The sequence below is a fragment of the Prevotella sp. MA2016 genome (genome assembly GCF_000619825.1).
In the GTDB taxonomy this organism is placed as follows: domain Bacteria; phylum Bacteroidota; class Bacteroidia; order Bacteroidales; family Bacteroidaceae; genus Prevotella.
Genome location: NZ_JHUW01000010.1, coordinates 173,014 through 272,195 on the forward strand (window position 1 = coordinate 173,014; position 99,182 = coordinate 272,195).

A 99,182-nucleotide genomic window follows, 5' to 3' on the forward strand; every position below is an offset into this window, starting at 1 on the left:
CAGTTGGATATCAAGATGCATAAGAAGATTATCGTTTGCGAGTACTGCGGTCGTATCATGATTGATCCAGAGCTGGCAGGCGTGAAAGTTGAGAAGGCGCCTGTTGCTGCCGAGGAGAAGAAGGGACGTGCAAAGCGTTCTATCCGCAAGTCATCAGGAACAGCCACATCATCAGCCAACTCTAAGAAGGCTGCCGATGCCAACGATATGTTCTAAGCATAAAATGTTATAAATTCTGATAGTCTGGGATGTCTTCCAAAAAGTAATATTTTTGGTTTTCATAATCCATCTTGCAGCAGATGTGCTGTATGCCGTTGCTCACTATCAGATAATCCACCTTCAGCAAAAGATTGTAGGCCGAAATTTGGTCGAATGTCTTTTGCTGAAGTTTTATTTGTGGGGCCTTGTACTCGATAATCATCTGTGGCATTGCCACCTTATTATATAATATAGTGTCGCAACGCAGACGTTTTTCACCTACGTTCAGCTCAACTTCGTTGCCAATCAGGCCGGATGGGTAGCCCTTATGTTCCACTAGATAATGCACAAAATGCTGGCGAACCCACTCTTCGGGAGTGAGAGCCACGTATTTTCGGCGTAAAAAGTCGAAAATAAGCTGCTTATTGCCCTGCCGGGCTATTTTTATTTCGTATGTAGGGAGGTTTAATCGAAACATTTTTGTAAATTTGCAGGCAAAAATACAAATAATAATTGAAATAGCAACATGGCTGACGCAAAAAATGTGAGTTTTGAGAGCATTATGCGCGATTTAGAGGCGGGGAAATTTGCTCCCGTTTATTATCTGATGGGTGATGAATCGTACTATATCGATAGGATTTCCGATTATATAGCCGATCATGCTTTGCGCCCAGAGGAACGGGATTTTAACCAGACTGTGGTGTTTGGATCAGATGTCAACGCATCACAGATAGCCGATCTCTCACGCCGTTATCCTATGATGGCCGAACGCCAGGTGGTTATAGTGAAAGAGGCGCAGAATATAAAAAATACTGAGCCGCTTGAGCGCTATTTCTCACAGCCTATGGCTACAACCGTGCTGGTGATGTGCCATAAGAATGGTAAAATCGATGGGCGAAAAACTGGTTACGTAAAAGCTATAAAATCTCATGGCATACTGTTTGAAAGCTCAAAACTGAAGGATAGAGAACTGCCTGGATTTATTGAAAACTATCTCAAAGCACGCCAGATAAAAATCGACGCAAAATCAGTTCAGATGATAGCCGAGAATATTGGTGCCGATTTGAGTCGTTTGGTTGGCGAGCTTGATAAAGTGATTATTTCACTGCCAGAATCGAGTAGGGTAGTAACCCCTCAGGTGGTAGAGGATCAGATCGGAGTGAGCAAAGAGTTTAATGGATTTGAGCTTAAGGATGCTATCGTGAATCGAAATGTTTATAAGGCAAATCAGATAATAAAATATTTTGACGAAAATCCAAAGGCGGGTTCAATCTACTCATTTCTCCCGTTGCTCTTTAATTACTTCCAAAATCTGATGATTGCCTTTTATGCACCCAATAATAAGAGTCAGGAGAGTGTGGCAGAGTGGTTGGAATTCAAAAATCCGTGGGCTGCCAAAGACTATATGACGGGTATGAGAAATTACTCTGGAATGAAGGTGATGCAGATTATTTCCAAAATAAGAGAGATTGATGCTAAAAGTAAGGGTCTGGACAATCCAAATACCCCCGCTGGAGAGCTTATGAAGGAACTGATTTTTTACATTTTGCACTAATTTAGCCCTTTTTTAGGCTCTAGAATTTCTAGAAATAGCACTCTTCGTGAGTGCTTTTTTATGCCTAAATGCCTGTAGGATAGGGTAGTTACGGCGTTTTCTACCCCTTCAAAACTCGCGTATTTCTGGCCGCCTGCCCGTTGGTTTTGAATAATCCAGAAATGACGAAAAATTAAAATGTCGCTCTCGATCCATTTACCTTTCACATTCATTATGATTTCATTTCGTTGATTTGCGTTTCTAAATCGCCGTATGAATTCAGATTTACAAATACATAGAAAGCACGATTTACACATCTTTAAATGTAATACACATCTTAATATTTAGATTTAAATATCTGAATATCCAAATATAACTTTTTATATTAATATTTATGCATCGTATATATCTGATTAATAAATATATGAAAATCAATCAGTTACACGTTTTTGTGCAAAATAAGTTCCCTATTTATTCAGGGTTTGGCACCCCGGAGCGCATAATGGTATTTAAAACAATAAACTTTTCGTAAGTAGTTCATTTATACCCAATTAGTTACGAAAATACGCTCACAAAATCATTTGTACAGATTTAATATCGTAAATTTAGATTTAAAAATATAAACCTCAATTACGGTACTCTAAAACTTTTGATATACAAATATAAAACTATAAACTTAAATTATTAATTCTTAAATTGTCTATACATTTGTTGGTTAATTCAATTTTTTGTTTTACCTTTGTAAACTGAAAGAAAAAGGGCCAATAATGGCCCATTAACCACTTAGTTATAAGAAATGAAAGATAGAATCAGGCAAATCATGGAGTCTCAGCATATGACTCAACAGCTCTTCGCTGACTATATCGGTCAGAGTCCGGCAACACTTAGTAGTATTTTTACTGGTCGCACCCGACCTACCCTTAACATCGTAGAAGCCATCAAAAAGAAAATTCCTAACATCAATACTGATTGGTTGATGTTTGGATCTGGTGACATGTATCTGGCTCAAAATAACCCCGAGCAAGACCTCTTCTCTGAGGGCGATGGCAATGCTGACGCCCACCCTACCGATCAAAATCCGATGCTGATGTTTGATGAGGGTCCTATTCAGGCTCCTCAAAATACACCCCAGACGCTCCCAAATATTAATGGTGTACGTAATACACACCAGGAAATTGTAACAACGGGGGTAAAAATAGCAGACAAACCACAGCGAAAGGTAATGGAGATTCGGGTGTTTTATGATGATCAGACTTGGGAGACTTTCGTTCCTCAAAAGAAATAAAGTTTTGTGGTTTAAAAAAATAATATTACCTTTGTACCCGAATTAATAATTTGAAGTATGAAGAAGTATATACTTGACCTCAAGGTGAAGCAGGTAGAGCAGATTCATCAGCGTTATGTGCTTATAAAACTGACTGACGATAAACCTCTTCCTGACATGTTGCCTGGTCAATTTGTAGAGGTGCGTGTAGATGGTTCTACATCTACTTTCTTGCGCCGCCCCATTTCAATTAACTTTGTGGATCGCCTGAATAATGAGTTGTGGTTGCTCGTAGCCACCGTGGGCGATGGTACCAAACAATTAGCTAAACTGAATGCTGGTGACACGTTGAACTGTGTGCTGCCTCTGGGTAATGGTTTTACACCTGCAGCTCAGGGGGAGAAAGTGCTGCTCGTTGGCGGTGGTGTTGGTGTGGCTCCGCTCTTGTATATGGGAGCCGAAATGAAGCGTCAGGGCATAGAGCCAACCTTCCTGTTGGGTGCACGTACAGCTAACGACTTGCTGATGCTGCCAATATTTAATATGTACGGGCGCGTGTATGTAACAACCGAGGATGGTTCGATGGGAGAGAAGGGCTTTGTCACCAATCACTCTCTGCTTAGCAATGAGCGTTTCGATCGTATCAGCACCTGCGGACCAACGCCTATGATGAAGGCAGTGGCTCGCTATGCGCGACAGAACGGCGTGGATTGCGAAGCTTCGCTGGAGAATCTAATGGCCTGCGGATTGGGCGCATGTTTGTGCTGCGTTGAGAAGACTACCGAGGGTAATTTGTGTGTTTGTAAGGATGGACCCGTGTTTAATATTAAGAAACTGTTATGGCAAGACTAAATGTAAAGATTGCTGATTTGGAACTGAAGAACCCTGTGATGACTGCATCGGGAACATTTGGTTATGGATTAGAGTTTGCCGACTTGATGCCTCTGGATGGTATTGGCGGTATTATTGTTAAGGGTACCACCCTGAAGCCTCGCGAGGGCAACGACTATCCACGCATGGCTGAGACTGCTAGTGGCATGCTCAACTGCGTAGGTCTGCAAAACAAGGGTGTGGATTATTTCTGTGAGCATATTTATCCCCAGATAAAGGATATCAATACCAACATGATTGTGAACGTGAGTGGTTCGTCGCCTGAGGATTATGCCGAGTGTGCAGCCCGTATTGATGCTCTCGATAATATCCCTGCTATCGAACTCAATATCTCGTGTCCTAACGTAAAAGATGGAGGTATGGCTTTTGGTGTGACTTGTGCTGGTGCTGCCAGTGTGGTAAAGGCTGTGCGCCAGGCTTACCATAAGACGCTGATTGTGAAGCTGAGTCCTAACGTAACAGATATTGCTGAGATAGCACGTGCTGTAGAGGCTGAAGGCGCCGACAGCGTGTCGCTGATAAATACGCTGATGGGTATGGCTATCGATATAGAGAAGCGCCGTACACTGCTCAGCATCAACACAGGAGGCCTTAGCGGTCCTTGTGTAAAGCCTGTGGCCCTGCGCATGGTATGGCAGGTGGCTAAGGCCGTCAAGATACCTGTAATCGGTCTGGGAGGCATTAATAGTGCCAAGGATGCCATTGAGTTCCTGATGGCTGGAGCTACAGCCATTGAGATAGGCACGGCCAACTTCCTGGATCCGGCTATAAGTATTAAGGTGCGTGATGGTATTAATGAATGGCTCGATAGTCATGGGTGCCAGTCGGTAAACGAGATAATAGGGGTTGTTTAACCCCTATTTTTTTTGTTTGTGCTGAGAAATATACATAAAAAATTTGGGGGCTACCAATCGGCAACCCCCAACCAACACAAAAACTAAACTAGACTTAACTAAAGCAATTCCGGGGTTTTCCCAAATCCCTGATTGCGAGTGCAAAGATACGCATAGTTTTTTAAACTACCAAATCTTTTTTGCATTTTTTTGCAATTAGGGGGTTCTTTTCTATAAATTTACTGCATTTTGCAGCAAAATATAGTCTAAGATTGTCATTGCAGCCATAGATTCAACCACAGGCACTGCTCTTGGTAAAACACATGGATCATGGCGTCCGTGAGCCGTAAATGTGGTGGCATTTCCTTCCTTATCTACCGTGTTTTGTTCGGTAAGAATTGTGGCCACGGGTTTAAAAGCCACTCGGAAGTAGATGTCCTGGCCATTGCTGATGCCGCCTTGGATACCACCACTATGATTGGTGGTTGTGGTGATGGGGGATTGGGTGTTGGGTGATGGGTGATGGGTGTTGGGTGATGGTACGAACACATCGTTCACCTGACTGCCGCGCATAGTAGCGCTGTCAAAACCATCGCCATACTCAAAGCCCTTGACGGCATTGATGCTAAGCATGGCTTGTCCTAATGAGGCATGCAACTTGTCAAATTCGGGCTCGCCTAAGCCCGTGGGGCACCCCTTTATCACGCAAGTGATGATGCCGCCTATGGTGTCGCCATCGGCTTTTACCTGAGCTATCAGCTGCTCCATTTGGGCGGCTTTCTGGGCATCAGGGCAGCGTACGGCATTGGTCTCAGTCAGACTAAGGTCGTAGCGGCTATAATCCTTTTCGAGCGCGATGTCGCCCACTTGCGATGTATAAGCTTGAATGCTGATACCTTTCTGGCGTAAAACCAGTTTGGCAAATGCGCCACCTACGCAGCGACTGATGGTGATGCGGGCCGATGAACGTCCGCCACCACGATGGTCGCGAATGCCGTATTTCTCCTGATAGGTGAAATCGGCATGCGAGGGGCGGAATAGATTGCGCATATTCTCGTAGTCGTTGGAGTGCTGGTTGGTGTTACGGACAATAAATCCTATGGGGCAGCCTGTTGTCTTGTCCTCGAAAACGCCACTGAGCAACTCTACACGATCGGCCTCTTGGCGCGATGTGGTGATAGCACTCTGTCCAGGGCGACGGCGATTTAGTTCGCTTTGAATAAACTCCATATCGATGTCGATGCCAGCAGGCATGCCATCAATGACGCCCCCAACAGCCTCGCCGTGGCTCTCGCCAAACGTAGTCAGCCTAAAAATATGCCCAAAACTATTCATAATTATCTAATCGTTTCTTTAGTACGCTTGCTTAAGCAAGAATTATCAATTTTCAATTATCGCTTAGTGGCAGTGTCCGCAGCCGCAGCCACCATCGTGATGATGATGCTCATGGTTGCCGCAATCGCATCCGTCGCCACAGCCGTGCTCGCCACAGCCGCCACCGCAACCGCCGCATCCACCGGTCAGGTGCTTAATCAGATGCTGGATCTCCTCTTGAGTAGCCTCGCGGTTTTCAATCACGCGACCTTTGAAATTCAGTGTTTTGCCTGCCAGAGGGTGGTTGGTGTCAACGGTCACGCCGTCTTCTTCAATCTTAACAACCTTTGCCATGAACTGGTGGTCGTCATTGTCCATCAGGGTGATGACTGCGCCCTCGAAAATATTGTCGTGGTCGAAGTGGCCATTTACGGTGAATACCTCGCGGCCTACTTTGTGCACACCTTCAGATACATACTCGCCAAAAGCCTCGGCCGGAGTCAGCTCAAAATCAAAGTCGCTGCCTTTCTCAAGGCCCTTCACCTTCTCCTCAAAAGCATCCAGAGCTACGCTGAATCCGGTGATAAACTCAAATGGACGGTCGTCGCCAGTCTGCTCCTCGAGCTCACTCTTGCCATCCTTCAGGCTGTACAACTGATATACAACCGACATAAATCTGTTTTTTGTTTCTTCCATTATACCTATTTATATATATTTAGTTTCAGCTTGCAAAGTTACGCATTTTCCACCAAATACACGAAAGTTTAATCCTAAAAAGTAAAAAAATACTTATTTTAGGCTTTCTGTTGATATGTATCAATAAAAAAGCTGTGTTCGCACACAATTAAACAAATTTGTTTGTTGGTGTTGAAAAATCGTCGTACCTTTGCACCGTCAAAAGATGACAAACAGTTTTTAAAGGATAACATATTTAAAGTAAAAGAAAGGGTAAAAAGATGAAAAAGATGATTTTGACACTGGTAGCAATGCTGAGTATGACAACTGCATTTGCAGAGGGTGAGAATACAAGCGCTGTTAAGAATGTAGAGGCCTACAAGATGGACGTTAACATGGACATGCTTTCAAAGGCTCTTCACCTCACCATCGACCAGCGTGCAGCTGTAGAGAACATTCATCACGTATTCAATACAGAGATGACTTACGCAGCTCAGTACGGTAACAACGAGCGCGACAACATGGTTAAGCGTGCTATCGATACCGACGTAAAGCGTATGCGCTATGTGCTCAACGAGAAGCAGATGCGTACATACCTGATGCTGCTCAACACCACTATCAACAACCGTGGTCTGAACAAGTAAATTCGTAGTTTTTTAGTTATTATTGGTCATTCTTATAGAGGCGTTCCTCAGGGGACGTCTCTATTTTTATGCTTAAAATTTGCAAATGTCGATTTTTTTTGCTTACTTTGCAGTCTGAAAACAAGATTAAACAAAATAAGCATAATGATGATGAAGAAATTGAAGTTTTTAGTAATGTCGGCGGTGGCAGCTTTGCTGGTTAGCTGTGGCACTACTAGCACAGTGCCCATCACAGGGCGTAAGCAGAACCTGATGGTGAGCGATGGTGAGATGCTGAGTCTCTCAACCCAGCAGTATCAGGAGTTTATGAAGACAGCCAAGCTTTCTACCGATGCTACCAAGACAGCTATGGTGAAGCGAGTAGGTCAGAACCTGGCTAATGCAGTGGTTAGCTATCTGAATGCTAACGGTATGCAGAACGATGTGCAGAACTACAAGTGGCAGTTTAATCTCGTGGCCGACAAGCAAGCCAATGCCTGGTGCATGCCTGGAGGACTCATTGTGGTTTATGAAGGCATTCTGCCCATCACGCAGGATGAGGCTTCGCTGGCCATCGTGCTTGGTCATGAGATTGCGCATGCTGTGGCCCGTCATTCTGCCGAGCAGATGAGTACGCAGATTAAGCAGCAGTATGGTGTGCAGGGTTTGGGCGCATTGGCTGGTGCTCTGGGCGTAGGCAACAATACTTTGGCCATCGGTCAGGCTGTGGCTGGCATGGGCTTGAATCTGGCTAATCTGAAATATTCACGCAGTCATGAGAGTGAGGCCGACTATATGGGATTGATTTTTGCCGCAATGGCAGGTTACGATCCTCAGGCAGCTGTTACTTTCTGGCAGCGTATGGCATCAGCCAGCAACAGCAATACAGCCGAGTTCTTGAGCGATCACCCTTCTGATGCCACCCGTATCAAGAATATCCAGGGATGGTTGCCTGAGGCTAAGAAGTACTATAAGCCAAAGACCACACAGGTTGCTAAGAAGACCACAACCACCAAAAAGACCACCACAAAAAAGACAACAACTAAAAAAACAACAAATAAGAGAAAGTAAATGAATAAAGTTACAATTACAATTGCGTTAGCAGCCTGCAGCGTGATGGCCCAGGCGCAGGGTGGAGGTATCTCTGCCAAGATGTTACAGGAAATACAGAAGGAAACAACGCAGTGTGGCAAGGAGCGCGTCATCGCCAACGCCATCTATGGTATGAACATTGATGCGCTGGCCAAAAACTACAAGGTGGCTGCTCGCCCCATCGACACACATTTCTCTGTAGAGACACGTAAGCAGTCTATCACCGACCAGAAATCGTCAGGACGCTGCTGGATGTTCAGTGGTCTCAATGTGTTGCGTTCAAATTATATGGCTCATGCCGACTCGGTTAGCATCGAGTTCTCGCAGGCCTACCTTTTCTTCTGGGATCAGTTGGAAAAGGCCAATCTGATGTTACAGGGTGTTATTGATACGGCTAAGAAGCCTATCGATGATGAGCGCGTGCGCTTCTTCTTCCATTCGCCCATTGGTGATGGGGGCACCTTCTGTGGTGTGGCCGACCTGGCACCTAAGTACGGACTGGTTCCGTCAGAGATTATGCCTGAGACTTACACCAGTGAGAACACCTCAAAGGCTCGTAACCTGATTTCTTCGAAACTGCGTGAGTTCGGACTTCAGTTGCGTGATATGGTGGCCAAGAAAAAGAGTGCTGCTGATATCCAGAAAGCCAAGATAGAGATGCTCACTAAGATTTATGGTATGCTGAAACTCACACTGGGTGCACCTGTTGAGAAGTTCACCTATGCCTTCCATGACAAAAATGGTCGTCAGCTGGGTGAACCTAAGGAGTACACACCACAAAGTTTCTATCAGGAGGTAGTTGGTGGCGACCTGAAAGGCACCTTTATCATGGTGATGAACGACCCACGTCGCGAGTATTACAAAACTTACGAGGTGGAGTATGATCGTCACACCTATGATGGTACCAACTGGCGCTATCTGAACCTGCCTATGGAGGAGATTGAGCAGTTGGCTATTGCCTCACTGAAGGATGGTCGCAAGATGTACAGCTCTTACGATGTAGCTAAGTTTCTGGATCGTAAGCGCGGTTATGCTTCGTTAGAAAATTTCAATTATGGCTCAGTGTTTGGAACCACCTTTAAGATGGATAAGGCTCAGCGTATCTCTACCTTTGATAGCGGTTCTACGCATGCTATGACTCTGACTGCTGTTGATTTGGATAAGCAGGGTAATCCTATCAAGTGGAAGGTGGAAAACTCTTGGGGCTCAACCAACGGACAGCAGGGCTGCCTGATTATGACAGCCGAGTGGTTCCGTGAGTATATGTTCCGACTGGTTGTAAATAAAAAATATGTATCAGAAAAACTTCTGAAGGCATACGATACTAAGCCTGTTATGGTAATGCCTGAGGACCCATTGTTCCTGCCCGATGAGTAAAGTGATTATTATTGGCGCCTCATCAGGTATCGGACTCGAAGTGGCCCGTCTATTCATCCAGCGTGGCTGGACGGTAGGCGTGGCCGCTCGCCGTTTAGAGCTATTGAAAAATATCGGCGCTGCTGAGGTAGAGCAGATAGATGTAACCAGCGAGGATGCTCCCGACAAGTTGATGTCGCTTATCAATCGCATGGGAGGCATGGACCTTTTCTTCTATGCATCAGGCGTAGGCAAGCAGAATCGTGAGCTCACGCCCGATATAGAGCAATGGACTGTTGAGACCAACGGTTTAGGTTTTACGCAGATGATAGGTTGTGCCTTTCGCTATTTTGCCCAGCAGGGCAGGGGGCATATCGCCGCCATCTCGTCGATAGCAGGTACTAAGGGTTTAGGTCCTGCACCAGCCTATTCGGCCACCAAAGCCTATCAGGCCACCTATCTTCAGGCATTGGAACAGCAGGCTAATGCCCGCAAGCTCAACATCTGCATCACCGACATCCGTCCTGGTTTTGTAGATACGGCCTTACTCAGTGGCTTGCCCCGCTATCCTATGATGCTGCAGCCCCAACAGGTGGCTTGTGAGATTGTGAGTGCCATCGAACATCATGATCATATCCGCATCATCGACTGGCGATATCGCATCCTTACTGCCCTATGGCGCAGGGTGCCCCGTTTTATTTGGCGTAGATTAAAATTAGTAAAGTATGAGTAAAATTGAGAAATATAAACTGCTTAGTGAGCAGATTAAGAGTTTGGTAGAAGGTGAAACCGATCAGGTGGCTGTGATGGCCAATGTGGCAGCAGCCATTCACCTGGAGATGGGATTCTGGTGGACAGGCTTCTATCGTGTGCAGAATGATGAGTTGGTGCTGGGCCCGTTCCAGGGGCCAGTGGCTTGCATGCATATTGGCTATGGTAAGGGTGTGTGTGGCACATCGTGGAAACAGCAGGCCACTGTTGTGGTGCCTGATGTAGAGCACTTTCCTGGTCACATTGCATGTAGCAGCGCGTCTCGTTCCGAAATCGTAGTGCCAGTATTCTCGGCCGGTAAAATTATTGCTGTGCTCGACATCGACAGTAAGGATCTGGCAACATTCGATGAGGTGGATAAGCAGTGGCTTGAGGAGATTGTCAAGGTGTTCGATAAAAAATAAAAAAAACGCAGAGAATTTTTTGGCAGTGTGGGCAGAATTGCTTAATTTTGCACCCGATTTAAATAGTTAACGCCCAAGTCGTACCCTCGTGCAGGGTGTGAGCGGACTAGTAAGACGACGGCTCTCGGGCAGGGCTGGCACAGTACGCAGGGATAAGTACAACAATTAAAACCAAAAGCTATTATGGCACAAATGAATTTCGGTGGCGTTACAGAAACTGTTGTCACCAGCAAAGAGTTCTCACTCGAGAAAGCACGTGAAGTATTGAAAAACGAGACCATCGCTGTGATTGGTTATGGCGTTCAGGGACCAGGCCAGGCCTGCAACCTGCGTGATAACGGATTCAATGTGATTGTGGGTCAGCGCCCTGGCAAGACCTACGACAAGGCAGTGGCCGACGGTTGGGTTCCTGGCGAGACACTGTTCTCTATTGAGGAAGCTGCTGAGAAGGGCACCATCCTCTGCATGTTGCTTTCTGATGCTGGTCAGATTCAGCAGTGGCCCACCATCAAGCAGTACCTGAAGCCTGGCAAGACTCTCTACTACAGCCATGGTTTCGCTATTAACTGGAGTGATCGCACTGGTGTTGTTCCACCAAAGGATGTCGATGTTATTATGGTTGCACCAAAGGGTAGTGGTACCAGCCTGCGCACTATGTTCTGCGAGGGTCGTGGTCTGAACTGCTCTTATGCTGTTTATCAGGATGCTACAGGTACAGCCAAGGAGAAGACACTGGCATTCGGTATTGGTATCGGTGCAGGATACATGTTTGAAACCACCTTCGAGCGTGAGGCTACATCAGACTTGACTGGTGAGCGTGGTTCGTTGATGGGTGCCATTCAGGGATTGTTGCTTGCTCAGTACGAAGTATTGCGTGAGCATGGACACTCTCCCTCAGAAGCTTTCAATGAAACTGTTGAGGAACTGACGCAGAGCCTTGGCCCCTTGTTCGGAGCTAAGGGTATGGACTGGATGTATGCCAACTGCTCAACCACTGCTCAGCGCGGTGCGCTTGACTGGGCTCCCAGATTCCATGATGCTATCAAGCCTGTGATGGAGTGGTTGTACTACTCAGTACAGACTGGTAATGAGGCTCAGATTACCATCGATGCTAACTCTAAGCCCGACTACCGTGCCGGTCTTGAGAAAGAGTTGGAAGCCATGCGTAATCAGGAGATGTGGCGTGCAGGCGAGACTGTACGTAAGCTGCGTCCTGAGAACCAAGACGTATAATACAACAAATCACGGGGGTGCACACGCATCCCCGTGATTCATTTTAAAATATGATATGGGAAAATTAGTAATTAATTCTTACGATGAGTTCGCAGCCCACTTAGGCGAGGAGTTAGGAGCTTCCGACTGGCTGCAGGTTGACCAAGACCGAATTAATCTTTTTGCTGACGCTACCCTTGATCATCAGTGGATTCATGTTGACGTGGAGCGTGCTAAAAAAGAGAGTCAGTATCAGAGCACTATTGCTCACGGCTATCTCACCTTGTCGCTGTTGCCCTATATGTGGGACCAGATTATCGAGGTAAACAACATCAAGATGTTGGTGAACTACGGTATGGACAAGATGCGTTTCGGACAGCCAGTCATCACCGGTTCAAAGGTACGATTGGTAACCAAGTTGCATAACATTCAGAACCTGCGTGGTATCTGTAAGGCAGAGATTGAGTTCAGAATTGAAATCGAGGGACAGCGCAAACCCGCACTCGAGGGTATCGCTTCGTTCCTGTATTATTTTAATTAATAGGTATGGGAGGATTCTTTGGAACCATTTCCACTAAGTGCTGTGTGAACGATCTGTTCTACGGCACCGATTATAATTCGCATCTAGGTACCAAGCGTGCCGGATTGGTAACTTTCGATAAGGAGAAAGGTTTTAGTCGTAAGATTCATAATCTGGAGCGTGATTATTTCCGCTCTAAGTTTGAGGATGAACTCGACTCGTTTTCAGGTAATCAGGGTATTGGTGTCATTAGCGACACCGATCCACAGCCAATCCTTGTAAACTCGCATTTGGGGCGCTATGCAGTAGTGACTGTAGCAAAAATTAATAATCTGGAAGAGATTGCACAAGAACTGTTGGACCGCCGTATGCACTTCAGTGAGTATTCGGCCAACACTATCAACCAGACAGAACTAGTGGCGCTGCTCATCAATATGGGCCGCACATTTGTTGAGGGTATCAACCTGGTTTATCGTAAGATTGAGGGCTCGTGCTCGATGCTTATTCTCACTGAGAAGGGCATTATTGCAGCGCGCGACTTCCTGGGCCGCACACCTATCGTCATCGGCCAGAAAGAGGGCGCTTTTGCTGTAAGTAGTGAGACTACCAGTTTCCCCAATCTCGACTATAAGCGTGTAAGAGACTTAGGACCTGGAGAGATCGTGCTGCTCACCCCTGATAAGATGGAGGTGCTGCAGGAGCCATTCAAACGCGAGCAGATTTGCTCGTTCCTTTGGGTGTACTACGGTTTCCCTGCTTCTGATTATAATGGCATCAATGTAGAGAACGTTCGCGAAACCAATGGTAAGATGATGGGTGAGAAGGATGATGCCGAGGTTGACTGCGTTTGTGGTGTGCCCGACTCTGGTGTAGGTATGGCCTTGGGTTATGCCGAAGGTAAGGGAGTGCCCTACAAGCGTGCCGTCCTGAAATACACCCCCACCTGGCCACGTTCATTCACACCTGGCAACCAGGAGCGCCGCTCGCTGGTGGCTAAGATGAAGCTCATTCCAAACCCAGCGTTGCTGAAGGATAAGCGCGTGGTGTTCTGCGATGACTCTATCGTGCGTGGCACGCAGCTCAAGGACAATGTAAAGACCTTCTTCGAGTATGGTGCTAAAGAGGTACACTGCCGTATTTCTTGTCCACCGCTGGTTTATGGATGTCCGTTCATCGGCTTCACCTCATCAAAGAGTGATATGGAACTGATCACACGCCGTATCATCAAGGACTTTGAGGGTGATGATAAGAAAAACCTGGAGAAGTATGCCCAGACTGACTCACCCGAGTATCAGCGTATGGTAGATGAGATAGCCAAGCGCCTGGGTCTTACCTCACTTAAGTTTGCCAAGCTCGAAGATCTGATCAAGAGTATTGGTATGGAGAAGTGCCACGTGTGCACACACTGTTTCGATGGCAGCAGCTACTGCCACGAGCATGACGATGAAGATGAGCGTCAGTTGAAGATTAATTTCTGATAATCTGACCATCCTCCAGTCGAATGATGTATTCTTCGTCTGAGAGATAATCCAATGCAGCATCGAGTTCGCTTACCGGCAGCTCGATGCTTTTTATATCGGTGATAGGGTGGGGCTTGCCATCCTCCAGCAGTTGCAAGATGAGCGCTGCTGCCTTGGTCTGTCTGTCTTCAGTCACCAAGCCTTCTGAACGGTGTGCCAAGCATACATCACATTGCCCGCAGTTGTGGTCGTTCACCTCGCCAAAGTAGCGTAGCAGCTGTCGGCTGCGGCAAATCTTATCGTTGGTGGCATAGCCTATCATGGCTTTAATGTGCTCTTCAAACTGTGCCTTGCGCTTTTCATACACCTCGGGCATCAGTTGCACAAACTCCTTATCTTCGCGCCGCTGGGTATAACGGATATACGGTGTCTTCTTCTGTGGAATAAAGTGCAGGATATGGCGCTGCGACAGACTCTTCAGCGTGAGATAAACCTGCTGTGGCTGCAATCCGGTTGACTGAGCCAGAAACGATTCATCTACGTAGTTGTAATCGGTAAAGAGACCGCCATACGAGCGCAGCAGGGCAGTGATTATCAAGTCTTCGTTCTGGCTGTTGTTCTCCAGTCGGTACAGGTCGTTTCTGCTCACTGTAAACATCACGCGTGCCTGGTTTTCCTGTTCCTCAGTATATTCCAGATAGCCTGCACGCTGCAGAATCTTCAGGGCTGAGTCAACTCTGATAGGGAAATGGTTGAAGTTATGGCAGAACTTATCCATGTTAAACTCGAACGTATGGTTATAGCCCGAGCCAACACCTATCTGATAGTAATATGCCAGATGCTCATACACCTGTCGGATGTAATCCTTCTCGGGAAAGGTGTCGCTGATGCGTTTCTTCAGCTTACTCTCATCGTGGCGGTTGTATAGCAGCACAGCATAAGCTTTCAGTCCGTCACGTCCTGCGCGTCCTGCTTCCTGGAAATACGCCTCAATGCTGTCAGGACAGTCCACGTGAATCACCAATCGCACATCAGGCTTGTCGATACCCATTCCAAAAGCATTCGTGGCCACCATTACTCTGTATTTGTTCTGCTGCCATTCACGCTGTCGTTGATCTTTCACTGCCGCGTCAAGTCCTGCATGATAGAAGGTGGCAGTGATGCCGCTCTCGCTGATAATCTGGGCAAACTCCTTGGTTCGCATACGGCTGCGGGCATATACGATGGCCGAGCCTTTCACGTGTTTCAGAATGTGTATCAGCTGTTCTATTTTGTTGTCTGCATGTCTTACCACATAAGCCAGATTCTTGCGCTCAAAACTCATGCGGAACACGTTGAAGGATGCCTCTTTCCTCGAAAGCTTAGCCTGTATATCATCTACTACCTGTGGGGTGGCAGTAGCTGTAAGCGCCAGCACAGGGGCGTCGGGCACCAGTTTGCGTATCTGTGATATCTGCAGATAAGAGGGGCGGAAATCATAGCCCCACTGCGAAATGCAGTGCGCTTCATCTACCGTGATAAAGCTCACCTTCATGTGGCACAGCTTGGTTTGAAACAGCTCGCTCGACAGTCTCTCTGGCGATACGTACAGCAGTTTTGTACCACCAAAGATGGCATTCTCTAGTGTGATAATGATTTCTTCGCGGGTTAGTCCGCTGTAGATAGCGGCAGCCTTAATGCCTCTTTTTTTTAGGTTCTCCACCTGATCTTTCATTAAGGCTATAAGCGGTGTGATAACGATGCACGTACCTTCTTGTGCCAAGGCTGGCACCTGAAAGGTGATGGATTTTCCACCACCAGTAGGCATCAGTCCTAATGTGTCGTAACCGTTACCGATAGACTCGATGATTTCGCGCTGAATACCGCGGAAATCATCGTAGCCCCAGTACTTCTTTAGAATGAGTTGATAGTTTACAGTGGAGAGTGTACAGTTATGATTACTATGCTGTACAGATTCAGCATTAATAGGTTTGTTTTCATAATCTTCCTGTGTATTCATAACTCTCAACTCTCAACACTCAACTCTCAACTTTCAACTCTCAGCTTCCGAAGGTTGAATGTCTTCTATCTGCAATTGTACTTCGGTGCGTTTGTAGATATTATCCTCGATGGTATAGACAATATCAAACGAGCGTTTCGACTTGATGTAGCGTGCCGATCCACTCTGTCCGAAGGCAATGCCATTAAGCACGTTGCTCGACTTGGAATCTACCAATTCAAGCTTGATGTGCTCCTGCTGTCGGCCCACCACCTTCGATGTGCCATAGTCATACACGTTGCGTGTGCAGAACAGTGGCTTGGGGTTGTCGGGACCGTGAGGCGCAAACTTCTTCAGGTCATTGTGCAGTCGCTTGGTCACGTCTTTAAAGTCTATCACCGCGTCGATATCGAGTGTAGCCTCAGTCTGTTCTGGCTGAATATGCTCCATCACATATTTCTGGAAGCGGCTGCGGAACTCTGGGATATTCTCAATCTTGAGCGACAAGCCTACAGCATAGGTATGTCCGCCAAAGTTCTCAAGCAGATCACGACAGCTCTTGATGGCATCATACACATCGTAGCCAGCCACACTGCGTGCAGAACCAGTGGCTATGCCATTAAACTTGGTAAGCACCACCGTGGGGCGGTAGTAAAGCTCGGTCAGTCGTGATGCCACGATACCAATCACACCCTTCTTCCAGTTCTCGTCATACAGCACGATGCTGGCGTGATGCTTTTGGTTCTCCAGCTTCTCTACAATCTGGTTAGCCTCTTCGGTCATCTGCTTGTCCACATCCTTACGCTGCTCGTTGTACTCGTTGATGTGGTTGGCCTCGGCCAGTGCCTTGTTCAGGTCTTTCTCTACCAGCAGGTCAACGGCCTCAGTACCGTTCTGCATGCGTCCCGAAGCATTGATGCGTGGGCCAATCTTAAACACGATGTCACTCATAGTGATTTCGCGTCCAGTCAGTCCGCAGATATCTATAATAGCCTTCAAGCCTACCGACGGGCTTTGGTTCAGTTGCTTCAGTCCGTGATAGGCCAAAATACGATTCTCGCCCATGATAGGCACGATGTCGGCAGCGATGCTCACAGCACAGAAGTCGAGCAGTGGTATCAGTCGCGAGAAGGGGATGCCATTATTCTTGGCAAAAGCCTGCATAAATTTAAAACCTACACCGCATCCACACAGGTCTTTGAATGGGTAGGTGGAATCTTCGCGTTTGGGGTTGAGTATCGCGACAGCATTGGGCAGTTCATCATCGGGCACGTGGTGGTCGCAAATGATAAAATCGATGCCCAGACTCTTGGCATAGGCAATCTCATCGATGGCCTTGATACCGCAATCCAGTACTATAATGAGCTTGATGCCTTTTTCTGCAGCATAATCAAGTGCTTTCTTACTGATACCATATCCTTCGTCGTAACGGTCGGGGATATAATATTCGATATTCGAGTAGAACTGTTGCAGGAATTTGTACACCAAGGCAACCGCCGTACATCCATCGACATCGTAGTCGCCATAGACCATGATACGCTCTTTGCGCCCCATCGCATCATTGAGCCTATCCACAGCCACGTCCATGTCGTTCATCAAGAACGGGTCTATCAGCTCGTTAAGCATCGGACGGAAGAAGCGCTTAGCCGCGCTCTCCGTTTTGATGCCTCTTTTGATGAGGAGATTGGCGAGAATCGGACTCATGCCGATTTTCTCTCCAAGCTCCTTAGCTGCCGCCTGTTGTTCTGATGTAGGTGGTTCGTAATTCCATTTGAAATGCATTAGATACCTAACTTTTTACGAATATCGGCAGGAATTGCATTCTTATTAATCAGGAAGTCCATCGTGTTCAGTGCGATGAAGTCCTTAGTCATATACCAGATACCCTTGTAGGCACCAGTCTCGCCCCAAGAGTTCTTTACCATGTAATAAAGCTTGCCGTTCTGGTCCTTGGCTGTTCCGTAAATCAGCATGCCGTGGTCGTCGGTCAGCTCCCAGTTGTCAAAACGCTCCTGGCGCATCTCCTGTGTAGGAACTACCTCAGGTACTTTGCAACCCAGTGAGTCGATAACGCCACGCTTCTTCTCGGGTGAGAGGCTCAGCCATTTGGCCATATCGCTACCACGCAGGCTCTGAGCAGCCTTGCCATCAACGGCATAAGCCAAACCCTGACGGGTGAATCCCTCTTCTGATACGTCGCCACCCCATGCGATGGTGTAGCCGTTCTCAACAGCATAGTCGATCACGCGCATCATCTCGTCCATAGGCAGATTGTAGCTCTGTGGGAAGCGCCAGTTGTCCTGCACCTCTACAGCGAAGGTAGAGTAGAAGGGGTGGTGTGAGAAACTGGTAATTGATACATAGTCATCAAGGTTCAGACCCAGTGTAGCCATGAAGCTCTTTGGTGTATATTCCTTACCCTCGAAGGTGAACTTCTCAGGGCACTTGCCCAGATAGGCATCCAGGATGCCCTGCAGTCCGCACTTCCACTGGTTTGAAATCTTGCGAGCGTCGCTCTTGGCGATGGCAGCAACGTATGGCTCCAACAGTGAGAAGAACTCATTGAAGTTGTTCAGCGAGTCGCCGTAGAGTGAGCCAGGGAAAGGCATGATGCCCTGTGGCACGATACCGTGGGTCTTCAGTGTGTGCAGCACGTCCTCAGAACTTCCGCCCTGAGCAAACTGGCAGTCGCCGTGGTAGCGAACCACCTGGATGGCGCGCTCCATGTAGGTCTTGTTGGCTACGAAGCTCTCATCAAGGTCGTAGCTCTTGCCTGTAGCCTTCAGGATCTCAGCCTCAAAGTAAGAGAGGGTAGAGTAGTCCCAGCAGGTGCCCGAGCGGCTCTGGTTCTTCACACTGGTGATGGGGTTAGCCTTGATGGTAGTGAATACAGGCTTGTTCGCATCTTTTACGGGAGCCTTCTTCTTGGCTGCCGAAGCACTCATTGCCATCATCAGCACGAGTGCAAGTGTTGTCATTTTCTTCATCTTTACTTTTTATTTTTTAATTATTATTGTTTGTTCATTGCCATAAACGCCTCCACATCCTTTGGATGATAAGGAATGCGCTGCTTGCCTAAGAATCGGCAACCATCCTTGGTTATCAGGATGTCGTCTTCAATGCGAATGCCGCCAAAGTCCTTATAGGTCTCCAGTTTGTCGAAGTTCAGGAACTCCTTGCAGTGTCCGCTGGCTTTCCACTCGTCTATCAGTTGTGGAATGAAATAGATGCCTGGTTCGTCGGTGATTACAAAACCTTCTTCGAGCTTGCGACCCATGCGCAGGCAGTTGGTGCCAAACTGTTCGAGGTTAGGACGTGTCTCTTCGTCGAAGCCTACGTATATCTGTCCCAAACCTTCCATATCGTGCACGTCCATACCCATCATGTGTCCCAGTCCGTGAGGCAGGAACATGGCATGCGCACCGGCACGAACAGCCTCTTCGGTGTCGCCCTTCATCAGTCCGAGTTCTTTTAGACGCTCAGTCATCAGTCGGCACACAGCAAAGTGCACATCCATATATTTCACGCCGGGTTTAGCCACCTCGATGGCATAGTCGTGACAAGCCTCTACGATGGAGTATATCTCCAACTGTCGCTGACTGAACTTACCTGACACCGGCATCGTTCTTGTGTGGTCTGAGCAGTAGTCATCCAGTTCGCATCCCGCGTCGCAGAGTGCCAGTCTGCCAGTCTCCAGCTGTGCGCCCGATGGGTTGCCATGCATGATCTCTCCATGCTGACTGAAGATAGTAGCAAAACTGGTGCCCTGAGCCATGCTGCGGGCAATGCCATCCACCTGTCCGCCGATATAACGCTCGGTCACTCCCGGACGAATCAGTCGCTGCGCTGTGGTGTGCATCTGATAGCCCACCTCGCAGGCGCGCTCAATAGCCTCAATCTCCTGTGGCTCTTTGGTAGAACGCATCTTCACCACAGCCTTTATCAGCTGTAGCGAGGCCTGTTCCTTCTGCTGGTTGGGATGAATGCCCAGCAGATCCATAATCTGTATCTTTGTATCGAAGCGGTATGGTGGCAGGAAGTGGTGTTGGGTGTTGGGTGATAGGTGATCGATGTAGGTAGCCAGCTCCTTCATGGGGGCGGTCTTCTTCACACCCACCTCGGCAGCCAGATCTGCCACCGATGGGGTATAGCCCATCCATACAATATCCTCTACATCGATATCATCGCCAAAGATTATCTCTTCGTCGTTGTCAATATCAATCACGCCAACCAGTCCGTCGCGGTGCTGTCCAAAGTAGTAAAGAAACGAAGAATCCTGTCTCATAGGTGCATAAGCATTGGCAGGATAGTTAACTGGTGAGTCGTTATTACCAAACAGGATAATAACACCTTCGCCCACTAGTCTCTTCAGTTCGTTGCGTCTATTTATGTAAGTGTCTTTGCTAAACATTGTGTCTAAAAAACGTTTTTTTTAATCAATTTGTCGGCAAAGATACATATTTTTTATCAAAAAGCCGTCCCTTTACCCCTATTTTTTACAATAATTATGCAGATTAGTAGATTTTATTTCGTACCTTTGCACGCAAAATTAGAAAAATAAGACTAAAAGACATATGGGAAAAGTAATTTTGACGGGTGACCGTCCCACTGGTAAACTCCACTTAGGACACTATGTTGGTTCGCTGCGCCGACGTGTTCAGCTGCAGAATCAGGGCGATTTTGATCGCATGTTTGTGTTTATGGCCGATGTACAGGCGCTCACTGATAATGCCGACAATCCTGAGAAGATTCGCCAGAATATCATTGAGGTGGCACTCGACTACTTGGCTGCAGGTCTCGATCCTGCTAAGTGTACCCTCTTTATCCAGAGCCAGATTCCAGAGTTGGCCGAACTGACCACTTATCTGATGAACCTGGTATCAGTAAGTCGCGTACAGCGCAACCCAACAGTAAAGACCGAAGTTAAGATGCGTGGTTTCGAGGGCGAGAGTATCCCTCTTGGCTTCTTCTGCTATCCAGTATCTCAGGCTGCCGATATCACCCTGTTCAAGGCCACTACCGTTCCTGCAGGTGAAGACCAGGAGCCTATGCTCGAGGTAACTCGCGAGTTGGTGCGCCGCTTCAATCAGATTTATGCACCAGTATTGGTAGAGCCAAACATCATGCTGCCCGAGAACCTCACAGCACGCCGCTTGCCTGGTACTGATGGTAAGGAGAAGATGTCGAAGTCGCTGGGCAACTGCATCTACCTCTCTGATACAGCCGAGGATGTATGGCAGAAGGTGCGCTCTATGTACACCGACCCTGAGCACGTGAACCTGAACGATCCTGGTCACGTAGAGGGCAACGCTGTGTTTACTTATCTCGACGCTTTCTCTACCGATGAGGATTTTGCCAACTTCCTGCCTGAGTATCAGAATCTCGACGAGCTGAAGGATCACTACCGGCGTGGCGGTCTGGGCGACATGAAGTGCAAGAAGTTCCTGAATCAGGTGCTCAACCAGTTCCTGGAGCCAATGCGCCTGCGTCGTGCAGAGTTTGAGAAGGATATCCCAGAGATTTACAATATTCTGAAGAAGGGTACCGAGCAGGCCCGCGAGGTAGGCGCCCAGACGATGGACGAGGTTCGCAAGGCCATGCGTATCGACTACTTCAACGATGCAGAACTTATCCGCCAACAGGCTGAGAAGTTCGCAAAATAACCCCAATAAGCTATCCCCGCCAACCAGCGGGGATAGCTTATTTTCTAATCTTCTTACGAAACTCCGGCACTTGCTCTGTGTGCATCATCAGCAGGCATTCTTTGATGCTTTTTCCACCTAGTGGATCGATGCCTTGTTCCATTTGTCGGCATAGCTCCATTCGGATTTTGGCTGTCTGGCATACGTCGCCTTGTATCTCTTTCAGCGTGAAGGTGCCGTCGGGCTTCTTTTCCAAAAACTCGCCTGCATAACAAGGTGTATTGCAGTACTGGCAATAGTCGTGCCTGCCACATGCCGTAAACGTCCGTTTTTGGTCAGTTTGAAGCATCTGCATGCGCTGGGCACTCAGGATGGTCTCCTTGAGTGATGAGTGATGCAAATTGCCATACGTGATAGGAATATTACCGCATCCTCTTACCACTCCACTAGGCGAAATAGTTATTAGTCTGTTGGCATTACAGGGGAATCCGCTAGCGCTGCCAAATGCATAACCGTCGGCCTTCCCATCTTTAGGGATATGATTTTTGGCCAGCGGGTCCATCAGGATGATGCGCAGGGCCTCGGGCCGTGTCTGCAGATGCTCAATTATCGACACATCACCATCGGCACCAGGATTTAGCGTACATGAAACCTCTATCTCAGCCCCCAGTTCATAAGCTATCTTGCGTACCCCGTAATAACTGCGGGTGTTCAGACGGAAAACGGGCGTTTTGATGTTCAGGGGTACAGGCCACGCTGAGAGTTCGCGAAGCACATTCATCGACTGTTCCCATGAGCCTCGCCTACGCGTAATCTGGTCGTGTACCTCAGCATCAGTGCTATAGATCGACACGCTGAGTTGTAGCAGCCCCATGCGGGCTATTCGGCGTATCTTCTCTTTGGTGTTTATGGCTTGGGCGTTGGTAAACAGGTTTACCGCCAGGTTACACTTGTGCATATAGTCGAGAATATCCCAGCAGTGTGGGTAGCTGAACGGGTCGCCGCCAGTAACAGTTACTTCAGGTATCCCTAAATCCACGGCTTCATCAATGATACGTTTGTAGTCGTCCATTGTCAGCATATCAGGGCGCAAGCGGTGCTCCTCATGTAAGTCGCTGCGTGCAGCCCCTTCGTTAAAGCAGTGCAGGCATCGCTCACTGCAGGCATAGGTCAGCTCAAAGTTCAGTGAAATCCGTTGTTCCTGAGGTACTGCTGCCCAATAGTCGGCTGCTGGCTCACTGCCGTTATTAATGAAGCATGGTGGAAAGTCCTTGCGGTATTGCAGCCACTCATCGTCGCTCCACACATGGTCGTGCACCAGTCCGATAGGTAACAGCTGTTGGCAGCAGAACTCCTCTACTTGTTCCTCTTCAGTGCCTGTCACCCAAGCGATATGTGCTGTGTTGATGGGACTTTCTCTCTCGTCCGCCAGCACCTCTTTGATCAGCAGGGCCGACACGTCGTCGAATGTATAGCAAGTGCCGCGGGCCGTGTTATACATCACTGCTCTCTGTGCATGGCGATTGAATGCGCCACAGGTATATAGCGGTCGGATAAAGGTCATACCTTGTTTCGTTGATAATTCAGATAGATACAGTTGATACCGTTCATGTACTTGTGATTGAGATTCTTGCACAAGCGCGACAGAATGGCTCGTCGCAGGTTATTCTCATCTATATCTGCAACTTCTTCATCACTATATTTATAAATTGGATTTCGCAGGGGGCCTTTGCTCTTAACTACCGCTGTGAATTCCTTTTCCTTGTCGATGATGCGCACATCGAAGGTTTCATCCGTCTTGGAGTTTTGTGGCTCATGCGTCTCCACAATCTCGTAAAGCAACTCCTCAAGGGCAATATCCACAGCCATTCCATCAGGCAGTTCGCAAGCCTCAATAAATGGACGTATCTTGCCTAGAAATGTCGCTACCCCCTCGTTGGTATAAGGTATAGAGAAGGTTACAGCTGGGTTGGATGGTACTGTGTTTTGCAATGTAGGCCAACTATACAAGGAGTTCTTGCGATGAGCTACATAAGCCATCCCCAGAATCACCAGCAGCAGGAGCCAGGAGGTGATGGGCAGGATATGCCAAAGGAGCTGTGGGGTGTAGAGGGCCATCAGGGCAATAATGCCGATGGTGCCCAGGTTGGTCACTATTTCTATCCATCTGCAGAGTTTATGATGTCCCTGCACAAAGTAAAGCACGCTGAGCGTCTCGGAGAAAGCATTAGGCAGAAATGCCATACTCAGTAGTCGGAACGGTGTGCGACACTCATCTATCAGCGCGTCGTCGGCTCCAAATATCCTTGCCAGCAAATCAGGGAAGAGTAATATCAGCAGGCTAACCGTCAGCATGACTACTGTCAACAGGTGGAATATGCGCCGTGTGAGCATGCGGAAGCTGTCGAAATCTTCTTCGCCCAATAGAATGCCACCGATATTGCTGATGGCAGTATTCGAACCAGACAATGCCAGCATACAGATGGCATTAATCTGGAAGTAGATGGTAAAGATGTACATGCCGTCGGCACCAAGTTTGTTCACTACCAGTGAGTTCATGGTAAAAGACATGGCAGGCATAAAGAGTGCTGATATCAGTATGGGCAGTCCGATAGAAAAACACTCACGATACTGCTTGATACTACATATCTTCGCAGGATGCCTGAGGCGGAATATCTTACTGTTTTTGCGCAGATAGCCTAACAGCGAGGTGAATGCGAGCAGGTTGCTGATACCTGTGGCCAACGAAGCACCTGCCATCCCCATATCGAACACACCGCACAGCAGTATGTCAAAACCTACATTGAGTATCTGTGAGATGATGATGCGTCGGGTGATGAGTCGCGGACTACCGTTTGTGATGACATAGGATAAAGGTACACCGAATACAGCTGCTACAAAGATGGCAAACATGTCGGCATGAATATATGGTCGCAGCATGGGTAGCAGACGCTGGTCGTCGGTAATCAAGCCTGCCACGATATCGAGGAAAGGCAATATGAGAACAATCACCAAAAGCGCGGAGGCGATAACATAGTACAGATGATTATTGAACACACGGTTCACCTGGTCGTAGTTTTGGGCACCAATGCCTCGGGCGCTCAGAAACCTGGCCCCGGCACTCATCATACCGATGATGATGAACATACAACTCGCAACGGGTTGCCAGATACGTACAATTGACAGCGCGTCTGGTGAAACGAGGTGAGATACGACAATAGAGTCGGTAAGTCCGCCAAGTTGTAGTATCAGGGACGACATGACGGTCGCCAGGAAGAACGACCCGAACATGTTCTTTAATACATATTCATTATGCTGCATCATATTTTTAATCTATAAACAGCCACACCTATCATCGTGAATTTATCCTTCATAAAAGTGTAGGCATCCATATTTGAAAGTTCTAGTCTATTTCCTGTGGCATGGTAGAAGTGCAGTCTGCCGCTGATCCATTTGGCTATCAGCAGATGCTTAATCTCTACGCCTCTTGCCCAGCTATGCTGATCGCACACCACCGCCATGATGTCGCCATCGCGAATCACACCGAGTTCCGAATCCTGCGGCATATTCAGCAGTTCACGGGGGATATAGGTAAAGCGCACGCGCTGCTGCTGGCGAAGGGCGATGGCCTCATAGTTCTTTTTGTCATCCATCTGAGGGCGGAACAGATGCTTGTTTCTGGTCATATAGCTCGGCTGCAGGTCCATAACCCCTGTAAATGGAAAGACTGGCTCGTCGGGACTGATACGTTCCACGAATCCCTCTTTGATAGCCGACTGCATGATCCAGGTGAAGTAATGGTTGCGAGTGGCGAACGAGACGGCTCCGTCGTGATAGTGCATCCGCCGGTAGTAATCCTTCAGGTCGGCCAGCGTGGTGCGCCCGTCTCTGTAGCACAGTGCCAGTGCCAGTACATCTTCTATCACGGTGGTACAATCCACATGACTAAGGCTCACCATCAGATGTTCTTCTTCCATCGGCTGAGTGAATTCTGTTGCAACGCCCTCCATCAGTTGGCGGAAGAAGTATTCGGTCAGCGGCAACGATTGATCCACGTTTTTCATTGCGCGCTGCAGTATTTGCTCGTTTTGCGCGTCAAACTGCTGCTCGTTGCGTCGCAGGCGGCGGAGTAGTCTGTTATGGAAAAAACTTGTTGAGATACGGCCGAGAGGCGTCCTGATGCAGAATACCAGCCATAACGAGCGCAGCGCTGCCAACTGTTCGCGCCAGAAGTAGGGGTTAGCCTTCACTTTCTCATAGTCGCTGATGTCAATGCCCCAGGCATCATAACCCAGCCATCGGGCAATGCGCACCGAACGGGCGATATGAAAGCTGCTGGTCAGGATGTAGAATCGGGTTTGCTTGAAAAACAAATCCATATCCCATAATGAGCGGAAGGTGTTATAACCACAGGAGTCGAGCACAAAGCGCTCTTCAGGAATATGATATTCCTCTACCAGCGTGCGGTAGATGACGGTAGTGTCGGCACGACAACCGGAGATATAAAAAAGCCAGTCAGGATAGGTATTGGCCATGATGCTCACCAGCCTCACCCGCAACTGCAGGATAGGCGACAGCGAGTTGTCGGGACGCAGTTTGGCACCTAACACCAGGCAGACTTTTACGCCTTCAGGCACCTGTTTGCCCTTCAGCCCCTGCAACCTGTCATGATGTAGTTTAACATACCGCATGGTCCGATTTATGTATTTTTTCTTCTATATGATGAAGAAGAATGATCTGTTCTCTGACACTGGCAGCAAACGTATCACTGTTTTCCAGAATGTAGGCCTTCAGTTCGGCGATGTCCTTACATGTAAGATGGTGTATCACCATAAAATGCAGGCCAAACCCCTCGGCATGATGCCCGGCACCGTCGAAAAAGGTTACTCTGCCGTCAGTAATATCTGAGTTAGAGCGTGCCCACAGGTGGAATATCCTGTTAATCGCGTTCGTCAGCGGATTGTCGGAATGGCAATAGCAAACCAGGTCGTCGGGATGTTCTTCCAGATATTGCGTAATCACCGCCACAATCATGCGCCCCACTTCCTTGTCATGCGCACCGCCACGCTTCCCGTCGGCAAGCCTGAGCACAAAGTAGAGCACGCGATGACTGCCAATCTCTGCCACCTCAATAAAATGAAGCACATAAAGACGACTCGCGGCATTGTAAAACTCCACCGCCGAATCGCCTCTTTTCCTTAACACCAATTTGGATATGGTGTTAATCTTCGCTATTCCTTCTTCAGATATAGAATTCGTTGTTCTTGACTATAAAAATAATACCTATTTTTTATTCGTTGTTGCACAAATACTTACACGATCATCATCATCTAATATTCTCTGCACATAGTCGTCGAGGTTCAGCGCCTGAGCGGTGATAATACTAGCAGGTGATTTTCTGATTGCAAATGGGTTGTTTTTCTTTTCCATATTCTTCAAGTTTTAAGTTAAATAATAATATTCAAAAGCTTGTGCTTTAATTATCTTAGGCAAAGATACGAATATTTTTATGTTTCATCTCAATTTTTGCGTTAATTAACATTAGTTAATCGCTGTCAAGCAAGTCGGGACGGAGACGGCGTGTACGCTCCATGGCCTGTTCAAATTCCCATTCGCGTATTTTTGCTTCGTTACCGCTCAGCAGTATCTCGGGCACTTTCCAGCCCTTGTAGTCGGCAGGGCGGGTGTAGATAGGTGCTGCCAGAATATCATCCTGGAAGCAATCGCTCAGTGCACTCTGTTCGTCGCCAATCACGCCAGGCACCACTCTCACGATGGCATCAGCAATCATGGCAGCTACCAGTTCACCACCCGTCAGCACAAAGTCGCCAATCGAAATCTCCTTGGTAATCAGATGCTCACGAATACGCTGGTCGATACCTTTATAGTGGCCGGCCAATATGATCAGGTTGCCCTTCATGGAGAGGTCGTTGGCCATGTGCTGGTCGAAACGCTCACCGTCGGGCGAGGTGAATATCACTTCATCATAGTCGCGCTCGGCTTTCAGGGCTGTGATACAACGGTCGATAGGCTCGCACTGCATCACCATGCCTGCGCTGCCGCCGTATGGATAGTCATCCACGCGGCGCCATTTGTCAAGTGTATAGTCTCTCAGGTTGTGCAAACGGATTTCAGCCAATCCTTTCTTCTCTGCTCTTGCCAGAATCGACTCGTGAACAAAGCCTTCCAACATCTCTGGCAGTACGGTTATAATATCTATTCTCATCTAAAAAATGCTTTAATTCGTTCTATATATTTCATACCTGTTTGTCGGCCAATATCATACACACGCTGCATCTCGTCGGGATTGTGAGATATATGTCCGATGGGTAGTTTTTCGTCGGGACGGATCACCAGTGCTCGCCCCGTACTTTCTGCTTGATAAACATATGCCAACTGCTGGTTGTACATCAGGTGGCGCTGGTCCATCGCCTCTATCATCTTCGGATATTTTCTGAGCGCTATGCGCATCAGCGGCATCAGCTTGTTGTGCTCCTTCACGTAGCCGTCGGGCTGGGTGAGTATCACCAGATTCTTTTCGTAGCCGATACTCTCAAAATACTCTAGTGGTATCGAGTCGGCCACACCGCCATCCAGCACCTTCATGCCTTCCAACTCAACCACCTTCGACACCAGTGGCATCGAGGCCGAGGCGCGAATCCAGTCGTAGGTAGTGGGTGTCACCTTCGGCAGCGGTTTATATACCGGTTTGCCCGTTTCCACATCTGTACAAACGGCTATAAACTCCATGGGGTTGGCATCATAGGCTGCATTGTCAAACACATCATATTGGGTAGGGATGACATGGTAGCCGAACTCAGCATTATACAGATCGCCCGATTTCAGCAGCGACTGCCATGAACAGAATCTGCTGTCGTGGGCAAAAGTTTTGTTGTAGCGAATGGCTCGCCCTATCTGGCGACTTTTATAATTACAACCAAAAGCAGCACCAGCCGAAACACCAATCAGTCCGTCGGGCTCTATCTTAGCCTCCATCATCACATCGATGATGCCAGCCGTGAAAAGCCCGCGCATAGCGCCTCCTTCAAGTACCAGTCCCTTTTTCATGGGTGCAAAGATAATTATTTTAATTAAGAATTAAGAAATAAGAATTAAGAAATAACAAAAATTATGTTGATTATTTGGCGATTTCGCTTTTTCTACTTACTTTTGCAACTGTTATGAATAGGATAGCATTATTGGTTGTATCGTTTCTGATGTCGCTGGTGGCTTGTGCACAGGCCATCTACGATCCTAAGTGTATCACCATGATGGATGCACCTCTGGAGGGCACTGATTCGGCATTTGTGCCTGCACTCAAGAGTATTGGCTTTGTGCCTGTTGAGGCCGATGAGGAAGAAGAGGAGGAGGGTACCTATCACTTTAAAGGCGACTTCTATGGCATCAAGGATGCCCGATTGGAGGTCACTGTCAACGATAAGACCAAATTGCTCAGCGAGGCCACTATCACCTGCGGCCCTTATCGCACACGCGAGCTTTATGAACGCAACCAGAAGTATCTGCTGGGCAAACTGCAGCGCGAGTGGGGCAACTTCAAGGCTAAGGGCGACGGTTCGCTTTATGTGCTTACCGAATATGGCTATATCCGTCAGAGCATCACACTGCACGAAAACGGTGCGCACTCCATCACTTATTATTATCTCAACATGGCACCTTATTATAAGGATGCCTCGAACATGGGACTGAAGGGTTTTGTGCAGGAGGTGATCACTGATAATCCTGTGGCTGAGAATCAGATTGAGCATTTCGACGAGGTGGGCAAGCTCAAATCTACCGAGCTTACCAACCGCCAATATAATCAGGTGGGCTATCTCATCTCGGCCTCGCTGACCGAGGATGGCGAGAAAAAGCAGATAGTCTACGAGTATAACGACGATGGCAATCTGAAGCGCACCATCCAGACTAACACTGTTTCAGGCTTAAAACTCATTACCGAATATAAGTGGAATGATGATGGCGAGATAACTCAGCAGAGCCAGAAAGCTTTTGATAAGACCAATGAGTGCATCATGAGTGTCACGATGAAATACGACATTCAGGAGCGCGATGATAACGACAACTGGACCAAGACCAATCTCCACATCACCAACTGGCTGAAAGGTCAGCGCGCCCAGACGATGGAAGTCGTCCAGACGCGCACTATCTCTTATTGGGATGAAGATTAACCTATCATCTCCAGGAATTCCTCTTCGCTTACAATCTTTATTCCAAGTTTTTCTGCCTTCTGCAGTTTCGAGGGGCCCATATTCTCACCAGCCAGGATAAACGATGTCTTGCTGCTGATGCTACCCACGTTCTTTCCGCCATTCTGCTCGATGATGGCCTTATACTCATCACGACTGTGCTGCGCAAACACACCACTAATCACAATGCTCTGGCCCTCGAGCTTTGTTGAGAGTTGAGTGTTGAGTGTTGAGAGCTCCATCTGTAAGCCGTATTCGCGCAGGCGGCGGATAATCTCGATGTTCTTCTCGTCATGGAAGTAGGTGATGATGCTCTTAGCCATCACCTCGCCGATGCCCTCTATCTCCTGTAGTTCTTCGATACCTGCATTCATCAGTGCATCGATGTTCTTAAAATGGCGTGCCAACAACTTGGCAGATGTTTCGCCCACAAAACGGATGCCAAGGGCGAATACCACGCGCTCGAAAGGTACCTCCTTAGAGGCTGCAATGCCGTTCACAATGCGCTGGGCCGATTTGGTTCTGCTGCCGTCGCCGTTTATCTGCTGCACATCGATATCATACAGGTCGGCTATGTTATGTATCAATCCGTGGCGATAGTAATCATCTACGGTTTCCGGACCCAGTGAGTCGATATTCATCGCCTTGCGTGCTATGAAGTGCTCTATGCGTCCCTTGATTTGTGGCGGACAGCCCGTGTCGTTAGGACAGTACCATGCAGCCTCGCCCTCATAGCGCACCAGAGGTGTACCGCATTCTGGGCAGCGTTTGATAAACTCTACCGGTTGGGCGATGATGGGGCGCTGGTCGATATCCACACCCACTATCTTTGGGATAATCTCACCGCCTTTCTCCACAAACACATAGTCGCCAATATGCAGGTCGAAACTCTTGATAAAATCCTCGTTGTTCAGTGTGGCGCGCTTCACCGTGGTGCCGGCCAGCTGTACAGGGTCCATATTGGCCACAGGGGTGATAGCGCCCGTACGGCCCACCTGATAAGTCACCTCATTCAGTCGGGTGCACACACGCTCAGCCTTGAATTTGTATGCAATGGCCCAGCGTGGACTCTTGGCAGTGAATCCCAGTGCGCGCTGCTGTCGGATAGCGTTCACTTTCAGTACGATGCCATCCGTAGCCACAGGCAGGTTTTTGCGCTCTGTGTCCCAGTAGTTGATGAAGTCGTAGATCTCTTGCAGCGTCTTTACTTTCTTCATCCCCTCTGAAATTTTGAAGCCCCAGCTGCGGGCTACTTCCAGATTCTCGTAGTGTCCCTCGGCAGGCAGCTCTTCGCCAAGCAGATAGTAAAGATAAGCATCCAACTGGCGACTGGCCACCAAGCTCGACTTCTGACTTTTCAGTGTGCCGCTGGCAGCGTTTCGTGGGTTAGCAAACAGCGGTTCCTCAGCTTCTTCGCGCTCTTTGTTCAGTCGCTCAAACACATTCCATGGCATCAGTATCTCGCCACGAATCTCAAATTCACGCGGGTAGGCTGGGGCTGCAAACAGGTCGTCAGTGGCAGGTGGTGTCAGCACCAAGGGTATCGAGCGTATCGTTTTTACATTCGCTGTCACATCATCTCCGTGCACACCGTCGCCACGCGTCACCGCCTGTGTCAGCTTGCCATCTACATACGTCAGCGATATCGACAGTCCGTCGTATTTCATTTCGCAGCACACTTCAAAGTCCTCGCCTGCCAAGCCTTTCTTCACACTCTCATACCAATCGGCCACGTCCTGCTCATTGTAGGTGTTGGCCAGCGACAGCATGGGGTATTTATGCTCCACCTGCTGAAACTCGGCATTCAGGTCGCTGCCCACGCGCTGTGTTGGCGAATTTGGGTCCGCCATCTCAGGGTGCTTAGCCTCCAGGTTCTGCAGTTCGTGCATCATAAAGTCGAACTCCTGGTCGCCGATGGTAGGCTGGTTCAGCACGTAGTATTTGTAGTTATGCTCATGCAGCTCCTTTCGCAGCTGCTCAATACGCTTTATCTCGTCCATTGATCAATTCTTTTTTATTGGTTGCAAAATTACGATTTTTTTTGTACACACCAAAATTTATCGGCATAAATAATTATTCGCCCGACAAAGGTAGGGCTTCTCAAGATACAATTGACGGGTTATGACGGGCTATTGTGAAAAAGCTAAGTTGACTATGATTGAAAACTAAGTTGATTGTGACTAAAAACTAACTTGATTATGATAGAAAATCAACTTGATTACGAGTGGAAATCAACTTGTTTTTTCCGTCGCGCGCGGGCGCAGGTTATAATTTATTTTTTTTAATTTAATTAAGCCCCCTTATATAGGGGGCTAATAATTAATTAATTAAAAAATTAAAAATAAAAAAGAAACTAGAAAAAAGCACCCGAGTGAATGAATCGTTTGAGTTACCCTATCAGCTTCTCAATCTGCTTGTTGGTGGCGTTGGGGAGTATCTCCTGGAAGTGGGCTTTGAGGCGAGCGTATGACTGCTGTGGTGTGCGGTCGGTAGTGCAGGCGTCGCGACCAAAGAGTTGTTCGGGAAGGGTGAGTAGCGACCAACCCCAACCATATTCGCGTCCGTGCTTGTCGGTAGGATAGACAAAATCTTCGGTCACAATGTGGCAGCCCATCTGCAGACGGGTGATATAGCTATCGAAACGGCTGCGCATCTTGGGGCCATCGAAACCACAGGCAGCACGAAGCTCGCGGGTGATGAGGCTGCCCTGTTCTGCAATGGTGCAGAGGATGGTGTCCTCGATGGTGCCTTCTTCAGGCTGGGGATGACGGCTGCGGCGATAGTTGAAGAAGTCGGGCCACCACTCGCGGCTGATAAAACCAGCCTTGCCGGCAAAGAACTTACCGTAAACGCAGTTTCCCTCGGTGACGATGGTGCCTTTCCACTTCCATAGTGGCCAGTCCCATCCGCCATCGGGCAGTACCACGTAGCGACAGTCGTCGGCCACAATCTCTTCGGCCGAGAAACCTGATAAACCGCCATCAAGAAGTGGCAGGAATCCTATCTGCTGAATATACGCCATCAGCTCGGCAGCAGAATATATCTCTTTCATTGCTTACATATAATTCTGCTGCAAAGATAGTAAGTTTTATTGAATTATGTATGTTTTTCTGTCAATATCTGCACTTGCGTTCACAGTAACGCTGGCATTGAGCGCAGATGTCGTAACCGAGCATCGCACCGAGGATAAAGTCTTCCTCGGGCGACAGCTCGTTGAGAGGGCGTGTGACGAACAGACGGATGGCATCCAAACACTCCTTCCTGCCAAAATAGACATTGACATTCTCTTTGCCAGCAGGCTGCACCACGTAGTCTATCTGTTGATGGCTCAGACGGTTGGTGGTAAACTGCTCCAACCGGCGATTGCAGGTGAAGAGTATCATCCTACGAACACCTTTCTGATATTCGTAAATATGGTTCATCAGTACTTTTGCCTCGGGGGGAAGAGGGTGGGATATTGTTGTCTGTTGCATACGCCTTAAAAAGGGATTGTTTACAGGTTGGGAGAAATCTCGGCTACCCATGCATTGATGCGGGTGTCGGTCTTGTCGTCTTCGTTGATGTCATCAAGTGCCAGACCAACGAACTTACCGTCAATCACGGCCTCAGAGTCGTCGAAGTGATAGCCGTCGGTGCTTACTGCGCCCACAAAGCGTGCACCACTCTCCTTGATGCCGTTGTATAACTCGCCAATGCCACCAACGAAGGTGTCGCCATACGACTCGCAGTCGCCACAGCCAAAGAGGGCGATGGTCTTGTCTGATAGGTTGGCAGCCTGCAGCAGTCGGAGTCCGTCGTACCAGTCGTCCTGCAGTTCGCCAGCCCCCCAGGTCGAAGTGCCTAAAATCAGGTTTGGGTGATTGTCGATGGTCTCGGCAGTCAGGTCTTGTACGTTGATGACCTCGCAGCCAAGCTTCTGGGCTATCTTCTCTGCGATAGCTTCGCATGTTCCAGTAGAGGAACCATAGATTACAATTGTTGCGTTCATGTTGCTAATTTCATTTTAAAATATACAATGAGTTTCTGGGTGCAAAGGTACGTCTATCCTGCGAACCCTGCAATACCGAGAAATGAGGTTTTTGTTAATCTGTCGTTCTTTCGGCCCTCTTAAAAACAGATTAATCATAATTAGGTATATTCGAAGAAAAATAGTATCTTTGCAGCAGAAAAAAGTAAATTGATATGAGAAGACTGTTTTTCGCGATTGCAGCGCTGGTGGTGACGAGTATCTCTACACTCGCCTCTGTGCCCACAGTGAAGTGGGATAAGTATAGCCTTATCATTGATGGACGACGTGTCTGCCCGGTGATGGGCGAGGTGCACTATTCACGTATCCCGACTGCAGAATGGCAGCAGGAGGTGCATAAGATGAAAGAGGGTGGGGTGACCATCATTGCCTGCTATGTGTTCTGGAACCATATCGAAGAGACTGAAGGCATCTTCGACTGGAGTGGACAGCGCGACCTTCGGTCTTTCTTGGAGGTATGCCAGGCAGAGGGATTGCCGGTAGTACTGCGTGTGGGCCCTTTCTGTCATGGGGAGGTGCGCTGTGGTGGCATACCCGACTGGTTGTTTGCCAAGGGGTGCAAGATGCGCTCGCAGGATTCAGTCTTCCTGAAATACACAGAGCGACTCTACCGGCAGATCTTCACCCAGGTGCAGGGGCTGCAATGGAAAGACGGTGGACCGGTGATGGCGCTGCAGTTCGACAATGAGTACCGTGGCAGTGGTGACTATCTGATGGCACTCAAGAAGATGGCGCTCGGCATCGGATTCGACTTGCCATTCTACACGCGTACTGGATGGCCGGAGCTGTCGAAACCCGTGCCTTTTGGTGAGATGATTCCGCTCTATGGTGACTATGCCGACGGCTTCTGGGAGCGCTCGTTAGAGGAGACGGCTGGCGACTACTATAAGGCTTTCAACTTTAAGGCATTCCGTTCATCTACTGCTATCGCTACTGAGCAGCTGGGGGAGCAGAAAGAAAAGCTGAACGAGGGTGACCAGCAGTATCCGTACTTCACCTGTGAACTTGGAGGTGGTATGATGACTGCATATCACCGCAGGCCTTATCTCTATCCGGAGGATGCTTATTCTATGGCTGTTGTGAAACTAGGTAGCGGATCCAATCTCTTGGGGTATTATATGTATCACGGCGGTACAAACCCTGATGGTAAGACATGGCTCAATGAGATGCAGCGCACGCTGGCTACCAACTATAACGACATGCCGGTTAAAAACTACGACTTCCAGGCTCCTCTCGGTGAGTTCGGACAGCGTAATCCGCACTATTTCATGCTTCGTAAGCTGCATCTGTTTATGCAGGACTGGGGCGAGCAGCTGGCACCGATGGAGACTGAGTTCCCCTGCAAGCAGACCATCTCGAAAGGTGATGACTCGTTTTTGCGCTGGGCTGTACGCTCAAAGAGTGGTAGCGGATTTATCTTTATCAATAATTATGAACGCCTGCAGAATCTCTCTGCCAAGAGAGATGTTCGGCTGGAGGCGTGTGGTGTAAAGTTGCCCAAGATGAACATCCCTGCAGGAACAATCTGTATCCTGCCTATCAACATCGATGGCATCCGCTATGCCACTGCACAGCTTATCGCCAAACGCGATGGAAAGCTATACCTGGAGCAGATAAAGGGCATGCCCACAACGATTGTGCTAAACGACGGAAAAGTGCTGCGAAATGTGAAGGCGAGGGGCACTGAAAAACCAGTGTATAAGAATATCTATTTGCTGACGAGCGATGAGGCTGGCCGATTGTTCCTGCCGCAGGCGAATCAGGATTATTCTGTTTTTAGCGCCACCTATGAGAAAGTGCGCGAAGCAAAAACGCTGCGCACTATCACAATAGGCGTGAACAAGGTGGCAGAGGAACCAACCGACGAGGATTTTGAGCAGGCTGCCGTCTATCGTGTGAAAGTGCCTGTAGAGGCCGTTGAGAATATTCAGCGTCTGCTGACTATTGACTATCAGGGAGACTGTGCGCGACTATATGCTGGTGGCAGACTGATAGCCGACCATTTCAACAATGGGCGCCCGTTCCTCTTCGGGCTTTGGCGACTGCCTAAAGGATGTACTGAACTGGAACTGCGAATTCTTCCGATGCAGCAGAACGAGCCAGTATATTTCCCACGTGAGGCAGACACCACTCCCGGTGAGAAGGTAAAAAACATAAGCATTACCGACGAAGGATTGTGATTTAGTTGATTTCTTCCTTACCTATATGCTTATTTAATATTTCAAGAATCTCATGGGGCTTTTTAGCAAGACCTGTGACGTAGATGTCATAAGGCTGACCAGGATGAAGGTTCTCTGGATAACGGATGCGGAAGATGCGCCCATTTTCTATCTCCAGATCGCTGATGCCGGCTTCTACATCCTTTTTGTAGCGGATGCTGATGAGGTCCTGCTTCTTGAAGCTTGAGAGGTAGAAAGAATCAACCTCCTCGAAAAACACTTCCCAGGGCTCTTCGGCATTGACGATTACAGAATAATCGGTGATGATGAGCTTGGGTTTACGAATAACGCAAATGATGATGTGATTAGCGATGAGATAAGCTAAAATGAACACCAAAAATGTGGGGTTGAAATGATAACCTGCATGATGAGCCGTTTTGATGCCTAATACCAAGAGTATCAATGTGAGGATAGCGAATGCTGGCAAGATAATGAGATGATAGTTCTTGCTGTAGATTTTATTTTTTTTCATATCAGTCAGAATTTTTAGGGGATGTTGATAATTCGTCTCTATATTCAAGTATGTCGCCAGGTTGGCACCCCAGCTCGCGGCAGATGGCCTCGAGGGTGCTGAAGCGGATGGCCTTGGCCTTACCCGTCTTCAATATCGAGAGATTAGCAAGGGTAAGCCCTACGCGGTCGGCAAGTTGACTAAGCGACATCTTGCGCTTGGCCATCTCTACATCAAGATTTACAATGATCTGTCCCATAAGCCCTTAAATAGTTAAATCCTGTTCTTCCTGTAATTTTAGTCCGATGGCGAATACCTCGGAGATAATCAGATTGAATGTGCCAAACAGAAAGGCATCAAAGAAATGATCGTAAACTTCGGTAAAGCTGCATCCCGAATAGAGCTCATCGCCAGCAGCTACTGCTGCAAGTATCATCAGGCCATAGGCTGTGAGTCGCAGCAGGTGAACATTCTCCCATACAAACACCTTATTATGATTGACGTTGAGGATAAAACGGAAGAAGCTGATGAATGATACAAAGGCTGCAACTACGGCAAATAGCTTAACGAAGAATCCAAAGAGTGCACTCCAGGTATGTGCTATTCCTTCTTCACTACCTTTTTCCCAACCTTCCATAAAGGCATCTGCTCCAGTTACAAAGGTCATTACTACTTGTGTTGCCATCAGCAGCAACATCAACACGCAGAATATATTCAGTTTCTTTTTCATATGTAAATAGTTTTGGAAATTATACTGTAAGCTCTTGTTCTTTTTTAAGTTTGATAATATCCTTGATGAGTTTAGGCATAAATAAGAAGCTGAATACGATAAAATAGAGTGGTGCACCATATAAACCGCGGGTCATGGATGGGAAACGATCGAGATGCTCTGTGCCAATGTGATTGAAAACATAGTCGAACACATTGCCTGCAGCTATATAATATATGATGAATACTACAACCGTGAGATAATACAACCGAAGAATCCAACGAGTGTACTGCTTATGCACATAAGTAAGATAGCACACAACGAAGTAGATACACCAGGTGATGGACTTGCCTAAGAACTCAAACAGATTGCAAAGCCCTACGCAATAATCGTAATCTGTTGTAGCATGACGCATGGTTTGGACATCGTCAATAATAGAATAGACAACATAACTCATAAAGAGCAACCAGATAATTGTGCTCACTGGATTCTTTTTAATGCTCTGAAATAAACTTGTACTCATAGTCGTATTTATCGTTTTAATTTGTTTATTTATCGTTTATCGATATGCAAAAGTAGAAATAATAACAATACCAACCAAATAAAAACGATAAAAACTTATCGAAAAACGATAAATTTAACTTTCTGTAACTAAATATTCCCCAAATACACATGCTTGATGCCCTCTTCTTCGGCTATCTGCTTGGCAGCATATAGTGTTTGACGAGGGGTAGGTGGGGTATCTTGCATCTTATAGCGAGGGAAGAATCGGCTGAAGTGCAATGGTGCTTTGGATAAGCCATTATCTTTCAACCATTTGCACATTTCTTTAATCATCTGCATATCGTCGTTGATGCCTGGAATCACCAGGTTGGTTATCTCTAACCAAACGCCAGCATCACGCATAGCCAGAATGGTGTCGAGTACAGGTTGCAGATGGCCGCCACTCACACGCTGGTATATACTTTCGCTAAACGATTTTAAATCTACGTTGGCGGCATCAAGATAAGGTAGCAGATGGCTCAGTGGTTCCTGGCAAACATAGCCAGCTGAAACCAATATGTTCCAGAGTCCAGCTTCGTGGGCTTTTCGGGCTGTATCAGTGATATATTCTATATAGGTAAGTGGCTCGGTGTAAGTATAGGCGATGCCTGGACTATGGTGCTTTTGGCATAGTGCAACCACTTCGTCAGGTTGAAGTTCATAGTAGTTCACATCTTGTGGTGAAACCTGCGATATCTCGTGATTCTGACAGTTTAAGCAACGGAAGTTACACCCTGTACAAGCTATGGAGAGACATGTAGTGCCTGGGTGAAAATGGTAAAGTGGCTTCTTCTCTATCGGATCAATGGCCAGCGAACAAGGCTTGGCATACACCTCGCTCACCAGCGTGCCGCCATGATTCCGTCTACTGCGGCAGATACCCGTTTGGCCATCGCTTATCTTACAGTGATGCGGACATAGTTCGCATTCCACTCGTCCATCCTCCAATCGATGATAATATCTGCACTCCATCAGAAAACTATTGCTTCGTAAACATACAATTCTGCATCGCGCCATCCATCCCAACCTATGCCAGCCTTATCTTGTGCGCAATGCCCTATGAATTCTTCTTTAGTCCAGTTCACCTCATCGGCTACTTGTGGAAGGAAAGTGCCGCTACGATAACCTTTCTTAATATAGATGCCATGATGATGCAATTCAAACTCGTCGATATTCTGTATGCGGCGCATAGGTGTGAGCACAGAAATCTCGATGTCGATATCAGCAAGTTCATCACTGGTAACGGGCATAAATCGTGGGTCTTCGAATGCTGCAGCACGAGCCATCTTGGCCACAATCTCATGTAGAGCAAAATCCTCGCCAAAGTGCCCTATACAACCACGCAATCGTCCATGTTTGTGCAGCGATACAAAGGCTCCGCATTTCGAATTGAGAATGGATGAGCGGATTGGTTGCTGTGCGATAGGCTTACCGTCAAGGGTATCTTTAATGCTTTGAAAAGCGATGTCCTTCAGCGCTTTCTTGTCGTCATCAGAAAGAGCGAAACTTGTGTTGTTGCGCAGGATAGCGAACGAATGATAGCCCACCACGCGACTAAGATCGCGATTGTCGATATCGCCAGAGTTCTGATACATCAGGTGCTTAACGTCGTATCTACTATCCATCATCAGCATTAACGTAACGATGGCAAATTCACCGCATGCACTCGTTGCCAGATTGCGTTTGCCGCTATTTGCATTGGCTTCGATGGCGGCAATAAACTCCTCTACATCGCCTGTTTCGATGGCTTTGCCTGTTTTTGCATCCACCTCGTAGGCATCTTGGTACGATGGATAATGCGAAAAATCGCTGCTGATTACAAACAGATTCTCGTCAGTAAAATACGGTTTCAGCACATCGGCCATCCGTTTAAGTTTGTAGTAGTCGTTGGTCGAAATGATGATAGGCACTATTGGGGGCACTTCGCCCAGTTTGCGCTGCAGAAATGGCAGTTGCACCTCCAGACAATGCTCTTGCGCATGAGCCGAACGGTGATAGGCGAAAATGCTATCAGCCTTAGTCAGTTCGATAGCTGTTTCGTGGTCCACTTTTACATTGCCAAGTGGTGTGGCGTAATAGTCGGCCTCGGTGTTTACCGATGCACCATTAAGCCATTCGTGATGGCTGGGACCTAACAAGAAAATGCGTTTGTATTCTTTCTTGGCATCAATCGTCATATAGGCCGATGCTGCCACATTTCCAGAGAAATAGTAGCCAGCATGGGGTACAATGAGTGCTGCCAGATTATCGTAAACCTGACTATTGTGCTGTTTTAGCAGGCTATCCACCTCATTCTCAAGCTCTTCTGCATCGCCCGTGTAAAAGCGGTTGGCCTGTGTGGCTGGTCTTACTTGTCCTAATTTCATGTCGCAAAGATAGCAATAATCTCCATATCATCCTAATATTTCTGCTAATAAATTTGGAACGTCCCACTTTTTTGTTTACTTTTGCGGACGAACTATAGATGTTAGCGTATGGCACATTATTATAAAACAATTATTGCAATGATGCTGATGGCAACAACGGCATCGGCACAGGAGAATCTGCAGCGCGGAGCCATTGCTTCGCAGGTAAAGAAATCGTTTACTACGGTGAAGGAACTTCCGATAACCAGTGTAAAGAACCAATATCGTAGTGGAACCTGCTGGGCATACGCTACATTGGGCTATTTTGAAAGCGAGATACTGCGACAAACGGGTAAAACCTACGACCTGTGCGAGATGTTTGTGGTTAACAACGACTATATGGACAATGCCACACACTATGTGCGTATGCATGGCTACAGTCAGATATCAGAGGGAGGCTCGTGTGATGATGTGCTTGAGGTGATACGTCAGCATGGCATCTGCCCAGAGAACGCAATGCCTGCACCAGGCTCGTTAACGGGCGATTCGCTGGCTAATTTCAAAGTGTTCTTCCCAGAGTTGGAACGTACTGTAAGCAGTATCGTAACAAAAAATGCCAAGGCCCCCAAGGCTCATTGGCAGGATAGCGTGCAGGCAGTCATAAATCGCTATATTGGCAGCTGTCCTGAGCAGTTCGTATATCAGGGAAAAACGTACACGCCAAAAACATTTGCTGAGAGTCTTGGTCTGAACCTCGACGATTATGTAAGTCTTACTAGCTTTACCCACCATCCGTTCAACCAATGGTTTGTGATTGAGGCACCCTACAAATGGCGACTGAAACCTAGTTACAACATTCCCATAGAGCAGTTGATGGATGTACTTGATAAGGCTATTGATGCAGGTTATACAGTAGCTTGGGGTGGCGATGTAACAGGTGATTTTACGCGCACAGGATTGGCTATGCTTCCCGAAGGCGTGAAGCCTACCCAACAGTTACGACAGGAACAATGGGACGATTGGCGATTTACCTACGACCACGTGATGCTTATCTACGGCAAGGCCACAGACGAGCAAGGTAATCCTTACTATATGGTAAAGAACTCATGGGGCCAGAGTGGCGATTTCAAAGGTATCTGGTATATGTCGCGCGACTATATCGCCCTGAACACCACCTACATCTTCCTTAACCGCCACGCACTTAATCTAAACATATCAACAAAATAGTATTAATTGTCTATTCTCGAAACTTAATGGATTGGGTTTCGTAGTTCATCTCTTCGATGATGGCGAGGGATTCTAAGTGGTAGCCTTCTTCACGAAGTATGCGACCGCCATTCTGGTTGCCCTTTTCTACGGCGATACCAATGCCTGTTATTGTGGCACCTGCCTGGCGGGCGATGTCGATAAGGGCGTGAACAGCTTCGCCTTCGGCAAGGAAATCATCTACTATCAGCAGATGGTCGGAAGCTGAGAGATAGGGGACTGAAACAAACACCATGTTCTGCATCTTATGGGTAAAAGAATAGGCGTGCGACATGTATTTGTCGTCGCTGCTATTGAGTGTCTGGCTCTTCTTAGCAAACACAACGGGCACATCAAGACTGTTGCCAAGCATGGTTGCAATAGCTATGCCACTGGCTTCGATGGTGAGAATCTTGGTAATCTTGGCGTCTGCAAACCTGCTCTTGAACTCCTGGGCAATAAAGCGCATCACGTCCATCTGAATCTGATGATTGAGAAAACTGTCAATCTTCAGAATATTACCAGGTCTGACCTCACACTCTTGAAGGATTTTCTGTTCTAGATAGTTCATAAAAACACAAAAAGCCTCACCGCTAAGGTGGGGCTTTAATTATTATTTTAGTTTGCTGATTCGAATTCTTCGAGGAAGCGGGTGTCGTTCTCTGAGAACATGCGGAGGTCGCTTACTCGGTACTTCAAGTTGGTGATACGCTCAACACCCATACCAAAGGCGTAACCGGTGTACTCCTTAGAGTCGATGCCGCAGAGTTCGAGCACGTTAGGATCAACCATGCCGCAACCCAGAATCTCTACCCAACCAGTGTGCTTACAGAAGCCGCAACCCTCGCCACCACAGATGAAGCAAGAGATATCCATCTCGGCACTGGGCTCGGTGAATGGGAAGTAAGATGGGCGCAGACGAATCTTAGTGTCGGCACCAAACATCTCCTTTGCAAACGAGAGCAGAACCTGCTTCAAGTCGGTAAACGATACGTTCTTGTCGATATACAATCCTTCTACCTGATGGAAGAAACAGTGTGCACGAGCGGTGATAGCCTCGTTGCGATATACACGGCCTGGGCAGATCACGCGGATAGGAGCGGTGAGCTTGCCGTTCTCGTCGTGCATCTGCTCCATGATGCGGGCCTGAACACTTGATGTGTGAGAACGCAGCAGAATGTTCTTGGTGACATCGTTAGGATGCTGAGATACGAAGAATGTGTCCTGCATATCACGAGCAGGGTGGTCGGCTGCGAAGTTCATCTTTGTAAAGATGTGGTTGTCGTCTTCAACCTCAGGACCATCGGCCAGTACAAAGCCCATGCGAGAGAAAATATCGATAATCTCGTTAGTGACGATGGTGAGTGGATGACGTGTACCCAACTGGATTGGGTAGGGGGTGCGGGTCAGGTCGATAGCCTCGTCGGTCGTCTCCTGAGTGTCGCACTCCTCGCGCAGTTGATTAATGCGCTCGGTGGCCAGAGTCTTCAGTTCGTTAATCTTCATGCCCACTGCCTTCTTCTGGTCGGCAGGCACCTCGCGGAAGTCGTTCATCAAGGCTGTAATCTCGCCTTTCTTGCTCAGATATTTCAGTCGGAGCTGCTCAACTTCCTCAGCGTTTTTAGCGCTCAAATTCTGTACTTCTTTCAGAAGTTCGTCTATCTTATCAAGTATCATAAACTATAAAAATTGCAATTTTGCGTGCAAAGGTACTTATTTTTTGGGATAAAAAGAACAAAAGAACAGAAAAAAGTTTGTTCTTGTGTACTTATATCTAAAAAAATGTGTATCTTTGCCGAAATTTTGAGAGAAATTAGAAAGATTAGGGTACTACATTAAGTAGATGAAAAGGTTTTTTATCGCGATTTTCGCATTGGTGCTGATGATGTTCTCGTGTACTGGGAACAAGGCAAATCAGACGGAGGAGGTGCCAGCCGATTCGGTGGCTGACTCTACTGACACCACAGATGTTGACTCATTGGAGATGCTGATTACAGAGACTCCTATGCCAAGAGCTGCTGATGACATGTTTGACGATTTTCTGTTTAACTTCCTGGCCAACAAGAAGCTACAAAAGGAGCGTGTGGTTTTCCCGCTGAGAGTAACTGAAAACGGTAAAACCACAACGATTGAAAAAAGTAAGTGGAAGATGGAACACCTGTTTATGCGTCAGGGATATTATACCTTACTATTTAATGACGACAAGCAGATGCAACTGATGAAGGATACGGCCGTGAACGAGGCTGTGGTGGAAAAGATTCTGCTGGCCAAGAGACAGGTGAAGAACTATATGTTCCAGCGCATTAAAGGTGCTTGGCTGCTACTGGAAATCAGGGTTACTCCGCTGCAGAGTGATCCTAACGCCTCGTTCCTGAGCTTCTATCACCGGTTTGTGACCGACTCGGCCTTCCAGATAAAGAGTCTGAGTGAGACTGTTGACTTTAGTGGTCCTGACCCAGATGATGACTTCAACATGATGGAAGGTGTGATTACGCCCGACACATGGGAGGCTTTTGCGCCTACACTGCCTCAGAAAACTCTCTATAACATTATTTACGGTAAGCCCCAGACTGAGGGTAAGCAGAAAATCTACTTGCTGAGGGGCGTGGCCAACGGTCTTGAGATGGAGCTGCGTTTCAAGAAAGAGGGTGGCAAATGGCTGCTCAAGAAAATGGCAACGTAAGGAAAGTTGAAGAGTGGAAGAGTTGAAAAATTGAAGAGTGGAAGAATTGAAGAATTGAAGAGTTGAAAAATTTGAGTAATTATAGTCTGAAGCAACATAACACATTTGGTATTGATGCCAAGTGTGCTCAGTTTGTCGAGTATAGCACAGAGGCTGAAGCTGTAGAGGTGGCCGAGCTGCTGCGTTCTGCACGCATACCTTATATAATAATAGGTGGTGGCAGCAATCTATTGTTGACCCGTGATTATGAGGGTATCGTAGTGCATTCCACCTGTAAGGGCATCAGTCGCACAGGAAACCGTCTGGTGTGCGGCAGTGGTGAAGTGTTCGACGATGTGGTGGCACAAAGCATCAGTATGGGCCTGTATGGGGCAGAGAATCTCTCGCTGATTCCTGGTGATGTGGGAGCGAGCGCTGTGCAGAATATCGGTGCTTACGGTGCTGAGGCTAAGGATTTGATTCGTAGTATCCGTGCTGTTGAGATAGCCACAGGAAATGTGTGCGTGATTGAGAATGCAGAATGCGAATATGGCTATCGCCAGAGCAAGTTTAAGCATGAATGGAAAAATCGGTATCTGATACTGAGTGTAGAATACGAATTCTCTGCAACGTTCGAGCCTCGTTTAGACTATGGTAATATCCGTGCAGAGCTGGAGAAGCAGGGCATAAGTGAGCCTACAGCTCAGCAGTTGCGCGACACGATTATAAGCATACGTGAGGCTAAACTGCCCGATCCAAAAGTACTGGGCAATGCTGGTAGCTTTTTTATGAACCCGATTGTGGCTCGAGAGAAATACAACGAACTGGCTGCTCTTTATGAAGGTATGCCACACTATGATATTGATGCCGACAACGTGAAGATTCCTGCAGGTTGGATGATCGACCAGTGTGGCTGGAAGGGTAAATCGTTGGGGCGTGCCGGTGTGCACGATAAGCAGGCGTTGGTGCTGGTGAACCGCGGTGGTGCCACCGGTCAGGAGATCGTGGCGCTGTGCCAGCAGATTCAAACCGACGTGAAAGCTAAGTTTGGTGTAGATATTTATCCGGAGGTAAACGTGATATGAAACTGACGTTTTTAGGAACAGGCACTTCGTGCGGCGTGCCAGTGATAGGTTGCCAGTGTAAGGTTTGTACGAGCACCAATCCCAAGGATAAACGTACGCGCTGTTCGGTGCTGGTGGAGACCGATACCACACGCATCCTGATTGACTGCGGTCCTGACTTCCGTCAACAGATATTACCACAGCCTTTCCGTAAAATCGATGGCATCCTGATAACCCACTCGCATTACGATCATATGGGCGGTATGGATGATATTCGGCCATACTGTCAGTTTGGAGCTATCAACGTGTATGCTGATGCGCTGGCCAAACAGGGTATGCTGCAAATGCTGCCATACTGTTTTGCTGATAACCGCTATCCGGGTGTGCCTGCAATAGGGCTGCATGAGATTGAGCCACACAAGCCTTTGCAGATTGGTGATATGGAGGTGATGCCCATCCAGGTGATGCATGGCAAACTGCCTATTCTGGGATATAGAATTGGAAAGCTGACATATATCACCGACATGAAGACCATCGATGATGGTGAATTGTCTTATCTAGAGGGTACCGAGTTGTTGGTGGTCAATGCTTTGCGATTTGATAAGCCTCACCACTCGCATCAACTCATGGACGATGCCATAGCCTTTGCGCGTAGGGTGGGGGCCAAGCAAACGCTGATTATCCATGTGTGTCATGATGTGGGATTGCATGACGAGGTGAACAGACTATTGCCTGAAGGCATAAATCTGGCCTACGACGGACAAGAAATATATCTGTAATTATGTAAAATGCATACGGGATTCCCTTAAAATTGGTTAATTTGTGATGATATTTTTGGGAATGTTTTGCAAGTGACGAAAAAAATCGTAACTTTGCATCGTGTGTTTTTCATAGTATTAGATTTAAGGTTAACAAAGGTTTGGGTCACAGCGGTGACCCTTTTTTTATTATAACCAGCGTTTGCGCTTACCTTTTCCGAACAGAAAACCGTAGCCCTTAAAGAGCTTCCTGACCAGCAGAAATGCATCGAACGCTATAAAGCCATTGCTTACCAAACTGGCAATATAATCGCCCTTAGAAGTTTCGTCACGCTTGAGGAACGTCTGGCTCCAAAGCGAAGCTACCTTTTCTTCATCACGCTGGATCTCTTCGAGCAGAGCATCCTTGCGCTCAACAATTTCATCGAGCGTACTAAAACTATTTGATGTCTTTTTGTTCTGCATAGTCGTTATTTACTGAGCAACAAACCGGACAGGAATCTCACGAGGGGCTTCTCAATCCATGGTTTGCGGAAGATGATAAACAAGATGAATAACAGCAGATAGAGCAGTGATACAATAAGGAATGCCAAGGCCGTGCCTGTAAACGTTGCCAGCCATAAAGCAATAGCAAACGACAGGTAAGTGAGGCATGCCGCTATCACCAGAATGAACACGATAGCCAAGGCGGCTGCCGTAACCAGGCGCACCACCTTGTCTATCATCGCGAGCTTTACGTATTCCGTTTGTAACCCGAGATAGTGTTTTAGCACCTCTATCAGCTGTGCTATGTTCTCTACATTCTTATCGCTAGACAGCATGGGTTATTCCTCCTCAGCAGCTGCGTCCTGAATGTCGTCAACAAGATCGACTACCTCCTTGCGGCTCAGCTTGATGTTGTGCTTCTTCAGGAAATCCTCTACAGCATCGGTAATCTTTACACGAGTGTCTTTTCCTTTTTCTGGGGCTACCAATATACCTACCACTGCGCCAGCGATGGCTCCGCCAAGAATAGCGCCTACATAACCTAATCCTTTCATAATATAAATCCTTTCTAAATTAATAATGAATAAAAACTTATTTGACTGCAAATATACGAAAGTTTTCTGGTTGTAATGCAAAAATCAGCCAAATTTTTAATAAAAAAGTTGTGTTTTCTCTGATTTAACAAACTTTATGTTGTGTTTTGGCTCGCTTTTGAGTAATAATTAGTAATTTCGCACACAAAATATTGAATCAATAATTGAATTAGAAAATAAAAATTAGGAAAAATGAAGAAGTACACCGTATTATGCGCAGGTTTGTGCCTGGCACTGGCAATGACAAGTTGTAAGACTAATGAGAGTGCCTATAAGAAGGCTTACGAGAAGGCTAAGCAGTATGACACTGCTCAGCAGCAGGCTGCTCAGCCCGTGGTTGAGACTGCTCCTGTTGTAGCCCCTGTAGAGGCTAAGCCTGCCACAGAGACTCAGGTGGTTGATAATCTCGACAATGTTTCTGTACGCCAGGAGAGTGTATCGCTCATCAGCGGTAGCGGATTGAAGGCTTTCAGTGTTGTTGTTGGTTCATTCGGTGTTCGTGCTAATGCTGAAGGACTGATGCAGCGCCTGAAGAATGCTGGCTACGATGCTCAGGTGGTAAAGAACAACGAGAAGAATATGTATCGCGTAATCGCTTCTACCTTCGCTGATAAGGCTGCAGCTGCTGCCAGCCGCGATCAGATTCGTGCATCTTATCCTGATGCTTGGTTGCTGTATAACGCTCGTTAATTAGCAACGTTGGCTAGGATACTATCAATAGATTACGGTAAAAAACGTACCGGTTTAGCAGTCACCGATCCTCTGCAGATTATTGCTGGGGGATTGGCGACTGTTGCTACATCGGAGCTGTTTGACTATCTGAAAGCTTATCTGGCGCGTGAACAGGTGGAACTGATAGTGATTGGAGAACCGCGACAGCCTAATGGAGAGCCTAGTGAGAATCTGGCTCGTGTGCAGCAGTTCGTTAACCGCTGGCGTAAGGCTATGCCGCAGGTGCCAATACAGTATTATGATGAACGTTTTACGTCGGTGCTGGCGCATCAGGCTATGCTTGATGGAGGACTGAAGAAGAAGGCCCGACAGAACAAAGGACTAGTGGACGAAATATCGGCGACAATCATTCTCGAGGATTATCTTCGCAGTCGCAAATAATTATCAATTTTCAATTTATTATGATATTACCTATTTATATATTCGGTCAGCCTGTGCTTCGCAAGGTGGCTGAGGATATTACACCCGATTACCCACAGTTGAAAGATCTGATTGGGGATATGTGGGAGACATTGGCAGAGTCGGAAGGTATCGGACTGGCTGCGCCTCAGATTGGCAAGCCCATCCGACTGGTGGTTATCGACCTGGATGTGATTTCAGAAGATCTGCCTGAATACAAGGGGTTTAGAAAGGTGTTTATCAATGCTCATATCGTGGAGTATGATGAAACAAATACTGATGTGTCGGAGGAGGGCTGTCTGTCTATTCCTGCCATCCACGAGAAGGTGACACGTCCTACACGTATCCATGTAGAGTGGGATGACGAGAACTTTGAGCACCACGACGAGTGGATCGAAGGTTATCTGGCTCGTGTGATGCAGCATGAGTTCGACCACCTCGACGGAAAGATGTTTGTGGATCGTATCTCGCCTCTCCGCAAGCAGCTTATTAAGAGTAAGTTGCGCGCTCTGACACAGGGACGCTTCCGTTGTGGCTACAAGACCAAAGTAGTAAGACGTTGAACATTGATGATTGACCATTGGCCATTATGAATAGTAAGTTCTTGAGATGGATATTGCTCTCGTTGGTACTGCAATGTTCAATGTTCAATGTTCAATGTTCAAGGTGTTTAGCGCAGTTTAATACTGATCGCTTGGTGATGATAGGACGTTCGGCACTCTATTATGAGGATTACGTTCTGTCTATACAGTATTTTAATCAGGCTATCAGCATGAAACCATGGCTCTATGAGCCTTGGTTTTTTCGTGGTGTAGCCAAGTTCTATCTGGATGATTTCCGTGGAGCCGAAAGTGACTGTACGGAGGCTATTGAGCGAAATCCTTATGTGGTGAATGCCTATGAACTGCGTGGCTTGTGCCGAATAAATCAGAAAAAGTATAGCGATGCTGTGCGCGATTATGATCGTGCACTGCGCTACGATCCTGATAATCAGGCACTCTGGCATAACCGAGTGCTCTGTTTGATTCAGGATAAAAACTATGATCTGGCGTTGGCGCAGATTGACACGATGGAAACACGATGGTCGAAGTATGCGCGAGCTTATTCGATGCAGGCTGAGATATATCTGTTGCAGAAAGATACTACCAAGGCTGTCAAGGCGCTTGATAAGAGTCTGGAACTTGACCCATACGACGGTGGTATCTGGGCAGAGAGGGCTGTCATCAGTCTGTCGCGCCAGAAGTGGAAGGAGGGCGAGGAGTTTCTGAGTAAGAGTATTCACTTGCTGCCGAAACATGCTGGCAACTATATCAATCGTGCGATGGCTCGATTCAACCAGAACAACCTGCGTGGGGCGATGGCCGACTATGACACAGCGCTCGATTTGGACCCGAACAACTTCTTAGGGCATTATAACCGCGGACTGCTGCGTGCTCAGGTGGGTGATGACAACCGAGGTATAGAGGATTTTGACTTTGTACTGAAACTGGAACCGGATAACCTGATGGCGCTCTTCAACCGTGCCTTGCTCCTGGAACAAACAGGTAATCTGAGGGCGGCTATCCGCGACTATTCGAAAGTGATTGAGGAATATCCCAACTTCTGGTTCGGATTGCAGCATCGTGCTTCGTGCTATCGCCGACTGGGTAACACCAAGCAGGCTGAACTGGATGAGTTCCGCATCTTGAAGGCGCAGATGGATAAGCGCTACGGTAAGCAGCCACGACTCTCGAAAAAGCAGATGCGTAAGCGTAGCGATATTGATCCCGACAAATATAACCAGTTGGTTGTGGCAGATGAGCAGGAGGTGGAGCACGAGTATAAGAGCGATTATCGCGGTAGAGTGCAGAACCGTAAGGCTCAGGTGAACATGCTGCCGATGTATGGTCTGACGTTTGTGCAGCCACAGAATGAAGTGAAGGTAGAGAATGCTTTCGAGAACAGCGTGGATGCCTTTAATCAGGCGTCGGGCTCACATACCGTTTATCTCTCTTGCGAACAGCGTACACTGAGTGAGAGCAGAATGAAGCAGACCTTCGCTTATATCGACTCGCTGAGTAATCAGATAGATAAATCGAAGACTACGACCAAAGTGGCACCATTGCTATTGCTGCGTGCTATCGCCTATGGTTCTATCCAGAACTTCGATAATGCTATCGACGACCTGAGCATCTGCTTGCAGATAGATTCAACTTCGTCGCTGGCTTATTGGCAGCGTGCCGTTTGTCAGGCCAAGATCAATGAGTTTAATGCCTCTGAGGGCACCAACATCGATCTGAAGTCGGCCAATGTGCTGGGCGACCTGTCGGATGCCATCAGACTGGCACCGCAGAATGCATACCTATATTATAATAGAGGTAACCTTTATGCTTTGCGTCATGACTACCAGCGGGCTATAGCCGACTACTCGATAGCGCTAAAACTGAATCAGGATCTGGCCGAAGCTTGGTTTAACCGCGGACTGGCAAAAATCAATGCCAAGCACGTGGATGAAGGTATCGAAGATTTGTCGAAAGCAGGCGAATTAGGACTCTATCAGGCCTATAGTGTTATCAAAAAGTATCGCGACAAGTAATTTTTTTCGATAAAGATGCATCGGTTTGGAATAAAAACACTATCTTTGCAGGCAATTTAAAAATTCAAACATATATTGTAGATATGATGATTAACATTACATTCCCAGACGGATCTGTTCGCTCGTATGAGCAGGGCGTAACTGGTTTCCAGATTGCAGAGAGCATTTCACCGGCTCTCGCACGCAGTGTTGTAAGCTGTGGAGTAAACGGTGAGACAGTAGAGCTGAACCGTCCTATCAATGAGGACGCTACCATCGCGCTCTACAAGTTTGATGACGAGCAGGGTAAGCATACCTTCTGGCACACATCGGCCCACTTGCTGGCTGAGGCACTGCAGGAGTTGTATCCTGGCATTCAGTTCGGTTTCGGACCTGCTGTCGAGAATGGTTTCTTCTATGATGTACTGCTGAAGGACGGCGAGAGCATCAAGGAGAGCGATTTCCCGAAAATTGAGGCTAAGATGAAGGAACTGGCTGGTAAGAAAGAGCCTGTTGTGCGTCGTGAGGTTTCAAAGGCTGATGCCCTGAAGCAGTTTGCTGAGTGGGGACAGACCTATAAGTGCGAGCACATTGAACAGGATCTTGAAGACGGTTCTATCACTACCTATACCCAGGGTAATTTCACCGACCTCTGCCGTGGTCCACACCTTGTGGATACTGGCGAGATCAAAGCTGTTAAGCTCACCTCTGTAGCCGGTGCTTTCTGGCGTGGAGATGCTAATCGCGAGCAGATGCAGCGTTTGTATGGTATCTCATTCCCAAAGAAAAAGATGCTCGACGAGTATCTGGAGATGCTGGAAGAGGCTAAGAAGCGCGACCATCGTAAGATTGGAAAAGAGATGGAACTCTTTATGTTCTCAGACAAGGTAGGTAAGGGTCTGCCCATCTGGTTGCCAAAGGGTACTGAACTCCGTCTGCGCCTGCAGGATCACCTGCGTAAGGTGCAGAAGCGTTTCGGCTATCAGGAGGTTATCACACCGCATATCGGTTCAAAGAATCTCTACGTTACCTCTGGTCACTATGCACACTATGGCAAGGATTCATTCCAGCCTATCCATACACCTGAGGAGGATGAAGAGTATATGCTGAAGCCAATGAACTGTCCTCACCACTGCGAAATCTTCGCTTGGAAGCCACGTTCATACCGCGACCTGCCACTGCGTATTGCTGAGTTCGGTACTGTTTACCGTTATGAGCAGAGTGGTGAGCTGCATGGACTTACTCGTGTGCGTTCGTTCACACAGGATGATGCACACTTGTTCTGCCGTCCTGATCAGGTTAAGCAGGAGTTCCTCAATGTTATGGATATTATCGGTATTGTGCTGACAGCCTTCGGATTTAACTTCGAGGCTCAGATTTCTCTGCGCGATCCTAACGACCATGATAAGTATGTAGGTACTGATGAGGACTGGGCTCTGGCTGAGAAGGCTATTGTTGAGGCTTGTCAGGAGAAGGGCCTGCCTGCAAAGGTAGAATATGGCGAGGCTGCTTTCTATGGTCCTAAGCTCGACTTTATGATTAAGGATGCTATCGGTCGCCGTTGGCAGCTGGGTACTATCCAGGTGGACTACAACCTGCCTAAGCGCTTTAATCTGGAATATACCGATGAGGATAACCAGAAGAAGACACCTGTGATGATTCACCGTGCACCATTCGGTTCAATGGAGCGCTTCTGTGCCGTTCTGATTGAGCACACCAGCGGTCACTTCCCATTGTGGCTGACTCCTGACCAGGTGGCTATCCTGCCTCTGTCAGAGAAGTATAACGGCTATGCTCAGGAGGTTGCCAAGAAGTTTGATATGGGTGGCGTTCGCGCTACAGTGGATATGCGTAACGAGAAACTGGGACGTAAGATCCGTGACAACGAGTTGAAGCGTATTCCTTATATGGTTATCGTAGGTGAGAAGGAGGCTGCTGAGGGTACAGTTGCCGTTCGTCCACAGGGTGGTGGCGAGCAGAGCGTGAAGACCATTCAGGAGTTTATCGATGAGGTTAACGCCCGTGTTGCTGAGATGACCAAAGACTTCTAAAGTTAAATATTTATAATTTTTTTCAAATAGTTAATAGCACGAAGCTCAAAGTTCAAAGAAAATTAGTAATTTTGCAGCCGATTTCTTAAAAAGTAGTTAATGAAGAATGACAAATTGAAGAATCAGTACCGTATCAACGAACAGATTCGAGTACGTGAAGTCCGCATCGTAGGCGACGAAGGTTCGTCTGTAATGTCTACGCGTGATGCGCTCAATCAGGCCCGTGACATGGGGGTTGACCTCGTGGAGATATCGCCCAATGCCAATCCGCCAGTATGTCGTCTCATCGACTACTCCAAATTCCTCTACCAGCAGAAAAAGCGTCAGAAGGAAATGAAGGCCAAGCAGGTAAAGGTTGAGGTGAAGGAAATCAGATTCGGACCTCAGACCGATGAGCATGACTATCAGTTCAAGCTGAAGCACGCTCGCGAGTTCCTCGAGGAGGGCAACAAGGTACGTGCATACGTATTCTTCCGTGGCCGCTCTATCCTGTTTAAAGAGCAGGGAGAGGTATTGCTGCTCCGTTTTGCTAACGACCTCGAAGAGGTAGGAAAGGTTGAGGGCATGCCATCACTCGAAGGCAAGAAGATGTTCCTCTATCTGGCTCCAAAGAAGGCCGGTTCTGCCAAGAAAAGCCAGCAGGCACGTGACCGCGAGGCGGCTCAGGCCGAAGCTAAGGAGTTGGCAAAGCAGCAGAAAGAGGAGACTGCAGAGAATGAGACCCCAGCAAACGGCGGGCTCTTTGCTAATGCTAAAATCAGCGCTGATGCACTGAAAAAGCTGCAGAACACTGAGGAGGATTAAAGAATAAAAAGAAGGTGGCGCGCCCGGTATATGCGTAGCTGCTTGATATTAATAACAATTTAAATTTTTAAAACAATGCCAAAAGTAAAGACAAACTCTGGTGCTAAGAAGAGATTCTCATTCACCGGAACAGGTAAGGTAAAGAGACGTCATGCCTTCCACAGTCACATTCTGACAAAGAAGACCAAGAAGCAGAAGCGCAACTTGGTAGGTACAACTATCGTTGATCCTAGCAACATGAAGCAGGTTCGTGATCTGTTGTGTCTCCGTTAAACCTATTGTCTAACATTTTAAAGAAGTAAGAATTATGCCAAGATCAGTAAATCACGTTGCATCAAGAGCAAAGCGTAAGAGAATTTTGAAGCTTACCCGCGGTTACTTCGGTGCCCGCAAGAATGTTTGGACAGTAGCAAAGAACACATGGGAGAAGGGTTTGACCTACGCCTATCGTGATCGTCGTAACAAGAAGCGTAACTTCCGCAGCCTGTGGATTCAGCGTATCAACGCTGCCGCTCGTCAGGAGGGTATGAGCTACTCTGTCCTCATGGGTAACCTCGCTAAGGCAGGTATCGAGATCAACCGTAAGGTGCTCGCTGACCTCGCTATGAACAACCCCGAGGCTTTCAAGGCCATCGTAGAGAAGGTTAAGTAATTTAAACGACTTTACCAAGTCTTAAAATAAAACCCTCGCCAGTCGGCGAGGGTTTTACTTTTTATCTGCAGTAGTTTAACTAGTCTCTGATGTTAAACAAGTGGACAAAGCCGGTTGTCTTGAATACATCGTACACTTGGGGTTGTAATCCGTCAACATACATCTGGCAGTGATTGATCCATCCTTGCTGGGCTATGTGCATGAGAATGCGCAGACCGCTCGATGAGATATACTCGAGTTGTCTGCAATCTATCACAATTTCTGTTTCGAAGTAATCAAACAGTGGCTTGATCTCTCTTTCTACAGCTTGTGTCACAGAGGTATCAAGTCTGCCGATCAATGTCAGCGTTACTTGTTGCTCGCCTGTTTTGTCTATTTTTAATTCCATATCTTAAATTGTTCTCTTTGTTACATGATTATAATTGCTTTTGCATCACCAGCACGTTCTCATCTCCTTTGCGTTCGTAGCTGATATGGTCCATATAGTGGCGCATCAGATGTATGCCTAAACCGCCTTCTATGCGCTGCTCTGCTTGTTGCTCTACATCAACCTCTTCCACCAGTGTGGCGTCAAAGGGCATGCCTTTATCACGCAGTGTAAAGGTCAGCGTATGTTCGTCTGCCTCTACCTGCAACAGAATGTGACTTGGCTGACGGTCGGGGTAGGCGTATTTCATCACGTTTACCACTGCTTCTTCAACTGCCAGCGTTGTGAATGATGTCGTTGTGTCGTCTAAATGATGATCCTGACAGATGGTTTTCACAAAATCAGTCAGTTCCATCACCTCCTCAAAATCGTTACTCAATGTAAGACTGCGACGGTAGGTGTTAGCTGCTGACTGCCCCATGAATCTGATGGCAAGCAGCGAAATATCGTCGGATTGTGGTGTGTCGCCAACAAAGCTCTGTGCCGTCTCATAATGCTGGTGGGCAAACTGGCGCGCATCCAGATGCAGGTCGGCCAGACGGTTGGATCTGTTACGAATTCTTTCGCGACCGAAGTGCTCGTGGTTAGCTGTTTCTGCCTCAGTATAACCGTCGGTGTAAAGGAGCAGTATCTCATTGTTGTCCATGAGAACTTGCTGCTCTGTGTATTCCCAATCAGGACGTAAACCTAATGGTACGTTGTTGTCAACATATATGAAGCGGGCGAGTGAACGTACCAGCAGTGGGGGCTCATGGCCGGCGTTGGTGTAGGTCAGTTGGCCTGTCTGCAAGTCGAGTACTCCCAGGAAAAGGGTCACAAACATAAACGAATCGTTGCTTTCGCATAGCGTTTTGTTCATGCGCTTTACAATGGTTTGTGGTGATGAGTGCAGCATGGCTTCGCACCGGAAGAGCGATATCGCCTCGGCCATCATCAGTGATGCTGGCACGCCCTTTCCACTCACATCGCCTATACAGAAGAACAACTTCTCATCGTTCAGCAGAAAATCATATAAGTCGCCACCAACTTCCTTGGCAGTAACTATTTCGCCAAAAATATCTATATCACTGCGGTCGGGGTAGGGAGGATACTTCTTGGGGAGCATCTGCTGCTGAATATGACTGGCAATCTTAAGCTCCTGCTCGATAGCGGCCTTTTGGGCTGATGTGTTTCTCAACTTGTCGATATTCTTGATGAGCGTGCGACTCAATAAGAATATGATTACCAATCCGAATAGCATCACAGCCATGATAATAGTGCCCAACATGTTGCCTTGATGGTTTATGATAGCTTCGGGTACTGCTATCACTACTGTCCAGTCGGCATATTTTACATACGAATAGAATAAGACGGAGCTCACACCATTGTTGTTTGTCAGGCCACTACCGCTTTGACGGTCCATCATCAAGTGAGCCAGATTGTCATCTGCTGGGTCGGGGGTGCTAGCAGCTACTTCCTGGAAGGTCTTTTTCAGTACACGACTTTCGTCAGGATGTATCAGATAGGTACCGTCGTTGTCGATGATAAAACTGTATGACTGTTCCTTGAATCCCTTCTCAAAACGCTCGTGGTTTTGTTGGTCAATGCGCTTGTGGCGTTGGCGCAGCCATTCCAGTGATACATCGGCTCCCAGCAATCCTGCTTGGCGACCAAGTTGGTTGTGTATCGGCGTCAGGTATGTGGTTGTGAGTTGTTGCGATGCTGCACGGTCAATGTAGGGAGGTGTCCAATCGCCCTTCTGGTTATCGAGTGATGCCTGGAGCCAAGAGTGTGTGAGATAATCGGGATGCTGCTCGTTCATCTGCTTACTCCTGATGGTTCCTGTAGAATCGCGCCATGCATAAATTTCAAAGTAATGTCCGCGCTCTGGATAGAAATCAGGCTCAAAGATGAGTCGGCAACTTGACATATAGTTGTTTAGCCTCACCATCTTTTCCAGATGCTTCTGTAGCTTGTCTGGACTATCCAGGTCGTTCTCTATAAGGCTGACATTATTGATAGCCGCTACATATACATCTGAAAGTACACCGCGAATCTTTTCATTTGCGTGGAGTATAATACCTTCATAGCGTGATTCTACCTCTTGGGCACTGGAATTACGGGTGATAATTAATACAATAGTCATGATGGTACCCCACATAATCAGGAGTACCGTCATGATAATCAGGCTCAGTCTGTAGGCCGAAGTTTTCTTCATGTATGTTTAGTCGATATATGCCATGATGAAATCAACAATTTCATCCTCTGTTTTGCCATCAGCTGTGATGACGAGGTCATAATTACGGGTGTCATAGCGTGAGGTCTTAGCGTATTCATTCACATAGTTCTCGCGCATCTTATCTACCATGTCTATCGTTTTCCTGGCTTCCTGCTCGCTGATGTGTTTTTTGCGCATGATGCGTTCCAAACGGAATGGCATAGAGGCCTGAATAAGAATACTCAAATGGTTGGGATGTGTGCGGAATACATGGAAACCTAAGCGGCCGGCAATCACGCATGACTCGTTCTCAGCAATACCAGCCAGAATTTCCTTCTCAGCCTGGTACATATCGAAACTGGTTGGTTCAAAAGGTTTGTCGCCAGGAACAGCGAGTCCATAGTTGGCTGTGGCGGCCTGACCGTTACTCTCAAAGAGGGTACGCTTAAGCTCTGCCCACCAGCCGTGGCTACGGCCTTTCAGCTTCTCGATTTCATCTACACTGAGGTTGTATCTTGTCTCTAAGCTATTGATGAGTGCTTTGTCGTAATATTCGACACCTAACTTCTCTGCCAATTTGCGACCAACGGTACGTCCGCCGCTACCTAATTCACGATTAATCGTGATGACGAATTTCTGGTTTCTTTTCATATTGGTATGTTGTTATAATGTAATATTGCGACAAAGATACGTTTTTTCATCGAGAAAAACAAATAATTCACTTTTTTTTATATTTTTATTTTATTAAACGCCTTTCATTGATAGAGAAATACGCTGGCGGCGGTGGTCAACCTCTGTCACACGAACCATCACGTGTTGGTGTAGTTTTACAACGTCGAGCGGATGGGCGATGCGACGGTTGGCCATCTGTGAGATATGAACAAGTCCGTCGTGGTGCACGCCAATATCAACAAAAGCACCAAAATTAGTGATGTTGGTAACAATGCCTGGCAGCACCATACCTTCAACAAGGTCGTCGATGGTATTGACATTCTTGTCAAACTCGAATGCTTCAAGCTGTTCGCGTGGGTCGCGTCCAGGCTTCTCGAGTTCGGCCAGGATGTCAGTAAGTGTGGGCATACCAACTTCGGCTGTAACATAGTGTGAAAGCTGGATGGCTGCTCGTTTGTCCTTGTCGTGGATGAGGTCGGCAACAGAGCAACTCTGATCCTTGGCCATCTGCTCTACAATGGGATAACTCTCTGGATGTACTGCAGAATTGTCGAGCGGATTTTTGCCGTTTCGAATACGCAGGAAACCTGCACATTGCTGGAAGGCAGAAGGGCCTAGGCGTGGCACCTTTAGTAGTTGATTGCGAGAGGTGAAAGCGCCATGCTCGCGACGATAATCCACAATATTCTTGGCAAGTGTAGCTCCCAGACCACTCACATACATGAGCAGATGTTGTGAGGCTGTGTTGAGATCCACACCCACGGAGTTTACGCAGCTTTCCACCGTCTGGTCGAGCGAGTGCTTGAGTTTGCTTTGGTCAACATCATGCTGATATTGACCTACACCGATGCTTTTAGGGTCAATCTTTACCAGTTCGGCCAGTGGGTCCATTAATCGGCGACCGATACTCACGGCACCTCGCACGGTGACATCCTCATCAGGAAATTCGTCGCGGGCAATCTTTGACGCCGAATAGACAGAGGCACCTGCTTCGCTGACTACGAATACCTGAGGTGTAGAGTCAGAATGACTTGTTTTTCCGTTTTTGTCGGAAATATTGTATCTACCAGCCAACACATCTTTCACGAAAGCGTCGGTTTCGCGACTGGCAGTGCCGTTGCCTATTGAAATAGCCTCAATCTGATATTTGGCAATGAGTTTCAGAAGGATGACAGCTGCTTCGGTGCGCTTGTTGATTGGTGGGTGGGGCATGATGACATCGTGGTGCAGCAGATTGCCCTGAGCATCGAGACATACCACCTTGCAACCGGTGCGGAATCCAGGATCGATGCCCATCACGCGTTTCTGACCCAGCGGAGCGCCCAGTAGTAGCTGGCGCAGGTTCTCGGCAAATACACGGATAGCTTCTTCGTCGGCTTTCTCTTTGCTGAATGTGGCAAACTCTGTTTCGATGGCGGGCTTGAGCAGGCGCTTATAACCATCGTCAATAGCCTCGCTCACCAGTCTGCCGCACGCTGTATTGCCATATACATAATGTCGCTTCAAACGGTCGCACGCCTCTGTGTCATCAGGCGAGATGCTGATTCGCAGTATGCCCTCCTGCTCACCTCTCCGCATGGCCAGCAAACGGTGACTGGAGCAGCGTTTCAGTGGCTCGCTCCATTCAAAGTAATCGCTATATTTGGCAGCTTCGTCGGTGTCGGCCTTGGCTTTTACTACTTTTGAAGTGATGATGGCCTGTCGCTGAAAAACATTGCGCAGTTGTTGGCGTGAACGCTCGTCTTCACTCACCGTCTCAGCAATAATGTCTTGAGCTCCCTTGATAGCTTCTTCGGCGGTTGGCACCTTGTCTCCTACATAGCGTGAGGCGGCACTCTCAGGATCGCGTTCACGCTGAAGCATGATAATCTGAGCCAGTGGTTCCAGACCTTGTTCACGAGCCACCTGGGCACGGGTGCGACGTTTGGGTTTATAGGGCAAGTAGATATCTTCAAGCTCAGTGGCATCCCAGCATTGGTCGATACGTTCCTTCAACTGAGGGGTGAGCTTGTTAAGATCCTGGATGGTCTTGACGACTGTTTCTTTGCGTTTCTGTATGTCAATCAATTTCTCGTACCGATCGCTGATGGCGGCAATCTTTACCTCGTCGAGCCCTCCTGTGCGTTCCTTACGGTAACGAGCTATGAATGGTATGGTGCAACCCTCTTGCAGCAAAGCAAGTGTATTGGCTACTGATTTCTCGCTGATGCCCAGCTGTGTAGCAATAAGACAGGAAAAAATGTTCTTTTGCATAAATATAAGTAGTAATTTCGTTAATTTGTGTGCAAAAATAGTAATAAATCGTGAGAAATGTGTAATTTTGCACATCGAAAATGAAAAGATTAATGAGAAAAAGGATAATTTGCGCGTTTGTGCTGCTGTGGTGCGCCATTTGTAGCATCAATGCTCAGGAAACAGCAAACAGCCGACAAGCCCGCCGAATCTTTAATAGTGCTTACCAACAAGTGTTTGGTGAACAGGGTGCAACACTTAGCTACGATGTGAATATCACTGGTATTTATAAAACTCATGGAACCATCTGGTACAAAGGTAAGAAAAGTAAGTTTGACGAAGCTCGAATGACCTCATGGAATGATGGTAAAACGGTGTACACCTTTAAAAAGAAAAAGCGTGAGATTGAGATTCATACGGCAAAAAACAACAAAAGCGATAAGTATTCGCAGAAATTTAAGTTTGAGCCAGAGAATTATGACTATAGTATAGCTGAGGCCGACAAAGGGCTGATGGTGACGCTAAAGTTGATAAAAGGGCGTAAAGGTATGAAAGAGATACATGCACTCTTGGACCGCAAAACCTATCACCCGATAAGTGTGCGTATCAAGATTGCCTTTATCTGGACAACGATAAAAATAAGTAACTTCCAGTCGGGTGGCATTACTGATGAGATGCTGCTTTTCCCAAGGGAGCAATTTAAGAATTATAGATTTGTAGATAAACGATGATATCAGTAGAAGGACTGAGAGTAGAGTTTGGTATCAAGCCTTTGTTTGATGGGGCTAGTTTTGTGATTAACGATAAGGATCGCATTGCTCTTGTGGGTAAGAATGGTGCAGGAAAGAGTACCATGCTCAAGATTCTGTGTGGGCTGCAGAAGCCTACTGCAGGAAATGTGAGCGTGCCTAACGATACAAAGATAGGCTATCTGCCCCAGGTGATGATTCTGCAAGACGATACAACCGTGCGCGAGGAGGCACAGAAGGCTTTTGCCGATAATACCCGCATGAAGGAACGGTTGGAACAGATGAATCAGGAACTGGCCGAACGTACCGACTATGAGAGTGAGAGCTATCTGGCGCTGATTGAGAAATATACCACTGCCCATGAGCGCTATATGATGATGGGGGCTGAGAATTATGAGGCTGAGATAGAACGTACACTGACCGGTTTGGGATTTGAACGTAGCGACTTTGAGCGTCCTACTTCCGAGTTCTCTGGTGGTTGGCGTATGCGTATCGAATTGGCCAAGATTCTGCTGCAGAAACCAGATGTGTTGCTGCTCGACGAGCCTACCAACCACCTGGATATCGAATCTATTCAGTGGCTGGAGCAGTTCCTGGCGCAAAGCTCAAGTGCTGTGGTGCTGGTAAGTCATGACCGTGCCTTTATTAATAATGTGTCAAATCGTACCCTTGAAATCTCTTGTGGTAAGGTGATTGACTATAAAGTGAAGTACGACGAGTATGTGGTGCTTCGCAAAGAACGTCGTGAGCAACAGTTAAGGGCTTACGAGAACCAACAAAAGGAAGTTGCTGAGATGAAGGCGTTTATCGAACGCTTCAGATACCAGGCTACAAAGGCAGTTCAGGTTCAGCAGAAGGTGAAACAACTTGAGAAGATTGTACCTATCGAGATTGATGAGGTTGACAATTCTGCCATGCACCTGAAGTTCCCACCTTGCTTGCGAAGCGGTGATTATCCTGTGATATGTGATGAAGTTCGGAAGGACTATGGTGAACATACCGTCTTTGATCATGTGACGCTGACCATTAAGCGTGGTGAGAAAGTGGCTTTTGTGGGTAAAAACGGTGAAGGAAAATCTACACTCGTGAAGTGTATCATGGGTGAGATTCCATATACAGGCGAACTGAAGGTGGGACATAACATCCAGATAGGCTATTTTGCCCAGAACCAGGCACAGTTGCTTGATGAGAATCTCACTGTGTTCCAGACCATCGACAATGTAGCTAAGGGCGAAGTGCGATTGCGCATTAACGATATCCTGGGAGCCTTTATGTTTGGAGGTGAGGAGAGTGATAAGAAGGTGAAGGTGCTGAGTGGTGGCGAGCGCAGTAGATTGGCTATGATCCGCTTGCTGTTGGAACCTGTCAACCTGCTGATTCTCGACGAGCCCACCAACCACCTGGATATGCCTTCTAAAGATGTGTTGAAGGAAGCCATCAAAGCTTTTGATGGTACGGCTATCATCGTGAGTCACGACCGTGAATTCTTGGATGGTTTGGTCACCAAAGTATATGAGTTTGGTGGTGGTAAGGTGCGCGAGCATTTGGGCGGTATCTACGATTTCTTAAGATCCAAGAAGATAACAGAACTGAATGAACTGGGGCGTGATAATTCTCAGCGTGGAAATAATAAATTCCCAGTGAAGGAACAGAATGTTTCCAACGTAGCAGCAAATAGCGCGCAGAAAGAAATTCCGCAGGAGACCTTGGTAAAAGCGCTGAGTTATGCCGAGCGCAAGGAACAGCAGAAGCGTGTCAATCGTGTACAGAAAGCCGTGAAGCAGTCGGAAGAAAAGATTGAGAAACTGGAACAGCGCTTGAACGAGCTCAATGAACTGCTGATGCAGCCTGAGAATGCATCTGACATGGTGATGGTGAATGAGTACACCAACATCAAGGCCGAACTTGATGCTGAAGTGGAGCGCTGGGAGAAAGCAAGCGAGGAATTAGAATCATTAATGCAATAATAAACAAAAAACGATGAAAAGATTTCTAACAATGATGACAATGGCATCTGTTTCAATGATGATGATGGCTCAGACTGAGCTTGGTTCAGGCTTGAACGAGGCCGATTTCAACAAGAATGTTCGTCCAGGCGACGACTTCTATGAGTATGCTTGTGGTGGTTGGATGAAGAACAACCCACTGCCAGCAGCCTATTCTCGCTATGGTAGTTTCGACCGTTTGCAGGAAGAGAACGACAAGCGTATCAATGGTATTCTGAAAGAACTTCAGAGCAATACCTATGCAAAGGGTACTATCGAGCAGAAACTGAGTGATCTCTACAAGTTGGCGATGGACTCTACACGCCGTAACAAGGAAGGTGTAGCACCATTGATGCCACTGATTAAGCGTCTGGAGGCTGCTAAGACCAATAAGCAGCTGCTGGCTATCCAACTGGAGATGGCTCCTTATGGTGAACAGGAGTTCTTCTATGCTGGTTTTGGTGCCGATGAGAAGAATGCTGCTCAGAATATTCTGAGTATCTACCAGGGCGGACTCTCACTCGGTCAGAAGGAGTACTATCTGGATAACGATAAGGCTACAGCCGATATCCGTGAGGCATTTAAGAAGCACGTGGTGAAGATGTTCCAGCTCTTGGGCTTCAGCAAGAGCGCTGCTACCAAGAAGATGCAGAACATCATGAAGGTTGAGACTGCCCTGGCCAAGGTGAGCAAGAGTCGTACAGAGCTCCGCGATCCAGAGGCTAACTATAATAAGATGACTCTGAAGGAGTTTGAGACTAAGTATCCTAACCTGCCATTGGTTAAGGTGATGAATGCTCAGGGTATTGATACTAAGTACCTGCAGGAGATGGTTGTAGGACAGCCTGACTTCCTTGCTGGTGCCAACAAACTGGTTGGTAGCATCAAGCCTGCTGAGTATCGCGACGTGATGGAGTGGGGCTTTATCAGCGGCGCCGCCAACTATCTGAACGATGCTACAGCAGCCGAGAGCTTCGACTTCAATGGTAAGGTTCGTTCTGGACGTAAGGAGAACTTCCCTCTGTGGAAGCGTAGCACCAGTCAGGTGGAGCGTGTGATGGGTGAGGCTCTTGGTAAAATTTACGCCGAGAAGTACTTCCCTGAGGCTGCTAAGCAGCGTATGCTCACACTGATCAAGAACCTGCAGATTGCCCTCGGCGAGCGTATTGCCGCTCAGAGCTGGATGGACGATTCTACAAAGGTGAATGCTCTGCTGAAGCTGAACACATTCTATGTGAAAGTAGGCTATCCTGATAAGTGGACTGATATCTCTGCACTTGAGATTGATCCTACGAAATCTTATTACGATAATATGCAGGCATGCGCTAAGTTCTGGAATGCTTGGAATATTGAGCATACTGTAGGAAAGCCTGTGGATCGTGATGATTGGCATATGACTCCACAGACAGTAAACGCCTATTATAATCCAACCACCAATGAGATCTGTTTCCCTGCAGGAATCCTACAGTATCCTTTCTTTGACATGACTGCTGATGATGCCTTTAACTATGGTGCCATTGGTGTGGTGATTGGTCATGAGATGACACATGGATTCGACGACCAGGGTCGCCAGTTTGATAAAGATGGAAATATGCATGACTGGTGGAAAGAAGCAGATGGAAAGAACTTTACAGCTCGTACTGACAAATATGCTGATTTCTTTAGTGCCATCAACGTGCTGCCCGACCTGAAGGGTAACGGTCGACTGACACTGGGTGAGAACCTGGCCGACCACGGTGGTCTGCAGGTGGCTTGGGCTGCTTATAAGAATGCTACCAAGCGCAATCCTCTCGGTGAGAAGAATGGACTGACAGCTGATCAGCGCTTCTTCCACGCTTATGCTGGCGTGTGGGCTGCTAATATTACAGAAGCAGAGATTCGTAACCGCACTAAGAGCGATCCTCACTCACTGGGTCGTTGGCGTGTAAACGGTGCTCTGCCACATATTGATGCATGGTACGAGGCCTTTGGCGTGAAAGAGGGCGATAAAATGTTTATCCCCAAGCAGGAACGCCTTGAATTGTGGTAATCTATATCAAAAAATATGTTTTTTGCCGTCGTAAATGTAAATTTACGGCGGTTTTTTTTGTTTAATTCGTTTTTTTAATTAACTTTGCACCTAGCTTAAGTTAAAATTCCAACAACGATGAACGATATTACACAAAACCCCGATCGAGTAAATAGAAGCGCAGAGCCTCTCTATCGCGAGCATTCTGTGCAACAACCCCAATATCAGCAAGCCATGCAGACCAATGCTGCTAATGGCATACAATGTCCCCATTGCGGTGCGCTTAATGAGCCAGAGGCTCTTTTCTGTGCATCGTGCGGTGAACCTATCGGACAGGCTACCTGTCCCTATTGCGGCGCAGCTGTCGATGCAGATGCCGATTTCTGCGAAAGCTGTCGTCATTATATTCGAAAAGACGTATGCTCGTTCTGCGGAGCTTATCTGAATGGAGCCGAGTCTTATTGTCCAGAATGCGGTAGTCCCGTGGGCGGTATCGTTTGTCCTGTTTGCCGAACCCTTAATGATTTCTCGTTCTGCAAACAGTGTGGTACAGCCCTTACAGAAGAGGCCCGTATGCTAAAAGAGAAAGTGATGCAGATGCCAGAATATCAGCAGATGCAGAAACTGGCCGAAGAGATTCAGCAACTGGATCTTCAGATTCCTTATGTGACCGAGCAGGATAAAGAGCGCGATCGCAGAAGTCAGGAGTTGCGCCAGCGAGTACTGATGCTGTTGGCTCAGGATCGTGGCATGGATCGTGTAGATGCCAACTTGGCCGATCATAAAGTGATGAGCAAGGATGAGCACGACAAGAAGAAGCAAGAGCGCATGGAGATGCTGTCGAGATTGCTCGATCAGATGGCTCAGGTGCCTCAACCCAAGCCAGCACAGGTGCGCAATTATGCGATGGCTTGTAAGCCTCAGGGCGTGCGTCTGGCTTGGCAGTGCAACTTCAAGCATGCGCTCCACTCAAGTCCATGTGGTTGTGCCAAACCACAGATGGGCGGAAAATGGATTATTCTTGGCAAGGGTACTAGAAAAGAAATTAAAGACGATATCTAATGAGTACGGTTAGAACTCCACAGAATAGTGTTACTGAAAACGAAGAGGTGAACGTAGATAAAACCGTGCGAGCCACCAACTTCGATGCAGTACCGATGACTCCTCCAAAAGAAGAGAAGCCAAAACCGCTTGATGGCACTATCCGTATTGATATGCCTAAAGCAAATGTTGTGGCAAAACAAGCAGCTCCATCGGCGAAGCCTTTGGATGGTACAGTGCGTGCGCCCGGCATCAATCAGCCGATAGCACCGAAGCCGGCTGCCAGGCCTTTGGACGGTACAGTGCGTGCACCCGGCATCAATCAGCCGATAGCACCGAAGCCGGCTGCCAGGCCTTTGGACGGTACAGTGCGTGCACCCGGCATCAATCAGCCGATAGCACCGAAGCCGGCTGCTCCGGCGCCAAGTCGTACAACTCGTGGGGCTCAACCTCAACCTCAGCGTCCGTCAGCCCCTCGTCCCAATGTCAACATCTCTATTATATCATCTGTTGATAATGAGGATAGAGCAAAGAAACTTAAACAACAGCGTAATGAGGTTGATGAGAATATCTTTGTATTGAAAGGGCACGACTATAAGCGCGTGTCGATCCTGAGCGAGAATACTGGCGAGGCCGAAGTATTCCTTGTTGAGCGTGATCATAAAGAATATGTGCTTAAGGTTTACTATCCTAATTTCGATGTGAACAGGAAAATACTGCAGACAGTATTGAACTTCGACTTCGAAATGGTAGTGAAGGTTTATGACTTTGGTAAGACCTATGTTGACGGCAAGCATCGCTATTATGAATTGATGGAATATCTGCGCGGTGGCTCGATGGCCGAATTCAAACTCGAAGGAGATATGGACAAGTTCCGTCGTATTGTCCTGCAGAGTGCGGCCGCCCTGGCATATTGCCATCAGCTGCGTATCCTTCACAAGGATATCAAACCAGGCAACTTCTTCTTCCGCGATAAGGATCATAACGAACTGGTGCTGGGTGATTTCGGTATCTCGAGCATGCTTGAGGAGGATGGTAAGGCACATAAGACCACCCAGGCCCGTACACCAATCTATGCAGCGCCTGAAATGTACGCAGATGTTATCGATGGTGTTGTAGAGATATCTCCAAAGGCTGATTACTATTCATTAGGTATCAGCTTGATGACACTCTGGCTCGGTGAGAGTCCGATGAGTACCAACGAGCGTGTGATGATGCGTCAGAAGAATGAGGGACGCATACCACGTATGAACGAGCTGCCTGAGCGTATCAAGTTGCTCGTGATGGGATTGACGGTAGTTAATCCTATCAACCGCTGGGGATACGAACAGGTGGAGCAATGGTTCCTGGGCGAGACGCCAAAAGTAGATCTCTCGTCGCCATTCCTGAAGTATCAGAGCTTTATTGTCGATCCAGAGCGCAACTTGGTTGCTGAAAATGTACACGAACTGATTCCAATGCTGCTGGCCAATGAGAAAGTGGCTATCGGCTATCTCTACAATGGACGTATTACCCAATGGTTGGATGCCTGCGGTAACAACAAACTGAGCACCATCGTAAGAGATATCATTTCTAAGCGCTATCCCATCGATCAGCGTGCAGGACTGATGGCATCGCTCTATGCCATGGAGCCCACCTATCCATATAAGGATATACGCGGTAGCTTGTGTGATGATATTCATGCCGTTTGTATCTCATTGCTGAGTAATCAGGATGAATATGCACTCACGCTGGGCAATCCTAACGACAATTTCTACCTCTATATAGAAACTCACACAAGTTGTGATATAGATCGTTTGCGTTCGTATTTTAAGAACGTGAACTACGCCAACAAGGATGAAGTCCGTGTGGCTATCATGAGAATCGTGCTTGAAGTGGATCCCGAGATACCATTCATGGTGAGGTATCCGTCAAACACGATTAATGAGATTGTGAGCATCTTTAGTCATGAAGATATTACTGAAGACGAGTGGCACAGTCTGACCGACGGACGTCTGCTTGCCTGGATGTATAGTCATGAAGACCAGATGGCATGTGAGAGTCTGCGCATCATGACGCAAGATCAGCCTTACTCTCAAAACCTGGCCTATAAGGTGCTTTATAACCTGAATCGCGAGGCAGCCTATGATCTGGATTCAGCCTTCACACCAACGCAGGTTGGTGAGTTGTTGAACGAACGCTTGCACAAGACACAAAATCTGAGTGAAAAGGAGTTCGAAGAGGTGATGAAGGATTTCATCGAACTGAATGGACGCTTTGCCTATTATGCACAGTTGCATGGTTGGACAGAGATGTACAACGAGCATCATCGTTGCTTCGACTTCAAGAGCGATGAGAATAAGGAGCGCTTAGGTGCCTACGATGCCAGAACAGCCGTTTACCGCTTCTGTCGCATACTGGGAGTTGTGCCTACCTACCAGATGCCTGATGGCATTGAATATGCCGATGGCCGTAATCTGCAGGTCAAGAAGATGCAGATATTCCGTAATGAGATCAGAAACGGCTCGATGGGGCAGTGGATGGCGGTATTCTATCATGAAGACCCAACTGCCGACTTTACACAGGAATACTCCTATGAGCATGCTATCGAAGACTGGTTGATGGCGATGGGTAAGATCGATCCATCACAGCGTTATTATAAGCGTTTCATCGATGCTCGAGACGAAACACAAAGACGTGTGACTCATGTGAAGGACAGCTGGCGCAGAGCCAAAGCCAAGGAGAATCTGTGGCGAATGATGTTCTATGGCTTGAGTGGCGTATGGTTGGTGTTTGTGCTCATCTTTGGAATCACCAATCCTGAATATATCCTGAGTCATACTTTTATCAGTATCGGTATGCCTTTGGGTGGAATGACGGGCCTGATTGTTGCTACACGCTCGTTCTTTAAGGGCTATGACTTCATGTTCTCATTCTTATGGGGATTGGTAGGTGCGTTTACGTGCTTTATACCTATTATTATATTAAAGTATATAGGTGCTTCGCATCCCACACTCTTTAACATTGCCATCATCGTTATAACGTTGATATATATGCTGGTTTGTCACCTCACAGATTTCCGTGGTGACGAGAAAGCCGATAGTCGATTGATTTCTGAGGTGCTTGAGAACGATGTTAAATCAACTCTGATAGAACCCTTGTTCTACACCTTCAAGGCAAGGTCGTATAAGTTCAAAGGTTCAAAATTTGGTTTGCTGAACGATGTCACCGATCAGGTTCGCTCTATCAGTGGCGAGAGTGTGCTGCACTACGTACTGTGGAGTCTGCTGATGCTGGTATTCGTATTGTCGTTTATCGTATTCAGTCCCAAAATGCTGAATATTGCCAATCCTAATAGTCATATGAAGGAGGCACCGTCAAGTATTATTAAGAAAATAGATAGAGACGCATAATATAAAATGGTTTGTCAGAATTGTCATAAAGAAAATAGGAGCAAAGCAAAGTTCTGCAAGTGGTGTGGTCAGCAACTTGTCACTACCGACTTGCTTGATAAGTTGGTTGGCCTCGATGAGGTGAAGAACCAGCTTAAAACCATTGTCGATACCTATACGTTTCTGCGCTCTCGCAAGGATATATCTAAAGCCCGTATATCTTTGAATGCTGTCGTGATCGGTGATACCGGTACTGGTAAGACGGCATTAGCTGAAATCCTGCGTGACTACTTCTTCCAGCATAAAATTATTGAGAAACCTCAGTTGATGATGGTAGATGCCGTAGATTATCAGCGTTTTGTTGATAAATGGGATGAAAATATCAAGAAAGCAAAGAATGGTATATTGTTCTTCGACAATGTGCAGAAACTATTGCCGGATAAATACTCTAACCAGGTGAATCCGCTCGACAAATTGTTTGTCGAGATGGATAAATGGGAGGACAACCCCATTGTGATTATCTCCGGTCTGTCAAAGGGACTGGAAGATTTCCTGGAGAGCAATCCAGCTGTGGCCAACCGATTCAAATACACCTTCCGTATGACCACACCTGGATATCAGGAACTGACGCAGATTTGTAAGATGGACCTGAAACTGAGGTACGGCATCTCGGAGTTCTCGCCAGAAGCTGATAGCCAGTTGACGCGTTTCTTTAAGTATCAGGTAAAGATTAAGGACGAGACCTTTGGTAATGGTCACTTGGCTAACAAGACTGCCGAAGATATCTTTACACAGTATATCAGTCGTGGCGCTAATGCCTCCAGAGTGGAGATAGACGATATCAAGGGCTACGTACCTGAGGAGCGCTCAGTTGATGATATCCTGAAAGATCTGGATACCTATATTGGCATGGACGAGGTGAAGGCCGCCGTGAGAGAGATGGCTTACTCTGTTCAGAACGCCATGCAGCGTGCTGCACGTGGACTGGGCGAACAGGAGAAAATGTCTATGCATATTATCCTTACTGGTAATCCTGGTACGGGTAAAACAACTATCGCCCGTAAGTTGGGCGAAATCCTGGCAGCTATTGGCTATTTGGACAGCGGACATGTTGTGGAGGTTGACCGTGCCAAGATGGTGAGCCAGTATCAAGGAGAGACACCAAAGGTGGTAGATGCGCTTTGCGATAAAGCCAAGGGGGGTATCTTGTTTGTGGACGAGGCCTATACGCTGGCTCCAGTGAGTGCTTCGGGTGATAGAGATGCCCAAGGTGCACAGGCATTGGAGAAACTGATGAAGCGTATGGAGGACGATCGCGGACAGTTTATTGTGATTGCTGCCGGTTATCGTACGGAGATGGAAAACCTGTTCCGTGTCAATCCGGGATTCCGCAGCCGATTCAACTACTTCCTCGATATCAAGGACTACTCTCCAACCGAGCTCTATCAGATTATGCAGGTGTTTGCAAAGCAGAAGAAGTATATCTTCTCGCCAGATGCACAGGTGCTTACTCAGAAGATGATCAAGGAGATGTACGACTCGCGCGACAAGGATTTTGCCAATGGTCGTACCATGCGTACACTCTTCGACCAGATATGCAAGAAACAGGCACAGCGCCTGCAGGGAGCAAACATCTCGATGATGAGCAACGAGGAACTGATGACCATCGTTCGGGAGGATATCCCTTACGATGCACCACAGACGGTGAGCGCCGAGGACTGCCTGAAGAAGCTCGACGGTCTCGTTGGACTCTCTGGCGTCAAGAAGGAAATTGCCAACCTTACCGCCTTCCTCAATCTGCAGATTGCTCGTGGCGAAACCAATACCTTCCAAGGAAAACACTATGTGTTTACGGGTAATCCAGGTACAGGTAAAACCACGGTGGCTCGTATCATGGCCGACATCTTCAAGACGCTTGGTGTTGTAGCACGAGGACAATTGGTTGAGGCCGACCGCTCTAAACTGGTGGCCGGATTCTCAGGACAGACTGCCATCAAGACCAATCAGTTGGTTGATCAGGCCATGGGCGGTGTACTGTTTATCGATGAGGCCTATACACTGAAGTCGAGCGATGGTGACACCTTCGGTTCTGAAGCTATCGACACCCTGCTGAAACGTCTGGAAGACGATCGCGGTAAGTTTGTTTGTATTGTGGCTGGTTACACCGATCAGATGCATGATTTCATTGATAGCAACCCAGGCTTGAAGAGTCGCTTCACGCAGACTATTCACTTCGACGATTATACACCAGACGAGTTGACAGAGATATTCCTGCATCTTGCATCAGGTAAGAACTTCACCGTCGATGAAGATACCAAGGCTGCCATCCATCGCATGTTCGAGCAGCTCTATCTGCGTCGCGACAAGAACTTTGGAAATGCTCGCGAGGCACGTCGTATATTCAACGAGGCTGTAGAGCGCCAGAGTCAGCGCTTGGTAAAGCAGATGACTCAGCCAGGCTTCAAGGAGAGCGATATGTTCGCGCTGACAATAGACGACCTGCCAATGTCGCAGGCCGAGGCAGCACGTCCGCTCGACGTGGTTCTCAACGAGCTCGAAGAGTTCATTGGTATGCGCAGTGTTAAGGATTCTATTCGTAGATTGGCAGTTCAGAGTATGTTCATGAAACAGCGCGCAGCTATGGGCGCTGGTAGTGTTCAGCAAATGTCTATGAATTTCATCCTGACCGGTAATCCGGGCACTGGTAAGACTTCTATTGCCCGTAAGATGGGTGAGATACTCCAAGCCATGGATATCCTGCCTACTTCGCGAGTTATCGAGGCTAGTCGTGCCACACTTGTAGGTAAGTATATGGGTGAAACGCCAAAGATCGTCAACAGTATGTGTGATAAAGCTATGGGCGGTATCTTGTTCATCGATGAGGCCTATACCTTGAGCGATGGTGGCGACATGTATGGCAAGGAGGCCATCGACACCCTGATGAAGCGTATGGAAGACGATCGTGGTAAGTTTATCGTGATTGCTGCGGGCTATAAGGACAAGATGGAGGAGTTCCTCATGATGAATGCCGGATTAGCCAGCCGCTTTACACATAAGTTGCATATCGATGACTATGATCCTGATGAGCTGTTGGCCATCTACAAGCATATGGCTCAGAAGGAGCAGTACAAGTTTACGCCTGAGTCAGAGCTCAAAGCTCTTGATAAGATATATAAGATGGTTCTTGCTAAGGGCGACTCTTGGGGTAATGCCCGCGAAATGCGCAACCTGCTTGACTCTACCATCCAGCACCTGTCGGAACGTGTATCCAAGTTACCGCTCGACCAGGTTACAAAGGAAACATATCAGATTATACTACCAGAAGATATTTAACGAAATATGATTATTTGTCCAGCTTGTAAAGAAGAAATAGAAGACGATTCTCATTACTGCGACCAATGCGGGCAGCAACTGTTGTTTTGTAAGCAGTGCGGTCATGTGGGCATCGGACGTCGTTGCACTCGTTGTGGCGGCGTGATGGCTTTGCGTCAAGGTGATGTATTCGAGCAGCAGCCAGCTCCGAGCGTTAATGTGGCGCCCGCTGCCCATGCTCCTCGTCCAAACGTTCCTCCTGTTTCTCCTATTTCCATCATATCTAGCCAGGCTAGAACTTCCGGCCAACCTGGCCAATTTGGCCAGGCTAGCCAGCCTAGTTCTCCTAGCCAGGCTATTCAGCCTGGCCAGCCTAGTCAGCCTAGTCAGGTTGGGGCTGCGGCTAGCATTTCGGTTGGGCCTGCCATCTCAATTGCGCAGGTGGCAGCCACGCGCTCAAGCATCCCTTCGATGACCTTGGTAAACGAGAGTCTCGGTTTGCGAATTGTTGCTATGAATGGTGCGATTATCGGCCGACGCAAGGGACCGTATGTCCAGTTCTTTGAGCAGCACTCCTACGTGTCGGGTATTCACGCCCAGCTTAAGTTCAAGTCAGGAGCTGGCTGGTGTGTCATCGACAAGAATTCATCTAATGGTACGCGGGTTAATCAGAATCCGATTCAGCCCGAGGTCGAGACGCTGTTGAAAAATGGCGATATGCTTACTATTGCCAATATCGACTTGCAAGTAATAATACGATAGTAATGATTAATAAGCGATGATAACAATTCACATGAATGCAGCTAGTAAGGTAGGCTGCGTGCGTAGTCAGAATGAAGACATGGTGCTCATTGAAAAGCATTTCATTAGGAATGATGGCTTTAGCACCCGCGTTGACTTAACCAATAACGATCGTTATATCGTGGCTGTTGCCGATGGTATGGGTGGTCATAATCGTGGTGATGTGGCCAGCAGTGATGCTTTGCACAATCTGCAGTTCTTCTTTTATGACCTGCCTACAGGACTCACTCCCCAAGGCATCAACGATGCCTTTGTTGGGTGGCTGGATTCCATCAACTACCTTATTGCCTCAAAAGGTCGTTCCGACGTGCAGTATGAGGGCATGGGAACAACCTTGGTAGGAGTGGTGTTCTACGAAGGCGAGTTCTACTCACTGAATTGTGGTGATAGTCGCTTGTACCGTTTCCGGGAGGGGCAACTCACTCAGCTTACTACCGACCATTCGTTGAGTAATATGCTGGGCTCTTCCCAACATTCTAATGTTATCACCAATTGTATCGGTGGCGGATGTTCATCATCATTCATCGATATCGTAAAGTTTACTGACGATGTAAAACTGGGCGATACCTATCTGTTGTGTACAGATGGACTGACTGACATGTTGCCCGATTCGATTATATTCACAATGCTTTCAAATGGTATCGACGCTAACAACCTCTGCGATGCTGCTGTAGCTGCAGGCGGTCTCGACAATGTGTCGTGCTGTGTGATGCAGTTCTAAAAAAGATAGACAAAACAGAATGCCACTAAGATTACCAGACAGACTACCCGCTATCGATATTCTGAAAAATGAGAATATCTTTGTGATGGATAACTCGCGGGCAACAACTCAGGATATACGTCCGCTAAAAATAGTAATTTTGAACCTGATGCCTCTGAAGATTACAACAGAGACAGATTTGGTGCGCCTGCTTTCCAACACGCCTTTGCAGTTGGAGATTGATTTTATGAAATTAAAGAGCCATACTCCCAAGAACACCCCGATAGAACATATGATGATGTTCTACCGTGATTTCGAGGTGATGCGTCATGAGAAGTACGATGGCATGATTATTACAGGTGCACCTGTTGAGACAATGGATTTTGAAGAAGTAACTTACTGGGACGAGATTAAGGAAATCTTCGAATGGGCTAAAACCCACGTCACCAGTACCTTATATATATGTTGGGCAGCTCAGGCCGGACTTTATTACCATTATGGTGTGCCCAAATATCCGTTGGAAAAGAAGATGTTTGGCATCTTCCCCCAATCACCTGTTGACACCAAACTGCCCATCTTCCGTGGGTTCGACGATGTGTTTATGATGCCACATAGTAGGCATACAGAGGTACATCGCGATGACATCTTGGCTAATCCTGAGCTCCAGCTCCTGGCAGAATCGTCAGAGAGTGGAGTCAGTATGGTGATGGCCCGTGGTGGTCGAGAGTTCTTTATCACTGGTCATCTGGAGTATGCACCAAACACACTTGACAACGAGTACAAGCGCGACCGTGGCGTTCGCGATGATGTGGACATGCCAAAGAATTATTATCGTGATGATAATCCTGATAATCCGCCTATAGTTACTTGGCGTGCACATGCCAACTTGCTCTATTCTAACTGGATAAACTATTATGTTTACCAGGAGACACCGTATAATATCGACGAAATCAAGTAGGCCTAGTGACAGCATTAGAACTTTTAGCTCCAGCCAAGAATCTGGCGTGTGGCATGGCAGCCATCGATCATGGTGCCGATGCTGTGTATATTGGTGCCCCAAAGTTTGGTGCCCGAGCTGCTGTTGGTAATAGTATCGACGATATTCAGCAGCTTTGTAATTATGCCCATCTGTTTGGCGCCAAAATCTACGTCACACTCAATACCATTGTTTATGACGATGAACTTGAAGAGGTGCATTGCCTGATAGACCAATTGGCCGGGATTGGCGTTGATGCCATCTTGGTGCAGGATATGGGCTTACTGCAGTTTATGGACGGCAAACCTTTCGAGATTCATGCCTCTACTCAGACTGATAACCGCACTGCCGATAAGGTGAAGTGGCTGCGTCAGTTGGGCTTCACGCGTGCTGTCTTGGCACGTGAGTTGTCGGCCGAAGAGATTGCTGATATTCATCGCCAGGTGCCCGACGTAGAGTTAGAGGTGTTTGTTCATGGCGCTTTGTGTGTGAGCTATTCTGGCATCTGTTATGCTTCTCAGCATTGTTTCCAGCGCAGTGCCAACCGCGGTGAGTGTGCCCAGTTCTGTCGTATGCGTTTCTCATTGGTAGATGCCGATGGGGCAGAGATTGAGCGCGAACGCTACCTGCTCTCGCTCAAGGATATGAACCAGAGCGATAATCTTGAAAAGTTGATTGAAGCAGGTGCCGTTTCGTTTAAAATCGAAGGCCGACTCAAGGATGTGACTTATGTGAAGAATGTCACAGCTGCTTATAGCGAGCGACTGAATGCCTATATCCGTAAGCATCCAGATACTTACTGCCGAGCATCAAAAGGCCATTGCGAATATACGTTTACCCCCAATCTCAATCGTACCTTCAATCGTGGTTATACCACTTATTTCGTTAATGGGCGTCAACCTAATATCGCCTCGTTCGATACGCCTAAGGCTGTAGGTGAGTTTGTTGGAAAGGTGAAAGAGATAAGGCACGATTCATTCAATGTGGCAGGAACAGCCAGTTTTGCTAATGGCGACGGACTCTGTTTCTTGAATGCCGATCGCCAGTTCGAAGGCTTCCGCGCCAATCGTGTGGTGGGCAATAGGATTTATCCTTTCAAGATGCCAGCCGGTTTGCGTCCTGGTATGTCGCTCTATCGCAATAACGACCAGGAGTTTGAGCGTGTCCTCTCTAAACCCAGTGCCACACGTAAGATTCCCGTTACTATAGCGCTGCGAGCTGTTGAGGATGGTTTCGAGTTGAGTGCCGAAGGCGTTTCCTTGCACTTTAAGGCCGAGCATCAGTTGGCTCAGAAGTCGCCTCGTGAGAATATCATTCGTCAACTTTCAAAGTTAGGTGATACCATCTATGAGTGTCAGGCGGTTGAGGTACCGGTCGACTTTAATTTCTTCATCCCCAATAGTCAGCTGTCGGATATGCGTCGTCAGTTGGTAGATGCGCTTTGTCAGCCTAAACGTGTGGTGAAGAAGGCAAAGGTAGGTGTAAACTCAGGTGTGAAAACATTAAGTTATCAGAATAATATATCCAACCACCAGGCAGCAGCCTTTTATGGCACCAACGAACTTTCGGCCTTCGAGTTGAAAGGTGGCGACGGACCTATCATGCAGTGCCGTCATTGTTTGCGCTATTCGTTGGGCTATTGTGTGAAACGTGGTGGCAAGCGCCCTACATGGCGTGAGCCGCTCTCTCTGGTTTTAGGCGATGGACGCCGTTTCCGTCTTGAGTTCGATTGTCAGCATTGTCAAATGAATGTTTATGCGTCAACTCGTTAGTCTGTTATGCCTCTTGTTGCTGTTGTGTGGCTGCTATAACCGCGGCCCAATCACGTCAGACGCTTGGGATCTTACTGAGAAACAGCTTGACTCTATCTCCTTTTACACCACCCATCATTATACTCAGAACTACAATTTTGTGGTCACGGGTGATTCGTTGGTGGTGGTAGAGCAGCAGCCCAATGATATGTCGGTGCCCGATGTCATCAGTATCGAGCTCGAGTCGATGGGCGAGGAGATGCGTAAGGACTCCATCACGTTGCGACGCAACGAACATGTGGTTGTAGCAGATATCAAGACCGTCCCTTCCGACACCATTGATTCTATATGGGTTAAGGTGGCCCGCGACCAACTTACTTTCGGATGGGTACACGAGAATGAGTTGCTGGCCAAAGTGTCGCCCGATGACCCCATCAGTCAGTTCATCGACTATTTCTCCGACAAGCATCTGTTGGTGTTCATGGCTTTCTGTGTTCTTACGGGAGCCGCCTACGGTCTTCGCCGCCTGATGAGAAAGGGTAGTAAGATTGTGCATTTCAATGATATAGCATCTGCTTATCCCACAGCACTGTGTCTGCTCATAGCTTCATCGGCAGTGTTGTATAGCAGCATTCAACTGTTTGCACCCGAGACTTGGCGTCATTTCTATTATCATCCTTCGCTCAATCCGTTTGCCTTACCTTTCTGGTTGGGCGTCTTCATATCGTCGGTTTGGGCCATCATCATCGTTGGACTGGCGGCTGTAGATGATGTCTATCATCGTCTGCCTCTTGGCGAAGCCATCCTGTATCTGGTAGGGTTGGCCGCTGTGTGTGCTGTCATTTACGTTGTATTCAGCATCACCACCTTATATTATATAGGTTACCCGTTGCTGATAGCCTACTATTATTTCGCCATCAAGCGTTTGAAACTCTAAACCAGCATCAGATCGCTCATAATCAGGTCGCTCACAAACAGTCCGTCTTTTGTGAGCGAAAGTTGCTGCTGGTTCAATTTCAGCAAACCAGCCTCCAGGTGTCGCTGGGCATTGCGCAGGCAGTATTGTTGCTGCTTGGGCGTTAGCTTTGTCAGGTCAAGTCCCTCACAAGTACGCAAGGCCACCGTTACTGCATCGTTGTAGCGTGTATCTTCATCAAGTGTTTCTGCGTCGAAGATGCGTTTGCCTTGTTCTATGCCAGCAATATAGTCGTGGATGTTATCAATGTTCCAACTGCGGGTTTGGATGTCGTAAGAGTGTGCGGCGGCACCGATGCCGATATACGGAATACCTTTCCAGTAACTGCTGTTGTGGCGTGAGCGATAGCCAGGGCGGGCAAAGTTCGAAATCTCATAGTGCTCGTAGCCAGCTGCCTTCAAACGGTCGATCAGCGTATAATACATCTGTCGCTCCAGTTCTTCGTCAATCTCAGTCACCTTGCCAAGTTCTAATAGGCGATAGAGTGGGGTGCCCTCTTCATACATCAGACAATAGGTTGATATATGTTCCACATTCAACTCAAGCGCCTTGTCTATATCGCTCTGCCATTCTGCGAGTGTCTGATTGGGAAAACCATACATCAAGTCGATACTGATATTCTTGAATCCAGCTTGTCGCAATGTCTTAACGGCTTGGTGCACCTGTGAGGATGAGTGGCGCCGGCGCAAAAATCGCAATCGTTCATCGTCGAAGGTCTGTGCCCCCATGCTGATGCGGTTCACGGGCAGTTGCTGCAAGGCTGCAGCCAATTCCTCTGTCACATCGTCGGGGTTCATTTCCATTGTTATCTCAGCCTCTTTTTCCACCTTATTATATATATAGGCAGTATCAAAAATCTTTTTTAGCTGTTCAATGGATAGTTGGCTTGGGGTGCCTCCGCCCAAATAGATTGTACTGATAGGATTGGCCGAAAATCTCATTGCCATCTCTTTGCATACAGCCTCTACATACCTATCGCGAAGCTCCAATCCTGTGGTAGAATAGAAGCCGCAATACACGCATCTGCTGCTACAAAAAGGTATATGTACGTATAATCCTGTCATTTTCTCTGTAATTTGGGCACAAAATTACTAATTTAGTTTAATATTTGAAAGAATCTTTTGGTGTTTTCTCGAAAAATACCTAATTTAGTGGCCGATAAATAAGTATTCACCTAAAACTGAAACGATATGAAAGTATATCAAACTAACGAAATCAAAAACATTGCACTCATTGGCAGTGCGGGTAGCGGCAAGACAACCCTTGCCGAGAGTATGGTTTACGAAGCCGGCATCATTAAGCGCCGCGGTTCTGTAGAGAGTAAGAACACCATGAGCGACTACTTCCCAGTTGAGCAGGAATATGGTTATTCTGTATTCTCTACTGTTTTTCATGTTGAGTGGAATAACAAGAAGCTGAACATCATCGACTGCCCGGGATCTGATGACTTTGTTGGTGGTTCTATCACCGCTATGAATGTTACCGATCAGGCTGTCATTCTTATCAATGGCCAGTATGGTCCTGAGGTAGGAACAATGAATGCTTTCCGAAATACCGAGAAACTGAAGAAACCAGTTATCTTCCTTGTCAACCAGCTGGATCGCGAAAACTGCGACTTTGATCAGATCCTGAACCAGCTCAAGGAAATCTATGGTCCTAACTGTGTTCCTGTTCAGTATCCTATAGCAACCGGTCCTGGCTTCAATGCCGTTATCGATGTGCTGCTCATGAAGAAGTACTCATGGAAACCTGAGGGTGGTGCTCCTATCATTGAGGATATTCCTGCCGACCAGTTGGAGAAGGCTAAGGAAATGAAAGCCAAGCTCGTGGAGGCTGCTGCTGCCGGCGATGATACGCTGATGGAGAAGTTCTTCGAGAGCGAGGACTTGAGCGAGGACGAGATGCGTGAGGGTATCCGTAAGGGTATGGTTACACGTAGCATCTTCCCTGTATTCTGTGTTTGTGCAGGTAAGGACATGGGCGTTCGCCGTTTGATGGAGTTCCTGGGCAACGTGGTTCCTTTCGTAAGTGATATGCCTGTCGTTCAGAATGCCGCAGGTCAGGATGTTCCTGCCGACGTGAATGGTCCTGCATCACTCTATTTCTTCAAGACCGGTGTTGAGCCTCATATTGGTGAGGTGTCTTACTTCAAGGTGATGAGTGGTAGTGTGAAGAGTGGCGACGATTTTACCAATGCTGATCGTGGTTCTAAGGAGCGCATCGGTACCTTGTATGCTTGTGCTGGTGCCAACCGTATTCAGGTAGATCAGCTCATCGCTGGTGATATCGGTTGCACTGTTAAGCTGAAGGATGTGAAGACCGGTAATACCCTGAATGGTAAGGATGTAGAGCACAAGTTCAACTTCATCAAATATCCAAACTCTAAGTTCTCTCGTGCCATCAAGGCCGTTAACGAGAGTGAGACTGAGAAGATGATGACCGCCCTGCAGAAGATGCGCCAGGAGGATCCTACATGGGTAGTTGAGCAGTCAAAGGAGTTGCGCCAGATTATTGTTCATGGTCAGGGTGAGTTCCATCTGCGTACCTTGAAGTGGCGTATGGAGAATAATGAGAAGATTCAGATTGAGTATATAGAGCCAAAGATTCCTTATCGTGAGACCATCACGAAGATGGCCCGTGCCGACTACCGTCATAAGAAGCAGTCGGGTGGTGCCGGACAGTTTGGTGAGGTTCATCTGATTGTAGAGCCTTATACCGAGGGCATGCCCGATCCTACCAGCTTCAAGATCAATGGTCAGGAGTTCAAGATGAACATCAAGGGTAAGGAAGAGATCAATCTCGACTGGGGTGGCAAACTGGTATTCATCAATTCAGTTGTTGGTGGTGCTATCGATATGCGTTTTATGCCAGCCATTCTGAAGGGTGTCATGGAGCGTATGGAGCAGGGACCTCTCACAGGTTCTTATGCCCGCGACGTTCGTGTCATTGTTTACGATGGTAAGATGCACCCCGTTGACTCTAACGAGTTGTCGTTCATGCTGGCTGCACGCAATGCCTTCTCTGCTGCCTTTAAGGAGGCTGGTCCAAAGGTGCTTGAGCCAATCTACGACCTCGAGGTACTCGTGCCCGGCGACTATATGGGTGATGTGATGAGCGACCTGCAGGGACGCCGCGCCATCATCATGGGTATGGACTCTGAGGCTGGCTATCAGAAGCTCAGCGCTAAGATTCCTCTCAAGGAGCTGTCTAGCTATTCTATCGCTCTGAGCTCTATCACTGGTGGACGTGCTTCGTTCACAACCAGTTTCTCAAGCTACGAACTCGTGCCAAACGATATCCAGCAGGCACTCATCAAGCAGCATGAGGAAGAAACGAAAGACGAAGATTAATATTTTCTATCCATATTGTAGCTCGAATCCCCACTATTTGTTTAGTGGGGATTCTTTCTTTTTAATTAAAATATAGTAACTAAAAATCCGAAAACTTGTTAAAATAGTAAAAGTAACTGCAAATTATTAACATTTTTGACCTTGCGTTTTAAGAAATCGACTATCTTTGCAATCGATATGAAGAAAAGTACGATTTGGATTATAGCAATAGTCATGGGCCTCTCTTTCGTAGGGCTTCTGTACCTTCAGATCTCGTACATCGAAGAGATGGCGAAAATGAAGAAGGAGCAGTTCGACGAGTCGGTTAAGCGCAGTCTCTATCAGGCTTCGCGCAACCTGGAGATGAACGAGACCTTGCGTTATCTGGAAAAAGACGTTAAGGAAACTGAGCGAAAAGCATATAAGCAGGATTCTGTGATGGTTGATGGTCTCGACGGTACCGTTAAGCATTCTCATCAGTTTGCTGTGGCAGCCGATGATGGCACGGTTTATAGCAGTTTCGAACTCAAGACCTTTGCCATTCGTCCTGCTAACGTGCCCAAGGCCATGATTCTGCGTACCGATAAGAATAGTATCTCTGAGGCCTCTAAGTCGCTGCAGGAGATTGTTCGCAATCGCTATATCTACCAGAAGGCCCTGCTTGATGAGGTTGTATATCGCATCCTCTATACAGCTAGCGATAAGCCCCTTAAGGAGCGCATCAACTTTAAGATGCTCGATCAGGACATTCGTACCGAATTGCTGAATAACGGTATCAATATTCCTTATCACTTCCGTGTAGAGACCTCCGATGGTCGCGAGGTGTATCGCTGTCCGGAATACGCTGCCGATGGTGAGGAAAATGTCTATCTGCAGACATTGTTCAGTCACGATCCGTCGTCAAAGATGGGCGTTGTAAAAATCCACTTCCCCGACATGGGCTCTTACATCTTCTCAAGTGTGCGCTTCATGATTCCGGCGGTTATTTTTACTTTCGTGCTGCTGCTCACCTTTCTGTTCACCATCGTGGTGATCTTCAGGCAGAAGCGTCTCACCGAGATCAAGAATGACTTTATCAACAATATGACCCACGAACTGAAGACGCCTATCGCTTCTATCTCTCTGGCGGCCCAGATGATGAACGATGATAGCGTTACCAAGTCAGAACAGATGACCAAGCATCTCAGTGGTGTTATCAACGATGAGTCAAAGCGCTTGCGCTTCCTTGTAGAGAAGGTGCTTCAGATGTCAATGTTCGATAAGAAGAGCATCATCTTCAAGAAGAAGGAGCTCGACCTCAATGAGATGATTGAAAACATTGCTCAGTCGTTCTCGCTGCGTGTAGAGCATACCGGTGGTAAGATCTATACTGATATTGAGGCCATCGACTCGGGCATCTATGTCGATGAGGTTCACTTCACAAACGCCATCACCAATCTGATGGATAACGCTGTGAAATATCGCAAGCCCGATGAGCCTATCGATATCTACATCAAGACCTGGAACGAGCGCGACCGTCTCTGCTTCTCAATCCGCGATACCGGTCAGGGCATCAAGAAAGAGAATGTCAAGAAGATCTTTGAGAAGTTCTACCGTGTTCATACCGGTAATGTGCATGACGTGAAAGGCTTCGGTCTCGGACTGGCCTACGTCAAGAAGATTATCACCCTTCATGAAGGCGAGATTAAGTGCGAGAGCGAATTGGGCAAGGGTACCACTTTCAACATCTCGCTGCCCATATTGAAGGAAGATGAAAATTAGTGTGAAATTCAAATATAGTATTAATTCAATAACATTTAAAACAAAATGATGATGGACGACAAATTGAAAATTTTGCTTTGCGAGGACGATGAGAACCTCGGAATGCTGCTCCGTGAGTATTTGCAGGCCAAAGGCTTTGTTGCAGAACTCTGTGCTGATGGTGAGGCAGGCTTCAAGGCTTTCCTTAAGACAAAATTCGACATCTGTGTGCTCGACGTGATGATGCCTAAGAAAGACGGCTTCACACTGGCTCAGGAGATTCGTTCTGCCAACACCGATGTGCCCATTATCTTCCTGACAGCCAAGACCTTGAAGGAGGATATCCTCGAAGGTTTCAAGCTGGGTGCTGACGATTACATCACCAAGCCTTTCTCTATGGAGGAGCTTGTATTCCGTATTGAGGCCATTCTGCGCCGTACCAAGGGTAAGAAGAGCCGCGAGAGTACTGTATATCGTCTTGGACAGTTCACATTCGACACCCAGAAGCAACTGCTGCAGATTGGTGAGAAGCAGACTAAGCTCACCACCAAGGAGAACGAGTTGCTGGCCCTGCTTTGCAGTCACTCAAATGAGATTCTGCAGCGCGACTTTGCTCTGAAGACTATCTGGATTGATGATAACTATTTCAATGCACGCTCTATGGATGTTTATATCACCAAGCTGCGCAAGCATCTGAAAGACGATCCTCAGATTGAGATTATCAATATTCATGGTAAGGGCTATAAGCTCATCACCCCTGAGGTAGAAGACGAGTAATCGCGTAAAGTGAAGAAAGAATTGATAAGAGCATATTTAGGAGTAGCACTGGTTCTGGCCGGTGCTCTCCTTTTGATTGTCAGCTATTTAGTAGGACTAACCAACTATAATATAGTGCTGCTTACTGGTCTGATAATCATAATTTTAGGTGCTGTTTTGCACGTTAGGCAACAGAAAAAGATTGATAAATATTAAAAAAGATTAAATAATTGCCAACTGTCAATTGTCAATTATCATTTCTCGATTAATATTTGTACCTTTGCACCCGCTTTTAAGCATTAACATTATTAATTTTTATATTAAGTAGTATGAATCAATACGAAACCGTTTTCATTTTAACTCCCGTTTTGTCTGATGAACAGATGAAGGAAACGGCCGCAAAATTCAAGAAGGTCCTGACCGACAAGGGTGCAGAGATCATCAACGAAGAGGCCTGGGGATTGAAGAAGATGGCTTATGCTATTCAGAAGAAGTCTACAGGTTTCTACTGCCTGGTAGAGTTCAAGGCTGAGCCAGAAGTGATTAAGACATTGGAGACTGCTTTCCGTCGTGACGAGAAGGTAATTCGTTTCCAGACAGTTAAACTTGACAAGCATGCTGTTGAGTACGCCGAGAAGCGTCGTGCAAAGCTTGGTAAAAAAGAGGAGGCTTAAACTATGGCAGAACAGAGTGAAATCCGTTATTTGACTGCTCCTTCTATCGACACAAAGAAGAAGAAGTATTGCCGTTTCAAGAAGAGCGGTATCAAGTACATCGACTACAAGGATCCCGAGTTCCTCAAGAAGTTCCTTAACGAGCAGGGTAAGATTCTTCCTCGCCGTATTACTGGAACATCTCTGAAGTATCAGCGTCGTGTGGCTCAGGCCGTTAAGCGTGCCCGCCAGATCGCACTGCTGCCTTACGTAACCGATTTGATGAAGTAATTAAAGAGGAGGACGCAAGATTATGGAAATTATACTGAAAGAAGATATCATCGGTCTTGGTTTCAAGAACGATATCGTGAATGTTAAGTCAGGCTATGGCCGTAACTACCTCATCCCTCAGGGTAAGGGTGTTATCGCTAGTCCTTCAGCTAAGAAGATTCTCGCTGAGAACCTGAAGCAGCAGGCTCACAAGCTGGCTGCCCTGAAGGCCGCTGCTGAGGAGAAGGCTGCCCAGCTCAATGGTGTTGCTCTCGAGATTGCTGCTAAAGTTAGCGCTACTGGTCAGCTCTATGGTTCAGTAGGTGCTGCTCAGGTAGCTGAGGAGCTCGCTAAGCTCGGTAAGGAGGTTGATCGTAAGATCATCACTATGAAGGATGCCAAGAAGATTGGTGACTATGTAGCTCTTGTTCACTTCCACAAGGAGGTAATCGTTGAGCTCCCTGTAAAGGTAGTTGCTGAGAATGCTGCCGAGTTGAAGGCTGCTGCTGACGCAGAGGCTGCTATCAAGGCTGCTGCTGATGCTAAGAAGGCTGCTGCCAACGAGGCTGAGGCTGCAGAGGCTGCTGACGAGGCTGAGGCTCTCGAGGCTATCGATGCTCCAGCTGAGGCATAACTCAAAAAGATTAATCATAACAATTAATAACATGCTGTAAGGCATCATTATTTATTATGACACAGTGTCCCGAGGATTCGTTCCTCGGGATTTTTGTTTGTCACCGGTAGGGTGATGGGGTGTAGGGTGATGGGTGTAGGGTGATGGGTGTAGGGTGATAGGTGATGGGTGTAGGGTGATGGATGATGGTATAAAAATAAAGCCCGCAGGACTGAGTCCTACGGGCCTTTTCTCTCAATTGTTCGTTCAATTACTGAGCAACTGAATCAGCAGCAACTGTGTCAGCAACGAGGCTGTCAGCTACGGTGTCAACTACCTCAGCGATAGAGTCAGTGTCCTGTACAGGAGCCTGAGCCTTGTTACCACATGATGCGAAAGAGATAGCAGCAACTGCTACGAACATAAATACCAATTTTTTCATTTTTCTAATGCTTTTTAAATCTGTAAAACAATCATTTGTTTATTAAAACGATGCAAAGGTAAGCATTATTTTAATACAACGTATCATTTTTTTCGATTTTTTTTAGGGTGTTTTTGTAACTTTTTCGCAATACGTTGTAAATCAGCGACTTACGAAATGTTAAATTTAGTGTATTTTATGAACAAAACTCAAAAGTCGTCCAAAATGAATGTTTTTTGCAAAAAATGTCGTACCTTTGTGCCCGCAAACAATACACCTATTTATATATATGATAGATACGTCAGCATTTCAAGGCAAGAAAGCAGCCTATTTTACACTCGGCTGTAAGTTGAACTTCTCCGAAACATCTACTTTTGGTAAGATGCTTCAGGATCTGGGTGTACGTACGGCCCAGAAAGGTGAACAGGCCGATATATGCCTGATCAACACCTGTTCTGTTACCGAGGTGGCTGACAAGAAATGCCGTCAGGCCATCCACCGTTTGGTTCGCGAGAATCCTGGTGCCTTTGTGGTTGTCACGGGATGCTATGCGCAGCTCGAGGCCGACGAGGTTGCTAAGATAGATGGCGTGAGTCTGGTATTGGGTTCTAATGAGAAGGCCAACCTGGTTCAGTTCCTGTCAGATGCCTGGACGGGTGGTCATACAGCTAAGTATTATAGAGAGAAGACCAAGGATATCAAAAGCTTTGCGCCCAGTTGCTCACGTGGCAACCGCACACGCTATTTCTTGAAGGTGCAGGATGGTTGCGACTACTTCTGTACTTATTGCACCATTCCTTATGCTCGTGGTTTCTCGCGCAATCCTACTATAGCCTCATTGGTGGCTCAGGCTCAGGAGGCTGCTGCCGAAGGTGGTAAGGAGATTGTGCTCACCGGTGTAAACATTGGCGATTTCGGTAAGTCAACCGGTGAGCGTTTTGTTGATTTGGTGAAAGCGCTCGATGGGGTAGAGGCTGTTCAGCGTTACCGCATCAGTTCGTTGGAGCCCGATCTAGCCACCGACGAGCTTATCGAGTACTGTGCGCAGAGTCGTGCTTTCATGCCGCATTTCCATATTCCTCTGCAGAGTGGTAGCAACACCGTGCTGAAGCTCATGCATCGTCATTACGACCGCGAGCTCTTTGCCGAGAAGATACATAAGATCAAGCAACTCATGCCCGATGCCTTTATCGGTGTTGATGTGATGGTGGGCTGCCGAGGTGAGACACCTGAGTGCTTCGAGGAGACTTATGAGTTCCTGGCTGGTCTCGATGTCACCCAGCTCCATGTGTTCCCTTACTCCGAGCGCCCGGGCACTTCAGCGCTGAGCATTCCTTATGTGGTGGCTGAGAAAGACAAGAAACTGCGCGTAAAGCGCCTGCTTGAACTGTCTGACCAGAAGACAACAAGTTTCTATGAGCGCTATATTGGTCAGGAGGCCGAGGTGCTGTTTGAGAAGGCTACCCGTGGTAGAGCCATGCATGGATTCACAAAGAACTACATCCGTGTAGAGTTGTCGGCCAAGGATGCCAATCCCGAGTTTGATAATCAACTGATAAAGGTGAAGTTGGGTGAGCTGACCCGTGACAAAGAGTCGCTCAAGGCAAATCTCTTACCTCTCACCCCTCAGCTCTCATCTCTATAATATATATAATAATGTACGCGAGCCATGGACAAAGTCGCAATAGTTATTCTTAATTGGAATGGTCGCCAGATGCTCGAGCAGTATCTGCCTTCTGTCCTGCAGTATTCTAAGGACGAGGCCACTGTCTATGTAGCTGATAATGCCTCTACCGATGATTCGTTGGCATTTCTCGAGCAGCACTACCCAGAAGTCAAGCGCATTAGGCTTGATAAGAACTGGGGCTTTGCCGAAGGCTATAACAAGGCACTGGCGCAGATTGAGGCTCAGTATTATCTGTTGCTCAATTCCGATATCGAGGTCACACATCATTGGCTCACGCCACTCATCGAGCATCTCGATAACCATCCCGAAACAGCTGCCTGCCAACCAAAGTTGCTCTCTATCTTTGATAAGGATCGCTTTGAGTATGCTGGTGCCAGCGGTGGATATCTCGACCGATTTGGCTATCCCTTCTGTCGCGGACGTATCTTTGAGACGGTTGAAACCGACAATGGTCAGTACGACGCCGAAGCCGACATACTCTGGGCCACCGGTGCTGCACTGATGATTCGCGCCAAGGACTATTGGGATGTCAAGGGTCTTGATGGTCGCTTCTTTGCCCATAACGAGGAGATAGATATGTGCTGGCGATTACGCATCCGTGGCCGCCGGATTGTTTGCTTGCCTGATAGTTACGTGTATCACGTAGGTGGCGGCACACTGCCCAAGGGTAATCCCATGAAGACCTACCTCAACTTCCGCAACAACCTCACCATGCTTTATAAGTGTTTGCCTGATAGCGAACTGCAGTACGTGATGCGCTGGCGCTGGTTCCTTGATTATCTGGCTGCCTGGCAGACGCTCCTCATGAACCATAACTGGGGCGATTTCAAGGCCATCTATCGTGCCCGTCGTGATTTTCAGCGTTGGAAGCATGATTTTGCTGCTGACCGCAGCGAAATCCAGGCGCAGCGCCAGGGCGAAAAAATACCAGAGCAAAAGGATTTCTCCCTGCTCTGGCAATATTACGCTAAAGGGCGCAAATTGTTTAGTGCTTTACCACGCTAACTTTTACCGGTTGCTCCACCTCTTTACGCCACTGTTTCAAGTAGTTAAACCAGTCTTTGGCTGAGTGATAGCCGTAGCGCTCATTGTCGCTCGTATAGGTTATCTTGTATTTCAGTATATTGTTGTCGGTGCTCACCACAAAAGCATAGTTGTCTTTGTTGGCTGGCTGCTCGCTCACCATATACTGTGTCGGTATCAGGATACCCAGTCCCACCGTCTCGCGCTTCGAATTGATGCTGTCGCCAGTAGGGTAGTCACTGCCCCAGCAACCGCGCAGACCTTTTTTGTCGCTGAATTCCTCCGAACCCTTTACGTTGATTACGCCGGTTGAGAAGCGGTAGTCACGTACGTTCAACTTTTTCTTGGTGAAATAAACCTCCACATCGGTATCACGATGACCGGCATACTGTATGTAGCGGATGGTCATGTTGATGGCGGGGCGGTTTTGGGCTGCCTTCCATCCCTTGTCCTCTACCTCTACGATGGTGCGCAGCGGACCGTACGAGATGATACGTTGAGTGCGCGAAGCTACCGGTTCAATCATCGTGGGCTGTTGCCCGTCCCAACCGCGGAAGGCGCCCAGTCCAAAGGTGTTGCCCACCCACAGCACGTCGTCGCCATAACCTTGAGCTTTCTGGTCTGGCATGGTGTAGAACTGTGTTGCCTGCAGCTCCAGGCGCTTCTCAAACTTTCCGTAAAGGTCTATTGTTTGTCGCTTGTCAAAGTAGATACGTATGCCGTTCAACTCGCTTTCAAAGTCCACACCATGGTGATGCTGCAGATTGTACGAGTTGGCGCAGTCGCCACGTGCAGTAATAGCTTCTATAAAGTTATTGTGCTTATTCTTCTCTTTCACTTTGTCGTTGCGCATCAGCATCTCGGCATATACACGGGCAGGGTACTGCTTGGGTGCATCACAGTCGTCGTTAAAGAGCTGTACCTCGTATTTCTGTTGCTGTTTGGCTTTCAGGTCAACCAGAAAGCACAACTCGTCATACACCTCATCTTGGTCCAGATCGTCCAACTGGCAAGCTATCTCTTTACCATCGCAGGTAACAAGTGCTCGGCGCACCTCACCGTAACTGTCAAGTGGGATGACCACCGCTTCGTCGGTGCGTGCTGCTGCCGATGGATTGGCCACACTTATGGTGAGCGTTTGTTGGGCTTGGGCGGTCGATACGTAAATGGCAGCTAGGGCCATTATCATCATTTTCTTCTTCATTGTTTTTTTTATTTGTCTTAGCAGCTGACAAAAGTACGTAAAAACATTCAAATAGCTCTGTATTTTTACACAAATAAACAAAAATGTGCATGTTTTTATACTTTTATTTAAATATTTTAGGTTAAAATTTGGTTTTAAAAATATTTTTTAGTAATTTTGCAACGAATATTTTAACATACGTATAATATTAGACTGATAGAGCCCGTGCGTAAAGTATATTATTTCCTTCTGATAGTACTGTTTGGATGCATCAGTTGCGAGTGGCAGTTCACAGCCGACGAGGAGAGCGAGGTGGCTGTCGATCGCTATGATCGTATCCAGAGTCTCTATCTCACCACGGGCGATTTCTCAGCTTTGCAGCAGATGAACACGGCTTATCCCATGCAGACACGAACCCTAATTGAGGATGTGCTGCGTATCGGTAAGGTTGATGATCAGGAGATCAACACTAAGTTTTTGCGTTTTTATCAGGACTCTACGCTGCAGGAGTTGATTTCCGAAGCCGAGCGCCAGTATGCTAGTATGGACGATATCAATAAGGAGCTGACTTCAGCTTTCAAGTATCTGCGTGAGCATATCCCAAGTATCGAGGTGCCTGAGATCTATGCTCAGATAGGTTCGCTCGATCAGAGTGTGATTGTGGGCAACAACACCATTGGTATCTGTCTCGACAAGTATCTGGGTAGCGATTATCCGCTCTATCAGAATCCGCTTTACGGCTATTCCAAAGGTCAGCTTGAGACGATGACGCGCCGCTATATCGTGCCCGACTGCATTGGGTTCTATCTCCTCAGCATGTATCCCATGCCACAGGACCGTGCCCTCAGTCAGCAGGAGCGCGATATGCATATCGGTAAGATTCTCTGGGTGGTCAACCAGGCTCTTGGTCGTAAGCAGTTCAACACCATCTATACCCGTATGGTAGATCGTTATGTTAAGAACCACAATCTCACCATCGACCAGATGCTGCGTAACAATAATTATTCTGAATTCCGCAAGAACTGACCTTGTCTGATGCTGTGTTTTCTCAGGTGGTTCATCAGCAGGTTGGTAAACTCATAGTTTTTTAGGCCCCAGTGTGGTGCTATCAGTAGTTCCTTGGGTGATTGTGATACAAAACGCTCCAGCACCAGGTTGGGGCGCAGTAGTTGTATATAGTTGGCTATCAGGTCAATGTATTCTTCCACCGTATAGATATGGAAGGGGCTGGCGGCAAATTCTTCTGCCAGTCGGGTGCCACGTATAATCTGCATCTGGTGTATCTTCAGGATGTCTATCGGCAGACCAGATATGATGGGGGCCTGTCGCAGACTCTCCGTGGCATCTTCACCAGGCAAGCCAAGGATAATGTGGGCGCCACACAGCAGTCCGCGTTCATGGGTGCGCTGGATGGCCTCTGCCGACTGCTCGAAAGTGTGCCCACGGTTGATGTGGCGCAGAGTGTCGTTGTTGGCACTCTCAATGCCATATTCCACCAGCACAAATGTGCGCTTGCTCAGCTCAGCCAGATAGTCAAGCAACTCGTCGCTCATGCAGTCGGGGCGCGTACCAATAACGATACCTACAATGTCATCCACTGCCAGTGCTTCTTCATAAAGAGCTTTCAACTGCGAGAGTGGGGCATAGGTGTTGGTGAATGCCTGGAAGTAGGCCAGGTATTTCATGTCGGGGTATTTGTGCGCAAAAAACTGTTTGCCAGCCTCCAGCTGTTGTCTGAGTGGTTCTTGGCGCCTACAGTATTGTGGATTAAACGTACGGTTGTCGCAGAAGCTGCAGCCACCAGTCGAGATCCTGCCGTCGCGGTTGGGGCATGTAAATCCCGCGTCTATTGATATCTTCTGTACGCGGCAGTTAAATTGCTCTCTTATCCACGTGCCGTAGTCGTTATAATAGGGTGTATTCACTTTATTTAATTCCATCAGTGTGCAAAGTTAACTAAAAAATCGCTATCTTTGCAAACTGAAACCGTAAAAATTAAATAGGATTATGAAGAAAATGAAATTGTTCTCGCTTGGCGTGTCGTTGGCAATAGCTGTTTCTGCTTCAGCAGGCAAGCCTATCACCCTCAAGGGCATCACCAGTGGCGAGTTCCGCAGCCAGTCTATCAGCGCCGTCTATCCGATGGCCGATGGTGAGACTTATGCGCAGATTAGCGATGATGGTAAAAAGATTATTACGTATTCATTCCGTACGGGCAAGCAGACAGGTGTGCTCTTCGATGCCACCACCGCTCGTGGCCCCGAGGTGAAAAGTGTCGATGGTTATATCCTGAGCCCCGATGGCACCCGTCTGCTCATCCAGACAGCCACCAAGCCCATCTACCGCCGTTCGTTCACTGCCACCTATTATATATATAGCATTCGTAACAATAAGCTCGAACCGCTGAGCGATGGTGGTCCTCAGCAGACACCTGTTTTCTCACCCGACGGCAATCAGATTGCCTTTGTGCGTGACAACAACATCTTCTTGGTGAAACTGCTCTACGACAATGCCGAGAGTCAGGTTACCAAGGACGGCAAGTTTAATGAGGTTATCAATGGTATCCCCGACTGGGTTTACGAGGAGGAGTTCTCTACCAACTCATCTATGGTTTTCTCGGCCGATTCCAAGCAGATTCTGTGGATTCGTTACGACGAGAGTGCCGTTAAGCAATACTCCATGCAGCTTTTCAAAGGTCTGCGCCCAACTCGCACTGAGTTTGCCGAGTATCCTGGCGATTACACCTATAAGTATCCAGTGCCCGGACAGGCTAACTCGAAGGTGAGTGTGTGGAGCTATGATATCAAGAGTCACCAGACACGTAAGATTGCGGTGCCCCTTGAAGCCGAGGATTATATTCCCCGCATCAAAGCTACCAGCGATCCCACCAAGGTGGCCATTTTCACCATGAACCGCCATCAGGACGTGTTGCGCATCTATATGGCCAATCCGCTCTCAACGGTTTGCAAACTGGCTATCGAGGATAAAGTGCAGAAGTATATCAAGGAAGAAGTGCTCGACGATATTCAGATTACCGACAAGCACATCCTGCTGCCTAGCGAACGCGACGGCTATAATCATCTGTATCTCTACAATCTCAATGGTCAGCAGCTGCGCCAGATTGTGAATGATAAGTATGTGGTGAAGAGTGTTTATGGTTTCGATGAGAAGACCGGCGACACTTATTTCGCTGCCAACCCAACAGGCGCTACCGAGCAACAGGTGATGGTGGCTCATCAGAACGGCAAGACCGAAGTGCTCACGCCGAAGGCTGGTGTCAGCAACGCCATCTTCAGCAGCAATTATAAGTACTTCATCAATATCTGGAGCGACATCAACACCCCCGCTCAGTACACTATCTGTCAGAACAACGGCAAGCAGCTCACCACGCTCATCGACAATCATGAGCTCAAGACGAAGTTGGCCGACTACGAACTGGGCAACAAGGAATTGTTCACCTTCACTACCTCTGAGGGTGTGCAGCTCAATGGTTGGATGGTAAAGCCCGCCAACTTTGATGCTACCAAGCGTTATCCTGTTATTATGTATCAGTATGGCGGTCCTGGTTCGCAGCAGGTGCTCAATCAGTGGGGCGTTGGCATGGCCGGCAATGGTGCCATCCTCGAGCAGTATCTCTGTCAGCAGGGTTATATCTGCGTATGTGTCGACAACCGTGGCACAGGCGGTCGTGGTGCCGATTTTGAGAAGTGCACCTATCTGCGCCTGGGTGAGCTTGAGGCTCGCGACCAGGTAGAGACAGCCCTGTGGTTGGGTCAGCAGCAGTTTGTTGATAAGGATCGCATCGGCATCTGGGGCTGGAGCTACGGTGGTTGGAACACTCTGATGTCTATGTCTGAGGGCCGTCCTGTGTTCCGTGCCGGTGTGGCCATCGCGCCTCCTACCAGTTGGCGTTATTACGATACCATCTACACCGAGCGCTATATGCGTACTCCTAAGGAGAATGCCAGTGGTTATGACGATGTCAACCCGATGGCCCGTGCTAAGAATCTGCATGGCGCACTGCTCATCTGTCATGGTCTGGCCGACGACAATGTGCACTATCAGAACACAGCCGAATATGTAGAGACATTGGTTCAGGCCGACAAGGATTTCCGACAGCTGGTATATACCAACCGCAATCACGGTATCTCAGGCGGCAACACGCGCAACCACCTATACCGTCAGGCCATCAATCATTTTAATGCAGAAATGAAATAAGCAAATAAAAACCCCAGCCAATTGGCTGGGGTTTCTATTTTTAATAAGCAAACAAAGGATATTCCTTCATTTTCTCGTTAACGCGAGCGCGAACACTTGCGATAACCTCCTCGTTCTCAGGATCATTCAGAACCTCCTCAATCCAAGCAGCAATCTGAATCATCAGGTCTTCCTTAGCACCACGTGTGGTGATGGCAGGAGTACCCAGACGGATACCAGAAGTCTGGAAAGCTGAGCGACTGTCGAATGGAACCATGTTCTTGTTGACAGTGATGTCGGCTGCAACCAGTGCATTCTCAGCCACCTTACCAGTCAGGTCGGGATACTTAGAGCGCAGGTCAACCAGCATAGAGTGGTTGTCAGTACCACCGCTTACGATAGCGAAGCCACGCTTGATGAGCTCGTCGGCCAGCACCTTAGCGTTCTTCTGTACCTGCTTAGCCCACTCTTTGAACTCAGGCTGCAGAGCCTCGCCGAAAGCAACAGCCTTGGCAGCAATCACGTGCTCCAGAGGACCGCCCTGCTGTCCAGGGAATACGGCAGAGTTAAGCAGCTGACTCATCATCTTTGTAACACCCTTAGGAGTCTTCAGGCCCCAAGGATTCTCAAAGTCCTTACCCATCAGGATGATACCGCCGCGAGGACCGCGCAGTGTCTTGTGGGTAGTAGAGGTAACGATGTGAGCATACTTCACAGGGTTGTCCAGTAGTCCAGCAGCAATCAGACCAGCAGGGTGAGCCATGTCAATCATGAGCAGAGCGCCTACCTTGTCGGCGATCTCACGCATGCGCTTGTAGTCCCACTCGCGGCTGTAAGCCGAGCCACCACCGATAATAAGCTTTGGCTTGTGCTCCAGTGCCAACTGCTCCATCTCGTCGTAATCCACACGACCGGTCTCCTTGTTCAGGTTGTAGCCGATTGGGTTGTAGATCAGACCAGAGGTGTTAACGTGCGAACCGTGTGAGAGGTGACCACCGTGGTCAAGGTTCAGTCCCATGAAGGTGTCGCCGGGTTTCAGTACTGCCAGCAGTACGGCTGCGTTAGCCTGTGCACCAGAGTGTGGCTGCACGTTGGCATACTCAGCACCGAAGAGTTTGCAAACGCGGTCGATAGCAAGCTGCTCTACCTCATCTACAACCTGGCAACCACCATAGTAACGGTGTCCAGGATAACCCTCAGCATACTTGTTGGTCAGGTAAGATCCCATGGCTTCCATCACCTGATCGCTTACGAAGTTCTCACTTGCAATCAGCTCAATGCCTTTCAGCTGGCGCTGATGCTCTTTCTCAATCAACTCGAAGATTGTGTTGTCTCTGTTCATTGTTTTGTTTATTGGGGATAAATAATTGTCAATTTTCAATATTCAATGTTCAATTAACAAAGTTCCACTTTGTTTATGTCCTGCTCCTTCTCGCAGTAGTGGCATGTCAGCACGCCGTTCTCCACGTGGAAGTGGGTCTGCATGGGCTCGTTGTTGGTGATACACTTGGGGTTGTTGCACTTCACGATGCCTTTTATCTCTTCTGGTGTCACCACCTTTTTCTTTTCTACCACTTCATAGTCGCGGATGATGCTTAGTATCACGTTAGGTGCTACTACTGATAAGCGTGAAATCTCGTCGTCGGTAAAAAACTTGTTCGAAACCTTGATGATACCTTTCGAACCTACTTTTTTAGAAGGGTAGTTAAAGCCGATGGTGACAGGTGTTTTCAGCGTGAAAAGTCCCAGCAAGCTGGCCACCTGATAAGTCTTGTCTGCAGGAATATGATCAATCACTGTGCCGTGTTCAATGGCGGCAACCAGGCGTTCTTTCTTGTTCATAGGATAATCGTTTTATCGTTTTTAACTTCGTCAAGTGTGATACCCAGCACGTCGCAGAAGATGGCCTCTCGTGCAAATAGTCCGTTGCCGGCCTGTTGTATGTAGTAAGCGTGTGGGTTGTCGTCCACTTCATAAGCAATCTCGTTCACGCGTGGCAGTGGATGTAGAATCTTCATGTTGGGCTTAGCGCTCTTCAGCAGTTCGTTGTTCAGCACATACACGTTCTTCACGCGTTCATACTCCATCAGGTCAGAGAAGCGTTCCTTTTGCACGCGCGTCATATATAATATGTCGGCATCGGCTATCACCTTTTCGTTGAAGGCTGTATGCTCCTGGTATTTGATGCCGTGCTCTTCGCAGTACAGCTTGTATTCCTTTGGCATAGCCAACTCCTTTGGTGCCACAAAGTGGAATGTAGGATTGAAGTGGCGCATAGCCATCAGCAGCGAGTGTACTGTTCTACCATATTTCAGGTCGCCCACCATATATATATTAAGGTTGTCTAGCGTTCCCTGTGTCTTGTAGATAGAGTAGAGGTCGAGCATGCACTGCGATGGATGCTGATGGGCACCGTCGCCGGCATTCACGATGGGCACTGGCGCTACCTCAGCTGCATATTGCGCTGCACCTTCTATAAAATGGCGCATCACAATCACGTCGGCATAGTTAGATACCATCAGGATGGTGTCTTTCAGCGTCTCGCCCTTCGTTCCACTTGTAATCTTTGGATCAGCAAATCCAATGACACGTGCACCCAGACGGTTGGCAGCAGTTTCAAAACTAAGTCGGGTTCGGGTTGAGGGTTCGAAGAATAGGGTTGCCACAACTTTACCCTTCAGCAACTCTCTGTTGGGATGCTTCTCGAACTCTTGCGCCATCTCAATCATGTAGAGTATCTTCTCTCTTGTGAGATTGGCAATAGTCACAAAATTATGCTTTTTCATCACTAATTTTATTTTGTTGGCGCAAAATTACACAATATTTCTGATTTCCGTGCCGTATTTTGAAAGAAAATAGTAATTTTGCACCAAGATATTTCAAAGATATTACAAAAAGTAACCAAAAAGAGTATATGAGAAAGCTATTTGTCTATTTTTTGTGGACATTGTTGACATTAACCGTACTATCTGTCGCCGGCGCATTTTATGCCATTGATAAGGGGTGGATAGGTTATATGCCCCCCATCGAAGATCTCCAGAATCCCATTAGCCGTTTTGCCACTCAGATTTATTCATCTGATGGAAAATTGCTGGGCACTTGGAATTATAATCGCGAAAACCGTGTGATGGTCGATTACAACAAAATCGCGCCATCGCTCATCCAGGCTCTAGTGGCCACCGAGGACGTGCGATTCTACGATCATTCGGGCATCGACTTCATTGCGCTCGGACGCGCTATAGTAAAAAGAGGTATTTTGGGTCAGAAGAGTGCCGGTGGTGGTTCTACCATCACGCAGCAGTTGGCCAAGCAGCTCTATTCTGAGCAGGCTCACTCCACCGTCGAGCGCCTGCTGCAAAAACCCATCGAGTGGGTGATAGCAGTCAAGCTGGAGCGCACCTATACCAAGGATGAGATTATTACGATGTATTTGAATTACTTTGACTTCCTGCACAATGCGGTCGGCATCAAGACGGCTGCCAATACCTATTTCAGCAAGGAGCCAAAGGACCTCAGCATCACCGAGTCGGCTACACTGGTTGGCCTGTGTAAAAACCCCTCTTATTTCAATCCGGTTCGCAATCCAGAGCGCAGCCGCGATCGTCGTAACGTTGTACTGATGCAGATGGTGAAGGCTGGTTATATCACCGAGGCCGACTATGATAAATATAGTAAGCAACCGCTCACGCTGAAGTTCCATGTAGCCGACCATAAGGAGGGCTTGGCCCAGTACTTCCGCGAGTATCTGCGCCAGTATATGACAGCCAAGAAACCCATCCGCGCCAACTATCCTTCGTGGAATATGGCTAAGTTTATTACCGACTCAATTAACTGGGAATCAGACCCTTTGTATGGTTGGTGTAATAAAAACAAGAAGCGCGATGGTGGTGCCTACAATATCTATACCGACGGTTTGAAGGTCTATACCACCATCGATTCTCGCATGCAGGAATATGCCGAGAAAGCGGCCTATCAGCACGTTGTAAAATTCCTTCAGCCGGCCTTCGAACGTGAGGTGGGTAGTCGTAAAAATGCGCCTTACTCGTCTAATCTCACACCCGCCCAGGTCGATCAGATTCTGAACCGTTCCATCCGTCAGTGCGAGCGCTATCGTGTGCTCCGTGAGAGTGGTGCCAGTGAGGATGAGATCTATCGTTCGTTCCGCACTAAGACGAAGATGTCGGTCTTCACATATCATGGTGAGGTCGACACCACTATGACACCGCTCGATTCGATAAAATATTACAAATCATTCCTGCGTACCGGTTTCGTTAGCGTTTGTCCGCAGAATGGTTATGTGAAAGCCTATGTGGGCGGTCTTAACTACGAGCACTTTGCTTATGATATGGTGATGGAAGGTCGCCGTCAGGTTGGTTCTACCATCAAACCTTATTTATATTCATTGGCAATGGAAAATGGTTTCACACCTTGCGACGAGGCTCCCAATGTGCAGCAGACCTATATTGTTGCCGGTCAGCCTTGGACACCACGCAATGGCAGCAAGGCTCGTTATGGCGAGATGGTTACCCTGAAGTGGGGCCTTCAGCAGTCAAACAACTGGATTTCTGCCTACCTGATGAGTAAGCTCAATCCCCAGGCATTTGTCGATCTGTTGCATGAGTATGGCATTCGAAATCCCGACATCCATCCTTCCATGGCCCTTTGCTTAGGTCCTTGTGATATCAGTGTGGGTGAGATGGCCAGCGCTTATACTGCCTTTGTCAACCATGGCATCCGTGCAGCCTGCATGTTTGTTACTAAGATCGAAGATGCCGACGGCAATGTCCTTGCTCAGTTCCAGCCTCGTTTGAACGAGGTCATCAGCGAGGAGAGTGCTCACAAGATGCTCTATATGCTGCGCAATGTTGTTGATGGCGGTACAGCCAGTCGTCTGCGCTTCAAGTATAACCTTACTGGTCAGTTGGCAGGAAAAACCGGTACCACTAATAATAATAGTGATGCATGGTTCGTAGGTCTTACTCCTCAGTTGGTCAATGCATGCTGGGTTGGCGGTGATGATCGCGATATCCATTTCAATTCAATGGCCATGGGTCAGGGTGCATCAGGAGCCCTTCCTATTTTTGCACTTTATATGCAGCAAGTTTATAAAGATTATCGTTTGGGATATAGCGAAAGTGATGTTTTTGATGTTCCTGCCGGTTTCGACCCCTGTCCGATGGGTGGTGAAGGCGGATCGGAGTCAGAAAGTGAAAATGACATCGAAGAGATATTCGAATGATATATATATAAATAAGGTGTAACTAATAAAATGTAAACATTCCCGAAAACTTTCGTGTTTTTGGGAATTTTTTTTGGAAAATGTTTGGAGGGAAAGAAAAAAAGTCGTACCTTTGCACCCGCTTTCGAACAAACGATAGCAACAAAAGAAAGAGTTCTTTGAAAGATTTACATAGACAGAAGTAGTACAAGAAGCGAGAGCAGAAATGCTCTTGGGTAAAAGAGAAACAAACCGTTTCAATTTCTTGAAGGATAGTTGTTCTGAATCAGAGACAAATGATTATTTTTACAAGGCTTCTAGGAGCGAGAGAAATGAAAGCTTGCTTTCAATTTCCGAGCGACGACGAAGACTCGTAGAAAATATCGAAGATATTTTATACAATGAAGAGTTTGATCCTGGCTCAGGATGAACGCTAGCTACAGGCTTAACACATGCAAGTCGAGGGGCAGCATGATCGAAGCTTGCTTTGATTGATGGCGACCGGCGCACGGGTGAGTAACGCGTATCCAACCTTCCCTGTACTAGAGGATAGCCCGGCGAAAGTCGGATTAATACTCTATGTTATTCGATGCGGACATCTAATTTGAATCAAAGGTTTACCGGTATAG

Annotated in this window: 91 protein-coding genes, 1 rRNA gene and 1 pseudogene (1 of these 93 running past the window's edge); 52 read left to right on the plus strand and 41 right to left on the minus strand. The window is 47.6% G+C overall.

The genetic code is table 11. The annotated features are described in order from the left end of the window. On the plus strand, positions 1-216 hold the 3' portion of the coding sequence (locus T360_RS14990; protein WP_051523474.1) for a zinc ribbon domain-containing protein. It extends 663 nt beyond the left edge of the window; only the last 216 of its 879 coding nucleotides appear in the window; its start codon lies beyond the left edge, outside the window; its stop codon occupies positions 214-216. A 10-nt stretch (positions 217-226) separates the two neighbouring features. Here the strand turns inward: T360_RS14990 and T360_RS0108235 are convergent, their stop codons facing one another. After that, entirely contained in the window at positions 227-676 is a 450-nt protein-coding gene (locus T360_RS0108235; protein WP_028912350.1) for a type I restriction enzyme HsdR N-terminal domain-containing protein, read from the minus strand. A gap of 48 nt (positions 677-724) precedes the next feature. On the opposite strand from T360_RS0108235, the gene holA reads away from it, so the two are divergent. The 4 genes from holA (at position 725) to T360_RS0108260 (ending at position 4,741) form a co-directional block, all read left to right on the plus strand. Beyond that, complete coding sequence (gene holA, locus T360_RS0108240) at positions 725-1,753, plus strand: DNA polymerase III subunit delta (protein ID WP_028912351.1); 1,029 nt, start codon at positions 725-727, stop codon at positions 1,751-1,753. Positions 1,754-2,528: 775 nt separating this feature from the next. After that, a complete protein-coding gene (locus tag T360_RS0108250) occupies positions 2,529-3,017 on the plus strand; it encodes a helix-turn-helix domain-containing protein (protein WP_028912353.1) in 489 nt (162 codons plus the stop codon). Positions 3,018-3,074: 57 nt separating this feature from the next. Beyond that, positions 3,075-3,848, plus strand: coding sequence for a dihydroorotate dehydrogenase electron transfer subunit (locus T360_RS0108255; RefSeq protein WP_028912354.1), 774 nt, complete (start codon positions 3,075-3,077; stop codon positions 3,846-3,848). Then, on the plus strand, positions 3,836-4,741 hold the full coding sequence (locus tag T360_RS0108260; RefSeq protein ID WP_028912355.1) for a dihydroorotate dehydrogenase: 906 nt from the start codon (positions 3,836-3,838) through the stop codon (positions 4,739-4,741). Before T360_RS0108255 ends, T360_RS0108260 begins: the two co-directional genes overlap by 13 nt. A 210-nt stretch (positions 4,742-4,951) precedes the next feature. Here T360_RS0108260 and aroC read toward each other — a convergent pair whose 3' ends face one another. Together aroC and T360_RS0108270 are read right to left on the minus strand one after the other, a co-directional pair. After that, positions 4,952-6,055: a chorismate synthase gene (aroC, locus tag T360_RS0108265; RefSeq protein WP_036929201.1), complete on the minus strand. Its 1,104-nt coding sequence runs from the start codon at positions 6,053-6,055 to the stop codon at positions 4,952-4,954. Between the two features lie 63 nt (positions 6,056-6,118). Next, positions 6,119-6,730 (minus strand): peptidylprolyl isomerase, encoded by a 612-nt coding sequence (locus T360_RS0108270; protein ID WP_028912357.1) that lies wholly within the window; start codon positions 6,728-6,730, stop codon positions 6,119-6,121. 260 nt (positions 6,731-6,990) lie between these two features. On the opposite strand from T360_RS0108270, the gene T360_RS0108275 reads away from it, so the two are divergent. The 8 genes from T360_RS0108275 (at position 6,991) to T360_RS14995 (ending at position 14,165) form a co-directional block, all read left to right on the plus strand. Next, positions 6,991-7,353, plus strand: a complete 363-nt coding sequence (locus T360_RS0108275; RefSeq protein ID WP_028912358.1) for a hypothetical protein — start codon at positions 6,991-6,993, stop codon at positions 7,351-7,353. 150 nt (positions 7,354-7,503) lie between these two features. Continuing rightward, a complete protein-coding gene (locus tag T360_RS0108280; protein WP_028912359.1) occupies positions 7,504-8,403 on the plus strand; it encodes a M48 family metallopeptidase in 900 nt (299 codons plus the stop codon). Beyond that, positions 8,404-9,801, plus strand: a complete 1,398-nt coding sequence (locus T360_RS0108285; RefSeq protein WP_028912360.1) for an aminopeptidase C — start codon at positions 8,404-8,406, stop codon at positions 9,799-9,801. Beyond that, positions 9,794-10,513, plus strand: coding sequence for an SDR family oxidoreductase (locus T360_RS0108290; protein WP_028912361.1), 720 nt, complete (start codon positions 9,794-9,796; stop codon positions 10,511-10,513). Before T360_RS0108285 ends, T360_RS0108290 begins: the two co-directional genes overlap by 8 nt. Beyond that, a complete protein-coding gene (locus T360_RS0108295) occupies positions 10,506-10,955 on the plus strand; it encodes a GAF domain-containing protein (RefSeq protein ID WP_028912362.1) in 450 nt (149 codons plus the stop codon). Before T360_RS0108290 ends, T360_RS0108295 begins: the two co-directional genes overlap by 8 nt. 183 nt (positions 10,956-11,138) lie before the next feature. Continuing rightward, positions 11,139-12,188 carry a ketol-acid reductoisomerase gene (ilvC, locus tag T360_RS0108300; RefSeq protein ID WP_028912363.1) on the plus strand — a complete coding sequence of 350 codons (1,050 nt, stop codon included), beginning with the start codon at positions 11,139-11,141 and terminating at the stop codon, positions 12,186-12,188. A 55-nt stretch (positions 12,189-12,243) separates the two neighbouring features. Beyond that, positions 12,244-12,708 carry a MaoC family dehydratase gene (locus tag T360_RS0108305; RefSeq protein ID WP_013065248.1) on the plus strand — a complete coding sequence of 155 codons (465 nt, stop codon included), beginning with the start codon at positions 12,244-12,246 and terminating at the stop codon, positions 12,706-12,708. 5 nt (positions 12,709-12,713) lie between these two features. Continuing rightward, positions 12,714-14,165, plus strand: coding sequence for an amidophosphoribosyltransferase (locus T360_RS14995; protein ID WP_036929204.1), 1,452 nt, complete (start codon positions 12,714-12,716; stop codon positions 14,163-14,165). Here the strand turns inward: T360_RS14995 and T360_RS0108315 are convergent. Genes T360_RS0108315 through T360_RS0108330 form a run of 4 tightly spaced genes read right to left on the minus strand, consistent with a single transcriptional unit; the run spans position 14,155 to position 20,536 of the window. Further along, on the minus strand, positions 14,155-16,146 hold the full coding sequence (locus T360_RS0108315) for an ATP-dependent DNA helicase RecQ (protein ID WP_081772749.1): 1,992 nt from the start codon (positions 16,144-16,146) through the stop codon (positions 14,155-14,157). The genes T360_RS14995 and T360_RS0108315 overlap by 11 nt on opposite strands. Before the next feature lie 33 nt (positions 16,147-16,179). Continuing rightward, on the minus strand, positions 16,180-17,907 hold the full coding sequence (recJ, locus tag T360_RS0108320) for a single-stranded-DNA-specific exonuclease RecJ (protein ID WP_028912365.1): 1,728 nt from the start codon (positions 17,905-17,907) through the stop codon (positions 16,180-16,182). Beyond that, on the minus strand, positions 17,907-19,112 hold the full coding sequence (locus T360_RS0108325; protein WP_028912366.1) for an aminopeptidase C: 1,206 nt from the start codon (positions 19,110-19,112) through the stop codon (positions 17,907-17,909). Before T360_RS0108325 ends, recJ begins: the two co-directional genes overlap by 1 nt. 23 nt (positions 19,113-19,135) lie before the next feature. Beyond that, on the minus strand, positions 19,136-20,536 hold the full coding sequence (locus T360_RS0108330; RefSeq protein WP_028912367.1) for an aminopeptidase P family protein: 1,401 nt from the start codon (positions 20,534-20,536) through the stop codon (positions 19,136-19,138). A 163-nt stretch (positions 20,537-20,699) separates the two neighbouring features. On the opposite strand from T360_RS0108330, the gene trpS reads away from it, so the two are divergent. Further along, positions 20,700-21,788 (plus strand): tryptophan--tRNA ligase, encoded by a 1,089-nt coding sequence (trpS, locus tag T360_RS0108335; RefSeq protein WP_028912368.1) that lies wholly within the window; start codon positions 20,700-20,702, stop codon positions 21,786-21,788. A 37-nt stretch (positions 21,789-21,825) separates the two neighbouring features. Here the strand turns inward: trpS and T360_RS0108340 are convergent, their stop codons facing one another. The 7 genes from T360_RS0108340 to T360_RS0108370 form a co-directional block, all read right to left on the minus strand. Then, on the minus strand, positions 21,826-23,331 hold the full coding sequence (locus T360_RS0108340; protein ID WP_028912369.1) for a radical SAM protein: 1,506 nt from the start codon (positions 23,329-23,331) through the stop codon (positions 21,826-21,828). Continuing rightward, complete coding sequence (locus T360_RS0108345) at positions 23,328-25,091, minus strand: MATE family efflux transporter (protein WP_081772750.1); 1,764 nt, start codon at positions 25,089-25,091, stop codon at positions 23,328-23,330. The genes T360_RS0108340 and T360_RS0108345 overlap by 4 nt, the downstream gene beginning before the upstream one ends. Then, positions 25,088-26,458 carry an N-acetylmuramoyl-L-alanine amidase-like domain-containing protein gene (locus T360_RS0108350; RefSeq protein WP_081772751.1) on the minus strand — a complete coding sequence of 457 codons (1,371 nt, stop codon included), beginning with the start codon at positions 26,456-26,458 and terminating at the stop codon, positions 25,088-25,090. The genes T360_RS0108345 and T360_RS0108350 overlap by 4 nt, the downstream gene beginning before the upstream one ends. Continuing rightward, on the minus strand, positions 26,445-26,972 hold the full coding sequence (locus tag T360_RS0108355) for a hypothetical protein (RefSeq protein WP_155949448.1): 528 nt from the start codon (positions 26,970-26,972) through the stop codon (positions 26,445-26,447). The genes T360_RS0108350 and T360_RS0108355 overlap by 14 nt, the downstream gene beginning before the upstream one ends. A gap of 78 nt (positions 26,973-27,050) precedes the next feature. After that, positions 27,051-27,197, minus strand: a complete 147-nt coding sequence (locus tag T360_RS16205; protein WP_155949450.1) for a hypothetical protein — start codon at positions 27,195-27,197, stop codon at positions 27,051-27,053. A 115-nt stretch (positions 27,198-27,312) separates the two neighbouring features. Continuing rightward, a complete protein-coding gene (gene trmD, locus T360_RS0108365) occupies positions 27,313-27,993 on the minus strand; it encodes a tRNA (guanosine(37)-N1)-methyltransferase TrmD (protein ID WP_013063161.1) in 681 nt (226 codons plus the stop codon). Next, complete coding sequence (locus T360_RS0108370) at positions 27,990-28,835, minus strand: patatin family protein (RefSeq protein WP_028912373.1); 846 nt, start codon at positions 28,833-28,835, stop codon at positions 27,990-27,992. Before T360_RS0108370 ends, trmD begins: the two co-directional genes overlap by 4 nt. Positions 28,836-28,948: 113 nt before the next feature. Here T360_RS0108370 and T360_RS0108375 point away from each other — a divergent pair, with 113 nt between their 5' ends. Further along, a complete protein-coding gene (locus T360_RS0108375) occupies positions 28,949-29,953 on the plus strand; it encodes a hypothetical protein (protein WP_155949452.1) in 1,005 nt (334 codons plus the stop codon). On the opposite strand, the gene ligA is transcribed toward T360_RS0108375, so the two are convergent. The 4 genes from ligA to fldA all read right to left on the minus strand — a co-directional run bounded on the left by ligA (position 29,950) and on the right by fldA (position 33,959). Further along, positions 29,950-31,971 (minus strand): NAD-dependent DNA ligase LigA, encoded by a 2,022-nt coding sequence (gene ligA / locus T360_RS0108380; RefSeq protein WP_028912375.1) that lies wholly within the window; start codon positions 31,969-31,971, stop codon positions 29,950-29,952. The genes T360_RS0108375 and ligA overlap by 4 nt on opposite strands. Before the next feature lie 389 nt (positions 31,972-32,360). After that, positions 32,361-33,023, minus strand: coding sequence for a hypothetical protein (locus T360_RS0108385; protein ID WP_028912376.1), 663 nt, complete (start codon positions 33,021-33,023; stop codon positions 32,361-32,363). Between the two features lie 61 nt (positions 33,024-33,084). Then, entirely contained in the window at positions 33,085-33,444 is a 360-nt protein-coding gene (locus T360_RS15000) for a DUF2023 family protein (protein WP_036929210.1), read from the minus strand. A gap of 20 nt (positions 33,445-33,464) precedes the next feature. Next, positions 33,465-33,959: a flavodoxin FldA gene (gene fldA, locus T360_RS0108395; protein ID WP_028912378.1), complete on the minus strand. Its 495-nt coding sequence runs from the start codon at positions 33,957-33,959 to the stop codon at positions 33,465-33,467. A gap of 194 nt (positions 33,960-34,153) precedes the next feature. Here fldA and T360_RS0108400 point away from each other — a divergent pair, with 194 nt between their 5' ends. After that, positions 34,154-36,178 (plus strand): beta-galactosidase, encoded by a 2,025-nt coding sequence (locus T360_RS0108400; RefSeq protein ID WP_028912379.1) that lies wholly within the window; start codon positions 34,154-34,156, stop codon positions 36,176-36,178. A 1-nt stretch (position 36,179) separates the two neighbouring features. Here the strand turns inward: T360_RS0108400 and T360_RS0108405 are convergent, their stop codons facing one another. The 6 genes from T360_RS0108405 to amrB all read right to left on the minus strand — a co-directional run bounded on the left by T360_RS0108405 (position 36,180) and on the right by amrB (position 40,286). Then, entirely contained in the window at positions 36,180-36,689 is a 510-nt protein-coding gene (locus T360_RS0108405) for a hypothetical protein (protein WP_028912380.1), read from the minus strand. Between the two features lies 1 nt (position 36,690). Then, on the minus strand, positions 36,691-36,927 hold the full coding sequence (locus tag T360_RS0108410) for a helix-turn-helix transcriptional regulator (protein ID WP_028912381.1): 237 nt from the start codon (positions 36,925-36,927) through the stop codon (positions 36,691-36,693). A 6-nt stretch (positions 36,928-36,933) separates the two neighbouring features. After that, entirely contained in the window at positions 36,934-37,398 is a 465-nt protein-coding gene (locus T360_RS0108415; protein WP_028912382.1) for a DUF2975 domain-containing protein, read from the minus strand. A gap of 19 nt (positions 37,399-37,417) precedes the next feature. Next, positions 37,418-37,900, minus strand: a complete 483-nt coding sequence (locus tag T360_RS16210) for a hypothetical protein (RefSeq protein WP_155949454.1) — start codon at positions 37,898-37,900, stop codon at positions 37,418-37,420. Between the two features lie 128 nt (positions 37,901-38,028). Continuing rightward, entirely contained in the window at positions 38,029-38,892 is an 864-nt protein-coding gene (gene amrS / locus T360_RS0108425) for an AmmeMemoRadiSam system radical SAM enzyme (RefSeq protein WP_051523475.1), read from the minus strand. Then, entirely contained in the window at positions 38,892-40,286 is a 1,395-nt protein-coding gene (gene amrB, locus T360_RS0108430; protein WP_028912385.1) for an AmmeMemoRadiSam system protein B, read from the minus strand. The genes amrS and amrB overlap by 1 nt, the downstream gene beginning before the upstream one ends. A gap of 108 nt (positions 40,287-40,394) precedes the next feature. On the opposite strand from amrB, the gene T360_RS0108435 reads away from it, so the two are divergent. Further along, positions 40,395-41,492, plus strand: coding sequence for a C1 family peptidase (locus T360_RS0108435; RefSeq protein WP_028912386.1), 1,098 nt, complete (start codon positions 40,395-40,397; stop codon positions 41,490-41,492). 10 nt (positions 41,493-41,502) lie between these two features. On the opposite strand, the gene T360_RS0108440 is transcribed toward T360_RS0108435, so the two are convergent. Both T360_RS0108440 and pheS read right to left on the minus strand, forming a co-directional pair. Continuing rightward, entirely contained in the window at positions 41,503-42,081 is a 579-nt protein-coding gene (locus tag T360_RS0108440) for a xanthine phosphoribosyltransferase (protein WP_028912387.1), read from the minus strand. Between the two features lie 47 nt (positions 42,082-42,128). Continuing rightward, complete coding sequence (gene pheS / locus T360_RS0108445; RefSeq protein WP_028912388.1) at positions 42,129-43,187, minus strand: phenylalanine--tRNA ligase subunit alpha; 1,059 nt, start codon at positions 43,185-43,187, stop codon at positions 42,129-42,131. Between the two features lie 166 nt (positions 43,188-43,353). On the opposite strand from pheS, the gene T360_RS0108450 reads away from it, so the two are divergent. The 3 genes from T360_RS0108450 to T360_RS0108460 all read left to right on the plus strand — a co-directional run bounded on the left by T360_RS0108450 (position 43,354) and on the right by T360_RS0108460 (position 46,015). Then, positions 43,354-44,193 carry a DUF4348 domain-containing protein gene (locus T360_RS0108450; RefSeq protein ID WP_028912389.1) on the plus strand — a complete coding sequence of 280 codons (840 nt, stop codon included), beginning with the start codon at positions 43,354-43,356 and terminating at the stop codon, positions 44,191-44,193. A 62-nt stretch (positions 44,194-44,255) separates the two neighbouring features. After that, positions 44,256-45,257 (plus strand): UDP-N-acetylmuramate dehydrogenase, encoded by a 1,002-nt coding sequence (gene murB / locus T360_RS0108455; RefSeq protein WP_028912390.1) that lies wholly within the window; start codon positions 44,256-44,258, stop codon positions 45,255-45,257. Further along, positions 45,254-46,015: an MBL fold metallo-hydrolase gene (locus T360_RS0108460; protein ID WP_028912391.1), complete on the plus strand. Its 762-nt coding sequence runs from the start codon at positions 45,254-45,256 to the stop codon at positions 46,013-46,015. Before murB ends, T360_RS0108460 begins: the two co-directional genes overlap by 4 nt. 168 nt (positions 46,016-46,183) lie before the next feature. On the opposite strand, the gene T360_RS0108465 is transcribed toward T360_RS0108460, so the two are convergent. From T360_RS0108465 to T360_RS0108475, 3 genes are read right to left on the minus strand one after another with little or no spacing between them, the layout of a single operon-like run. After that, positions 46,184-46,459 (minus strand): hypothetical protein, encoded by a 276-nt coding sequence (locus T360_RS0108465; RefSeq protein ID WP_036929215.1) that lies wholly within the window; start codon positions 46,457-46,459, stop codon positions 46,184-46,186. A 5-nt stretch (positions 46,460-46,464) separates the two neighbouring features. Beyond that, positions 46,465-46,815 carry a hypothetical protein gene (locus T360_RS0108470; protein ID WP_028912393.1) on the minus strand — a complete coding sequence of 117 codons (351 nt, stop codon included), beginning with the start codon at positions 46,813-46,815 and terminating at the stop codon, positions 46,465-46,467. Positions 46,816-46,818: 3 nt separating this feature from the next. Next, complete coding sequence (locus tag T360_RS0108475; protein ID WP_028912394.1) at positions 46,819-47,034, minus strand: YtxH domain-containing protein; 216 nt, start codon at positions 47,032-47,034, stop codon at positions 46,819-46,821. 231 nt (positions 47,035-47,265) lie between these two features. Here T360_RS0108475 and T360_RS0108480 point away from each other — a divergent pair, with 231 nt between their 5' ends. The 8 genes from T360_RS0108480 (at position 47,266) to rplT (ending at position 54,265) form a co-directional block, all read left to right on the plus strand. After that, positions 47,266-47,763 (plus strand): SPOR domain-containing protein, encoded by a 498-nt coding sequence (locus T360_RS0108480; protein ID WP_028912395.1) that lies wholly within the window; start codon positions 47,266-47,268, stop codon positions 47,761-47,763. 9 nt (positions 47,764-47,772) lie between these two features. Further along, positions 47,773-48,186 (plus strand): Holliday junction resolvase RuvX, encoded by a 414-nt coding sequence (gene ruvX, locus T360_RS0108485; protein ID WP_028912396.1) that lies wholly within the window; start codon positions 47,773-47,775, stop codon positions 48,184-48,186. A gap of 20 nt (positions 48,187-48,206) precedes the next feature. Continuing rightward, positions 48,207-48,767 (plus strand): peptide deformylase, encoded by a 561-nt coding sequence (gene def, locus T360_RS0108490; RefSeq protein WP_028912397.1) that lies wholly within the window; start codon positions 48,207-48,209, stop codon positions 48,765-48,767. 80 nt (positions 48,768-48,847) lie between these two features. Then, positions 48,848-50,779, plus strand: a complete 1,932-nt coding sequence (locus T360_RS0108495; protein WP_028912398.1) for a tetratricopeptide repeat protein — start codon at positions 48,848-48,850, stop codon at positions 50,777-50,779. An 86-nt stretch (positions 50,780-50,865) separates the two neighbouring features. Beyond that, positions 50,866-52,809: a threonine--tRNA ligase gene (gene thrS / locus T360_RS0108500; protein ID WP_028912399.1), complete on the plus strand. Its 1,944-nt coding sequence runs from the start codon at positions 50,866-50,868 to the stop codon at positions 52,807-52,809. A gap of 99 nt (positions 52,810-52,908) precedes the next feature. Continuing rightward, positions 52,909-53,613 (plus strand): translation initiation factor IF-3, encoded by a 705-nt coding sequence (gene infC / locus T360_RS0108505; protein WP_028912400.1) that lies wholly within the window; start codon positions 52,909-52,911, stop codon positions 53,611-53,613. Positions 53,614-53,688: 75 nt separating this feature from the next. Then, positions 53,689-53,886 (plus strand): 50S ribosomal protein L35, encoded by a 198-nt coding sequence (rpmI, locus tag T360_RS0108510; RefSeq protein ID WP_013064185.1) that lies wholly within the window; start codon positions 53,689-53,691, stop codon positions 53,884-53,886. Between the two features lie 34 nt (positions 53,887-53,920). After that, entirely contained in the window at positions 53,921-54,265 is a 345-nt protein-coding gene (gene rplT / locus T360_RS0108515) for a 50S ribosomal protein L20 (RefSeq protein WP_013064385.1), read from the plus strand. Between the two features lie 79 nt (positions 54,266-54,344). Here rplT and T360_RS0108520 read toward each other — a convergent pair whose 3' ends face one another. From T360_RS0108520 to T360_RS0108535, 4 genes are all read right to left on the minus strand, one after another. After that, complete coding sequence (locus T360_RS0108520) at positions 54,345-54,653, minus strand: STAS domain-containing protein (RefSeq protein WP_028912401.1); 309 nt, start codon at positions 54,651-54,653, stop codon at positions 54,345-54,347. Between the two features lie 28 nt (positions 54,654-54,681). Further along, a complete protein-coding gene (locus T360_RS0108525; protein WP_028912402.1) occupies positions 54,682-56,889 on the minus strand; it encodes a SpoIIE family protein phosphatase in 2,208 nt (735 codons plus the stop codon). Positions 56,890-56,895: 6 nt separating this feature from the next. Then, on the minus strand, positions 56,896-57,540 hold the full coding sequence (locus T360_RS0108530) for an AAA family ATPase (protein ID WP_028912403.1): 645 nt from the start codon (positions 57,538-57,540) through the stop codon (positions 56,896-56,898). Positions 57,541-57,633: 93 nt separating this feature from the next. Then, the gene (locus T360_RS0108535; protein ID WP_028912404.1) at positions 57,634-59,814 is read right to left on the minus strand and encodes a Tex family protein; all 2,181 of its coding nucleotides are present in this window, start codon (positions 59,812-59,814) and stop codon (positions 57,634-57,636) included. Between the two features lie 92 nt (positions 59,815-59,906). Here T360_RS0108535 and T360_RS0108540 point away from each other — a divergent pair, with 92 nt between their 5' ends. The 12 genes and pseudogenes from T360_RS0108540 (at position 59,907) to T360_RS0108590 (ending at position 77,424) form a co-directional block, all read left to right on the plus strand. After that, on the plus strand, positions 59,907-60,524 hold the full coding sequence (locus T360_RS0108540) for a LolA-like putative outer membrane lipoprotein chaperone (protein WP_028912405.1): 618 nt from the start codon (positions 59,907-59,909) through the stop codon (positions 60,522-60,524). Further along, complete coding sequence (locus tag T360_RS0108545) at positions 60,521-62,509, plus strand: ABC-F family ATP-binding cassette domain-containing protein (protein ID WP_028912406.1); 1,989 nt, start codon at positions 60,521-60,523, stop codon at positions 62,507-62,509. The genes T360_RS0108540 and T360_RS0108545 overlap by 4 nt, the downstream gene beginning before the upstream one ends. A gap of 13 nt (positions 62,510-62,522) precedes the next feature. Beyond that, the gene (locus tag T360_RS0108550) at positions 62,523-64,556 is read left to right on the plus strand and encodes a M13 family metallopeptidase (protein WP_028912407.1); all 2,034 of its coding nucleotides are present in this window, start codon (positions 62,523-62,525) and stop codon (positions 64,554-64,556) included. A gap of 117 nt (positions 64,557-64,673) precedes the next feature. Then, the gene (locus T360_RS0108555; RefSeq protein ID WP_028912408.1) at positions 64,674-65,597 is read left to right on the plus strand and encodes a zinc ribbon domain-containing protein; all 924 of its coding nucleotides are present in this window, start codon (positions 64,674-64,676) and stop codon (positions 65,595-65,597) included. Beyond that, a complete protein-coding gene (locus T360_RS0108560; RefSeq protein WP_028912409.1) occupies positions 65,597-68,968 on the plus strand; it encodes a protein kinase in 3,372 nt (1,123 codons plus the stop codon). The genes T360_RS0108555 and T360_RS0108560 overlap by 1 nt, the downstream gene beginning before the upstream one ends. Positions 68,969-68,974: 6 nt before the next feature. Beyond that, positions 68,975-72,280 carry an AAA family ATPase gene (locus T360_RS0108565; RefSeq protein WP_081772754.1) on the plus strand — a complete coding sequence of 1,102 codons (3,306 nt, stop codon included), beginning with the start codon at positions 68,975-68,977 and terminating at the stop codon, positions 72,278-72,280. Between the two features lie 6 nt (positions 72,281-72,286). After that, a pseudogene (locus T360_RS16725) lies at positions 72,287-72,406 on the plus strand (zinc-ribbon domain-containing protein); the annotation flags it as partial. Positions 72,407-72,700: 294 nt separating this feature from the next. Beyond that, positions 72,701-73,021: an FHA domain-containing protein gene (locus T360_RS16360; RefSeq protein WP_197019291.1), complete on the plus strand. Its 321-nt coding sequence runs from the start codon at positions 72,701-72,703 to the stop codon at positions 73,019-73,021. A 16-nt stretch (positions 73,022-73,037) separates the two neighbouring features. Beyond that, a complete protein-coding gene (locus tag T360_RS0108575; RefSeq protein ID WP_028912412.1) occupies positions 73,038-73,781 on the plus strand; it encodes a PP2C family serine/threonine-protein phosphatase in 744 nt (247 codons plus the stop codon). A 19-nt stretch (positions 73,782-73,800) separates the two neighbouring features. After that, the gene (metA, locus tag T360_RS0108580; RefSeq protein ID WP_028912413.1) at positions 73,801-74,718 is read left to right on the plus strand and encodes a homoserine O-succinyltransferase; all 918 of its coding nucleotides are present in this window, start codon (positions 73,801-73,803) and stop codon (positions 74,716-74,718) included. A gap of 5 nt (positions 74,719-74,723) precedes the next feature. Next, a complete protein-coding gene (locus T360_RS0108585) occupies positions 74,724-76,508 on the plus strand; it encodes a U32 family peptidase (RefSeq protein ID WP_028912414.1) in 1,785 nt (594 codons plus the stop codon). Beyond that, positions 76,492-77,424: a hypothetical protein gene (locus T360_RS0108590; protein WP_028912415.1), complete on the plus strand. Its 933-nt coding sequence runs from the start codon at positions 76,492-76,494 to the stop codon at positions 77,422-77,424. The genes T360_RS0108585 and T360_RS0108590 overlap by 17 nt, the downstream gene beginning before the upstream one ends. Here T360_RS0108590 and hemW read toward each other — a convergent pair. Beyond that, positions 77,421-78,527, minus strand: a complete 1,107-nt coding sequence (gene hemW / locus T360_RS0108595) for a radical SAM family heme chaperone HemW (protein WP_028912416.1) — start codon at positions 78,525-78,527, stop codon at positions 77,421-77,423. The two genes, T360_RS0108590 and hemW, sit on opposite strands and share 4 nt — an antisense overlap. A gap of 126 nt (positions 78,528-78,653) precedes the next feature. Between hemW and T360_RS0108600 the strand changes: the two genes are divergently transcribed. From T360_RS0108600 to rplI, 6 genes are all read left to right on the plus strand, one after another. Then, the gene (locus T360_RS0108600) at positions 78,654-80,813 is read left to right on the plus strand and encodes a translation factor GTPase family protein (RefSeq protein WP_028912417.1); all 2,160 of its coding nucleotides are present in this window, start codon (positions 78,654-78,656) and stop codon (positions 80,811-80,813) included. Between the two features lie 177 nt (positions 80,814-80,990). Next, complete coding sequence (locus T360_RS0108605) at positions 80,991-82,553, plus strand: sensor histidine kinase KdpD (RefSeq protein ID WP_028912418.1); 1,563 nt, start codon at positions 80,991-80,993, stop codon at positions 82,551-82,553. Positions 82,554-82,604: 51 nt separating this feature from the next. Continuing rightward, the gene (locus T360_RS0108610; protein ID WP_028912419.1) at positions 82,605-83,309 is read left to right on the plus strand and encodes a response regulator transcription factor; all 705 of its coding nucleotides are present in this window, start codon (positions 82,605-82,607) and stop codon (positions 83,307-83,309) included. A gap of 308 nt (positions 83,310-83,617) precedes the next feature. Beyond that, on the plus strand, positions 83,618-83,962 hold the full coding sequence (rpsF, locus tag T360_RS0108615; RefSeq protein WP_028912420.1) for a 30S ribosomal protein S6: 345 nt from the start codon (positions 83,618-83,620) through the stop codon (positions 83,960-83,962). Between the two features lie 3 nt (positions 83,963-83,965). Beyond that, positions 83,966-84,232 (plus strand): 30S ribosomal protein S18, encoded by a 267-nt coding sequence (gene rpsR, locus T360_RS0108620; RefSeq protein ID WP_013064765.1) that lies wholly within the window; start codon positions 83,966-83,968, stop codon positions 84,230-84,232. A gap of 22 nt (positions 84,233-84,254) precedes the next feature. Continuing rightward, on the plus strand, positions 84,255-84,845 hold the full coding sequence (gene rplI / locus T360_RS0108625; RefSeq protein WP_028912421.1) for a 50S ribosomal protein L9: 591 nt from the start codon (positions 84,255-84,257) through the stop codon (positions 84,843-84,845). A 100-nt stretch (positions 84,846-84,945) separates the two neighbouring features. Here the strand turns inward: rplI and T360_RS16215 are convergent, their stop codons facing one another. Then, positions 84,946-85,095, minus strand: coding sequence for a hypothetical protein (locus tag T360_RS16215; protein WP_155949456.1), 150 nt, complete (start codon positions 85,093-85,095; stop codon positions 84,946-84,948). After that, positions 85,096-85,266: a hypothetical protein gene (locus tag T360_RS16365; protein WP_197019292.1), complete on the minus strand. Its 171-nt coding sequence runs from the start codon at positions 85,264-85,266 to the stop codon at positions 85,096-85,098. It lies immediately after the preceding gene. A gap of 268 nt (positions 85,267-85,534) precedes the next feature. Between T360_RS16365 and mtaB the strand changes: the two genes are divergently transcribed. Together mtaB and T360_RS0108640 are read left to right on the plus strand one after the other, a co-directional pair. Beyond that, positions 85,535-86,890: a tRNA (N(6)-L-threonylcarbamoyladenosine(37)-C(2))-methylthiotransferase MtaB gene (mtaB, locus tag T360_RS0108635; RefSeq protein WP_028912422.1), complete on the plus strand. Its 1,356-nt coding sequence runs from the start codon at positions 85,535-85,537 to the stop codon at positions 86,888-86,890. A gap of 24 nt (positions 86,891-86,914) precedes the next feature. Then, positions 86,915-87,937 carry a glycosyltransferase family 2 protein gene (locus T360_RS0108640; protein ID WP_028912423.1) on the plus strand — a complete coding sequence of 341 codons (1,023 nt, stop codon included), beginning with the start codon at positions 86,915-86,917 and terminating at the stop codon, positions 87,935-87,937. On the opposite strand, the gene T360_RS0108645 is transcribed toward T360_RS0108640, so the two are convergent. Next, positions 87,918-89,159 (minus strand): DUF4861 domain-containing protein, encoded by a 1,242-nt coding sequence (locus T360_RS0108645; RefSeq protein ID WP_028912424.1) that lies wholly within the window; start codon positions 89,157-89,159, stop codon positions 87,918-87,920. The genes T360_RS0108640 and T360_RS0108645 overlap by 20 nt on opposite strands. A 204-nt stretch (positions 89,160-89,363) precedes the next feature. On the opposite strand from T360_RS0108645, the gene T360_RS0108650 reads away from it, so the two are divergent. After that, entirely contained in the window at positions 89,364-90,164 is an 801-nt protein-coding gene (locus T360_RS0108650; RefSeq protein ID WP_028912425.1) for a gliding motility protein GldB, read from the plus strand. Here the strand turns inward: T360_RS0108650 and T360_RS0108655 are convergent. Next, on the minus strand, positions 90,140-91,078 hold the full coding sequence (locus tag T360_RS0108655) for a TIGR01212 family radical SAM protein (protein ID WP_028912426.1): 939 nt from the start codon (positions 91,076-91,078) through the stop codon (positions 90,140-90,142). The genes T360_RS0108650 and T360_RS0108655 overlap by 25 nt on opposite strands. A 67-nt stretch (positions 91,079-91,145) precedes the next feature. Here T360_RS0108655 and T360_RS0108660 point away from each other — a divergent pair, with 67 nt between their 5' ends. Next, positions 91,146-93,356: a S9 family peptidase gene (locus T360_RS0108660; RefSeq protein WP_028912427.1), complete on the plus strand. Its 2,211-nt coding sequence runs from the start codon at positions 91,146-91,148 to the stop codon at positions 93,354-93,356. A 40-nt stretch (positions 93,357-93,396) separates the two neighbouring features. Here T360_RS0108660 and glyA read toward each other — a convergent pair whose 3' ends face one another. The 3 genes from glyA to pyrB are packed head-to-tail and all read right to left on the minus strand — an operon-like array spanning position 93,397 to position 96,121. Then, positions 93,397-94,677 carry a serine hydroxymethyltransferase gene (gene glyA / locus T360_RS0108665; protein ID WP_028912428.1) on the minus strand — a complete coding sequence of 427 codons (1,281 nt, stop codon included), beginning with the start codon at positions 94,675-94,677 and terminating at the stop codon, positions 93,397-93,399. Positions 94,678-94,730: 53 nt separating this feature from the next. Continuing rightward, positions 94,731-95,177: an aspartate carbamoyltransferase regulatory subunit gene (gene pyrI / locus T360_RS0108670; protein WP_028912429.1), complete on the minus strand. Its 447-nt coding sequence runs from the start codon at positions 95,175-95,177 to the stop codon at positions 94,731-94,733. Further along, positions 95,174-96,121, minus strand: coding sequence for an aspartate carbamoyltransferase (gene pyrB / locus T360_RS0108675; protein ID WP_028912430.1), 948 nt, complete (start codon positions 96,119-96,121; stop codon positions 95,174-95,176). Before pyrB ends, pyrI begins: the two co-directional genes overlap by 4 nt. A 128-nt stretch (positions 96,122-96,249) precedes the next feature. Here pyrB and T360_RS0108680 point away from each other — a divergent pair, with 128 nt between their 5' ends. Together T360_RS0108680 and T360_RS0108685 are read left to right on the plus strand one after the other, a co-directional pair. After that, positions 96,250-98,574 (plus strand): transglycosylase domain-containing protein, encoded by a 2,325-nt coding sequence (locus tag T360_RS0108680; protein WP_028912431.1) that lies wholly within the window; start codon positions 96,250-96,252, stop codon positions 98,572-98,574. A gap of 377 nt (positions 98,575-98,951) precedes the next feature. After that, positions 98,952-99,182, plus strand: a 16S ribosomal RNA gene (locus T360_RS0108685); the annotation flags it as partial.

What these genes read in the sequence shown, in the direction of transcription:
- T360_RS14995 (WP_036929204.1), top strand. Translation starts at nt 12,714, where the DNA reads ATGGGAGGATTCTTTGGAACCATTTCCACTAAGTGCTGTGTGAACGAT.
- T360_RS0108370 (WP_028912373.1), bottom strand. Translation starts at nt 28,835, where the DNA reads ATGAAAAAGGGACTGGTACTTGAAGGAGGCGCTATGCGCGGGCTTTTC.
- T360_RS0108600 (WP_028912417.1), top strand. Translation starts at nt 78,654, where the DNA reads ATGAAAGTATATCAAACTAACGAAATCAAAAACATTGCACTCATTGGC.
- T360_RS0108660 (WP_028912427.1), top strand. Translation starts at nt 91,146, where the DNA reads ATGAAGAAAATGAAATTGTTCTCGCTTGGCGTGTCGTTGGCAATAGCT.
- T360_RS16210 (WP_155949454.1), bottom strand. Translation starts at nt 37,900, where the DNA reads ATGAGTACAAGTTTATTTCAGAGCATTAAAAAGAATCCAGTGAGCACA.
- T360_RS0108290 (WP_028912361.1), top strand. Translation starts at nt 9,794, where the DNA reads ATGAGTAAAGTGATTATTATTGGCGCCTCATCAGGTATCGGACTCGAA.
- rpsF (WP_028912420.1), top strand. Translation starts at nt 83,618, where the DNA reads ATGAATCAATACGAAACCGTTTTCATTTTAACTCCCGTTTTGTCTGAT.
- recJ (WP_028912365.1), bottom strand. Translation starts at nt 17,907, where the DNA reads ATGCATTTCAAATGGAATTACGAACCACCTACATCAGAACAACAGGCG.
- T360_RS0108280 (WP_028912359.1), top strand. Translation starts at nt 7,504, where the DNA reads ATGAAGAAATTGAAGTTTTTAGTAATGTCGGCGGTGGCAGCTTTGCTG.
- pyrB (WP_028912430.1), bottom strand. Translation starts at nt 96,121, where the DNA reads ATGAAAAAGCATAATTTTGTGACTATTGCCAATCTCACAAGAGAGAAG.
- trpS (WP_028912368.1), top strand. Translation starts at nt 20,700, where the DNA reads ATGGGAAAAGTAATTTTGACGGGTGACCGTCCCACTGGTAAACTCCAC.
- amrB (WP_028912385.1), bottom strand. Translation starts at nt 40,286, where the DNA reads ATGAAATTAGGACAAGTAAGACCAGCCACACAGGCCAACCGCTTTTAC.
- T360_RS0108385 (WP_028912376.1), bottom strand. Translation starts at nt 33,023, where the DNA reads ATGAAAGAGATATATTCTGCTGCCGAGCTGATGGCGTATATTCAGCAG.
- aroC (WP_036929201.1), bottom strand. Translation starts at nt 6,055, where the DNA reads ATGAATAGTTTTGGGCATATTTTTAGGCTGACTACGTTTGGCGAGAGC.
- T360_RS0108565 (WP_081772754.1), top strand. Translation starts at nt 68,975, where the DNA reads ATGGTTTGTCAGAATTGTCATAAAGAAAATAGGAGCAAAGCAAAGTTC.
- T360_RS0108460 (WP_028912391.1), top strand. Translation starts at nt 45,254, where the DNA reads ATGAAACTGACGTTTTTAGGAACAGGCACTTCGTGCGGCGTGCCAGTG.
- infC (WP_028912400.1), top strand. Translation starts at nt 52,909, where the DNA reads ATGAAGAATGACAAATTGAAGAATCAGTACCGTATCAACGAACAGATT.
- T360_RS0108305 (WP_013065248.1), top strand. Translation starts at nt 12,244, where the DNA reads ATGGGAAAATTAGTAATTAATTCTTACGATGAGTTCGCAGCCCACTTA.
- T360_RS0108680 (WP_028912431.1), top strand. Translation starts at nt 96,250, where the DNA reads ATGAGAAAGCTATTTGTCTATTTTTTGTGGACATTGTTGACATTAACC.
- T360_RS0108605 (WP_028912418.1), top strand. Translation starts at nt 80,991, where the DNA reads ATGAAGAAAAGTACGATTTGGATTATAGCAATAGTCATGGGCCTCTCT.
- T360_RS0108575 (WP_028912412.1), top strand. Translation starts at nt 73,038, where the DNA reads ATGATAACAATTCACATGAATGCAGCTAGTAAGGTAGGCTGCGTGCGT.
- T360_RS16365 (WP_197019292.1), bottom strand. Translation starts at nt 85,266, where the DNA reads ATGAAAAAATTGGTATTTATGTTCGTAGCAGTTGCTGCTATCTCTTTC.
- T360_RS0108560 (WP_028912409.1), top strand. Translation starts at nt 65,597, where the DNA reads ATGAGTACGGTTAGAACTCCACAGAATAGTGTTACTGAAAACGAAGAG.
- glyA (WP_028912428.1), bottom strand. Translation starts at nt 94,677, where the DNA reads ATGAACAGAGACAACACAATCTTCGAGTTGATTGAGAAAGAGCATCAG.
- rplI (WP_028912421.1), top strand. Translation starts at nt 84,255, where the DNA reads ATGGAAATTATACTGAAAGAAGATATCATCGGTCTTGGTTTCAAGAAC.
- T360_RS0108235 (WP_028912350.1), bottom strand. Translation starts at nt 676, where the DNA reads ATGTTTCGATTAAACCTCCCTACATACGAAATAAAAATAGCCCGGCAG.
- ilvC (WP_028912363.1), top strand. Translation starts at nt 11,139, where the DNA reads ATGGCACAAATGAATTTCGGTGGCGTTACAGAAACTGTTGTCACCAGC.
- pyrI (WP_028912429.1), bottom strand. Translation starts at nt 95,177, where the DNA reads ATGAACAAGAAAGAACGCCTGGTTGCCGCCATTGAACACGGCACAGTG.
- mtaB (WP_028912422.1), top strand. Translation starts at nt 85,535, where the DNA reads ATGATAGATACGTCAGCATTTCAAGGCAAGAAAGCAGCCTATTTTACA.
- T360_RS0108475 (WP_028912394.1), bottom strand. Translation starts at nt 47,034, where the DNA reads ATGAAAGGATTAGGTTATGTAGGCGCTATTCTTGGCGGAGCCATCGCT.
- T360_RS0108315 (WP_081772749.1), bottom strand. Translation starts at nt 16,146, where the DNA reads ATGAATACACAGGAAGATTATGAAAACAAACCTATTAATGCTGAATCT.
- T360_RS0108325 (WP_028912366.1), bottom strand. Translation starts at nt 19,112, where the DNA reads ATGAAGAAAATGACAACACTTGCACTCGTGCTGATGATGGCAATGAGT.
- T360_RS0108295 (WP_028912362.1), top strand. Translation starts at nt 10,506, where the DNA reads ATGAGTAAAATTGAGAAATATAAACTGCTTAGTGAGCAGATTAAGAGT.
- T360_RS16205 (WP_155949450.1), bottom strand. Translation starts at nt 27,197, where the DNA reads ATGGAAAAGAAAAACAACCCATTTGCAATCAGAAAATCACCTGCTAGT.
- pheS (WP_028912388.1), bottom strand. Translation starts at nt 43,187, where the DNA reads ATGATACTTGATAAGATAGACGAACTTCTGAAAGAAGTACAGAATTTG.
- T360_RS0108495 (WP_028912398.1), top strand. Translation starts at nt 48,848, where the DNA reads ATGTTCAATGTTCAATGTTCAAGGTGTTTAGCGCAGTTTAATACTGAT.
- T360_RS0108250 (WP_028912353.1), top strand. Translation starts at nt 2,529, where the DNA reads ATGAAAGATAGAATCAGGCAAATCATGGAGTCTCAGCATATGACTCAA.
- T360_RS0108255 (WP_028912354.1), top strand. Translation starts at nt 3,075, where the DNA reads ATGAAGAAGTATATACTTGACCTCAAGGTGAAGCAGGTAGAGCAGATT.
- T360_RS0108260 (WP_028912355.1), top strand. Translation starts at nt 3,836, where the DNA reads ATGGCAAGACTAAATGTAAAGATTGCTGATTTGGAACTGAAGAACCCT.
- T360_RS0108400 (WP_028912379.1), top strand. Translation starts at nt 34,154, where the DNA reads ATGAGAAGACTGTTTTTCGCGATTGCAGCGCTGGTGGTGACGAGTATC.
- trmD (WP_013063161.1), bottom strand. Translation starts at nt 27,993, where the DNA reads ATGAGAATAGATATTATAACCGTACTGCCAGAGATGTTGGAAGGCTTT.
- amrS (WP_051523475.1), bottom strand. Translation starts at nt 38,892, where the DNA reads ATGGAGTGCAGATATTATCATCGATTGGAGGATGGACGAGTGGAATGC.
- hemW (WP_028912416.1), bottom strand. Translation starts at nt 78,527, where the DNA reads ATGACAGGATTATACGTACATATACCTTTTTGTAGCAGCAGATGCGTG.
- T360_RS0108540 (WP_028912405.1), top strand. Translation starts at nt 59,907, where the DNA reads ATGAGAAAAAGGATAATTTGCGCGTTTGTGCTGCTGTGGTGCGCCATT.
- fldA (WP_028912378.1), bottom strand. Translation starts at nt 33,959, where the DNA reads ATGAACGCAACAATTGTAATCTATGGTTCCTCTACTGGAACATGCGAA.
- T360_RS0108375 (WP_155949452.1), top strand. Translation starts at nt 28,949, where the DNA reads ATGAATAGGATAGCATTATTGGTTGTATCGTTTCTGATGTCGCTGGTG.
- T360_RS0108610 (WP_028912419.1), top strand. Translation starts at nt 82,605, where the DNA reads ATGGACGACAAATTGAAAATTTTGCTTTGCGAGGACGATGAGAACCTC.
- T360_RS0108270 (WP_028912357.1), bottom strand. Translation starts at nt 6,730, where the DNA reads ATGGAAGAAACAAAAAACAGATTTATGTCGGTTGTATATCAGTTGTAC.
- metA (WP_028912413.1), top strand. Translation starts at nt 73,801, where the DNA reads ATGCCACTAAGATTACCAGACAGACTACCCGCTATCGATATTCTGAAA.
- T360_RS0108330 (WP_028912367.1), bottom strand. Translation starts at nt 20,536, where the DNA reads ATGTTTAGCAAAGACACTTACATAAATAGACGCAACGAACTGAAGAGA.
- holA (WP_028912351.1), top strand. Translation starts at nt 725, where the DNA reads ATGGCTGACGCAAAAAATGTGAGTTTTGAGAGCATTATGCGCGATTTA.
- T360_RS0108480 (WP_028912395.1), top strand. Translation starts at nt 47,266, where the DNA reads ATGAAGAAGTACACCGTATTATGCGCAGGTTTGTGCCTGGCACTGGCA.
- T360_RS0108535 (WP_028912404.1), bottom strand. Translation starts at nt 59,814, where the DNA reads ATGCAAAAGAACATTTTTTCCTGTCTTATTGCTACACAGCTGGGCATC.
- rpsR (WP_013064765.1), top strand. Translation starts at nt 83,966, where the DNA reads ATGGCAGAACAGAGTGAAATCCGTTATTTGACTGCTCCTTCTATCGAC.
- T360_RS0108555 (WP_028912408.1), top strand. Translation starts at nt 64,674, where the DNA reads ATGAACGATATTACACAAAACCCCGATCGAGTAAATAGAAGCGCAGAG.
- T360_RS0108530 (WP_028912403.1), bottom strand. Translation starts at nt 57,540, where the DNA reads ATGAAAAGAAACCAGAAATTCGTCATCACGATTAATCGTGAATTAGGT.
- rplT (WP_013064385.1), top strand. Translation starts at nt 53,921, where the DNA reads ATGCCAAGATCAGTAAATCACGTTGCATCAAGAGCAAAGCGTAAGAGA.
- thrS (WP_028912399.1), top strand. Translation starts at nt 50,866, where the DNA reads ATGATTAACATTACATTCCCAGACGGATCTGTTCGCTCGTATGAGCAG.
- def (WP_028912397.1), top strand. Translation starts at nt 48,207, where the DNA reads ATGATATTACCTATTTATATATTCGGTCAGCCTGTGCTTCGCAAGGTG.
- T360_RS0108435 (WP_028912386.1), top strand. Translation starts at nt 40,395, where the DNA reads ATGGCACATTATTATAAAACAATTATTGCAATGATGCTGATGGCAACA.
- T360_RS0108410 (WP_028912381.1), bottom strand. Translation starts at nt 36,927, where the DNA reads ATGGGACAGATCATTGTAAATCTTGATGTAGAGATGGCCAAGCGCAAG.
- T360_RS0108645 (WP_028912424.1), bottom strand. Translation starts at nt 89,159, where the DNA reads ATGAAGAAGAAAATGATGATAATGGCCCTAGCTGCCATTTACGTATCG.
- T360_RS0108470 (WP_028912393.1), bottom strand. Translation starts at nt 46,815, where the DNA reads ATGCTGTCTAGCGATAAGAATGTAGAGAACATAGCACAGCTGATAGAG.
- T360_RS0108345 (WP_081772750.1), bottom strand. Translation starts at nt 25,091, where the DNA reads ATGATGCAGCATAATGAATATGTATTAAAGAACATGTTCGGGTCGTTC.
- T360_RS0108275 (WP_028912358.1), top strand. Translation starts at nt 6,991, where the DNA reads ATGAAAAAGATGATTTTGACACTGGTAGCAATGCTGAGTATGACAACT.
- ligA (WP_028912375.1), bottom strand. Translation starts at nt 31,971, where the DNA reads ATGGACGAGATAAAGCGTATTGAGCAGCTGCGAAAGGAGCTGCATGAG.
- T360_RS0108415 (WP_028912382.1), bottom strand. Translation starts at nt 37,398, where the DNA reads ATGAAAAAGAAACTGAATATATTCTGCGTGTTGATGTTGCTGCTGATG.
- T360_RS15000 (WP_036929210.1), bottom strand. Translation starts at nt 33,444, where the DNA reads ATGCAACAGACAACAATATCCCACCCTCTTCCCCCCGAGGCAAAAGTA.
- T360_RS0108520 (WP_028912401.1), bottom strand. Translation starts at nt 54,653, where the DNA reads ATGGAATTAAAAATAGACAAAACAGGCGAGCAACAAGTAACGCTGACA.
- T360_RS0108525 (WP_028912402.1), bottom strand. Translation starts at nt 56,889, where the DNA reads ATGAAGAAAACTTCGGCCTACAGACTGAGCCTGATTATCATGACGGTA.
- T360_RS0108350 (WP_081772751.1), bottom strand. Translation starts at nt 26,458, where the DNA reads ATGCGGTATGTTAAACTACATCATGACAGGTTGCAGGGGCTGAAGGGC.
- T360_RS0108340 (WP_028912369.1), bottom strand. Translation starts at nt 23,331, where the DNA reads ATGACCTTTATCCGACCGCTATATACCTGTGGCGCATTCAATCGCCAT.
- T360_RS0108545 (WP_028912406.1), top strand. Translation starts at nt 60,521, where the DNA reads ATGATATCAGTAGAAGGACTGAGAGTAGAGTTTGGTATCAAGCCTTTG.
- T360_RS0108640 (WP_028912423.1), top strand. Translation starts at nt 86,915, where the DNA reads ATGGACAAAGTCGCAATAGTTATTCTTAATTGGAATGGTCGCCAGATG.
- rpmI (WP_013064185.1), top strand. Translation starts at nt 53,689, where the DNA reads ATGCCAAAAGTAAAGACAAACTCTGGTGCTAAGAAGAGATTCTCATTC.
- T360_RS0108590 (WP_028912415.1), top strand. Translation starts at nt 76,492, where the DNA reads ATGCGTCAACTCGTTAGTCTGTTATGCCTCTTGTTGCTGTTGTGTGGC.
- T360_RS0108285 (WP_028912360.1), top strand. Translation starts at nt 8,404, where the DNA reads ATGAATAAAGTTACAATTACAATTGCGTTAGCAGCCTGCAGCGTGATG.
- T360_RS0108405 (WP_028912380.1), bottom strand. Translation starts at nt 36,689, where the DNA reads ATGAAAAAAAATAAAATCTACAGCAAGAACTATCATCTCATTATCTTG.
- T360_RS0108550 (WP_028912407.1), top strand. Translation starts at nt 62,523, where the DNA reads ATGAAAAGATTTCTAACAATGATGACAATGGCATCTGTTTCAATGATG.
- T360_RS0108440 (WP_028912387.1), bottom strand. Translation starts at nt 42,081, where the DNA reads ATGAACTATCTAGAACAGAAAATCCTTCAAGAGTGTGAGGTCAGACCT.
- T360_RS0108655 (WP_028912426.1), bottom strand. Translation starts at nt 91,078, where the DNA reads ATGGAATTAAATAAAGTGAATACACCCTATTATAACGACTACGGCACG.
- T360_RS0108465 (WP_036929215.1), bottom strand. Translation starts at nt 46,459, where the DNA reads ATGCAGAACAAAAAGACATCAAATAGTTTTAGTACGCTCGATGAAATT.
- T360_RS0108450 (WP_028912389.1), top strand. Translation starts at nt 43,354, where the DNA reads ATGAAAAGGTTTTTTATCGCGATTTTCGCATTGGTGCTGATGATGTTC.